We start from the raw sequence: 93,644 nt of genomic DNA, 5'->3' as shown, positions 1-93,644 counted from the left end.
GGCGGGGCCGGCGCGGCGGGCGCGGCGGGGCCGGCGCGGCGAGCGCGGGCTCGGACTGTCAGCCCGGCACGTGGGCCGCGTCGAGATGGCGCCGCGCGGCGGCGATCGCGAGGCGAGCGTGCTCCTTCGCACCGACCTGGGCGACGAGCGTGGCTCGCGGGATCTCCAGCGCGAACGGGATGCCGGTCGGCAACGCCGACAGGATGCCGAGCATGTCGATCTCGCCCTCGCCCGGGAAGAGCCGCTCGAAGCGCGCGGTGTGGATGAGGCCGGCCGTGGTGGTGGGGATCTCGCCCGGCGCATCGCACACGTGGGCGTAGTGGAACCATTCCGGGGGCAGCTGCCGCAGGTCGTCCACGCTGGAACGCGACCTCGCGAAGTGCAGGAGGTCGATGAGCAGTCCGGCGTTCGGCTTGTCGGCCGCCCGAAGGACTCTCGTCGCCTCGGCGAGGTTCGGCGTCTCGGTCCACGACGGGAACTCGAGGTCGATCGTCAGCCCGAGCGGTGCGGCGAGATCGCAGAGCTCGGCGAAGCGGTCGGTCTTGCGGGCGAAGTCGGCGTCGGGCAGCTGCGTGATGACGTGTCGCGCCCCGAGCTCGGCGCCGGCCTCGAGGAAGCGCAGGTAGTCGCGCGGGCTGTCGCCCGAGGTGAACCGCGCGAGTTCGATGTCGAGGACCTCGATGCCGGTCGCCGCGAGGTGCGTCTTGGTGGCCCGCATCAACGCGGGGTCGTAGGGCAGCGGGTAGTTGGGCTCCTGCGCCGTGACCTTCGTCATGCGCACGCCCACGGACCGGTAGCCGGCCGCCGCCGCGGCGTCCACCAGTTCGGGCGGTGAGAGGCTCAGGGCGGTCAGGTGCGCGAGCGAGTAGTCGTGCCGGTGCTCTGACTCGGGCTCGGTCGGCGCCGTCGCCAGCATCCGCAATCGCTGTCGGCGGTGGGCCGCCATGCGCAGCGGGACGCTCCGCGGGTCGCCCAGGCCGTCGTAGCCGTCGATGCGCTGCACGACCTCGAAGAAGATCCGCGAGCCCAGCATCTCCGTGAAGAAGTGCAGGAACTCCCCGTGCTCGTCCCGGTCGTAGAGGATCGAGTTCGCGCGCAGGCGGTCGACGAATCCGGCCGGCAGCGGCAGTCGCGCCTCGAGGTCGTCGTAGTAGTTCGCCGGCATCTCGAGCAGGGGCGCACCTCGCTCGCGCATCGACGTCGCGCAGGCGATCGCGTCGTCGGTGGCGAAGGCGATCAGCTGCGGGCTCGACACCCCCGGCGACCAGTCGCCGCGCCGGAGCGGGGTCGTGCTCAACGCGATGCGCACCCGTCGTCCGGGATCGTGCGCGGACCAACTGCGGATGAGGCCGAAGGGAGCGGTGATCTCCGTGGCCTCTCCGGGCACGAGCCCCAGCACCGTGCGCAGGAACAGCGTGGACTGGTCGAAGTCGTCGATCGACTCGGTGATGGACACGTGGTCGATCTCGCGCAGCGACGGCGACGGCTCCGCCGCCGCACCGGTCGACGCGAAGTCGTCGAGCCAGTCGCCGGCACCGGCCGGGGCGCAGAAGAAGAGGGCCGTGCCGTCCGGCGTCGCCACCGAGTCCAGGTCGGTCTCACCTGGACCGCGAGGCCGGGCGAGCTTGGGAGCGAGCAACCGATCGGCTCGTCGCATGGACGCCGCCGCGTCCGCGCTTTCGACGGCGATCGACCCGATCGACGCGGTCGCGGGCGCGATCGAGCGCTGCGGGGCGAGGTTGAGCAGTACCCTGGCCTCCCCCTGCTCCCACAACTCCACCGGCTTCGACCGGTGCTGTCCGGCATGGGCGAATCCGAGGGCGGCGAGCGTGCGTGAGACGAGCGGGCCGGACACCTCATCCACGGCGAGCTCGGCGAACGCGAACCCGGCCAGTGGCGGAGCCGGCGGCAGGGAGCCGCTCGCGAGCCGCGCGGCGGCCTCGCCCATGCCGCTCGCGGCCACCGTCTCGGCGAGGGCGCGCATCGCCCGCATCGCATCCGTGGCCGCATGCCTCGGGTCCTCCTGCTGGTAGACGTCGTTGAAGACCTCCAGTGCGATCGGACCGGTGTACCCCATCGACAGGACCCGACCGAGGAAGCCGGCGACGTCCAGCGACCCCTGGCCCGGGAACATGCGGTGGTGCAGGCTCCACTCGCGGACGTCCATGGCCGGCCGCGTGGCATCCGCGAGTTGCACGTGGAAGACCTTGTCGCCGGAGATCTCCGCGATGACGGCCGGGTCGTTCCCGCCGGAGAGGACGTGGAAGCTGTCCAGGCACAGGCCCAACGCCGGGTGATCGACCCGCTGGACGACGCGCCAGGCTTCCTCGAACGTGCGGATGCGCCCCCACGGCACGGCCTCGTACGCGAGTCGCAGTCCTCGCCGTCCCGCCGACTCGGCGAGGGTTGCCAGCTGTTGTGCGGTGAGGTCCTCGTCGTCGAGGCCGTTCGCCGTGCGCGACGAGCAGCACACCAGCACGCGGGCGCCGAGCTCGGCCATGAGGTCGAACTTGCGCTCGGCATGGCGAAGCGCCGCACCGAACTGCTCCGACGGCACCGTCTCGACGTGGAACGGCTGGTACACCTCGAGCGAGAGCCCGAGGTCCGCGGCCTCCTCGGCCAGGCGTGCCGGCGACCACGGCGACATGACCAGGTCGTACTCCAGCATCTCCACGCCGGTGAAGCCAGCCGCGGCCGCGGCCCGCAGCTTGTCCTCGAGCGTGCCGGAGAGGCACACGGTCGAGATGGCCACGTGCTCGGGGCCGGGTGCGACGTGCATGGGAACCGCCTTTCGGGTGGGTGGTCGATCCGCCGGCGCGGGTCAGTCCGTCGCGACGTGCTCGACCGTCTCCCCCGGCGTGTAGATGTCGAGGATGTTCCAGTGCCCCGTGGTGGGCGTCGGCACGTTGACCATCGAGACGTCGATCACGACCGGTCCGCCGAGCGCGATCGCCCGCTCGAGGGCGGGCTTGAACTCGGCGGCGGAGTCGACCTTGATGCCGGTGACCCCGTACGCTTCGGCGATCGCGGCGAAGTCGGTGTACATGGGGTCGTCCGCGGTGCCGAACACGGTTCCGTACGTCGTGTCGAACGCGGCCTTCTCGAGCCCCGCGATGGTCCCGAAGGCGTTGTTGTTCATCACGACCCAGACCACCGAGACGTCCTGCTCCCGGGCGGTGGCGAGCACCGCGGGATTCTGGCCGAACCCGCCGTCGCCGACGAGCGAGACGACGACGCGGTCGGGACGGGCGATCTTGGCGCCCACCGCCGCGGGTGCGCCGAAGCCCATGGTCGCGAACCCGCCGGGGGTGAGGAACGTGCCAGGGGTGAGGATGTCGAACTGCTGGCCGACCCCGTTCTTGTTCCACCCGACATCCGTCGTGATGATCGCGTCGGACGGGAGCACCTCGCGGGTCTCGGAGAGGATCCGCTCGGGGCGCATCGGCCAGGCGTCCGAGACCTGCGCCTCGGCGTTCTCCAGCTTCACCGTCGCCCGGCTCGCCGCGATGCGGGCGAGCAGTTCGTCGCGCCGCACCCCGTCGGGGGCGAGGCGCCTCGCGACCCGCACGAGCACGGTCAGCGCGGACTTGAGGTCGGCCAGCGCGCCGATCTCGAGCGGGTAGTTGCGACCCAGCTCGGCCGGATCGATGTCGATCTGCATGAGCCTGGTGGCCGGGATGTCGAAGGTGTACTCGGCGTACCACGAGCTCGAGTCGGCCTCGGCGAACCGGGTGCCGAGCGCGAGGATCCAGTCGGCCGTGCGCGTCGTCTCGTTGGTGAACGCGGTTCCCCAGAACCCCGTCATGCCGAGGACCAGGGCGCTGTCGTCGGGCAGCGCGCCCTTGCCCATGAGGCTGTGCGCGACGGGCAGCGACAACAGCTCCGCGAACTCCGCGAGCTCGGATGCCGCGTCGGCCGCGACGATGCCGCCGCCGACGTAGAGCACGGGCCGTTCGGCGTCCAGGAGGTTCTGCACGATGCGCTCCGCGGCCGCCTCGTCGAGGCTGGGGCGAACGAGCGACCGGGTGTTGCCGACCACCTTGTCGAAGAGCGCGACGTCGACCTCCGCGGAGAAGACGTCCATCGGCACGTCGACGAGCACGGGCCCCGGCCGGCCGCTCTCGGCCAGCGCGAACGCCTTGTCGAGCACCTCGGCGATGAGGTGCGGCTGGTCGACGCGCCACGCGCGCTTGACGAACGGCCGGTAGATCTCGTACTGCGCGGCGTCGGCGTGGAGGTTGATCTCCTGGTGCGGATGCTTCCCGAAGTAATGGGTCGGCACGTCGCCCGCGATGACCACCATCGGGATGGAGTCCAGCGCGGCGTTCGCCACGCCCGTGGTGGCGTTCGTCAGCCCGGGGCCCAGGTGGCTGAGCACCACGCCCGTGCGCCTCGCCGCTCGTGCGTACCCGTCCGCCGCGTGCGCGGCGATCTGCTCGTGACGCACGTTCACGAAGGAGATGCGTTCGCTCTTCTCGAGCGCGGCCAGCAGTGCGATGTTCGTGTGCCCGCACAGCCCGAAGACGTGCTCGACGTCGCGCGCCTCGAGGTATCTGACGATCTGGTTGGACACCAGGTCCTTCATCGGGGTCTCCTTCATGGTTCGCGTTCGTGGGGCACCGGTCGACGTGCCGGTCCCGTGTACGTGTAGCCGATGCTCTTGGGCACCGGTCCCTTGATGCGGCCGCCCTGCGCGAGCTGCTCGACGGTGTGCGCGAGGATGCCCACCGAGCGCGCGAGGATGAACACGCCGCGACCGTGCTGCGGCGTGAATCCGAGCTCGCAGTAGATGACAGCCGTCACCCCGTCGACGTTCATGGGGATCGGCTTGGACCGGCCCACGTTGATCGCGGTCTCCACCGCGCGGCCGATCGCGGCGAAGCGACCCGTCACCACTCCGTCTGCGGTCGCGTCGTCGACGAGCGCGAGCAAGGGGTGCTTCCGCGGGTCGAGCGGATGGAATCGATGCCCGAAGCCGGGAAGATAGCGGACGCCCGCATCCCGATGGCGTTGCACCACGAGCCGCGCCGCCTCGTCGAGGTCGCCGCCGCCCTCGAGCTCGGCGTCCACCTCGAGGTAGAGCTCCATGCACTGCTCGCCCGGGCCGCCGTGGATGTCGTCGAGCACGTTGATGGCCGAGGCCATCGCGCCGTTGACGGGCACGCCGCAGGTCGTCGCCATCCTGGCGATCGCGATCGACGGCGCCTGCGGGCCGTGGTCCACGGAGGCGACGAGCGCGGCCTCGAGCAGGGCGGCCTGGGCGCGCGTGGGCAGTTCGCCGCGCAGCATGAGCCAGATCGTGTCGACGAAGCCGACGTTGCCGATGAGCTCCTGGATCGGGTAGCCGCGGAGCGCGATCTCGCCGGGGTGGATGTCGATGATGTCCGTCTGCCACCATCGCCGGGCCTCGTCGAGGACCGCCTGCGGCGCCTCACCGGTCAGCGGGTCCCGCCCGCCGTCGGTCGCGCTCATCGTGCCGAGGCCGAGGTCGCGGCCGGCGCCGCGGCCGGAGCCTCGAGCGCGGCGTCGTAGAACTCGCCGAACAGCTCCTCGTCGGACGGCCGGTCCTCCGCGATGGTGCGCGAGACCCACGTGGTGTTCAGGTAGTGCCGGAGGGAGACGTTCTCGGAGGTGATGTTGCCGCCCCACGTGCCGCACCCCATCGACGAGGTCATCGGCATCCCGTTCGTGAACGATCCGGCGTTCGCCTTCGAGTTGGGCTGGCGGACCATGATGCGCGAGACCGGCATGTGCTTGGCGAAGTAGTCGATGTGCGCGTCATCCGTCGACGCGATGCCGCAGGAGTGTCCCTTGCCGCCGATGTCGTAGAGGCGCTTGGCGAGCTCGACGCCGTCCTCGAAGCTGCCGACGTAGGCGTGCACGGCCATCAGGGTCGTGAGCTTCTCCTTGCAGAACTGGCGGTCCTCGCCGATGCCGTCGCCCTCCACGAGGATGAACCTACGGTCCTCGGGGATCTCGAAGCCGGCCGCCGCGGCGAGCGCTTGCGGCGAGACCGCGACGGTGTCGGGCAGGCGGTGCCCCTCCTCGTCCCACATGACGGACTGGAGCGCGGTGCGCTGGTCGGATGTCGCGAGGTACCCGCCCTCGGACTGGAGGGCGTCCAGCATCTCCCGGTACCGGGAAGCCGGCACGAGCACGTTGCCGTCGGCGGAGCAGCCCGAGCCGAAGTCCGAGGTCTTGGAGAGCATGCAGTTCCGCGCCGTCTCCTGGAGGTCCGCCGTCTCGTCGACGAATTCGGTCGCATTGCCGGCGCCGACGCCGTAGGCGGGCGTCCCGGAGCTGTACGCGGCCCTGACGAGCCCCTGGCCGCCCGTGGCGATCACGAGGTCCGCGCGGCGCATGATCTCCTGGCTCGCCGTCAGGCTCGGGAGGGTGATGCACTGCAGGATGTCGGCCGGGGCGCCCTCGGCCTCCAGGGCCTCTCGCATGAGCCGGACGGTCTCGAGCGTCGTGTCCTTCGAGCGCGGATGCGGCGAGAACACGACGACGTCGCGGGCCTTGATCGCGTAGATCGCGTTGCCGGCGGGCGTGAGGTCGGGATTCGTGGTCGGGACGACGCATCCGATGATCCCGACGGGCTTGCCGTACTTGACGAGCCCCTTCTCGACGTCCTCCTCGATGATGCCGACCGAGGGGCTCCGCAGGGCATCCCGGAGCACGCCCCGGATCTTCATGCGCTTGTTCATGCGGCTGTCGAAGTCGCCCAGGCCGGACTCCTCGATGCCCATGCCGACCAGCCGGTGGAACGCGGAGCGGTTGGCGACGGCCCACGCGACCGCCCGGATCAGGCGGTCGACCCGGTCCTGGTCGTACGTCTCGATGATCGCGAGCGCCGCCCGGGCGCGGGCGAACACCTCGTCGAGTTCCTGCTCCTGTTCAGGCGACAGGGATCTGGGTGTTGAAGCGGCCATGACAACTCCGTCCATGGGCATTGGTGCCGACTGCCGCATGCTATTCACGCGCCGCACCCGTCGACAAAGCGTGTCCCACTGGGCAGAAATGGGTCGCGGGCGGGGGCGCCGAAATCGCCGTGCGGCGCTCGGCGCGGCATCCGCCGGTGCGAGTTGGTCCACTCGATGAGCCGCGCGGTTGCCCGGCCCTGCCCCCGGAGTTAGCGTCCGAACAGTCGGCAGGGTGCCTCGATCCCCGGATCGGGGCCGGGCCGGCTCCCCCGGGCGACGGAGGGCGCGAGTCCGTCCGTCGCCGGATCAACGACGATCAAGGAGTCAAGGGATGCGCACACGACTGACCACGAGGTTGGGCATCGCGGGGATCGGGGCGCTGATCGCGCTCACGATCACCGCCTCGCCCGCCACCGCGCTGGTGAGACCGGCCGAGCCGGTCCCGCCGGTCGGCCTCACGGGCCTCGACCCGACCGGGGCGGACATGCCCACGGTGGGCGGCAACCTGGGGAACCAGCACTACTCGGGCCTGACCGACATCACGAAGCGGAACCTCAAGAAGCTCGCGCCCGCCTGGCGCACGCACGTGTCCGCGGTCGCGCCGGCATCCGACGACACCGGACAGCAGACGACCCCCATCGTCGTGGACGGCGTGATCTACCTCGACACGCCGAGCGGCGGCGTCATCGCCGTCGACGGCGCGACGGGCGACGCCATCTGGAAGTGGGAGAACAGCGTCTTCGGCATGTCGGGCACGCGCCGCGGCGTCTCCGCGGGCGACGGGAAGATCTTCACGCTCGCCGGAGGCAACCGCGTCGTCGCCCTCGACGCCGCCACCGGGGCGGAGGTCTGGGCCGTGGAGCCCACCGGTCCCGCCGGCGAGGACCTCGGACGGGTCGGCAAGGTCGCGACCGTCTACGCCGACGGGGTCGTCTACGCCCATGCGGCGGACGGCGATCGCGGCGCGGTGGTCGCGCTGGACGCGGCCGACGGGTCCTACCTGTGGCACTTCTTCGGCGGGCCGAAGCGGGGCCAGGAGTTCACGGGCGTGGACGGCGTCACGTTCGATGCGTCCGCCACCTGGGGACCGGTGCTGCCCGACGGCACCGACTGCTCCGAGGAGGGCGGCGCCACCTCGTGGATGCACGGCGCGGTGGATCCCGAACTCGGCATGTACCTCATGACCTTCGGCAACGCGCGCAGCTGCACCTCCTCGCAGAACGGGTCGCTCCGACCGGGCGACAACCTCTTCTCGAGCACGATGGTCGCCGTGGACGCCGCGACCGGCGAGTACAAGTGGCACTACCAGTCGATCCGCCACGACGTCTGGGACATGGACAACGTGCACCCGCCGACCCTCGCCGACATCGAGGTCGGCGGCGAGGAGCGGAAGGTCGTCTTCTACGGCAGCAAGTCGGGACACCAGTTCGTGCTCGATCGCACGAACGGCGAACCGGTGCTGCCCGTGATCGACAAGCCGATGATCACCGACTCGCGCCAGAACCACGCGGCGACCCAGCCGTTCCCGACCAGCCGGCTCCTGCCGGAATGCCTCGTCTGGGAGAAGCTCGACCCCGAGAACATCCCCGGGGACCCGTGGCGCGGGGTACCCAACTACAACGGGTACCAGCCGGACGCCGAGGGCAACCTCGTCTTCAACCCCGACAGCTACGTCGCGGCCGACGAGCCGTTCCTCACGTATCCCGAGGGGCATCCGTCGGGTCATCGCGAGGGCTGCATGTACGACCCGCAGTGGGACCTGCCGATCCTCTCGACCACCAGCCAGAACGGCGGCGGCGACTGGTCGAACCACGCGTACAGCCACAGCACGAACCTCGTGTACTTCCCGTACGGCGCCAACCCGGTGGCCCACTACAACGGGGCGTCGGCGAACGGCCTGCGCGCCATCGGGCAGTACCAGACGGGCGGGATCCTCGCCTACGACGCGTCGACCGGCGAGGTCGCCTGGCGGAACCACCTCGGCACCGACATGTCGCACGGCCAGGGACCGCTCGCGACCGCATCCGACCTGCTCTTCGTCGGACAGATCGACGGCGAGCTGCTCGCGATGGATGCCGCGGACGGCGAGGTGCTCTGGAACTTCCAGACGGGCTCGGGCATCGCGTCCGCGCCGATCACCTACGAGGTCGACGGCGAGCAGTACGTCGCCGTGTTCGCCGCGGGATCGACGAACCCGTACGGCGCATCCGTCACGCAGGGCGACTCGCTCTGGGCGTTCAAGCTCGGCGGAACGTACACGACCGAGTCGGGAAGCCCGGAGGGGCCGGACACGGCACCGCTGACCATCCGCCGCCCGGTGGGCGGCGCTCCGGTGGCCGGTGAGACGGTCGGCAACACCGTGCTCCTCGCCCGTTCCAGCCGCACCGACGACACGGCGGCGGCACGCGACAGCGTGTCCACGAACGGGATGCAGCCCACGCACCTGCGGGTGCCGGTGGGCACGACGGTGACCTTCCGGAACCCCGGGGCCGAGACGTTCCCCAACTTCCCGAACGTGAAGGCGCACTGCGCGACGCAGTTCTTCGAGGGCGAGTTCGACGTCGAACTGCAGCCGGGCGAGACGTACGAGCACACCTTCGACCGGGCGGGCGAGTACTTCTTCAACGACTGCACGGACCCGCGCCCCACGGGCAAGATCGAGGTGGTCCTCGAACCGACGGAGGTCGCGGATGCGCTGACCTTCTCGCCGAGCCGGCTGCAGCTCGGCGACGGCGGCGGATGGCTCAGCCGCCTCGACCAGAAGGTGACGGCCAGGTTCGAGGTTCCCGCCGGCTACGAGTTCGAGGGCGGAGCGCAGCTCATCACGCCGCTCTCGACGAACCCCGTCGAGGTCGCCGACGTCCGGACCACCGGCTCGTGGGTGACGAAGGCGACCAAGCGCTCGTGGTTGATCCTCCGCATCGACAAGGCCGACCTCGACCACAACGTGCCGGAGGGGGCGACGTCGCTGCGGTTCGAGGCGAACTTCCTGCACGAGGGCGTCCAGAAGCGGCTCACCGCCACGGCGGACGTGACCGTGGTCAAGTAGTCGATCCCGGCGCTCGGTCGATCCGCCCCCGTCCTCACGGACGGGGGCGGATCGGTCTGTGCGGGAGATGTCCCATTCGGCGAGACTCGACTTTGCACGTCCCGGATCGCAGACCAGAGTCGCAGGGGCAGCGATGTGCGCGAGCACGCCGGCCCCGCATCAACAGAGAGGTTGACCATGCATCCTGACACCGTGGCGGTGACGCCATGACCGACGAGGGCCGAGGGCCGGAGCCCGGGCAGGACGGGCCGGAGGACGCCGGCGAGCCCGAGCGCGCACCGCGCAAGGCGACGGAGGCGGCGCTGGGCGAGTCCATCTTCCCGCACACCGACACCTTCTACTCCGGGCCGGAGCTGAACCGCGGCGTCCCCGCGGACCCCGCGTTCATCCGCGTCCTCTCCAGGATCGAGATCGCGCTCGGCGTCGCGCTGTTCGCGCTCATCGTCTTCGGCACGATGTACCAGGTGCTCGGCCGCTACTTCCCGTCGGTGGGCTGGGTCGGCGCGGGCGAGGTCGCCCTGATGTCGATGATCGCCATGACCTTCATCACGACCGGCTACCTCGTCGGCCGCAACGGCCACATCGTGCTCGAGATCTTCGACGAGATGCTCGCGGGCACCCGGCTCTTCGTCGCCCTGCGGGTCATCTCGGCGGTCATCATGGTCGCGACGAGCCTGGCGCTCGCCTACGAGGCCTTCGTGAAGATCGAGACAGAGTGGGGCCGGCTCAGCGCCGCGATGCACCTGCCGGTGGGGGTGCTGTACCTGTTCGCCCTCGTCGGCTTCCTGTCGGCGGCGATCCACTCCGGCTTCAAGATCCCGTACGCGAACCGCCCGGAGCGCAAGCTCGACATCGGCGAGATGGAAGGCTGACTCCTTGGACCTGTGGCTCTACCTCCTGCTGTTCGTCGTCTTCCTCCTGCTGCGCGTGCCCGTCGCCTTCGCGATGATCGCGTCGAGCATGCTGTACTTCTACAGCCAGGGCCTCTCGGCGGGCTACGCGATCTCCTCCATCGTGAACGGCATCAACAGCTTCCCGCTGCTCGCCGTGCCGCTGTTCATCTTCGTCGGCACGGTCGCCAACCAGCTCGGCATCGCGACGCGGCTCTACGACCTCGCGCGGGCCGCCCTGCCGCGCCTCCGGGGCAACCTCGCCTACGTCAACCTCGGCACCGCGATCGGGTTCTCCTGGATCAGCGGATCGGCGCTCGCCGACGCCGCCTCGACGAGCAAGGTGCAGATCCCGCAGATGCTGAAGGCCGGCTACCCGTACGGGTTCTCGGCGGGCCTCACGGCCTCCGGGTCGCTCATGAGCACCGTCATGCCGCCGAGCATCCCGGCCGTCCTCTTCGCGGCGACCGCCTCGATCTCGACCGGTGCCCTCTTCGCCGGCTCGATCATCCCGGCCATGCTCATGGCGCTCGGGCTCGCCGCCTACGTCTTCTTCTGGGTGCGACGCCACCCCGACGTCGCGAAACGCCAGCCGTTCGTCGGGTCGATGCTCGGCAAGGCGGCCGTGCGCGTGATCGGCCCGGCGATGCTGCCGGTCATCATCCTCGGCGGCATCTTCAGCGGACTGTTCACCCCCACCGAGAGCGCGGGCATCGCCGCGGTGTACATGCTCATCCTCGGTGCGATCTACCGCACGCTCACGTGGCGGGTGTTCTGGAACGCCGCCAAGGAGACGGTCGTCATCTCCGCCGGGATCCTGCTGATCCTCGGCGCGTCCAACCTCATGGGCCAGGTGCTCGCCCGCGAGCAGGTCTCCCGTTCGTTGGGCGAGTGGCTGACCGGGTTCACCGACAACCCGATCGTGTTCCTGCTGATGCTGAACGTGCTGCTGATCCTGCTCGGCATCCCCCTCGAGGCGCCGCCGGTGATCCTCGTGCTCGTGCCGATCCTCATGCCGATCATCGGCCAGTTCGGGATCGACCCGGTGCAACTCGGCGTCATCATGATCCTGAACCTCATGATCGGGTCGCTGACACCACCCGTCGGAGCGGTGCTGTTCGTCGTGGGCTCGATCACCAGGCGACCGATGGGCGAGCTGTTCCGCGGCGTCCTTCCGTTCCTGATCCCGCTCGGGGTCGTCCTGCTCCTGCTCACGCTGTTCCCGGTGATCGTCACGAGCCTGCCGACCCTGCTCGGCCTGATGTAGCCATGCCGGCTCCGAGGTGCGCGCGAACCGCAGCGGGCATCTCGGAGCACGGCCGACCGGCTCGGAGAGGAACATGATGGCGCGCCGGCTCTTCGTCCTGAACGGCTCGAATCTCAACATGCTGGGGGCCCGGCAACCCGAGGTCTACGGCCGGGCGACGCTCGAGGACGTCCGTGCGGACTGCGAGCGCGTGGCGACGGAACTCGGCTTCGAGCTCTTCTTCGCGCAGTCCAACGCCGAGCACGAACTCGTCGAATGGGTCCACGACGCCTTCCGGGAGGACGCGGTCGTCGTGATCAACCCGGCCGGCTTCAGCTTCCGGTCCGTGCCCCTGCTGGATGCCCTCAGGATGCTCGGCTCCGCGGTGGTCGAGGTGCACATCACGAACATCCATGCCAGGGATGCCGTCTACCAGCGTTCGCTCATCTCGTCGGTCGCGCGCGTGGTGATCGCCGGTGCCGGCGTGTACGGCTACGAGCTGGGCATCCGCGCCGCACACCGCCTGGCCTCGGAGGGGTCCGCCTGACCGGTGCGGCGTCGACGGTCAGCCGTGCGCGATCGCGTCGGCGACCCTCGCCCCGAACACGAGGGCCTTCGTGAGCGCCGTCCCCGTCATGTACGAGGCACCGTGGAAGCCGCCGACGACCTCGCCCGCGGCGTACAGCCCGTCGATGCGGCTCCCGTCGACGCGCTTGACCGATCCGTCGGGAGCCACGCTCAGTCCTCCGTAGGTGGAGGTCATCGCGCTCACGGCGGCGTACGCGAAGAACGGTGCGCTCGCCACGGGGACCAGGCTCCCGGTCCCGTTCACGAGGCCGAGCCGGCCGAACGCGTCGTCGCGTCGCCCCGCCACGGATTCGTTGTACTCGGCGACCGTGCGGGCCAACCGCTCCGCCGGGACGCCGAGCTCACGGGCGAGGTCGCGGATGGTCGGCGCGCTCACGAGGTGTCCGAGCTCCTCGAGCCGCTCCATGTCGGAGAGCGGGACGCCCGGCCTCGATCGTGCGCGCACGACGGAGTCGAAGACCTGGAAGGCCGTTCCGCCCGGCTGGCCAAGGACCGCCGAGCCGAGCACCTTGTACGACGCGGACTCATCCGCGAAGCGCTCGCCGCGCTCGTTCACGAGGATCGCACCGAGGTAGTTGGCCGTCAGCAGTTCATGCTCGTCGTCCGTCGTCTCGGGATGCTGGCCGTACGTCGCGGCGACGTGCCCGATGTCGGCCAGCCCGGCTCCGAGCCGCCACGCCATGCGAAGGCCGTCACCCGTGTTGCCGACCCCGCCGTACGGCATCGCGGCCGCCTGACCCGGCACGAAGAGCTCGATCAGTTCCCGCGAGCGCGAGAATCCGCCGGTGGCGAGGACCACGCCCGAGCTCCCGATGAGGTCGCCGCGCTCGGAGGAGACGCCGACCACCCGGGCGCCCTCGGTGACCAGTCCCCCGGCCGCGAGTCCCGGGAGGAGGACGGCACCCGCCGAGACCGCCTCGTGCTGGAGATGGGCGAGCAGGGCGTCGATCCGGATCAGGTGCGCACGGGCGCGCGTCATCCCGGCGCTGACCTTGAGCTCGCCGGTCCACGCGTCGGCTCGATCGATCGCCGCGATGGCGCCCGCCTGGCCTTCCACGAGCGCTCGCAGCAGTGCAGGGTCGGCGACGCCACCGCCGCTCTCGACCATGTCCGCGAGGAAGCGCTCGTCGGAGTCCTCGACGCCGGCTCGACGCTGGAGCGCGGTGCCCGACAGGGCGAACCATCCGCCGCTCATCGCGGAACTCCCCCCGAGCCGGCCGCATTTCTCCACGAGGGCGACGCTCCGGCCGTGCGCGGCGAGACGCTGCGCCGCGGCCAGTCCCGCGAGTCCCCCGCCGACGACGACCGCGTCGAATTCGCGGCGCGCGAGCCTCGTCATCGCCGCCCCTGGCCGTCCGCCGGACCCTCGGTCGCGCGCGCGTCGATGGCCGCACGGAACTGCGCGACGTCCACCGTCGCACCCGTGCGCGCGGCGAGCGCCGCCGCCTCGACGAGCGCGAGCGTCCGCGAGGCGTCCTCCGCCGTGACGAGGGGTCGAGTCACGCCGCGCGCGACGTCGATGAAATGGGCCAGCTGCGCCTGGAACGAGCCGCGCGGGGCGACGGGGAGATAGGTGCGCGACAACGGGGAGTGCCAGTCCGCCGGGACCGCGGGATCGTAGGCGTACCTCGCGAGGTTCGGCACCGACAGCGCACCCTGCGTGCCGACGACCCGGTACGCCACCCCGTCCGGGAGGTACGGGAAGGCGAGGGTCTCCTCCGTGGCCTGGTCCCAGCCCCAGGGCGAGACTCCGGCATCCGAGGCGAGCAGGCTCCCCACCGCGCCCGACTCGAACCGCAGGCTCAGGGACACCGTGTCCTCGACCTCCAGGCCGCGAGCGTGGGAGCTGGTCATCGCCTGCACCTCGGCGACCTCGCCGCAGAGGTGGCGCAGGAGGTCGAGGTCGTGGACGACGTTGATCAGCAGCACCCCGGCGCCGGGTCGACGATGCCAGGACGTCTCGGCGAAGTACGCGTCGTCCTTGCGCGCCGACCAGATCCCGCCGACGGCGACGACCGAGCCGAGCTCTCCCTCCTGGATCGCGGCGCGAGCTCGCGCCACGGCGGGATGGTGTCGTCGATGGTGCCCGACCAGGAGCCGTCCATCGAGGCGGGCGACCGCGGCGACGAGGCGGCGGGACTCGGCGTACGCCATCGCGACCGGCTTCTCGACGAGGACCGCGACGCCGGCCTCGAGGCAGTCGAGCGCGGTATCGACGTGGAGCGCGTTCGGGTTGGCGATGACGACCGCGTCGAGGTCCTCGGCCGCGAGCATCGAGCCGGCGTCCTCGTAGCCCGGCAGGCCGCGCCCCGCTTCCGGGGCGGGCACCGGGTCGGCGACCGCTGCGAGCGTCGCCCCCGGAGCGGCCCGGATGAACTCGAGGTGCTGCCGGCCCATGAAGCCCGTTCCGACGACGCCGATGCGGATCGGGGGTGGTTCGTGCTCGGTCACGGGACCTCCCTGCGTCAACGACGTCGAGCCGGTGCGAAGACCCGAGCGTATGGCAGGATGAACCGACCCGCGGGGGTCGTTCCACTCAGCGGTGAGGGCATCTCCCGGCGGCCCCGACCGCATGTTCCACTCGACGGGACATCGCTTTGCGAACCGTTCGAAGTCCGTCAGAGTCGGCACTGCCACCGGGCCGCAACGTGACAGCGTGGTCGACGAGGATCTCGCCCAGTGCGGAGTCGAGTCGATCCGGACGTCGCGCGTCGGCCATCGAATCTCACGTCAGACCTTGCACGAAGACGTGCGGAGAACAAGAGGAGAGTCCCATGGGCACAGCCCGATCGACGCGCCGAGGCATCATCGCCGCGTCGGTGTTCGCAGCAACCACCCTCGTCGTCACCGGCTGCGCCGGAGGCGGCTCCGGCCCCGACGAGACGGGCGACGCGGCCGGTTCGGAGAACACGCCGGTCACCCTCACCGTGGCGACGAGCCAGAACGAGCAGACGCCGAACTACTACTGCGGCGTCGAACTCCTGAAGGAGCGGCTCGAGGAGGCCGACATCGGCCTGACCGTCGACCTCTACCCGGCGAGCCAGCTCGGACCCGACGCCGACCGCTTCCCACAGGTCCAGGCGGGCGACATCGACATCGACCTGCAGGGCGCCTCCGCGCTCAGCGCGACGTACGAGCCCATCGGCGTCGTCGATGCCGCCTACGCGTTCGACGACGTGGACCACGCCTTCCAGTGGATCGACGAGAGCTCGGAGGAGTTGTTCACGGGCTTCCACGAGGCCACCGGCGTCAACATCGTCGACGGATGGTTCTTCGGCAACCGCACGTTCACGACCAAGGACGTCGAGGTGCGCAGCCCCGACGACCTGGCCGGCGTGCCGATCCGGTTCCCGAACTCGCCGATCTTCCTCGCGAACGCCGAGGCGCTCGGCGTGACGAACCCCGTCTCGGTCGCCGTCGAGGAGGTGTACACCGCACTGCAGCAGGGCATCGCGGTCGGCCAGGAGAACCCCATCGTCGCGACGCGCTCGTCGAGCTACGACGAGGTGCTCAACACCGCGATCCTCAACGACCACAACGTCGGCATCCACTGGATCATCGTCAGCGACAAGACGTACGAGAAGCTGAGCGAGGAGCAGACGGCGCTGCTCGAGGAGACCATCCACGAGATCCGGCCCGAGAACGCGGACTGCGTGGAGGAGGAGACGGAGAAGATCCTCGACGAGTATCGCGCGAACGACGCCTTCACGGTCGTCGAGCAGGACGACATCGACATGGATGCCTTCCGAAGCAAGGCCGAGGAGTACTTCGAGGGCTACTTCACCGGTGAGAACCTCGAGGCCTACCAGGCCATCCGGGAGACAGCCGGCTGAGCTCGGCGCCACGGCGAACGGGGCGGGTGCGCATGCGCACCCGCCCCGTTCGCCGTTCGCCGTTCCGGCCCGTGGACCGCTCGCACGTCCGCGGCATCCGTCGCCCCGTCGTCAGTCGGTGCGCGAGGCCTCGATGCGGCGACCGAGCGTGATCCCGGCCGCACGCACGGCCGAGGCCATCCGCTCGGGCACCACCGATGCGGCCGACCCGGCCACGGAGATCGCGGCGATGGGCACGCCGCCCGGTCCGAGGACCGGGCTCGCCACGCAGGCGCGGCCGAGGACGCACTCCTCCTTCTCGGTGGCCACGCCGAGCCGGCGGATGCCGGTCAACTCGCGCCGGAACTCCGACGCGTCGGAGATCGTCCACCGGGTCCGCGGGTGCAGGCCGCCCTCGATGACGCGCTCGACCGCCGCCGGAGGCGAGAATGCGAGGATCGCCTTCCCGAGCGCCGTCGCATACGCGGGAAGGCGGCCGCCCACCCGCGCCGAAGGCGCCTCGGCGGGATCGGCGCGGACCGTCATCAGGAAGACGACGTCCGGTCCCTCGAGCACGGCCAGGTTCACGGCCCGGCCGGTCACCTCGCGCAGCTCGGTCATGACGGGGAGGGCGAGGTGGCGCAGCCGTCGCGGCTCCTCGACGGTGATGGCCAGCTCGAAGAGCCGGACCCCCAGGGTGAACTTGTCACCGTCGCGCTCGAGGAATCGCTGGCCGACCAGGTCGGCCGCGATCCTCGAGACGGTGGACTTCGGCAGGTTCGCGCGCCGGGCGAGTTCGGAGACGCCGAGGCCCTCGTCGTCCTCGCCGAACGCGTCGAAGACGGCCGTCACGCGGTCGAGCACGCTGACCGAATCGGTCCAGTCCGCGGTACGCATGGTCAGGCTGCCGTCAGTCGGCGGCCGACGGTCGTGCCCGCGGCACGGACCAGGGGTGCCACGCGGTTCGGGTCCATCGCTCCGCTCGGGCCGGCGATCGAGATCGCCCCGAGGACCACCCGGCCTCCCGACAGGACGGGACTCGCGACGGCGAGGATCCCGGGGTAGGAGACCTCCAGGTCCATCGCGACGACCGAGGCGCGGACGTGCGTGAGCTCGTTCCGGAAGTGGTCGGCGTCGTCCTCGACGAGCGGCGCGCTCACCCGGTCGACGATGCCCTGATCGGCGCAGAACGCGAGGTAGGCCTTGCCGCTGGCGGTGGTCAGGGCCGGCGAGTGCATGCCGGCGCGCGTCGGGAGCATCGGGAGGCGCCCACCGGCGGCGGCGATCGACACCATGTCGGTCCCCTGCTGCACCCAGAGGCCGATGCGTTCGCCGGTGACCTCGCTCAGCTGCCGGATCACGGGTGCGGCGGCGGCGAGCAGCCGGCGCGGCAGGCTCGCGCGCGCACCGAGTTCGAAGAGGCGGAGGCCGAGCCGGACGCCGTCGTCGACGCGCTCGAGGTAGCGCTGGGCGGTCAGTTCCGCCACCAGGCGCGAGACGGTCGACTTCGGCAGCCCCGTGCGCAGCGCGAGGTCGGTGATCGAGATCGGGCCCGCGGAGTCCTTCACGGCGTCGAGGATCGCGATGATCCGATCGAGCACGGCGACCGGGGCGACCGGGGCGGTGGGCCCGGCGGGACTGCTGTTCCATTCGGCGAGACTCGTCATCGAATTTCCCCTCTCAGCGGCTTGAATCGTCGTCGATCGCGCTTCGCGTTCGAACGTACTAGTTAGTACACACAGATGCAATGCTGTTTCGAGAGTCACGCGGGCCGGGCACCGGATGCCGCAGAAGGGCGCCATGCGCACATCGATCGCCACGGTCTGCCTGAGCGGCACGCTCGACCAGAAGCTCGTCGCCGCGCGCGCGGCGGGCTTCGACGGCGTCGAGGTCTTCGAACCGGATCTCATCGCCTCTCCCCTGTCGCCCGAGGCCGTCCGGGCGCGAGCCGAGGAGCTCGGGCTGTCCCTCGACCTGTACCAGCCGTTCCGGGACTTCGAGGGCGTCGGCCAGGAGCTGCTCGACCGGAACCTCCGCCGTGCCGCGGCGAAGTTCGCCCTCATGCATCGTCTCGGCATCCGGACCATGCTGCTGTGCAGCAACGTCGCGACGGCGACGAGCGGCGACGAGCACCTCGCGGCGGGCCAGCTGCGCCAGCTCGGGGACCTGGCCGAGCGCTTCGACGTCCGCGTCGCGTACGAGGCCCTTGCCTGGGGCACCTTCGTCGACAGCTTCGACGCCGCCGCCCGCATCGTGGGCCTCGCCGCGCACCCGCGGGTCGGCCTGTGCCTGGACAGCTTCCACATCCTCTCGAAGGGGCACGATCCCGCGGGGATCGAGGACATCCCGGCCGACCGGATCTTCTTCGTCCAGATGGCGGACGCCCCGCTCCTCTCGATGGACGCGCTCTCGTGGAGCCGTCACCACCGACTCTTCCCCGGCGAAGGCGACTTCGACCTCGGCGGCTTCATGGGGCACCTCGTCCGAACCGGCTACGACGGCCCCGTCTCGCTCGAGATCTTCAACGACACGTTCCGGCAGGCGGACCCGTTCGCCACGGCGGTCCACGCCCGGCGCTCCCTCCGCTGGCTCGAGCACGAGACGGCCGTGGCGACCCGCCGGGCCCGCCGGGGCTCGGACGAGGGCGCGGGCTCAACCTCGGAGGCGGCCGCGGTCCCCGACGAGGGCGCAGGAGCGCACCGCGTTCGCATGGCGACGACCCTCCTCCCCGCCGTGTCGCCACCCGCCGAGGTGACCTACGTCGAGCTGCGAACCGGCGACCTCCGCGAACTGCGGCACCTGCTCCGGCAGCTCGGCTTCCGCGCGCACGGAGCGCACCGGAGCAAGGACGTCGAGCTGTGGTCGCAGGGCGCCGCACGGATCGTCCTCGGCGCGCCCGAGGCGGAGCAGGACCAGCCGACCGTCGCCGGCATCGGCCTCTCCGTCCAGGATCCGGCCGCCGGTGCCGACCGCGCTCGAGGCCTCTACGCGCCCGCCGTCCCCCGGGAGGAGGCGAGCGGCGAGGAGCCCCTCCTCGGCGTTCGGGCACCCGACGGCTCCGAGGTGTTCTTCGGTGCCGTGCGCGGAGCCGAACCGCAGTGGGTGCGCGAGTTCGGCCGGCCTGACGACGGAGACCCGCCGTCGATCGAGCGCGTCGACCACGTCAACCTCGCCCAGCCCTGGGAGCACTTCGACGCCGCGGTGCTCTTCTTCCACGCGGTCCTCGACCTGCGCACGGAGCCGACGACCGAGGTGGCCGCACCGGTGGGGCTCATCCGCAGCCAGGTCCTCCGGAGCAGCGACGGGGTCCTCCGGGTCGCGCTCAACCTCGTGCCCTCGGGTGCGAGTGCGGACGCGATCCTCCCCCAGCACGTCGCCTTCGCGACATCCGACGCCCTGTCCCTCGCACGAGCCGCGCGCGGCCGGGGCTTCGAACCCCTCGACATCCCGGACAACCACTACGACGACCTGCAGGCGCGCCACGAGCTGGAGCCGGGCCTCCTCGAGCAACTGAGGGAGCTGAACGTCATGTACGACCGGGATGGGGTCGGGGAGTTCCTCCACTTCTACACGCATCCGGTCGGAACCGTCTTCCTCGAGGTGGTCGAGCGGCGTGGCGGCTACGCGGGCTACGGTGCGCCGAACGCGCCCGTTCGGCTGGCGTCCCAGTACCGGCACCGTCATGCCGTCCGACAGGTCGGCCTCGCGAACCCGGTCGCCTCGTGACCGGCGGGACTCCCATCGACGCCCCCGCCCACGGCCCCGGCCCCGGCCGCGGCGAGGGCGGCTACCTCGTCGGCCTGATCGGCGAGGGCATCACCGCGTCCCTCACACCGGCCATGCACGAGGCCGAGGCGCGGGAACTGGGCCTGCCGTACGAGTACCGCATCCTCGACCTCATCGAGCTCGGCCGGCCGGCGACCGATGTGGGCGCGCTCCTCGAGGACGCCGCATCCGCCGGCTTCCACGCGATGAACATCACCCACCCGTGCAAGCAGCTCGTGCTCGACCTCGTCGACGAGCTCGACGCGGATGCCGCGCGCCTCGGCGCCGTGAACCTCGTGCTGTTCGACGGCGACCGCATGGTCGGGTACAACACCGACTGGATGGGGTACCGCGACGGCCTCACGACGGGACTGCCCGGCGCCTCGTTCGAGCGTGTCGTGCAGATCGGATGCGGCGGGGCCGGCGCGGCGACCGCCTACGCCCTCCTCGTGAAGGGAGCCGAACGACTCGACCTGTCGGACGTGGACGGGGCCCGGGCCGAGGAGCTCGCCGCCCGCATGCGGGCCCACTTCCGGGAACAGGCGATCACGGCGGTCGCGCCCGACGAGCTGCCGGAGGCCATCCGGCGGACGAACGGCGTCGTGCACGCGACCCCGCTCGGGATGGCGCACCATCCGGGCATCGCCTTCGACGTCGGGCTGCTGCGCGATGGCGCCTGGGTCTCGGACGTCGTCTACCGGCCACTCGAGACCGAGCTCGTCCGGCGCGCGGCCGAACGGGGGCACGCCGTGCTCGACGGCGGGCCGATGGCCGTCGGGCAGGCATGCGCTAGTCTCCGAATCATCACGGGCTCGACGCCCGATCGTGAGCGGATGGAGCGGCACTTCCGTGCCCTCATCCGCGACGAGGGACCGTCCGGCGCTGGAGGGAGTTCGCAATGACCGATCGGCTGGCCGAGGTGCGCGACACCGGGATGACCGAGCGCGCGATCCGCACGCAGGGAGACATCCTCGAGGTCGCGACCGCGGAGTTCGCCGCGAACGGCTACGCCGGTGCGCGCGTAGACGAGATCGCCGCGCGCACCCGCACGACGAAGCGCATGATCTACTACTACTTCGGCTCGAAGGAGGGCCTCTACCTCGCGGTCCTCGAGCGCGTGTACGCGCAGATCCGCCGCGTCGAACGCGGCATCCAGATCGATGAGCTCGCACCCGACGAGGCGCTCCGGAAGCTCGCCGAGGCGACCTTCGACCACCACACGACCCACGAGGCGTTCATCCAGCTCGTGAGCATCGAGAACATCCATCGCGCGGAGCACCTCCGCCAGTCCGAGACCATCATGCGCGAGAACGTCACGGCCATCACCCTCCTGGAGCAGGTCATCGCGCGGGGCGTCGAGGCCGGCATCTTCCGCGACGACGTCGACGCGCTCGACGTGCACATGGTGATCAGCGCGTACGCGTGCTTCCACGTCGCCAACCGGCACACGTTCGCGGCCATCTTCGACCGGGACATGCTGGACCCCGCGCTGCAGGACTCCCACCGCCGGCTCATCGGCGACATGGTCATCGCGACGATGACGGATCGTCGGCGCACCGCCCGCTGACCCGCGTCAGGCCGGCCCGGGGCGCCCCGGCCCGAGGCGGCGCGTGAGCGCCAGCGCCGCGGCACGCAGGTCGGGTGCGACCCGCTCCGCGTCGAGCCCCTCCGTGCATCCCGAGACCGAGATCGCGCCCATGAGCCGGCCCGCGGGCGCGAACACCGCCGTCGCCACGCAGGAGAGGGTCCCGGCGAACTCGCCGGCCTCCGTGGCGAGTCGCCCGCGCCGGATCTCGTCGAGCTGACGCGTCAGCACGACCGGATCGGTGATCGTGCGCGCCGTCCACGTCTCGAGACCGTGGGAGAGGACCGCCTCCACCTCCGCCGCCGGCGCGTGCCCGAGGACGGCCTTGCCGAGCGCGGTGGCGTGGATCGGCAGCCTCCCGCCGGTGCGGACGGCCGGGCGGGCCGCCGCACGTCCGCGCATGACGGCGATGCAGACCATCTCGCTCCGGTCGCGGATCGCGAGGTGCACGTTCTCGCCCGTCTTGGCGCGAAGGTCCGCCATCACCGGGAGCGCGACCCCCCTGAGCTCTCGCGGCTGCTCGGCGAGCTGCCCCAGCTCGAACAGGCGGAGCCCGAGGTGGATGCGCTTCCCGTCCCGTTCGAGGTAGCCCTGGCGCACGAGGGTCGCGACCAGGCGGGAGACGGTGGACTTCGGGATGCCGGCGCGGAGCGCGAGCTCGGAGATGCCGAGCCCGTGGTCGTCCTGGTCGAAGGCCTCGAGGATGCAGGTCATGCGGTCGAGGACGCCGAGCGCGTCGTCGGCAGCGGAGTCGTGCATCATCAGGCCGTCTGCAGGGCGAGGCGGTGCGTCAGCACGAGGGCCGCGTGCCTGACCAGCGGCATCATCCGGTTCGCGTCCATGTCGCTCTCGGGCCCGGCCACGGAGATCGCGGCGACGGGCAGACGCTCGGGCGAGAGCACCGGGCTGGCGACGCCGACGACCCCGGGGAAGGTCTCGCAGCGGTCGATGGCGACCGCTTCGGCACGCACCGTCGCGAGCTCGCGCTCGAACGAGTGCCGGCGATCCGGCTCGAACCCGGTCAGCACGTCGCGGAGGACGGCCTCGTCCTCCGTGAACGCCAGGACCGCCTTTCCGAGCGCGGTCGTCGCCGAGGGCACCCTGACGCCCGCGCGGGAGGGTGCCGGTCGCAGCCGCCCGCGGACCGAGATCACCGAGATCATGTCCTGCCCCTCCTGGACGGCGACGTTCAGGTGCTCGCCGGTGGCGTTGAACAGCTCAGCGAGCACCGGCAGGGCCGCGACGCTGAGACGTCGCGGCGTGCTGGCACGGGCCCCCAGCTCGAAGAGCCGCAGGCCGATCACGACGCCGTGCTCGGTGCGGGCCAGGTATCGCTGGCGGACGAGATCCCCCACGAGCCGCGAGACCGTCGACTTCGGGATGCCGGTGGCCAGGGCCAACTGCGTGATCGTCGTCGAGCCATGCGACTCGCGCACGGTGTCGAGGATGGCGAGGATCCGGTCGAGCACCGACACCGGCTCGCCTGTGAGAGCGGATCGCATGAGTGCAGTATCCGTCCCCGTTCGGGGGGTGGCAAGCGTCAGCGGCATCCGCGTCGGGATCCTCCCACTCAGTGGGACGGGCATCGTCACCACCCCGCGCGAACGCACGGACGGGGCCCGGATCAGGCTGATCCGGACCCCGCTCCGACCGTGGTTGCGACGCCGACTCAGGTCGCGCAGAAGGGCTTGACGCCCATCGCGCTCTCCAGGCCCTCCATCACGTGCTGCTTGAAGAACTCGTCGCCCGGGAGCGGGGCGTCGGTCCAGGCCGCGACGTCGTGGCCGAGCGTCGTCAGCCACGAGCGGCCTCCGTCGTAGTACTGGCACCAGCTCACCGGATGCGATTCGCCGTGGCCCGCGGGGGTCGCCTCGCTCGTGGCCTGGTCGACCTCGAGCAGGACGTTGACGTAGCTCGGATACGGAACGAGGTTGTACCACTCGTCCTTGAAGGCCCACGTCTCGGGCATGAACGAGGTGGACACGTCGTCGTCGTTGATCCGTTCCACCGTGCCGGCGCGGTTGGGTCCGTGGTTGTAGAAGTTCGCCCCGCCGAGGAGGCCCTCGTAGTACGGCCAGTGGTACTCGGCGCCGAAGGCGTTGTGGATGCCCACGAAGCCTCCGCCACCGCGGATGTACTGCATCAGCGTGGTCTGGGCCGTGTCGTCGAGCGTGTCGCGGTTCGAGCCGAGGAACACGACCGCCTGGTAGTTGTTCAGGCGGCTGAAGCTCGCGAGGTCCTCGGTGTAGTCCACGGCGATGCCGCGTTCCTCGGCCCACGCCTTGAGGGCGAGTTGGGCGACGTTGTCGGCGTTCAGCGGCGGGTTGAGCCCCGGTGCCAGCGGCGTGCCGAGGTGGGCGTGCCGCGGGCCGGCGGTGCGGCTCCAGACGAAGATGCGCTTCTGCTCGCCCTCGACCCACCCGTTGCCCCACTCGTGGTAGCACTCGGGGTCGGTGCCCCGGCACACGCCGTAGTCCTTGATCTCGTCGAGGTAGATCTCCTCGGCCGTCACCTTCTGGCCGCCGTGGCCTCCGCCGTTGCCGTGGCCGTTGCCTCCGCCGTCGCCGCGGTCCAGGGCCACTCCGCCGAGCGCCATGCCGGCCCCGAGCGCCGCCGCGGCGACGAGCGCGGCTCCTGAGCGTATGAGGGATTTCATGTGATCTCCTTTGATCGTTCGTGCTCACCCCGGGTGCGCCGAGCGCGATCGGCCCGAAGTTGCTGCGAATCTAGGCGTCCTCCGAGTCCGGCGGCAAAGCCCGTCCCACCCAGTAAGCCGGTCTGCGCGCTCACATGGACACGGCTGACGTCATGCCCTTGACTGGAACCGGAGGCACCATGGAGGACGGACGACTGCTGGTCGTCTGCAAGGACGACAGCACCCTTCGCGTGCTCGACCTGCAGTCGGGCGAACCGGTCGGGACGGTACGTGCGTCGGGCGCCGCCCCGCACGAGGTCGTCGCGACCGACGACGGCCGGCTCGCCTACCTGCCCGTCTACAGCGACGCGCCCGTCGGGGCGCCGGGCACCGACGGCCGATGCGTCGACGTCATCGATCTCACGGGGTTCGAGCGCGTCGGCCGGATCCCGCTGGGATTCGCGAGCCGTCCGCACCAGCCCGGCCTGCTGCCCGACGGACGCCTCCTCGTCTCCACGGAGCTCAACGACTCGGTCGCCGTGATCGACCGCCCGACGGGCGCCGTCATCGCCCGCCTGCCGACGGGCCGTGCCGAGTCGCACACCTTCGCGATCAGTGCCGACGGCACCCGCCTCGTCACGGCGAACGTCGGCTCCGGGAGCGTCAGCGTCATCGACCTCGCGTCGCGGTCGCTCCTCGGCGTCGTCGAGGTCGCCGAGAAGGTCAACCGCATCTGCCTCGAACCGGGCGGGCGGTTCGCCTACACGGCCGACCAGGGCTCACCGCGCATCGCGGTCGTCGACACGCTCCTCCTCGATCGCGTGGACTGGATCGAGCTGCCCGCGATCGGCTTCGGCACGGCGGTGACGCGGGATGGCGCGCACCTCGTGGTCGCGCTGAGGGCCGCGTCGGAGATCGCGGTGCTCGACCTGGCATCGGCCGAGGTCGTGCACCGGATCCCGACGCCGGCCCACCCCCAGGCGATCGTGCTGCATCCCGACGGGGTCCGCGCGTACTCCGCCTGCCATCAGGACGCCTCCGTCGTGGAGGTCGACCTCAGGTCGGGCCGGCTGCTGCGCCGCATGCAGACCGGGCCGAACGCCGATGGCATCGCGTGGAGCCGAACCCCGCTGCCGGCCCGCGCGCGGTGACGGCTAGACCCGCTCGAACACCGCCGCGAGCGCCTGGCCGCCGCCGATGCACATGGTCTCGAGGGCGAGCCCGCCGTCGAGCGCGGGCAGTTCATGCGCGAGCGTGGCGAGCATCCTGATGCCGGTCGCCCCGATCGGGTGCCCGATCGAGATGCCGCTCCCCCTCGGGTTCAGGCGCGGATCCTCGGCGTCGACGCCCCAGTCCGCGAGGCAGGCGAGCACCTGCACGGCGAACGCCTCGTTGAGCTCGATCACGTCGAGGTCGCCGAAGCGGATGCCGGCGCGCGCGAGCGCGCGGTTCGCCGCGGGCACGGGCGCCACGCCGAAGCGCAGCGGGTCGTTGCCCGCGACCGCCCACGAGACGAGCCGGAGCGCAGGTTCGAGCCCGAGTTCCGCCGCCCTCTCGGGTGTCGTGACGATGCAGGCGGCGGCCGCGTCGTTCTGACCGCTCGCGTTGCCGGCGGTCACCGTGGCATTCGGGTCATCACGGCCCAGGATCGGGCGCAGTCCGGCCAGCGCCTCGAGCGTCGTATCGCCGCGCGGATGCTCGTCGCGGACGACGATCATGCTGCCCCGCCGCCCGTCGACCTCGACGGGCACGAGTTCCGCGTCGAAGGCCCCGGACTCCTGCGCCGCCACCGCGCGCCGGTGGGACCGGAGCGCGAGGGCGTCCTGCGCCTCGCGCGAGATGCCGTACTCGGCGCGCAGCAGCTCGGCCGAGCCGACGTTGCCGTCGGGCGTCGGGAAGCGCCGGCCGCCGACCGTCTCGCGTCCGCGGGCGAGTGCGTCGCGGAGCAGCAGCCCGGCGCCCGTCACGCCGCGCCGGCCCTCGACGGTGTAGAGCGGCGCGTTCGACATCGACTCGACGCCGAGCGCGATCACGACGTCGCCGACCCCCGTCTGCACCTCCATCGCCGCGTTCAGCACGGCCTGCAGGCCGGAGCCGCAGCGCCGGTCGAGCTGATATCCGGTCGTCTCGACGGGGAAGCCCGCGTCGAGGGCCGCGACCCGCCCGATGGCCGGCGCCTCCATCGTCGGGTAGCCCTGCGCGGCGATCACGCCGTCGATCGCGGTCACGTCGACCCCGGTGCGTGCCCGCAGTTCGCGCAGCACCGTCGTCGCCAGTTCGAGCGCCGACACGGAGGCGAGGACCCCGCCCAGGCGGCCGACCGGCGTGCGCAGGGGCGCGCAGACGACGACCTCGCGCAGCTCGGTCATCGGGCCGCGCTCGCCACGCCGAGGCCCTCGGCCACCGCGAACGGGGCGCCCGTGGCATCCGTCACCTGCTCGACCGTGACGCCGGGGGCGAGCTCGACGAGCAGGAACCCGTCGGCGGTGACGTCGAACACGGCGAGGTCGGTGATGACGCGGTCGACGCACGCCCTGCCGGTGAGGGGCAGCGTGCACTGCTCGACGAGCTTGGCGCTGCCGTCCTTCGCGACATGCTCCATGACGACGATGACGCGCTCGGCGCCGTTCACGAGGTCCATCGCCCCGCCCATGCCCTTGACCATCTTTCCGGGCACGGCCCAGTTCGCGATGTCCCCGGCCTGCGAGACCTGCATCGCACCGAGCACCGCGGTCGTGATGCGCCCGCCTCGGATCATGCCGAAGCTCGCAGCGGAGTCGAAGTAGGCGGCCCCGGGCAGCACCGTCACCGTCTCCTTGCCCGCGTTGATGAGCTTCGGGTCCGCCTCGCCCTCCCACGGGTAGGGGCCGACGCCGAGGATGCCGTTCTCGGAGTGCAGGACCACCTCGACCCCGTCGGGCAGGTGGTTGGGGATGAGCGTCGGCAACCCGATGCCGAGGTTTACGTAGGTGCCGTCCACGAGCTCGCGGGCGGCACGGGCGGCCATCTCGTCACGCGTGAGCGGCATCAGCGGGCCCCCTCGGTCTCGTCGGTGCCGCCGGCAGCGGTTCCGGATGCCGCGGGCGCGCCGGATGCCGCGGGCCTGGCCCGCACGGTGACCTTCTCGATCGGCAGCTCAGCCGCCTGCTCGGGGCTCAGCACGACCACGCGGTCGACGTAGATGCCGGGCAGGTGGATGTCGTCGGGACCCAGCACCCCCGGCTCGACGAGTTCGTCGACCTCGGCGATCGTGACCCGGCCCGCCATGCCGGCGAGCGGGTTGAAGTTGCGGGTCGACTTCTCGAACCGCAGGTTGCCGTGCCGGTCGCCGACCGCGGCGCGCACGAGCCCGTAGTCGGTGCTGATCGCCCGCTCGAGCACGTACTCCCTCGTGCGCCCGAACGCGTCGAAGGGGCGCAGCTCCTTCGGGTCGCTCGCGAGGGCGACCGATCCGTCCGCGGCGTAGCGCAGCGGCATCCCGCCCTCGGACACGGCGGTCCCGGCGCCCGTGGCCGTGTAGAACGCGGGGATGCCGACCCCGCCGGCCCTGAGCCGTTCGGCGAGGGTGCCCTGCGGGGTCAGCTCGACCTCGACCTCGCCGCCGAGGTACTGGCGGGCGAACTCCCGGTTCTCCCCGATGTAGGACGCCGTCACCTTGCGGATCCGGCCGGCCGCGAGCAGTTCGCCGAGCCCCCATCCGTCGACGCCGCAGTTGTTCGAGACGACCTCGAGGTCGCCGATGCCGCGCGCGAGCAGGGCGCGGATCGTCACGATCGGCACGCCCGAGAGGCCGAAGCCGCCGACCGCGAGCGAGGCGCCGGCGGGGATGTCGGCGACCGCGTCGGCGGCGGTCGCGAAGGTCTTGTCCATGGTGCTCCGGGTTCAGTCGTTCGTGTCGGGTGAGGGGGCTGCTGCGGCATCCGCGTCGGCGAAGACCTCGCGGGCGATGGCGAAGGCCGAGTTGGCGGCCGGCAGCCCGGCGTAGAGCGCGGTGTGCAGGAGCACCTCCGAGATCTCCTCGCGCGTGAGCCCGTTGCGGAGCGCGGCTCGCACGTGCATGGCGATCTCGCGCTCGTGGCCGCCGGTCGTGAGGCTCGCGAGCGTCGCGATCGAGCGTTCGCGACGGGTGAGGCCCGGTCGGTCCCAGACCTCGCCCCAGGCGGAGCGGGTGAGGAAGTCCTGGAACGCCGCGGTCTCGGGCGTGGTCGCCGCGATGGCCCGGTCGACGTGCGCGTCGCCGAGCACGCTGCGGCGCACGCGCATGCCCCGGTCGCGAGCCCCGGATGCCTCGGTGGCCCGCTCGACCGCCTCGAGGTGCTCGGCGAGGAGCTCGGCCACCGCCTCCGGCTCCTCGAGGACGGCGAGGTGCGAGGCCCCGTCGAGGGCGACGTGCCGGGCTCCCGGGATGTCGTCGGCGAGGTCCTGCATCGAAGCGGGCGTCGTGACGGCGTCGTGCTCGCCGCTGAGCGCGAGGGTCGGCACCCGGACCCCGGCGAGGTCGTGCGAGCGATCGAAGCCGCCGAGCGCCTCGGCGCAGCACGCGTAGGACTCGTCGTCGACGTCGACGAGCGCCCCGAGCGCGCGCGCTCCCGGTCCGCCCGGCTCGCGGTCGAGGAACCCGGGCGCGAACCAGCGTTCGGCGCTGCCGGTCACGAGCGAGGCTGTGCCGCTGGATCGGACGGATGCCGCACGGGCGGCCCAGCTCTCGGGCGTCCCGATGCGGGCGCCGCTGCAGCTCATCACGAGGCCCTGCACGCGATCGGGCTGCGTCACGGCGAGCTCCAGCCCGACGGCACCGCCGAGCGAGACCCCGGCGACGTGGAAGACGCCCCCGCCGGCCTCGTCGACGACGGCGAGGACCGCCGCGGCGAGGTCGGCGATCGTGAAGGACGCGGCGGCCGCGGGGCTCGCCCCGTGCCCGGGCAGGTCGATGCGGAGAATGCGGAGGGCGGCCGTGCGCCGGTCGGCGCGCAGCGCCCCGACGACGCCGTCCCAGAGGGCCGTCGTCGTGCCGAGCGAGGGCAGCAGCACGAGCAGCGGGTTCGCCGGGGCCGGAGCGGTTCCCGGCGCGAACGAGCCGAGCAGGCGTGGCACGGTCATGGGCGGGGTCCCCCTTCGGACACGCTCGTGAAGCGGGCGACCGCTCGGTCGACGATGCGGTCGGATGCCGCGGCGAGCACGCCGCGATCGGGGCGTTCGCCCGCGGGACCGGCACCGGCGAGGGTCCGGCCGGCGCGGTCGACGTCGAACTCGAGGCCCTCGACGAGTCGCGCTGCGGCGCTCGACGCCGAGCGTGCGAGGCGCACGAGCCGGCGGAGCGGCATCCACTCCGCGTGCCAGCGCCCCGCCGGCCGCTCGTCGCCGGCGACGCCCGCGGAGACGACGACCTGCAGCAGGCCAGGAGCCTCGACGGCGGCCGCCGTGAGCGCCACCGCGTCGACCGGGTTGCGCTTGTGCGGCATCGCCGAGGATCCCCCGCCGTCGGCGAGGCGGACCTCGCCGAGCTCCTCCCGGGAGAGGAGCGTCACGTCGCCCGCGAAGCGTCCGAGCGCCGCGATGACGCTCGAACTCGCAGCGGCGACGGCGAGCACCGGCGTGCGCTCGGCGTGCCAGGAGCGGCGCGGATCGGCCAGCCCCAGCCGGGAGGCGAGCTCGGCGCGGACGGCCTCACCGGCACCCGGGCGATCGGCCGCGGCATCCGCTGCGGTTCCCGTGCCGACGGCACCGCCGAACTGCACCGGGAATGTGAGCGCGTCGATCGCCTCGATCGCGGAGGAGACGCCGTCGAGCCAGCCCGCGGCCAGGATGCCGAAGGTGCTCGCCTCGGCGTGACGCGCGACGGACCGTGCGATGCGGAACGCGCGCCGTTCGGCGTCGGCGAGTGCCGCGAGGCGGGCTCCGACGGTGACGAGCGCGGTACGCGACGCGCGGAGCGCGTCCCGCGCGACGAGCATCAGCGCCGTGTCGACGACGTCCTGGCTCGTCGCGCCGAGGTGGAGCCGATCGCTCGCGAGCCCCGCGGCATCGAGCTGGGCGCGGAGCACCGGCACGAGCGCGACGACCGGGACCGCGTCTCGGACGACGCCCTCGACGAGCACGGGTCGCTCCAGCGCTGCGGCGTCGAGCGCGTCGGCCTGGGGCTCGAGGAACTCGTCGAGCTCGCTCCCCCACGCCCGCAGCAGCGCACGTTCGACCTCGACCATGGCCGCGAGCACGGCATCGTCGTCGGTTCCCGTCGTGTCGGCCGCTCCGGGATCGAGCAGTCCCCAGTCCGTCATCGCCACGACTCCATCACAGTTCCGTGCCGTAGTCGAGGAACACGGTCTCGCCCTCGCCCTGCAGGCGGAGGTCGAACCGGTACGACGCCGTCGCATCAGGCTCGGCGACGAGGGTGGACCGGCGGGCCGGGTCGATACGGCTGAGCAGCGGGTCGGCCGCGTTCGCCTCCGGCTCGTCGCCGAAGTACGAGCGGGTGAAGAGGTGGTGCAGTACGCCGCGGGCGAACAGGGCCACCAGCAGGTACGGGGCGGACCCGTCCCGCATCGCGCCCGGCTTGATCGTCGTGAACGAGTAGTGGCCGTCCCGATCGACGGCGGCGCGCCCGAAGCCCGAGAACCCGTGAAGATCCCGATCGAAGGAGCCGCGTTCGGTCGACGTCACGCCAGCGGCATCCGCGCCCCAGATCTCGACGACGGCGTCGGGAACCGGCTGGCCGGCGCCGTCGAACACGGTTCCGTGCAGGCGCACGGCATCGGGCAGCCAGGGGGCGCGCACGTCGGGTCCGCCCGGGTACGGCAGGGCGTACCCGAAGAACGGACCGACCGTCTGCGATGGGGTCTGGCCGAGCGGGTGCCGGTGCGGGCCGTCGGCCGCGCCGGGTCCGACGTCGGCGCCGGGCAGGTCGGTCGCGTCGAAGGCCTCGGGTGCGGGCTGCTCAGGCATGGTCGGCGTCCTCCGGTTCCATCCAGGTCGATCGCGGGCCGGTGAGCACGACGTCCCAGCGGTAGCCGATGGCCCACTCGGGCTCGCTCACGTCGTGGTCGTATGCGGCGACGAGCCGTTCACGCGCCGCCGGGTCGAGGATCGACTGGTAGATCGGGTCGAGCGCGAAGAGCGGGTCGCCCGGGAAGTACATCTGCGTGATGAGGCGCTGCGTGAACGCCGAGCCGAAGAAGGAGAAGTGGATGTGGGCCGGCCGCCACGCGTTGCGATGGTTCTTCCACGGGTAGGCGCCCGGCTTGATCGTGGTCAGGCGGTAGGAGCCGTCGTCACCGGTGACGATGCGGCCGACGCCCGTGAAGTTGGGGTCGAGCGGCGCCGGATGCTGGTCGCGCTTGTGCACGTACCGGCCAGAGGCGTTGGCCTGCCAGATCTCCACGAGCTGGTTCCGCACCGGGCGCCCGTCGCCGTCGAGCACGCGGCCGGTGATGATGATCCGCTCGCCGAGCGGCTCCCCCGTGTGCTGGATCGTGAGGTCGGCCTCCTCGGGTGCGACGTCGGTGTGGCCGAACGCCGGCGAGACGAGCTCGATCTCCTCGGGGTCGGCGCGCACGAGTTCATGCGTCGGATGCCGCAGCAGGGTCGAGCGGTACGGCGCGAAGTCGCGGCGCGGGTGGGCGGGAAGCCCACGACCGTCGGATGCCGCGGCATCCCGTTCGCGATCGTGCCGGTCGGCGATCTCGTGGCTGATCGCCTGCTGCGTCAGCTCGGGCTGGGAAGGCGTGCGTGGCATGCTCACTCCGTCGTGAAGGGAAGGCCGGCGTACTGCTCGGCGAGGCTCTGCCGCGCGGCGCGCGACCCGGTGACGTACTCGAGCCGGCCGACCTGGCTGCGGTACGCGAACTCGCGGGCCGCGGCATCCGGCCCCTCGTGGACGTGGAGGAGGTCGGTCATCCACTCGGAGAACTGCTGCACCTTCCACTGGCGCGCGAGCGCGGCGTCGCCGTAGCCGTGCAGGCCGGCATCATCGCCGCGCAGCAGGCCGGCGACGATCGCCCGCCCGAGCAGCACGACGTCGGCGATGGCCGAGTTCAGGCCCTTCGCGCCGGTCGGCGGCACGATGTGCGCCGCGTCGCCGACGAGGAACAGCCGGCCGTGCGCCATCGTCGAGGCGACGTAGGAGCGCATCGGGGTGATCGACTTCTCGAGCACCTCGCCCTCGTGCAGGGTCCATCCGGCGACGCCGAGCCGGGTCTGCAGCGCGTCCCAGATGCGCGCGTCGGACCAGTCGTCGATCGATGCGTCGTGGCCGACCTGGAGGTACAGGCGGGAGACCTCGGGCGAGCGCATCGAGTGCATCGCGAAGCCGTCGGGGTGCAGCGCGTAGACGAGGTCGTCGGTCGAGGGCGGCACGTCGGCGAGGATCCCGAGCCAGCCGAACGGGTACGAGCGCTCGAGGCCGCGCAGCCCCGGGATCGCGGGCCGGCAGACGCCGTGGAAGCCGTCGGCGCCGACGACGAGGTCGGCGTCGAGCTCGATCGCCCGGCCGGCGTCGGTGGCCCTCACGCGGGGGCTCGAGCCGTCGAGCCCGAGCGGCGTCACGTCGGCGAGCTCGAAGCGGATGTCGCTGCCGAGCCGCTCGTGCTCGGCGAGCAGGTGGCGCACGAGCGCCTGCTGCCCGTAGATCGTGACCGTGCGTCCGACGAGGTCGACGAAGTCGATGTGGCGGCGTGCCCCCTCGAACTGCAGGTGGATGCCGCGATGGGTGAGGCCGTGCTCCCGGAGGTCGGCGTCCAGGCCCAGCTCGGTGAGGGCGTCGACCGAGCCCTGCTCGAGCACGCCGGCGCGGATGCGACCGAGCACGTGCTCGCGCGACCGGGCCTCGAGGATCGTGAACCCGATGCCGGCCCGGTGCAGGACGTGCCCGAGCAGGAGGCCGGCTGGTCCGGCTCCGATGATGACCACCTGGGTTCGCAACGCTGCGTCCTCTCGCGTCCGTGGGAAGGTGCTGCCATCGTGCGCCGGGAGCGCCCGGCGGCGCATCCCCGATTCCATCTGATGGAAGCGCGTCCGGGCGGATCCTGCCCATCGCGTCAGCCGAGCGAACGCCGGATGCCGCGGCGGAGCGGCTACGGCCGGTGGCCGAGCGCGGCCGAGATGCCCCGCCCCGCGATGCGGACGCCGAGGGCGAACTGCGGCTCCTCCAGCCGTTCGACGTGGGCGATGATCGACACCGCGGCGACGACGTCGCCGGTGGCGTCGCGCACCGGGGCCGCCACCGAGAAGGCGCCCTTCGTCAGCGCCTCGACCGACGTCGCGATGCCCGTGGCGCGGGTGCGCGCCATCCGCTCGCGCAGGGCGCCCTCGTCGACGACGGTGCCGGGCAGGAACCGTCGGGGACCTGCGGCGATGACGTCCTCGAAGACGCCGGGCGGCGCGAAGGCGAGCAGGGCCTGCCCGACCCCGGTCGCGTGCAGCGGCAGCCGCGAGCCGATGTCGGTGATCGAGGGCACGGCGTCGGCGCCCGACATCCGCTCGAGGTAGACGGCACCGAGCCCCTCCCTGACGGCGAGGTGCACATGCTCCCCCGTCGACTCGAAGAGGTCCTCGAGGTAGGGCTTCGCGGCGATGCGGAGGCGGCGTGACGAGGGCTGTCGCACCGCGAGCCGCCACAGCTTGATGCCGACGCGGTACCGGCCGTCGCCCGACCGGGTGATGCCGCCCCATTCGACCCACTCGCCGAGGAGGCGATGCGCCGTCGACAGCGGCAGCCGCGCGCGGTCGGCGATCTCGCTCAGCGTGAGCTCGTCACCGCGCTCGAACGCGTCGGCGATCGCGAAGAGCTTGCGGGCGACGCTCCGGTCGTCCTCACCCCTGGGCACGGCCCGCACCGTCGAGGCCGTCGACGCCGGTGTCGGCGAGGGCGGCGGCCGCCTCGGCGAACAGGGTGCGCATCCACTCGTGCTCGGGATCACGGCGATGCACCGGATGCCACCACAGGGCGTTGTGGATCTCGGTCGCCTCGAACGGGGGCGCGAGGACCCGGAGCCCGGGCATCGCGCGCACGATGCCGGCCAGGCCGGCCTGCACGAGCCCGAGCCGGCTCGTGCCGGCCACGAAACCGGGCAGGCTGAGGAAGCTCTCGACCACGACCTCGACGCGGGGCTCGATGCCGAGCTGCTGGATCTGCCGGGTCGCCGACGTGAACGCCGACCTCGACTGGTACGTGAACACCCATGGCAGGGCGGCGAGGTCCTCCATGCTCACGGTCTCGCCCACCTCGGGGTTGTCGTCTGCGGCGACGATCACCCACCCGTCGGTCCACAGGTCGGTGAAGGGCAGCCCGTCGAGGAAGCCGTGCGGCATGAGCATGCCGTCGGCACTGCGCAGGCGGTTGACGGCGTCGTCGACGATCTGCGGGTTGTGCAGCAGGAAGCGGAACCGCACCCCGGGCGCACGCTCGGCGGCCAGCATCGAGACCCGTCGCCCGATCGTCGCGAACGCGTAGTCGGACCCGTACACGGCGAACTCGCGCGTCGACTCGCGTGGGTCCCACTCGGCCTGCGACTCGAAGACCCGGCGGGCCGCGTCGAGGGCCGAACCCGTGTGCTCCGCGAGCCGCGAGGCGAGCGGCGTGAGTTCGTACGTGTTGCCCTGCCTCGCGAGTATCGGGTCGTTGAAGTGCGCGCGGAGCCGGGCCAGCGAGGCGCTGAGCGCGGGCTGGCTGAGGCGCAGGCGTTCCGCGGCGCGGGTGACGCTGCGCTCGGTGAGCAGGGCATCGAGGGAGACCAGCAGGTTCAGGTCGAGGCGTGAGAGGGAGCGATCGGACACGGCATCGTGCTTTCGGATCGGAACGGCAGAGAATCCGAGTGTATCAATCCTGGCGATATATCCGCAGGGTTGCATCGAGCCCATCGATGGTCCGATCGTCCCCGCCGTCGTGCGCGGCCTGGCGCGGCCTGCGCGCCGCCTGGCGCCCGGCGCGGACCCGCGTGGGCCGACGCCGGGCGTCGGACTCAGGCTGCGGCCCGCTCGGGCGCGGCCACCGCTGGCCGTCGCAGGAGCACCCCGAGGACGATCGCGACGAGGGCAGCCACGATGCCGACGACGCCGACCGCGACGGACAGCCCGCCGACCGCGGCCGCGAGCGCGCCCATGAGGATCGGCGTGAGGAACTGGCCGAGGTAGAACGAGGTCTGCCACCAGCCGGTCGAGCGACCGCGCTCCTCGAACGCGATCTTCGACAGCGCCCAGGTGAGGAGCGTCGGCAGCAGCAGGCCGGAACCCGCGGAGGCGACGATCGCGCCGACCACGACCGCGGGCAGCCCGCCGCCCAGCCAGATCACGAGCATGCCGACCGCCTGCAGTCCGAACGCGATCGGCAGCTGCACGCGTGGCGCGAGCTTGGCGATGCGGGCGAACGTGAAGGCCCCGGCCGCGGTCGCGAGCGAGGCGAGGGCCGCGACGAGCCCGATGACGCCCGTGTCGGTCGCGGCGACGCCGGTGCCGACGACGAGGTAGCTCGCCTCGATGATCAGCACGTAGAACGTGAACCCGCCGAAGAGGGTGACCACGAGCGGGGCGGCGAGCAGCCTCCAGGGCACGCGCACCTTCTCTCCCGCGGCTCGGGCGACATGCGCGTCGGTGCGGTCGTCGCGGCTCGGCTCCCAGAGTAGGAAGATCATCGGCACGGCGATGACGATGCTGATCGCGTAGACCCAGAACGGCGTGTGCCAGCCGGCGACGCCGAGCGCTCCGCCGATGGCGATGAAGACGGTGGCCGCGAGCGTCGTCACGACGGTCTGCAGGCCGAGGTACCTCGTGCGCCGCTTCTCCTCGTGGAAGTAGTCGACGATGAGGGTCGTGCAGGCGGTCATGATGGCCGCCTCGCAGACGCCGACGAGCACGCGGCTGAAGAGGATGAGCTGCAGGTCCTCGAGCCAGGCCGGCGCGGTGCCGACGAGGGCGTAGGCGAACATCGCGATGATCAGCAGGTTCTTGCGCCCGAGCCGATCGACGATCTGTCCGGCGAACGGGGCGAAGATCGCGATGATGAGCGCCGGGATCGCCACGATCATCGGCACGAGGACCTCGGAGCCGGGCTGATCGCCGAACACCTCGGACAGCTGCGGCAGGATCGGCGTGATGAGCACCGACCCGAGGACGGGCATGCAACTGCCCGCGAGCAGGAGCACCGCCTGCCAGAAACCTGCGGTGCGGGCGGCGACGGGTTGCGTCGCCGTTCGGGTATTCGTCATTGAATCTCCTCGATCGGTGGTGGGGTTGGGGTGGTGCGTTCGTGGGGCTCTCGTGGCGGGGTTCGGGGTGGCGACCTAGGGCGCGGTGGACGGCGCTGCGGTCGACGACGGGGCACTCGACGCGCTGACGGGCGCGCCGGGTCGGGCCCGCGACCTGGTCCGGGCGGGGCCGATGCGGGGCGCAGGCACGGCCGCGCCCACGACGTTGCGGATCTCGCCGATGCCCTCGACGCGCATGACCACCTCGTCGCCCTCGACGAGCGGCGGGGGCGTGAGCGAGCCGGCGCGACCCCAGAGCTCGCCGAGGCATCCGCCGTTGCCCGCGGTGCCCGAGCCCAGCACGTCGCCCGGCATCACCCGGGAGTTGCGGGAGGCGTAGGCGACGAGTTCGGCGAACGGCCAGCCCATGTTCGAGAGCAGGTCGGTACCGATGCGCTCGCCGTTGACGAGCACCTCCATGCCGATCGGGAGGAAGCCCTCGTCGTCGAGGCGATCGGCGAACTCGTCGGCCGTCACGATCCAGGGACCGAGCGTCGTGGCGAAGTCCTTGCCCTTGCAGGGGCCGAGGCGGACCTTCATCTCGCGGGCCTGGAGGTCGCGGGCCGACCAGTCGTTGAAGATCGTGTAGCCGAAGATGTGCTCCCCCGCGTCATCCGGCTCGAGGTTCGCCCCGTCGCTGCCGGCGACTCCGCCGATCACGGCGGCGACCTCGAGCTCGAAGTCCAGGCGCTCGGTCTGCGGAGGGCGCACGGCCTCGTCGGTGGCGATGAGCGAGTGCGGGTTCGTGAAGTAGAACGTCGGGAACTCGTACCACTCGGCGTCCACGCCCTGCCCGCCCGACACCGAGCGCACGACGCCCTCGACGTGCTCCTCGAACGCGACGAAGTCGCGCACGCTCGGCGGCACGACGGGCGGCAGCAGCCGGACGTCGGCGATGGGGATCCGCCTGGCGGGCTCGGAACCGGCGGCGGCCGCCGCGGCATCCGAGATCCAGGGCAGTTCGGCGAGGCCCATGCGCAGCACGTCGAGCACGCTCAGCTCGTCGGGGAAGCGCACGACGTCGTCATCGACGACGAAGCCCTCGCCGACGGCGCCCCGGTGCTCCCACCGCGCGATCCTCACGGGGCCACCGCCGGGTCGAGCGCCCGGGAGAGGGCCGGGATCAACGACCGGATGCCGCCCGACAGGATCGCGCGCTCGGCCGCCTCGCCGAGCCCGGCCTCGCGCACGAGCGCGACGGGGTCCTCGACGCCCATGTCGAACGGGAAGTCGCTGCCGAGCACGACCCGGTCGGCACCCGCCGCGCCGACGAGCGTGCGCAGGCTCGCAGCGTCGTGCACGAGCGAGTCGAACCAGAGGCGCCGCAGGTAGCTCGACGGCGGCTCGCTGCATCCGCGGGCCTCCGGACGCACGCGCCAGGCATGGTCGCTCCGGCCGAGGTAGCCCGGCAGGTAGCCGCCGCCGTGGGCGGCCACGATGCGAAGGCCCGGGTGCCGGTCGAGCACGCCACCGAAGATCAGGTGCGAGAGCGCCACGGCGTTCTCGGTCGGCTGGCCGACGGTGTTGGCCAGGTAGAAGCGGTCGAGCCGCTCGTCGAGCGTGCAGCCGAACGGGTGCAGGAAGACGACGGCCTCGAGCTCCGACGCACGGGCCCAGAACGGCTCGAGGCGCTCGTCGGAGAGCTCGACGTCGCCCGCGCCCGAGGAGATCTCGACCCCGACGAGCCCGAGCTCGAGCACGGCGTACTCGAGTGCGGGCACGAGGAGCGACGGATGCTGCAGGGGCACGAGCCCGAGTCCGAGGAGTCGATCGGGGGCCTCGGCCACGAGCTCCGCGGTGGCGAGGGATGCCGCCCGCGCGAGCCGGTCGGCCAGGTCGGCATCGGCCCACGGGTAGTAGTGCGATGGCGAGGGCGACACGACCTGGAGGTCGATGCCCGCGTCGTCCATCGCGGCGAGGCGCGTCGGCAGGTCGGTGAGCTTCGCGAACCGCTCGCGGATCATCGCGCCGGATGCCGCCTGCGACTCGGGTCCGTTGCGCCGGGCCTCGAGTTCGGCCGCCGCCGCGAACCCGTCGGGATCGCCCGCCTGGGCCAGGCCCTGCAGGGCCGGGAGCAGGACGTGCGCGTGCACGTCGACCACGGGCTCGTGCGCGCTCATGCCGGCTCGCTCACGAGGGACCCGACGCGGTACATGAGCCCGGGGACGTCGGCGTCGCGCTCGTGGTCGAGCATCCACTGCCCGACCTGCACGGATGCCTCGACGACGGCCTTCGCCCGCGGCAGCCGCCGAGCGTGGAACTCGTCCCAGAGCGACACGTCAACCGCGTCGCGAGCGAGCAGGAGCTCCGCGAGGACGAGGGCGTCCTCGGCGGCCTGCGCGGCGCCCTGGGCGATCGTGGGCGGGCAGCTGTGCGCGGCGTCCCCGATGATGACGACCCGACCGCGGTTCCAGGCGTCGGGCACGAGGTGCGCGGTGAACCACGTGTAGTTGACCCTGGCCGACGCGGTGAGCGAGGAGCGGATCTCCTCCCAGGGACCGCCGTATCCCTGCGAGAGGTCGCGCATGAGCTCGATGCGCTCGGCCTCGCCGAGGTCGCCGTGGTCCTGCGCGGCCTCGACGAGGTACGCGTACATCGAGTCCTCGCCGGTCGGGCAGTAGCCGGCGATGAAGGCGGGGCCGCCGTAGTAGAGGTCGGTGTGGGTGACCGCCTCCGGGCGCGGGACGAACGCCCGCCAGATGCCCATGCCGGTGCGATGCGGCGCGACCTCGATGCCGAGCATCGAGCGGATGCTCGAGTGCAGCCCGTCGGCGCCGATGAGGAGGTCGTAGCGGTCGGTCCGCCCGTCGGAGAGCGTCACGTCGACGCCGTCGTCATCCTGCTCGAACGACGCGACCGTCGCGCCCAGGTGGATGTTCGCACCGACCTCGCGGGCGCGCTCGGTGAGGATGCGCGCGAGGTCCGGCCGGTACATCCCCGCGGTGGCGGGGTAGTCCTCGCCGCCGGTGCGCTGGTCGGGGATCTGCGCGAGCACGGGCGCCTCCGGGCCCGGCGCCCGGATGCCGAGCACGTCGAACGAGTACGACGCCTCCTGCACGGCCGGCCAGACGCCGAGCCGCCCGAAGACGCGGAGCGCGTTGCCCTGCAGGGTGATGCCGGACCCGAGCGCGCCCGGATCCGGCTTCTGCTCGAAGACGTCGACGTGCACGCCGCCCTCGGCCAGGAGGATCGCGGCGGCGATGCCGGCGACCCCTCCCCCGGCGATGGCGACTCGGGAGACTGCGGTCATCATTGACTCCTTGTGGTTCGTGCGGTGGTGCGTCCGCGCGTCGGGTGGGCGTCGGTCGCGGGTGCTGCGGTCGGGTGCTGCGGTCGTGGGCTACTTGAGGGCGATCGGGTTGACGGGCGATCCGACGGCGCCCGTGATCGGGAGCGGCGGGGCGGTGAGGAGGAACTCGTAGCGCCCGTCGGCGGCGCAGTCCTCGGCGAGCGCGTCGAGGTCCCACATCTCCCCCACGGTCAGGCCGATGTTCGGGATGACCACCTGGTGGAGCGGCTGGAACGCGTCGTCGAATTCGTTGGGCCGTACCTCGAAGCCCCACGTGTCGGTCGCGATCGCGGCGATCTCGGTGCGGTGGATCCACCCGGCCGTCGTGAACGAGAGGCCGGCGCTCGGGCCCCCGGCGTAGCCGTTCCAGCCCTCGCGACGGGCCCGGGTGTAGCGGCCGGTCCGGACGAGGACGAGGTCGCCCCGTCCGACGCTCGAGGTCGAGCCCTGGGCGGTGATGCACGCCTCGAGGTCCTCGACGGTGATCGCGTATCCATCGGGGAGTTCGTCGGCGCCGGCCCCGCCCAGCCGCGGGCCGAGGGACCGGCCGAGGTCGAGCAGCACCCCGCGTCCGACGATGGCGGATGCCGCGTGCTCGATGCCCGTGACGAGGTCGCCCTCGCTCGTGACGACCGTTCCCGCCGACCGTCCGTTCCAGGCCAGGCCGCGGTCGAAGATGTGGCCGAGGCCGTCCCACTGCGTCGAGCACTGCAGCGGCATCGCGATGACGTCGTCGGCGCCGCCGAGTCCGTGCGGGAACCCCTGGCCGAGGAACTCGGCGTCGGTACCCGTGTCGAGCATCGTGTGCACGGGGTTCGTGCGTCGGCGCCAGCCCTGCTGCGGGCCGTTCATGTCGAAGGGCTGGGAGAGCGAGAAGGACGCCCCACGGCGCACCAGGGCTGCGGCCCGCGCCCTGGCTTCGTCGTCGATGAGGTTGAGCGTGCCGAGCCGGTCGTCCTCGCCCCAGCGGCCCCAGTTGCGGTACGCCTCGGCGGCGGCGGCGATGTGACCGAGCGGGTCGGTGCGGTCGAGCTCCCGCGGGTCCTCGGTGAGCGCGCTCGGGTGCCCGGTGGCCGTGGTCATGCCGGCACCCGCGCGGCGGCGGCGCGCACGACCTGCGACCCGAGGCCCTCGATCGTGCCGACCATGACGTCGCCGTCGCGCAGCAGCCGCCCGTGCGCGATGCCGTTGCCGGCGGGGCTCCCCGTGAGGAGCAGGTCGCCCGGCAGCAGCGGCATCGTCTCGGAGGCGGCGGCGATGAGCGCCGGGATGTCGAAGAGGAGGTCGCCGGTCGTGGCATCCTGCATCGTCTCGCCGTTGAGGGTGAGCGTGAGGCGCAGGTCGCCGGGGTCGGCGATGTGCCTGGCCGGCACGAGGAAGGGGCCGGTGGGCAGGAAGCCCGGCGCGTTCTTGGCCCGGTACCAGTCGGTGCCGATGTCCTTCATGTCCTGGCGGAACACGAGGTCGCGCGTCGTGATGTCGTTCACGATCGTGTAGCCGGCCACGTGTGCCATCGCGTCCTCCCGGCTCACGCGGAACGCGGGCGAGCCGATGACGACCGCGAGCTCGAGCTCCCAGTCGTGCTGCTCGCTGTAGTCGGGCAGCTCGAGCACCTCTTCGGCGCCGACGACGCAGGCGGGGAGCCCGATGAAGAAGTACGGGATGCCCTCGCGTGCGCGGCGGTCCATGAGCTCGGCGGCCCACTCGCGGAGCTCCTCGATGGGGCGCGGGTCGTCCTTGGCGCGGCCGGCCGCGACGAGGTCGATGACGTGGGTGCGGTAGTTCGCGCCGGTCTGGAGCACCTGGCGGGGCTCGACGGGGGCCAGCAGGGTGACCGCCTCGAGCGGTCGCCACGCGGCATCCGCGGTGGTGCCGTCCGAGTGGGAGGCGTCGGATGCGACCGCGGCGAGCGCGGCGATGCGATCCCACGCGGCCTCGCCCGCGGCCAGGAACTCGTTGAGCGAGGGGGCGCCGAGCTCGGCCGGCGACAGCGGGCGGATGCGGTCGCCGACCACGAGTCCGGGCACGGAGCCGGCGTCGGTTGCGAATCGCGCGAGGGCGAAGGGGACGGTCGGGCCTGACGGCGTCGTCACGAGTGGATCTCCGTTCGCCGGACGCGTCGGTGCATCCGGTGTGCTCGATCAAATACCGTTCGGGCGCATCAGCACAGCGGAGATCGGTGATACCGCGCATCAGCCGGCCTGATACCTCCACGCCTCGAGCGTCGGGGTCGGCGCGTATCACTGCGGTCGATGTGCGGTATCCGCAGATTCACCTTCCCGGATACTCATGGCCGACCGCAGGGTGGTCCTGTGGCGCCACGTGCGCACAGCCCAATCGGAACGACCGAAGGATCAACGATGATCAAACTCCTCTCCCACCTCGCGCACGTCGAGATCGCGGCGCCCGACCCCGCGGCATCCGTCGCCTTCTACGAGCGTCTCGTTGGCGTCCGCGCGATCGCGAGCGAGGGCGGCAAGACGTACCTGCGCTCGTGGGGCGACTACTACGACTACAGCCTCGTGATCTCGCACGGGGCCGAGCCGGCGCTCGTCGAGATGGCCTGGCGCACCACGAGCGACGAGGCCCTCGACGAGGCGGCCCGCCGCATCGAGGCCGCCGGTGTCGCAGGCGTCTGGCACGACTCGGGCTTCGGCCACGGCCGGTCGTACACCTTCACCGGCCCCTTCGGCCACACGATGAAGCTGTTCTGGGACGTCGACAAGTACCGCGGCGAGGGCGAGTTCGCCTCGATCTTCCCCGACCGTCCCGAACGACGCACGCGGCACGCCGTCGGCCCGCGCTTCCTCGACCACGTCACGGTCGCGGCCCGCGACGTGCGCGGGTTCGCCGAGTGGTACCGCGACGTGCTCGGCTTCCGCATCATGGCGTACACCGTGCTCGACGAGGCCCCCATCACCGTCTTCGGCGTCATCACGACGAACGAGAAGTCGCACGACCTCGCCGTCGTGCTCGACACCTCGCAGCGCCCCGGCCGCGTGAACCACTACGCGTTCTGGGTCGACACCCGTGAAGACCTGCTCCAGGCGGCCGACGTGCTCATGGAGAACGGCGTCGAGATCGAGTACGGCCCGTCGATCCACGGCATCGGCGAGCAGAACTTCCTCTACTTCCGCGACCCGAGCGGCATGCGCATCGAGGTCAACACGGGCGGCTACCGCAACTACGTGCCCGACTGGCAGCCGAACGACTGGAAGCCCTCGCAGGGCTCGAACAACCTCTACCGCAACGGCGCCATGCCGATGTCGATGACCGAATCGTTCCCCCCGGATGCCGCGCCATCGGCCACCGAGGAGGGCCTGCACCCCGACACCGCCGAGGAGATCATCGCCGACGCGCTCGCGAACCCGTACGCGAAGCAGGGTCGCGGCTGATCCGACGCGGGCCGCACGAGGCCGCCCGACCCCGCGACGGGGTTCGGGCGGCCTTCGTTCGTCACGCGGTGCACGAAGGATCAGCCCGGGTCCGATGCCGACGGAAGCAGCGCTGCGGCGACCGCGAATGCGATCACGACGGCGACGACGCCGACGACGCCCACTGCTGCGGTCAGTGATCCGACCCCCGCCGTCACTGCAGCCATGCCGATCGGCGTCAGGAACTGGCCGAAGAAGAAGGCGGCGGTCCACAGGCCCGTGATCCGGCCGCGGTCGCCGAAGTTCGCCGCCGAGACGACCCAGGTGATCAACGCGGGCAGGAGGAGCCCGGAGCCGAACGACGCCAGCACGGCTCCGAAGATGACGCCGCCGGACGGCACGAGCCAGACGGCCAGCATCCCGACGCCTTGGAGGACGAACGCCGCCGGCAGGAAGAAGCCTCGGGGCAGCCGGGAGACGCGCGGGAATGAGAGTCCGCCGAGCACCGTGGCAAGCGAGCACACCGCGGCGACCCAGCCGATGACGTGCGTGTCATCGATCGCGACTCCGGTTCCGACGACGAGATAGCCGACCTCGAGCACCATCACGTAGAAGGTGAACCCGCCGAAGACGCTGACCAGGAGGGGCACGCCGATCCGCTCCCACGGAACGCGCCCTCTGGGCCGGAACCTTCCGGCGGAGAACGAGTGGGCCTCGATCATCCTGGCGTCGGCGTCGGCGTCGCTCGGCTCCCAGAGGAGCGTCGACATGACGGAGGCGATGATCAAGCTGACCGCGTACACCCAGAACGGTGTCTGCCAGCCCACCCAGCCGAGCGCTCCGCCGAGGAGGATGAACGCCGTGGCCGCGATCGTCGTCACCACCGTCTGCAGGGCGAGGTAGCGGTTGCGTCGCCGCTCGCCGGGGAAGTAGTCCACGAGCAGGGTGGTGCACGCCGTCATGATGGCCGCCTCGCAGATTCCGACCAGCACACGGCTCGCGAGGATCACGCCGAGGTCGTCGAACCACGCGGGCACCGTTCCGACCGCTGCATAGGCGATCAACGCCCAGAACAGCAGCGGCTTGCGGCCGAACCGATCGACGATCTGCCCGGCGAACGGCGCGAACAGGGCGATCATCAGGGCAGGGAGCACCACGATCATCGGAACGAGGACCGCCGACATCGGCGCAGCGCCGAAATGCGCCGAGAGTTGCGGCAGCACCGGCGTGATCAGCACCGATCCGAGCACGGGCATGCAGCTCGCGGCCAGGAGCGGGGCGGCCTGCGAGGCTCCGGCACGACGGTGGGTGGGGTCCGCGCGTCGTTCGGCGGCACGGTGGCCCATCACGCAGTCCCGGTGGCGATGCGATCCGGGCTCATTCGGGGCCTCATCAGTCCGGTGCGGTCGCGTCGACGGCCCGTGCGAGTGCCAGTCCGCCACCGTGGCCGACCAGGCCGCCGTCGACGGCGATCTCGGCCGACGTGATGTACGAGGCCGAGGGCGACAGCAGCATCGCGACGATCTCGGCGACCTCGTCGGGCCTGCCGGCCCGTCCCATGGGCGTGGACGCGACGCTCGCCGCCCTGAACGCGTCGGATGCCGATGCGGTCATCGGGGTCTCGACGTAGCCCGGACTCACCAGGTTGACGCGGATGCCGCGAGCCGCGAGCTCGATCGCGGCCGACTTCGTCACGCCTCGAATCGCCCACTTGCTTGCTCCGTATGCGATCCCGTAGTGCGCTGAGAAGCCCGCCGCGGAACCGATGTTCACGATCGAGCCGCTCGTATCCATGACTGGTGCGATCGCCTGGATGCCGAGGACGGGTCCCACGGTGTTCACCGAGAACGCGGCCTCGAAGTCAGCGGGGGTGGCGTCTGCGAGACGAGCTCGACGCGTGATGCCCGCGGCATTCACAAGCCCGTGCATCACCCCCCGGGCGTCACGGAGGCGGTCGGCGAGTGCGCGCCATGCTGATGGATCGGCGACGTCGAGTTCGATCCGCTCCTGGCCGGGCCGGGATCCCACGCAGGGCTCCGCGTCGGGACCGCCGTCCCACTGCACGTCCGCCATGATGACGTGCGCTCCGCGCCGGGAGAGCAGGGCGGCGCACGCTGCGCCGATTCCCGATGCCGCTCCGGTGACCACGTAGTTGCGCCCTCCGTGTCCGTCCGCACGCGCTCCGCCGCGCACGGCCGCGGGTTCGGTCCTTGGCTCGTCGTTCACGTGAACGTCACTCGGATCGGCATGCGTTTCCAGGCGCGGAGCGTGTTGTTGAGGTGGCGCTCCGGCTCGCCGAGGAGCTCGATCGACTCGACCCGTCGCGCCAACGCCGTGATGAGCGAGGTCGCCTCGAGCCGGGCGACGTGCTGGCCGACGCACTGGTGGATCCCCATGCCGAAGCCGACGTGGCCCGAGGGGTCGCGGGAGAGGTCGAACCGCTCCGGGTCCACCCATCGCCTCGGGTCGGCATTGGCGGAGCCCAGGAACATCAGGATCTTCCGGCGGGCCGGGATCCGCACTCCGCCGAGCTCGATGTCCCTCGTGGTCGTCCGGAAGAACGTCTGCACGGGGGCCTCGAGCCGGATCGCCTCGTCGAAGGCCACCCGCGCGAGCGACGGATCGGCACGCAACTGCGCCCATGCGTCCGGATGCGTCGCGAACGCATGCAGGACCGCCCCGATGGCGTGCACCGTGGTGTCCACCCCCGCAGAGAGCAGCGACCGCACGATGAGCGGCGCCTGGTCGACGGACAGGTCACCGCGGTCGGCGGCCGCCCAGATCGCCGACCCGAATCCGCCCGGGCTCAGGCGGTCGCGCGCGCACTGCGCGTTCACCCAGGCCGAATGCTCGCCGATGTGCGGTGCACCGTGCTGCACGAGGAAGTTCTCGGGCCCGAAGCTGTTGAACAGGTGGTCGCCATACGGCAGGAGGTGCTCGCGCCCCTCGTCGGGGATCCCGACGGCGTCGGGGAACACCCGGAGCGGGAATGCCTCCGCGAACGCCTCGACGGCGTCGAGCTCCGTGCCCCGTGCGAGCACCTCGTCCACGAGCACCTCGGCATCGGCTTCCCAGCCGGGCGCCAACTCTCGGAGTTCGCGCGGGCCGAGGATCTTCTCGAGCACCGACCGTGGCGCATCATGATGCGGCGGATCCGCTTCGAGCAGCAGGCTCGGCGGACGCCACGGCGTCTCGCTCCGGAAGTCGGTGATCCCGACGCCGGCCGAGGACTCGAACCCCTGCCAGTCGAGCAAGGCGGCACGGACGGTCTCGTAGCGTCCCATCGCGTAGACCCCGTATCGCTCGAGGAGCACGACCTCCCCCGCTTCGCGCAGGCGATGCTGGAACGGCAGCGGATCGGCGAGGACCTCGCGGCCGAACGGGTCCTCGTCGGTGGTGGGAATCGCCGTGGCGAGTGATGGCGTGCGAGTCGTCATGAGGGCTCTCTTCGTCGAGACGGGGGGTCGGGGTGGGGCGGCGTCGGTGGGCAGGCCGCGTCGGGCGAGGGTTCGGAGCGGAATCAGAGGGAGATCACGAGCCGGTCGCTCTTCGCCCGCGAGACGCACGGGAAGAAGCAGGTGCCGTCAGCCCGCTCGGCGTCGTCGAGGATCGAGTCGCGATGGTCGGGCACTCCCTCGACCACGCGGGTCTCGCAGGTACCGCAGACGCCGCGGGAGCACGAGGTGAGCAGGTCGAAGCCGGCGCTCCGCAGTGCCTCGACGACCGGCACTCCCGGCGCGACCCGGATGCTTCGCCCAGTGCCGGCGACCTCGACCTCGAACGGGGTCGTCCGCACGGGTTCGGCGCGGTCGACCGCCGCGAAGCGCTCGACCCTGGTCCAGCCCGGCCGACGGTCGGCCGCGAGTTCGGAGACCGCGTCGATGAGACGCATCGGCCCGCAGGCGTAGAGCTTCGTGTCCGCCGGCGACGCGGCAGCCGGCCCGGACTCGAGCCAGGAGCGGATGTCGGTGGGCCCATGCTCGTCGGAGACGCCGACCGTGATCCTGTCGCCATGGACTTCGAGCTCCTCGAGGAAGGCCATGCTCGACCGCGAGCGGCCGAGGTAGAGCAGGCGCCAGTCGGCGCCGAGCAGGTCGGCAGCGCGGAGCATCGGGAGCATCGGGGTGATGCCGATGCCACCGGCGATGAAGGCGAACGACGGTGCGGGGGTCAGGCGGAAGGTGTTCCGCGGGCCGCCGAACCCGACGAAGTCGCCCTGGCGAAGCTCGTGATGGATGAAGCGGGAGCCCCCTCGGCCCTCGGGCTCTCGGAGGACCGCGATGCGATACGCGTCAGGTTCGCGCGGGTCGCCGTGCAGCGAGTACTGCCGCGTGGACCCGTCGGGCAGCACCAGGTCGAGGTGCGCCCCCGGCGTCCAATCGGGAAGACGACCGCCGTCGGGTCGGCGCAAGACGAGGGAGACGACCCCGTCCGCGGCCCGCGTCTTGGAGGCAACGGCCAGCACATCGGTCCCGGTCTGACTCGGCATCTGCCCCGCCTTCCTGTCGTCGTCGACCATCGGTAGGCATACCGTAGGCGGGCGCACTCGCCTGCAGTCGGAGATTTCGAATGATTCGAAGCTCGGCTAGGCTCGGGCGTGGAGAGGAGGTCGCCCATGGCGCGCGCATCCGCGGGTCGATCGACGCTGAGTCGTCAGCTGCAACTGCTCGACGCCTTCACGGTCGACGCCCCGTTCCTCACCCTGTCCGAGCTCGCGCGTCGCAGCGGTCTGCCGGTGGGCACCGCGCACGCCCTGCTCGCCGACCTCGCGGAACAGGGCCTCGTCGAGCGCGGCACCGACCGCACCTACCGCCTCGGGGTGCGGCTCTGGGAGCTGGCCTGCCGCACCCCCGGTGCGCTCGGGCTGCGGGAGATCGCGATGCCCCACCTCCAGGAGGTGCACGCCCTGCTCGGCCAGCACGTGCAGCTCGGCATCCTGAGCGGCGGCGACGTGCTCTTCCTCGAGCGGCTCAGCAGCCGTGACGCGGTCGTGAACGCGACGATCATCGGCGGGCGACTTCCACTGCATGCCTCGGCCGCGGGGCTCGTGCTCCTCGCCGATGCCGACGCCGCGACGCGCGACGAGGTGCTCGCCGGCCCGCTGCGTTCGATCACCGACGCCACCATCGCGGATGCCGCGGAGCTCCGTCGCGAGCTCCACCGCGTTCGCGCGCAGGGCTTCGCCGTCGCCGACGGGTACATCCACCCGAGCGCCCGCGGCATCGCGGTGCCGATCACGGGCGCCGCGGGCGAGACCGTCGCGTCGGTCGGCGCCGTCGTGCCCAACGACGAGGACCCATGGATGCCGCTGGTCGACGCACTTCGCTCCACCGCCGCGGGGATCTCGGGGGCCCTGCGGTCGGCTGCGCTGCCGCAGAGCCACCCCGAGGCGAGTCCCGGCGGTCGCTACCGGACGCTCGTCAACTCATCGCAGGAGTCGATGCAGTTCCTCGCCGCTCCGGCGAACCGGCGAGCGAACGCACCCGAACGCGTTCGAGCAGCTCCTCGCTGAGCGCATTGCCGGCGTCGACGGCGAGCCGGTGGATCGGCATCCCGCCGATCATGAGCACCGCGGTGGGATTCGTCAGCATGCCGAGCGTGGCGCCCGTCCGGTCGGCGTCGCGGAGCTCCTCGAGCAGCAGCTCCCCGGCAACGGGATGCTCGAGCCACTCGACGAGCGTCGAATCGCGGGTGAGCGGCAGGTCGGCCGGAGTACCGGCGATCTCGACGGGAACGCTGAGCCGCAGGTCCCGCGAGGAGGCCGCGAAGGCGAAGTCGTGCGAACCCCCGTCGACGACCCATCGCCCGCTCGCCTCGTCCCAACGCTGGACCGAACGCCGCCCGACCGCGATGGAGACCCGGCCAGACTCATCGGGCTCGAGTTCGATCCCCGCGAACCCGGCGAGGGTCCGCTCGGGGCGGCGGACCGGGGCATCCGGCGGCGCGACGTAGACCTGCACGACGGCGCGACCGGGTCGGGAGCCCGTGTTCCGCACGGTGGCACTCGCCGTCCACCCATCGCCGACGGGTTCGACGACGCCGTCCTCGAACTCGAAGGAGGTGTACGCGAGGCCGTGCCCGAAGGGGTAGGCGACCGCGCCGCCGGCGGCGTCGTGGCCCCGGTACCCGACGAAGACGCCCTCGCCGTAGATGCTGCGGCCACCCTCGCCGGGGAAGCTCAGGAAGCTCGGCGAGTCGCCGAGCGCCAGCGGCATCGTCTCCGCGAGCCGGCCCGACGGCGACGCCGCCCCGACGAGCAGGTCGGCGAGCGCCACCGAGACCCCTTGGCCGGCGAGCCCCGCGAGGAGGATCGCATCGACCGACGGCCGCCACGGTTCGAGGCTCACCACGCCGCCCGCGATCACGACGACGACCGTGCTGGGGGCGACGAGCGCGACGCGGCTGAGCAGGCGCAGCTGCGCCTCCGGCAGGTCGATCGTCGCGCGGTCGTAGCCCTCCGACTCGGCGCTCTCGGGCAGGCCCACGACGACGACCGCGACCTCGGATGCCGCGGCGACGCGCACCGCGGCATCGAGGAGCTCGTCGGTCGTCGTCACCGCGTCCGGGTGGTAGCCCGGCGCATGGTCCACGGCGCCGACGTGGCGTCGCAGCTCGTCGACGAGGGATCCGGCCGGCGGGGCGTTCACGCCGGCGCTGCCGCCGCCCTGGATGCGGGGTTCGAGGGCGAGGGACCCGAGCACGGCGAGGCGGGTGGTGGCTGCCACCGGCAGCACGCTCCGTTCGTTCCTGAGGAGCACCGCCGCCGCACGGGCGGCCTCCACGGCGAGCTCGGCCGCGGCGACCCGGTCGACGGGTCGCGCGGCCGGACGCCGCTCCACCCGGCGAGCGAGCTCGACGACCCTGGCCGCGGACCGGCGGACGACCGCGTCGTCGAGCGCCCCCGAGCGCACGGCGGCGACCACCTGCGCGTCGGAGGCCCCGGAGGTCGACGGCATCTCGAGGTCGAGCCCCGCCCCGACGGCGCGCACCCGGTCCTCGACCGCGCCCCAGTCCGAGACGACGACGCCGTCGAAGCCCCACTCCTCCCGCAGGACGCCGGTGAGCAGTCGCTCGTCCTCGGTCACGTACGTCCCGTTGACCCGGTTGTAGGAGGCCATGACGAGCCACGGCTTCGCCTCGGTGACGACGGCCTCGAATGCGGCGAGGTAGAGCTCGCGCAGCGCGCGCTCGGAGACCTCGGCGCTCACGCGCATCCGGTCGGTCTCCTGGTTGTTCACGGCGAAGTGCTTGACGCACGCCCCGACGCCCGCACCCTGCACGCCGCGGACGAAGGCCGTCGCCATGCGCGCGGTGAGCAGCGGGTCCTCCGAGAGGTACTCGAAGTTTCGGCCACCGAGCGGCGAGCGCTTGAGGTTGATGCCCGGGCTGAGCAGGACGTCTGCGCCCGCGGCACGAGCCTCGTCGGCGATCGCGCCAGCGACCCGCTCGACGAGCTCCGGATCCCAGGTCGCGGCCATCGCCGACGACGTCGGGAAGCAGGTCGCCGGCACCTTGCCCGACCAATCGGACAGGTTCATCGCGAGGCCGTTCGAGCCGTCCGTCATGGTCACGCCCCGGATGCCGCGTTCCGGCAACGCCGTCGTCGACGCGAAGTCCGCACCCGAGAGCAGGCTCGCCGCCTCCTCGAGCGGGAGTCCGGCGGCGAGCTCGCCGGCCGTGTGCTCGGTGCCCGCGCTCATTCCGCGCCCTCCAGGATCATCTGCGCCCGCTCCTCGGGGTTGTGGATGTTCCATCGGCGCGGGCGCGGCGGGTCGAGGTCCGCAGCGCGATGGTCGAACTCGAAGCGGTGCGCACCGGCGCCGACGACCTCGACCCGGTCGCGGCCGTCGGGCATCGAGATCTCGGCCGTGACCCCGGCCGGGATCACGACGTCGACGCACATGCGGCCGCCCTCGCGGATCCAGTCGCACGAGATCGTCCCGAACGGGCTGTCGTGGCGGACGGCCGCGTGCCCGAGGCCTCCGCCCGGTCGCGGCGCGATGCGCACGCGCCGGTACCCGGGTTCGAGTTCGGCGAGGCCGCCGACGACCCGGTGCAGGAAGTCCGCGACGGCGCCGAGCGCATAGTGGTTGAACGAGGTCATCTCCCCGGGGTTGATGCTGCCGTCGGGCAGCATGCTGTCCCATCGCTCCCAGACCGTGGTCGCGCCCATCGTCACGGCGTAGAGCCACGACGGCGCCTCGGTGCGCAGGAGCAGGTGGTACGCGTCGTCGAGGTGCCCGGTCGCGGCGAGCGCGTCGCAGACGATCGGCGTTCCGACGAAGCCCGTCGCGATCAGGTGGTCGCCCTCGGCGACGAGTTCGGCGAGCCGATCGCCCGCCTCGCGCATCTGGTCGCCCTCGAGCAGCCCGAACGCGATCGCGACGGAGAGCGCCGTGACGGTATCGCTCACGACGCGGCCCGCCGGGGCGACGTAGTTGGTCCGGAACGCGGCCTCCGCGAGGTCCGCGATGCGCGCGTACCTCGCGACCGCCTCGGTGTCGTCCAGCAGCTCCGCCGCCGCGAGCACGAGCCTCGCGGTGCGGGCGTGATATGCCGTGGCGACCAGCGTGGCATCCGTCCGCGAATCGCCGGGGCGCTCGGGCGGCGCGGCCGGGTCGAGCCAGTCGCCGAGCTGGAAGCCCTCGTTCCAGTGGCCCGTCTCGTGCGTCAGGGCGAAGACCTGGTCGACCCACGCCCGCATGCTGTCGAAGTGGGTGCGCAGGAGGTCGAGGTCGCCGGTGCGGCGGTAGAGCGTCCACGGCACGATCACGGCGGCATCCCCCCACGCCGCCGCCGGGTCGGCTGGGAACCCGCAATCGATCCAGGGGTGGAAGTTCAGCACCGAGCCGGTCGCGCGCTGCTCGGCCGCGAGGTCGCGGAGCCAGTTCTCGAGCACGCCGGTCGCGTCGAACAGGTGCGCCGCCGTCGGCGCGAACACCTGGATGTCCCCGCTCCAGCCGAGTCGCTCGTCGCGCTGCGGGCAGTCGGTGGGCAGGTCGACGAAGTTGTCGCGCATGCTCCAGACCACGTTCTCGTGGAACCGGTCGAGGAGCGGATGATCGGTCTCGAACCATCCGGTCCTGCGCATGTCGGAGTGCACGACGAGCGCCTCGATGCCGTCCGCGCCGGCACCTGCCGGCCATCCGCTGATCTCCGCGTAGCGGAACCCGTGCAGCGTGAAGCGCGGGGTCCACGTGATCGGCCGGTCGGTCGCGAAGGTGAACTCGTCCTCCGCCGTCGCCGTCCGCAACGGCCGGAGCGCGAGCTCGCCATCGTCGAGCACCTCGGCGTGGCGGATCGTGAGCGTCTCCCCCGGTACCCCCGCGACGGTGATCCGCAGCTTCCCGGCGATGTTCTGGCCGAAGTCGAGGAGCAGCCTGCCGTCGTCCCGCCGCTCGGCCGTGACCGGCGCGATCGCCTCGATCACCCGCACGGGCGGTCCCGTCGGCGATTCGAGTTCGGCGGTGAACTGCGTCCGCGGCAGGATGTCCGGCACGTCCCATGCCGCGGCATCGAACCCCGGCCTCGACCAGCCGGCCTGCTCGAGCCGGGCATCGTGGCGCTCCCCTTCGTACAGCCCGGTCGCGACGATCGGCGCCGGCGCGTGCGTCCAGTGCAGCGGCACCACACGCGCCCCCAGGTCGTCCTCGACCTCGAGCTGGAGCAGGAGCGCGACATCCGTGCCGTAGTTGTCCCAGAGGCCGCCGTTGAAGCCGAGGCGTCCGCGGTACCAGCCGTCGGCGAGCCAGGCGCCGATCGCGTTCCGCCCCCCCGTGAGGGCCTCGGTGACGTCGAGGGTCCGGTAGCGGAGACGATGGCGATAGCTCGACCAGCCCGGCGCGAGCACCTCGTCGGATGCCGCCGAGCCGTTCACCTCGAGGTCGTACACGCCATGCGCGGTGACGTAGGCACGTGCGCGGCGAATCGTGCCCGTCACGTCGAACTCGGCCCGCAGGAGCGTCGCCGGACGCGCACCCTCGTGCGGCGCCTCGAGCGACGGGGACACCCAGTCGACGGTCCAGTCGGACGGGTCGAGCAGGCCCGCCTCGACGTGCACGGGCTCGCTCCACGCGGTCGGGGCGTCCACGCCGACGAGGTGGGCTCTGACCCGCACGACCGCCGCCTCCCGAGACCGGAGCGGGCGCGCCGGCCACGGCCGGTGGAGCGAGTCCCCCGATTCCACGGAGACGATGGTCGCGTCATCCGCCCCGGCGAAACGGACCTCGAGGTCGTAGGCGCGCTGCTCGCGTCCGCCCTCGACGATCCAGCTCAGCCGCGGCGTCGCGACGCCGATGCCGAGGGCCTGCGCGGCGTGCTCGACGCGCAGCCGGTCGACGCGGGTCATCCCTTCACCGAGCCGGCCGTGAGGCCCTTCATCACGCGCTGGTTCAGGAAGAGGTAGATGGCGAGGGTGCCGATGACGTTGACCGCGATGGCCGCGAACGTCGGCCCGTACTGGACCTGCCCGAACTGGCCGGTGAAGTTCAGCAGGCCCACCTGGATGGTGCGGAGGTCGTCGCGCGTCGTGAACGTGAGCGCGATGAGCAGGTCGTTCCAGATGAAGAAGAACTGCACGAGCGCGACGGTGAAGATCGCGTTGCGCACGAGCGGGAAGCCGATGGTCCAGAACATCCGGAAGATGTTGGCCCCGTCGAGGGTCGCGGCCTCGAAGACCTCGCGCGGCACGCTGCGGAAGTAGGTCGCCATCATGAAGACCGTGAGCGGCAGCCCGATGGCCGTGTACGTGATGATGAGCGGCCAGAGCGAGCCGGTGAGGCCCGCCCGGAAGTAGATCGTGAACAGCGGGAGCAGGATCATCTGGCCCGGGATCATGATGCCCGCGAGGAACGCGAGCAGCACCGGTCCGCGGCCCTTCCAGACCATCACCTCGAGCGCGAAGCCGGCGGCCACGCCGAACACGATGGTGAAGAACAGCGCGGGCACGACCGCGAGGATGCTGTTGCGGATGTACACGTCGAGGTTGCCGGTGGTCCACGCCTCGACGTAGTTGCTGAAGTTGGTCCAGTCCTCCGGCAGCGCCCACGTCGGGTTGTTGAGGAACTCCTCCTGCGTCTTCAGCGAGCCGGTGAGGAGCCAGAAGAGCGGGTAGACCACGACGACCAGCAGGAGGCCGATGATGATCCAGACGGGCACGCGCCGCGCGAAGCGGATGAGGCGGGGCGAGCGATCGGTGAAGGTGGCGGTCATGGTTCAGCCCTTGGTCAGATCGCGGCGCGAGGAACGGAAGATGAAGATCGTGACGAGCAGGCAGATGATCGTCAGCAGCAGGGCGATCGAGCTCCCGTACCCGTACTCGCCGTAGGTGAACGAGGTCTGGTACATGTACAGCGTCAGCGGGGTGGTCGTATTGCCGGGCCCGCCGCCGGTCAGCGCGAGCACCGAGTCGAAGACCTTCAGGGTGCCGTTGACGCTGAAGATGATCGAGGAGAGCAGCACGGGCAGCGAGAGCGGGATCACGATGTGCCGCACGAGCCGCCAGCCGGATGCCCCGTCGAGCCGCGCGGACTCGAACAGGTCGTCGGGGATGTCGACGAGGCCGGCGTACAGCAGCACGGCGTAGAAGCCCATCGAGCGCCAGAGGTCCATGAGGATGAGGACGAGGAACGCGGTGTCCGGCGAGGCGAACCAGTCGACCGAGGGGATGCCGGCGAGGTTCAGCAGGTCGTTCACGAGGCCGTTGACCGGGGCGATCTTGAAGAGCTCCTGGAAGAGCAGGGCGACCGCGACGGTCGGCAGCACGACCGGGAAGAACGCGAGGGTTCGGACGAGGCTCGACGCCTTGCGGAGCCAGAACACGTAGATCAGGGCGAGGAGGTAGCCGAAGCCGACCTGGGCGATGGTCAGCACGACGGCGTACTTGAGGGTGAACACGAGCGCGTCGGCGATCTTCGGGTCGTTGGCCAGCGCGACGAAGTTGTCGAGGCCGACGAACTCGAAGCCCGTGATCGGGTTGCCTTCGAACACCGTGTAGCCGAGCGACCAGAAGATCGGCACGAGCATCACGAGCGTGTAGACGAGCAGGGCGGGGCCCAGGAGGACGAGGATGGCGCGCGGGTCGCCGAGGACGCGGTTCACAGGGGTGCTTTCGATCGGGATGTGGGCCGGGGGTCGCGCGGGGGCGCGGCCCCCGGCCTGTTCGGGTGAGGAGCTAGTTCAGGTCCGCCTGGACCATCTCCATGAACTCCTCGGGCGAGATCGCACCGGTCACGAGCTGCGACGCGTTCGTCTGGCTCGTTGCGGCGGCCTTCGCGTTGAACAGCGCCTCGAACCAGAGCACGCTCTGCGTCGTCTGGTCGATGCGCTCCTGCACGGCCTGCGTGAGCGGCGGCAGGTCCTCGACGGGCTCGTTCACGGCGAAGCCGGTGATGACGCCCTGCTCACCGAGCGAGGTGGAGCCGAAGTTCTCCGCGAAGCAGTCGAGCCACGCCGAGACGTCCTCGCCGTAGCTGGCCTCCGACAGCGCGAGCGGCACGCCGACGTTGGCGGCGAGCTGGTCGCGGCTGCCTTCGCCGCCCTCGACCTCGGGGAACGGCATGAAGCCGATGTTCTCCGCGCCGATCTTGTTCTGCTCGGGGTCGTTGAAGTTCGCGAGGATCCAGCTGCCCATGTAGAACATGCCCGCCTCCCCCGTCAGGAACTGGTTCACGGCGGTCATGTAGTCGATCGAGCCGACCGACGGGCCGAAGTAGCCGGCCTCGCCGAGCTCGGCGACGGCCGCGGCGGCCTCGACGTACTCGGGATCCGTGAGCGAGGCGTCGCCGTCGATGACCTTCTGCAGCGCGTCCGGGCCGATCGTGCGGAAGAGGTAGTTGCCGACGAGGCGGGTGAGCGGCCAGCCGTCCTGGCCGTCGGCCGAGAACGGGGTGACGCCGGCGGCGCTCAGCGTCGCCGCCGCCGCGGTCAGCTCATCCCACGTGGTGGGCTCCTCGATGCCGTTCTCGGCGAACAGGGCCTTGTTGTACCAGATGCCCTCGACGTTGAACTCGGTCGGCAGCACGAAGACGTCGCCGCCGTAGAGCGCCTCGACGGTCGAGCGTGCGGCGGGGATGATCGCGTCGGTCTGGCCGAGCTCCTCGAGCGCGGCCTCCACGTCGACGAGCTTGCCGCCGTCGTTGAGGTCCTTCGCGACCTGCGGCGAGTTGCCGCTCGCGAAGAGCACCGGCAGGGCGTCCTGGCCGGCCAGCAACTGCAGCTGCTGGTCGTAGCTGGCCTGGGGCTGCGTGGTGATGTCGAGCGGGAGCGCCTCCTCCTCGGCCGAGCAGCTGCCCGTGCTGAGCGAGGTCAGCGTGTCCTGGATGCTCGTGTTCTCCGCGAACGACAGGTAGGTGAAGTCGGTCGGCGCCGTCGCGTCGCCGCCGCCGCTGTCGCCCGAACAGGCGGAGAGCAGGAGCGCAGTGGCGCCCAGTCCTGCGATGAGCGGGACGAATCGTCGTGCCCGGGTACGTGCTGTGGTCACAGTTCCTCCTTGAATGCGGCCGCGCTCTCGAGTTGTAGCGCTGCAAGAGGATGCTAGGCGGGCGATTCGTTCTCCGCCCTGTTCGGAGCGGATTTTCCGCCCCTGCCATCGTGATAGCGCCTATCACGGGGGTGGATACCCGCGGAAGCCCGCGGTTTGGAACGCTGCAACTGTCGCGTACGCTGTGCTCATGACGATCGCCTCGACGACGGGCCACGGCGGCCAGCGCACAGCCGCTGCGACGAACGGCGCGGCCGCCGGCATCGCGGATGTCGCCTCCCTGGCCGGGGTCTCGCAGTCCACCGTGTCCAATGTCCTGAACCACCGCGAGCGCGTCGCGAGCGACACCATCGAGCGCGTGGAACGGGCCATCGCGATGCTCGGGTACGTGCCGAACGGCGCAGCTCGCTCGCTTGCCGCCGGCCGCTCCCGGTCGATCGGGCTCGTGCTCTCCGACCTCGGCAACTCGCTGTTCGTCGACATCGCCCGCGGGGCCGAACGCGCCGCCGAGGAGCACGGCCTCTCCCTGCTCGTGGCGAACGCCGACGGGCGACTCGATCGTGAGGACCGCTATGTCGACCTCTTCACGGAGTCCCGCGTGCTCGGCACGCTGCTCACCCTGAACGACGAGTCGCACTACCGAGCGCTCTCGGCACGCCGCACCCGCGGCACCGTGCTCACCCTCCTCAACTTCCACGCGGATGCCGCGGCCTTCTGCAGCGCGTACTTCGACAACGAGGCCGGCGGGCGGCTGGCGACCCGGCACCTGCTCGACACGGGCCGCTCCCGGCTCGTGTTCGTCGGCGGCCCGAGCGCCCTCCAGCCCGTGGCCGACCGCCGCGAGGGGTTCCGGCGAGCGCTGGCGGCGGCCGGCATCCGGCCGGTCGACGAGCTCTCGCCCGAAGGCATCAACCGCGCCGACGGGTGGCAGGTGGGCCGGGCGCTCGCCGTCCGCGTCGCCGCGGGCGAGATCGACGGCGTGGTCGCGGCATCCGACCTGCTCGCCGCCGGCATCGTGCAGGCCTTCACCGAGTCGACGGGCATCGGCGTTCCCGACCGCGTCGGGGTCATCGGCTACGACAACAACCAGGCCGCATGGGACGCGCCGATCCCGATCTCGACCATCAGCCAGCCGGGCGCCGAACTCGGCTACGCGGGCGTGGGCCTGCTGCTCGAGGACCTCGACTCGGGCGAGCACGAGCATCGAGCCGTTCGACTCGAACCCTCGCTCGTGGTACGACGGAGCACAGGGCGTTAGCCCGCCGGAACGAAGGGACGCGTCGATGGCGACGGATGCGACGGACCGACCGGGCGCGGCCGCGCCTCCCGAGCGGCATCGCGGCCCGATGCAGCTCGGCTCCGTCGACCTCAACCTGCTCGTGCCGCTGCAGGCGCTGCTCGAGGAGCGCAGCGTCAGCCGCGCGGCGGATCGCATGTTCATGAGCCAGCCGGCCCTCTCGGCGGCGCTGGCACGTCTCAGGCGCCACTTCGACGACGAGCTGCTCGTCCGATCCGGCAACGCGTACGTGCTGAGCCCGCTCGGTGGCGAACTCCTCGACGAGGTGCACAGCGCGACGAGCGCGCTCAGCCGGCTGTTCGGCGCGCAGGGCGAGTTCCGGCCGTCCGAGAGCCACCGCGAGTTCCGCCTCGTCTGCTCCGACTACATCGCCGCGGTCTTCGGTGCACCGCTCGCGCGCGCGGTCGCCGCGGCCGCCCCGCACACGCAACTCCGGTTCGAGCACGTGCAGGACCAGGTCGTGGACACTGCGCCGGACTCGCTCCGCGACATCGACGGGCTCGTCCTGCCCCACGGCTACTTCGAGCACGCCGAGCACCTCGACCTGTTCACCGACACGTGGACCTGCATCGTCGCGGCTCCCGAGGACGGAGCGGCGCCGGAGTCCCCCGTGCTGACGATCGACTCGCTGGGCGCCCGACCGTGGGCGGTGACCTACAGCGGGCGAACCGCGGTGACGAGCGCCACGCGACAGTTGCTCACCCTCGGGCTGTCGCCACGCACCGAGGTCGTCACGCGCAGTTTCCTGACCCTGCCCGACATGGTGGCCGGCACCGATCGCGTGGCCTTCGTACCGGGGTCGCTCGCGAGCCGCTTCGCCCGCAGAGCCGACGTGGTCGTCGTCGAATCGCCGCTGGAGTTCCCGCAGATCCGGCATGCGTTCTGGTGGAGCGCATCGCACGCGGAGGATGCGGGACACCGATGGCTGCGCGAGCAGGTCGCCGCGGTCGCCGCGGCGCTGCGCACCGGCGGTTGACGAGGTCGCATCCCTCGGCCGCCGGCGCATCCGGACGGCCGCCCTGCGGCCGCCCGGGTCACCATCGCCGGTTCAGACGATGGCGGCGCGAAGCGTCGCAGCTGCAACGCCCACGTCGGGAGCCCCGTAGATCGCGCCACCGGCGACGGCGACACGCGCGCCGGACTGCTGCACGGCGGCGATGGTCGAGGCAGTGATGCCACCGGCGACGGAGAACGGCACGCCCGATGCCTCGCCGTCGCGGAGCAGCGTCGAGAACGTGAAGCCCTCCTCAGCCTGCTCGTCGAGCCCCGCGTGCATCTCGACGAACTCGACGCCGAGGGCCACCACCTCCTTGGCGCGCGCGGGCTTGTCGGCGACGCCGATGAGATCCACGACGATGCCCTTCCCATGCTTCTTGGCGGCCTTCACGGCACCGAGGATGGTGCTGTCGCCCGCGGAGCCGAGCACGCTCACCAGGTCGGCACCGGCGGCGAAGGCGATCTCGGCCTCCAGTTCCCCCGCGTCCATCGTCTTGAGGTCGGCGAACACGATCTTGTCGGGGTGCGCCGACTTGACCGCGGTGACGGCCGAGAGTCCGGCACTCTTGATCAGCGGCGTGCCGAGCTCGAGGATGTCGACGTGGGGAGCCGCCGCAGCGGCGAGCTCGAGCGCCGCCTGGGTGGTCAGGGTGTCCATCGCGAATTGAAGTTTCATCGATATTCCTTGTGTTCGGGGTTGGATGGTGCTGGTGGAGGGAGGCCTCGTCGGGCCGCGGATCACTCGAGGTTCGCGTGCCTCGGCCAGAGTTCGTCGGCCGTCGCGCCGGATCGACGCCAGAGCGCGTCGAAGACGGCATCCCCGAGGAGGACGACCGCCTGCTCGAACAGGCTCCCGGCGTACTGGTCGGATGCCACGCGCGACCGATCGAGCTTGCCCGCGGCAGGCACGATGATGAGCGCGCTCGACAGCTCGCCCAGTGGCGAGTCCGGAGCGGTCGTGATCGCCGCGACGCGTGCGCCGACGGAGTTCGCGACGTGCGCCGCTCGGACGACCGCCTCGGTGCGGCCCGAGCCGCTGGCCGTGAGCAGGAGGTCGTCCGCCTCGATGGCCGGCGCGGTGACCTCGCCGACCACGTGCACGCGAAGCCTGAGGTGCATCAGGCGCATGGCCGTCATGCGCAGTGCGAGGCCGGAACGGCCGGCGCCCGCCACGAAGATGCGAGGTGACGAGGCGACGAGGTCGACGAACGCCGAAAGCGCGATCGACTCGTTGACGGCGACCGTCTCGAGCACCGCGTGAGTCTCGCGGCGGACTCGTCGGAGCGAGGAGTCGACGTCGGCGTCGAGGTCGGTTTCGATGAGGTCCATGCCCTCATGCTCGCGCGATGGTCGGTGCGGCATCCCCATCCGTCCGCACGGTTCGACCTACCCGAAAGAAGAGGCCTCTGGGGGCGGGTAGGTTGGATCGATGGACGTTGCCGCCGACCTCCCCTCACCTGCATCGAGACGCCTCGCGGCCGAGCACGCCGGGATGGTCGCCGAACAATCCGATCGGCATGCCGTCACGCTGGAGTCGATCCTCGCCCTCCTGCGGTCCACCCGGCTCGACGATCGACGAGCCCGTGCGATGGCCACCGAGCTCGCGACGACCGCCCTCGTGGGGCTCCGCATGACGACCGACGAGCAGCGGAGCAGCCTGCTCGAGCCGGTCGTCGGGGCGTTCGCTCGGCTTCGCACAGACTTGCATCCGCTCGTCAGGTACGGCGACCTCGAGGTGCAGTTCGTCGAGCCTCCGGCCACTGGCCGTGCCCTACCCGGAGAAGTGGCCCATGCCGCGCGTGCCATCGTGCGCAGCGCCGTACTCGCCTTCGTCGACCGGGGCGAGACCCGTCGCGTGCGCATCCAGTGGGACTGCGACGGGCTGAACCTGCTCATCGGCATCCGGGACGACGGCCGGGGAGACCTCACCGCGCACGACGATTCGCTGCGTCCGATCGCCGAACGCGTCGCGGCGCTCGACGGCATCCTGACCGTGTCCTCGACGCCCGGCTGGGGCTCCTCGCTGGACATTCGACTGCCCCTCGATCCACCGGCCGAACCGGAGCCGCTGGCGGAAGTCGTCCCGCTCTCGCCGCGCGAACGCGACGTACTCCGGTACGTCGTCGCGGGCGAGCGCAACCAGGCCATCGCACGGGATCTCGGGATCAGCGAGAACACGGTGAAGTTCCACGTCTCCAACCTCCTGCGCAAGTCGGGCGCCAGGAGCCGAGCGGAACTGGCCGCGCTCGCCCGCTGACAGCGCGCGCACCGCGCCCTCGGATCGCCGCGGACCTAATCGCCGCGTTCGATCCCGCCCGGATCGCCGGGCCGGATCGTGGCATCCTCCGCGATGTCGACGCGGGTGATGCCGTCATGCTCCGTGACCTCGATCTGCGTCGGGAGGTCCTCGGGGTTGACGATCTCGTCCGCACCGTCGGAGTCGGTGGGCGTTGCATCACGATGGGTCATCGGCTTCTCCTTCTCGAACCGGGAACAGGACTCCACCCTCGGTCATGTGTCCGAACCCGGTACAGGGGTTGCCCTCCCCTGCGACATCTGCAACCGAGCAGACGCGGCTCGTGCGGGAGCGCACGCCAGTCGAGGCTGCGAAATCATAGCGGTCGGTCTGGGTCCTGTCCACCGTCTGCGCGCGATCGGCACCGAACTTAGTGTGGTGGCATGGATACGGCAGATGCGAGCGCGCCCGAATCCGCGCATGCCGTTCCGCTCCTGCTCGACCGCTATCGCCCGATGGCCCGCATCGGCCGCGGAGGCATGGCGTTCGTCTTCCGCGGGCGTGACGAGTACCTCGGGCGCGATGTGGCGATCAAGGTGTTCAGCGGGGGCAACGAGGAGCACACCGAGATGTACCGCGCCGAGCTCCGCATGCTCGCCGCGCTCAACCACCACGGAGTGGTCTCGATCATCGACGCCGGGGTCGACACCTCGGCTCCGGAGGACCCGCGACCGTTCCTCGTCATGCAGCTCGTGCGCGGCACGACCGTGCGAGACCGTGTGGCGGAGCGTCCCATCTCCGTGCGCGAGATCGGCGAGATCGGCTACGAGGTCGCCGAGGCCCTCGAGTACGTCCACGCCCAGCACGTGATCCACCGCGACATCACGCCGTCGAACATCATGATCGTCAACTACGGGACGCAGCATGCCCGGGAGCGGGCGATGCTCACCGACTTCGGCATCGCCGTCGAGGCCGCGGACGCCGGCTTCCAGTCCGAGACCATCACGGGAACCGCCCCGTACCTGAGCCCGGAGCAGGTGCGCAACCAGCCCCTGACGACGGCATCCGACATCTACTCGCTCGGCCTCGTGCTGCTCGAGTGCTTCACTCGCGAGCGGGCGTTCCCGGGTGCGCATATCCCCTCTGCGATGGCTCGCCTGACCGAGGAGCCCGACATGCCGCCCGAGCTGGTTCCGGAGCCATGGCGCTCCCTGCTGCAGCGGATGACGGCGGCCGAGCCGGAGCATCGCCCGACCGCGGCAGAGCTGAGCTCCGAGATCAGGTTGGCGCTCCGCGACATCCGCCCGCGGCAGCACTCCAGGGGGATGCCCTGGCGCAGGCGGCGCGGTGCGGCGGACACCTCGCAACGGTGAGGTCCGCCGCGGGAGCGCACCACCCGGCGGGCCGGTGGGCGCGCCCGTGCTTCGGTTGCCCGTTCGTGTGCTTCTCGACAGACTGCTGAGGTGGGCAGCCGCCCACCTGAGGGGAAGTGTGACGAATGCAGAACCAGGAACCGACCGACGCGATCATCGCCGCTCAGGCGGAGCTCACCGCCCGGCTCCCGTTCGCGGATGACGCGGACTTCGCGGCCGCAGATCGGGGATTCATCGGGACGCTGGAGGATCCGAAGATCCTCGATGCGGCGGGCGAGGTCGTCTGGGATGCCTCGACGTACGACTTCATCGAGGGCGAGGCGCCAGATTCGGTGAACCCGAGCCTGTGGCGGCAGAGCCGGCTCGCGGCCAAGCACGGCCTGTTCGAGGTCGTGCCGGGGTTGTACCAGGTCCGCGGGCTGGACCTGTCGGTGATGTCGTTCGTCGAGGGCGACACGGGGGTGATCGTGATCGACCCGCTCATCTCGAAGGAGACGGCCGCGGCAGCCCTCGGCCTGTACCGCGAGCACCGCGGCGATCGGCCCATCGTGGCCGTGATCCACACGCACTCGCACATCGACCACTTCGGCGGCGTGCAGGGCATCGTCACCCAGGAGCAGGTCGACGCCGGTGCCGTCGCGATCATCGCCCCGGAGGGCCTGGTCGAGCACGCGGTCGCCGAGAACGTCTACGCGGGCACCGCGATGGGGCGTCGCGCCGGGTACATGTACGGGGCCGCACTGGCTCGCGGCCCGCGCGGCGCCGTGGGTGCAGGGCTGGGTCAGACGACCTCGACCGGTGAGGCGACGCTGCTCGCGCCGACGCTGGAGATCTCCACGACCGGTGAGACGCACACGATCGACGGGGTCGAGATCGAGTTCCAGATGGCGCCGGGTACGGAGGCACCCGCCGAGATGCACTTCTACTTCCCGCGCTACGAGGCGCTCTGCATGGCCGAGAACGCGACCCACACCCTGCACAACCTGCTGACCCTCCGCGGTGCGGTCGTCCGCGACCCCCACGTCTGGTCGCGGTACCTGACCGAGGCCATCGACCGCTACGGCGACCGGGCACAGGTGGTGTTCGCGTCGCACCACTGGCCGACCTGGGGGAACGCCGAGATCACCGAGTTCCTGGGCCTGCAGCGGGACCTCTACGGGTACTTGCACGACCAGACGCTCCGCATGCTGAACCAGGGCCTCACCGGTGCCGAGATCGCCGAGGTGATCCAGCTGCCACCGGCACTCGAGAACTCCTGGCATGCGCGCGGCTACTACGGATCCGTCAGCCACAACGTCAAGGCGATCTACCAGCGCTACATGGGTTGGTTCGACGGCAACCCCGCCCGGCTCTGGCCGCACCCGCCGGCCGCGATCGCCGAGCGCTACGTCGACGCCATCGGGGGCATCGACCGTGTCCTCGAACTCGCACGGGCCGCCTACGACAGCGGCGACTTCCGCTGGGCGGCGACGCTCCTCGACCACGCCGTCTTCGTCGATGCCTCGAACGCGTCCGTGAAGGCCCTCTACGCCGATACGCTCGAGCAGCTCGGGTACGGGGCCGAGAACGGCACCTGGCGCAACTTCTTCCTCTCGGGAGCGACCGAGCTGCGCGACGGCAATTTCGGCACCCCGACCGTCACGAACGCCCCGGCGATCCTCGCGCAGCTCACGCCCGAACAGGTCTTCGACGCCATCGCGATCACCGTCGACGGCCCGAAGGCCTGGGACCTCGACCTCGCCTTCGACGTCACTGTCAACGATCTCGGTCGCAGCTTCCGCGTCACGCTCCGCAACGGTGTGCTCGTGTACGTCGAACGCGAGCCCGCCGACGACGCCGCGCTGCACGTCACGCTCGAGAAGCAGCGACTCATCCGGCTCGCGGGCGGCGACCTGCAGTCCGAGGGCCTCGGCGCGGCGGGTGACCTCGGCGTGCTGACGCAGCTCTTCGGCGTGCTGAGCCCGGGAGACCCGGCGTTCGAGATCGTGGTGCCGTAGCGCCGACGGCGAGGCCCCCGCGCTCTACCGGGGCACGGGGCCTCGCCGGCGACGCCCCGGTCGACGGAGCTGGGCGGCGCGATGGGCGATCCGATCGACCCGCCTCCTCGGCGAGCCCGTGGTTCCGGGTCGACGCCATAGACTGCATCAACACTCCGAGGATGATCGGTGTGGAGCTGTTGTACTGGTGGGAGTGGACATGAGCGGCGAGTGGCATCGGAAGCACCTCGGAGACGACGTACCGGAGCAGGCTCCCGGCGAGGAGACCCTGTTGGGCGCGGCCGGCGACGAGGTCCCGCCCGGAGGGGTCGTCGCGGGGTCCTTCAGCCAGGAATTCCCCGGCGCCGACCCGTACGCGGGCATCCCGGCCGACCAGGTCGGCCTCCCGCCGCTGAGCGAGGCCGAGCAGGAGGCCGTGGAGCGCGAGGCAGAGCGGCTCGCAGACGACCCGGACGCGCGCCGCGACCTCTGAGCCGCCGTCGCGGGCGCAGAACTTGCGATCCACCGGGCTTCTCTGGTCGGGCTGACAGGATTCGAACCCGCGAGCCCTTGGACGACCTGGTCCGTCATGGGTTGCGTCCGGATGTCTCGGACACTCGCGGATCCCTTGTGATCACTGGAAACCGGATGGTTCGCCACGTGCGATGGTGAGTGACCGGTGAGCTCGAACCGCAACAGCCATATGCAGAGAGAGCGGGCCCATCGCCCGCGGCGCCGTCGGAATATGCGGTCAGTCACCAACGCCTGATGGCATGATGACTGAGAATGTCAACCGAAGTCGGTACCGGGTTGGCAATCTATCTCGAGCCCACCTCGAATGCCTTACCGGGCAGGACTGCTGAGCGGGCCGCCGGGTACAAGTCGCCTTGACCAGCAACACAGAGGGATCGGTCCAGGCCCGTTCGTGTGATCAGATCTGCATCCCGCCCGCTAGCCTGACCGCTTCCATTTGGATGGACGAGCGGCTATGGCGAGGATGATGGCCCCAATAAATCCGGCGGCTTCAAGGACCAAAGGGAGGCATGCGAGCGAATCCTCCAACAACGAGTCCGACTGCAACGGCCGAGTCGATCGGGTGTCGAGACTCATTGGGAATGACGATGTTCTGTAACCGTCGTTTCGAATGTCCAGCTAGCGGCTCTCCTCTAACGGAGATCGCGGGTTCGAAGCCATGTGGCTCTGGAAACGAGTTGACACAGACATGTTTGCACGTCGAGATCACCGACGGCGCTTCCGTCTTTCGATCAGTAAAAGGATGCACATAACCGCCACGATAGCTAGAAAGAGAGTTCCCACAATCCTCTGGAATCCGTCGTCGACCAAGATGAGGACGAGGATTGCTCCGATCGTGGAAGCGATGGCGAGTACCACCAGACCAAGTACCAGTACGCGCGACGGAGTAGCGTTTGGATTCTTGGCTAACACGATTCCACCGCTCCAGAGATGCTGTACGCCAATGCTCCGAACCCGATTATGACTCCGAACACAGCCGCTCCGAAGCCGCACCCGCGACGGTACCTACCGGTGCTGCACGGTTCTGCGCTTGCTGGTCTGCGAACCTCGCCGACTCCGGGGGTGCCCACGGCGCATCTTCCGGGGGGTTCGGTTCCGCGATCTCGGTTCCGACGGCTTCTGCTGGCGGCTCCCAGATATCTGGTTCGGGGACTGTGGCTTCGATCGTGGAGCCGACTGCCGGGCCAGCTGCCAGCGTCGTCATGGCAATTACGGTCGCGAATGCAGAAACGGCCGCGATCGACCGGATCCCGAGCTTGTGGGTCATCTTGACGTCTCTTCCTTGAGCGCAACAGTGTTGATGTGCTCCAGGTCGGGTCCGGGTGCGCGACGAGCGAACCACGCTCGGATCGATGCAAACACCCCCTTGATTTGATGAGGGATCCTCCGCTTTAATGCTTTGCCCTAAACACCGGGATGCCGGTCGCCAGAGGGCGGCGCACTGGGAGTCCGCGCCGATGTCAGGTCGTTGCGAGTTGTCTGGTGTGGGCGAGGCGGTAGGAGTCGGTGCCGGTTTCGATGATGCTGCCGCCGAAGGTGAGACGGTCGACAATTGCGGCGCAGAGGCGTGGGTCGGTGAAGGTTTTGGTCCAGCCGGAGAAGGATTCGTTTGAGGCGATCGCGACGGAGTTTTTCTCTTCGCGTTCGGTGAGGACTTGGAAGAGGAGTTCGGCGCCGCGGCGGTCCAGTTCCATGTAGCCGAGTTCGTCGATGCAGAGCAGGTCGACGCGGCCGTAGCGGGCGATGGTGCGGGCGAGCTGTTTCTCGTCAGCGGCTTCGACGAGCTCGTTAACCAACTTCGTGGCGAGCGTGTACTTGACCCGGTACCCCTTCTCAGCTGCCGCAGTGCCGAGCCCGATCAGCAGGTGGGACTTCCCGGTGCCGGAGTCGCCGATCAGGCAGAGCGGTTGGCCTTTGCGGATCCATTCGCCGGTGGCGAGTTGGTGGATGGTGGCGGGGTTGATGTTCGGGTTCGCGTCGAAGTCAAAATCGCCCAACCATTTGGTGCGTGGGAATCCGGCGGCGTTGACGCGGCGGATGGATGAGCGGCGGTCCCGGTCGTCGCACTCGGCCAACAGCAGCTCGGCGAGGAAGCCTTGGTAAGACAACTGCTCCCGGTTCGCAGTTTCGAGAGCTTCATCGACGACCGCGCGAACGGTCGGGAGGCGGAGTCGGCGGCAGGCCTGGTCGACCGCTGCGGTCGCGGCTTCTTCGGTCATCCCGCGACGCCGGCGCAATGTGGTGGTCACGGGCGTGGGTCGATTCGTCATGTTCCAGTGCTTCCTTCTCGTCCGGCTGATGGGTCAACGACGTCGGGTCGTGCTCGTCGCTGCAGGAGGTCGTCGTAGGCGGCGACCGAGGGCACGGGCCGGGTGTCAGGCGGGAGCCCCGCGATCACCGCCGCCGGGTCGGCGAGCCGGCGTTGGGTGAGGCTGACAACTCGCTGCCCGGCATGTGGTGGCTGTGCAACGAGATGACGGTCTGACCCGGATCCGGCTGCGTGGAGGCGGGCTTCGACCGCGACGACGTCAGCAGATACGGCGCCGACGGTCAGGGCGGCGCGGATGCCGGCAATCACATCGGCGGCGCGCATACTGCGGTGCAGGAGCAGGACATCGATCAGGGCACGGGTGCCGACGGTATCGCCATCGACTTTGCGGGCGGCCTGCCAGAACGCGTCGTGCGCGGCCGTGAACGCACCCGACTCACGTGCGCGGGCAAGCGCGGTGGATCCTGGCATCGCGCCGGGCTTGTGGCGGAGTACCTCGAGGTAGTGATCCAGGTCCACGGCGTGGCCGCCGCGCGCGACGACCCGTTCATGGCGGGCGATCTCGGTATGCCCGTCGAAGACGACGACTTCAGATGCCCGCAGCGAGACCCGCACGTTCCGCCCGATCATGCGGGCGGGCACGGAGTACTTCGCCATCCGCACCGTGATCAACGCGGACCGGTCGACACGTGGGTGCAACGTGAGTCCGGGGTCGAAGCGTTCGAACGGCAACGGCGACAACCGAGGCTGCTCGGTCGCGAAGTCCTGGCCCACAGTACGGATGCGGGATGCGACGCGTCGGCCGTCGTCTTCGGCATCCCACCGCCGGATCCGGGCGTTCAACTCGGCCAGGGAGTTCACGACCGGCATTGGGGTGAGGCGTTTCCGGCGGAACCTGCCGACTTCACCTTCGACACCGCCCTTCTCGTGTGCACCCTTGATCCCGGGCTGGCAGTAAAACGAATCGAATCCGTAGTGCGAACGGAACAGCACCCACCGTTCGTTCTCAATCCGGTCCCGGCCGCGGCCGTAGAGCACGGATTGGACGGCGGCGGTGAGGTTGTCGTACTTGATGTACCGGGTCGGGATCCCGCCGATCTCCTCGAACGCGTCGATGTGTCCCTCGAGGAACGCTTCCTGCGACTGCGTCGAGTACACCCGGTGTACCGCTTTGCCTGAATGCGAGAGGCGGAACACGAACATGTGGCACTTCGTCTTCACCCCAGCCAGGACCACCCACACCTCACCGAAATCGACCTCGGCTTCCGCACCCGCCGCATGCTCCTGCGGGACGAACACATCGAACGGACGGCCGGAGGCGGCGTCGATCTGAGGGCGTCTGGTGCGGACGTAGTTGCGCACCGTGGAGTACGACAGCTCCGTCGCGCCGTGTTCGGCGATCAACCGGTCGAACACGCGGGTGGCGGTGTGCTTCTGTTTCCGTGGGGCGTCCAGATCCTCCCGAAGCATCGCATCGATCAGCGGTTTGAACCGGTCAAGGCGGGGCGCCGTCCGCACCCTTGTCTTCTTCGGCGGCGGTTCAGGCGACGCGAGCGCCTGTCGAACGGTCTGCCGGCCGACACCGTGCCGACGAGCCAACGCCCGAATCCCCAAGCCCTCGATCCGTGCGTCACGTCGGATCCGAGCAAAGACATCCACCCGAGACTCCATCCGTCCTCCACCCCCAGCAATCGGAAAACTGCAGTTTCCGATAACCGTGGAGGTGGGTCCGGCTTAGAGTGCCGCAAACACCCCGACAACCCGCAAGTGGTCCCCGTTTAGATTGCCCCGGTGGGTCCCACTTACGCTGCCATAGTCAGATGACGCCATGCGAAGCCACCATGTCAGCCGAGTCATCGCCGCGACACCGGACGCCGTGTACGAGTTCGCGTCGGACGTCGACAATCTTCCGCGCTGGGCTGCGGGTCTCGCGCGAGCTGACGTTCTGCGCGACGGCGACGCCCTCCTCGTGGAATCGCCGATGGGGCGGGTCGTTGTGCGCTTCGTCGAGCGGAACGCGTTCGGCATCCTCGACCACGACGTGACGCTGCCGTCCGGAACTGTGGTCACGAACCCTGTTCGGGTGCTGGCTCATCCGGATGGCGCGGAGGTGGTGTTCACGGTCCGGCAGATAGAACTCGACGACGCCGAATTCGACCGAGATATCGAAACGGTCGCAGCAGACCTTGATCGACTCGCGGACCTGCTAAGGAGTACCGCGTAGTCTCCCGCCGGGAGACCGGCGTGCAGGCTGTGTCTTGTGCCTCGCGGGGCCCGTCTGCGACGACTGCGCGTTCGCTTGCTATGACAACCTGTTGTCGTTTCGACATGATGTCCCCAAGCCCGTAGAGTGCTCTGGTGAAACCGCCGCAAGTTCGCGAGGGCGACCCTCCCTTCCAAGACCTGATCCTCAGCGTCTTCCATCTCAGCAACGTGCTTTCGGTAGCCGGCGATCAACTGGTCGCCGACCTCGGGTTGACCTCGGCACGCTGGCAGGTCCTTGGGGCTCTGGCCGTGACTCCCGCGCAACCGGTCGCGTGGATCGCCCGTGATCTCCAATCCACGAGACAGAACATCCAACGCATCGTGAACGACCTCGAGCGAGCCGGGTTCGTCGCGCTGCGCCCCAATCCTCACCACAAGCGTGCGCAACTGGTCGAGATGACTCCGGAGGGGCATCGCGTCTTCGAGCTGGCTGCCAGCCGCGGCGGCCCATGGGCTCAGCACGCAGCGGCCGGTCTCTCACAAGACGATGTCGACGTCGTCCGCCAGGTCCTGCATGCGATCGGCACCGCCGTCGAGAACTACGACTATCCATCTCTCCCGGAGAACCCCGCATGACGAACCGCCCAGAACTGCCACGGATGCTGAAGTACGGCAACCGCATGGTGATCTTCCTGAACCGTGTCGGCCTGGCAGCCGGCCCACCACGCATCCTGACGGTCCGCGGCCGCGTCAGCGGCGAACCGCGATCGACGCCCGTCTCCATCGTCGACGTGGACGGGACCCGGTACGTCGTCGCCGGAAAACGGATGGAGTGGGTCAAGAACGTTCGAGCCGCCGGCCACGGCGAGATCCGACGAGGCCGCAATCGAGAACTCGTGTCATTCGCCGAGCTCCCCGAAGACCAGCGAGGACCGGTCCTCCGGGCGTACTGGCATCAACACATTCAGGGGCGAAAGGTCGCCGCTCGCATCTTCGAGGTCAGTGACGGCGCCGGGCCCGACGACTTCGCGGCAGCGGCACCACGCTGCGCGGTCTTCAAACTCGAAACCGCACAGCCGACCGGATAGCTCCCACGCACTCAGGGGCCCATTAGCGGTCAAGCTCTCCGTCGCCCCGCCTCGCACCCGATGAAGCTCCTGGCTCGTGTGGACGATGCTTGCCCGGGCGGACATGACGTGAGTGAGGGAACGTTCGAGGAGAGAAGGACCGCATGAGCACCGACGGCGACCAGCACGAGACTGAACCCGACCGCCAGATCGCCAGGTTGCTCCACCGGGCTGCTCCGCAAATCACCCCGAAAGACGATGCCCTGGCTGCGCGAATGGCCGAGATGGCCGCCGCCGCCATACGAGAGGAGCGCGGCGCTCAACGGCGCAAGCAAGGGATCGCGGCCGGGATCCTTGCTCCGGTTCTCCTCCTCGGCAGCGCTGGTGCGGCGTACGCTGCGACCACGGTCGACTGGTCGTCGTTCTGGGGCGCCAGCACGACGACCGAGTGGGCGGATTGGGCGCAGCGACCTGACGCGACCATCACCTACACACTTCCGGGCGGCGGCTCGTGCGAGTTGCGACTGGGAGAGTTCGAGTACAACCCTGACCCGAACGGGCCGACCGACGTCGGGACAGAGCCGCGAGCCGTCGACGCGTCCCTCGACTACGTTCACGGCGCCGACGTGCTCGCAGACGCTGACGTCGACGGCGTGATCCGGGAGAACCGCTCCGACGAGAACTGGGCCGACGACGGAAGCGGCAATGCTGTGCGGTTCGGGTTCGGCACTGAGAACGTCAACGCCGATATGGAGTACAACCTGGCGGTGAGGGAGGCCGTGCACGAGGCGATCATCGCTCACCTCGACATGCTCGGCATCCCATCCACGGGGCTTGGCTTCCAGAGCCAGGAGCAGTGCACCGGGATGACGCAGTGAGCCGGCGCGGCCGGGCGGAAGCACGGTTCACCGAGCTGATGGTCGAAGTCGGTCCGGAACTGCTGAACTACTTCGAACGTCGTATCGGAGACGGCGGCGAGGACCTGCTCTCGGAGCTCATGGCCACGGCTTGGCGGCGCAATGCCGACCTCCCCATGGATCACGAGCAGGCTCGGATGTGGCTGTTCGGGATCGCGCGCAACCTGCTTCGGAACGGTGTTCGATCGAACCTCCGGCGGAGTCGCCTCGAGAACGCGCTCCGAGACGCGATCCCCGCCAACGGTTCGGACGTTGCCGAGCAACTCGCTATCCGAGATGCGGTACAGCGACTCGATCCAATCCTCGCTGAAATAGTCACGCTCGTTCACTGGGAAGGACTCACGATCGCGGAGGCAGGACGCCTTCAGGGAGTTCCCGCCTCGACCGCACGCGGCCGCTACCAACGGGCACGAGAAGCGCTGAGGGAAGCGCTGACAGTTCAGCGAAGCCCGGCCTGATCGCAATCAAGGATCGCCTCGCGGGCGCCTAGATTCCCGAAACGCGCGCTGCACGTGTCTGCCAGACTGAGGCCGTGTTTGGGAACCTCACCGGATGGCACTTGATCATCCTCTCCGTCATCTGGATCATCCCGTTTGTCGTCACTGTCGTGAGTATCGCTCGCGACCAAGTGGCATCAGGAACCGCTCGGGCGGTCTGGGTACTCATCGCATTGCTCTTCCCCTGGCTCGGGTTGACTCTCTGGTTCACGATTGGTCGCAAGTCGGCGCCCACGGCTTGACGGGCCCCCGTGGGTGGAGTTCAGGGCCGTAGCGAAGCGCTTTACGCAGTCGCTCCCAGCGACGTTTGTCACCACCCGGCAGCGGATCCCCAATCGACACCCCCCTTCCCAGTACGCTCGGCTCATGTACGGCATACCAGCGGGCGAGAGCTTTGCTTTCGTGGAGGGGCACGTCCTCGAGCAGCTCTGCTTCGGCCGGGATGTGCTGATTCTCAAATTCGACGGCAATGTGTCGATCACCGTCGAAGGGGCTCTCGGAATCACCCCGCCGGCCGCAGACGAATCCATTGTCGACGATGCACGCGACATCGTTTCGGTGCTAGTCGGCTTGATCGCCGACACCGTTTTGGCGGCCGAGGTGAACGATGCGCGCTCGTTCTCCATGACGTTCTCCCTGTGCCACATCGTGCGCCTGATCGACAGTTCCGAGCGGTACGAGTCATTTCAAGTTCGTGACGGAGAACGACTCATAGTCGTCTAGGTCGGAAAGGCGTTAGGCCACGCAGAGGGATCCGTGACGGGCCGCTGTAGCCGCGGGGACGGTCTGCCGTTATGGGTTGCGCAGGTCGGCAGCGGCGAGGGTCTGCTCGAGGATCCGGAGAGCCTTGGGCCCTACTCCATGGAGGGTTGCGAGGTGGTCGAGGCCCACGCGCCGAAGGTCGTCCACATCGTGCACGCCCGCTTCCTCGAGCGCTCGGGTAGCCGGGGCGCCGATGGCGGGGAGCTGTCGAGACGGTTCCATGAGTCCGACACTACGACCGGACCATCGTCCCGATCGCCGATCCTTGGGTTCTTTCGGTCATCGCTGCCTGGCCCGCTATTGGACCGATAGTCCGAACAGGAACTCCCACTCACCCGTGACCAGGCCATCCCGAGGCACGGTGCGCCTTCGGATGTTCGCTGACGGAGGATTCTTGCATGCAGAATCCCGACCAAGTCGAAGTGTCGATGTGAACCTGCGACCATCCGTGATGCAGGTCGAATGGCACCGCCTCGCCATGGCCTGAACGCCCTGCTCGAGGTGTTCGCAGCGCGCCCACTCCCCCGGGATCTCGCGGATGCGCCGTGCTGGGCGCCTGTGAGCGCGAAGATTCCGGTTGTCTCCGGTTGTTCGTCGAGCCGATTTCGACGACGCCGCCAGAAACAGAAAAGTCCCGGCGAGAATCACTTCTCACCGGGACCTTTCACATGGTCGGGCTGACAGGATTTGAACCTGCGACCCCTTGACCCCCAGTCAAGTGCGCTACCAAGCTGCGCCACAGCCCGATGCTCTCGAACTCGTCGAAGGCAACTTGACCATCATAGCGGCATCCGAAGGGGTGCTCGAACACACGCGGGCGCTCGACGTCGGTGCGGACACCGGATCACGCCGGTCACGCGCACATACCCGATTCATAGCCGCGTCCCCTAGGCTCGTCGGAGTCGCCTTCGACGGCGGCGCGCCCGCCCGGCGGGAACCACTCCCGCCCACTCTCCGAAGGAATCTCGTGTCGAACAACGCCACCGCATCCAAGCCGTCCACGCTGAACCTGCCCCTCATCCTGCTCTGGGTCGTCGCGGTCATCGTCACCGCGGTCGGCGCGGTCCTCCTGGTCCTCGGCAACGCCGCGCAGGTCGACTTCTACACCACGCAGGGTTCCGACTACGCGACCTACCTCAACAACATCTCGCAGTCCACCGTCGGTGGCCTCGTGCTCGCGGCCGGCCTCATCGGCATCCTCATCGCCCTCGCGACGCACGCCCGCAACCGCGCCGCCGCGATCCAGGCGCAGGCTGCCGCGGCCGAGTTCGACGCCGTGTTCGGCGACATCGACGACGAGGACTTCGAGGAGTTCGCGCTCGAGGTCGACGAGGCCGACGTCGAGGTTCCCGTCGACGCTCCCGCCCCCGCGGCCGCAGCATCCCCGGCAGCGCCCGCGGCATCCGCTGCAGCTCCCGCCGCTCCGACTGCTCCGACTGCTCCTGCCGCCGACACCACGGCGACCGACACCTCGGCTCCCGAGGCGCCCAAGGCCTGACGCGCGCCATCCTGCGACCCATGGGTCGCGCGGGCGACTCAGAGGTGCCGACGCACCTCGTCGAGGAACGCCTTCGGGTCATCGACCCACAGCCGAAGGGCGGTGATCTCCTGATCGCCGCCCTTCGGCGCGAGTCCGGGCAGGCGCACCACGGTGGGCCGTTCGAGCTCGATCAGGATGTTCGTCTCGTCCTGCATGCGCAGGACGAGCGTGCGCGCGGTATCCGTCTCCTCGAGGCGGGGTGACTTGGGCTCGTCGACGCGCCTGACGCGCGCGACCGACGCGATGTCGTCCCACGTGAGCCCGACGTCGAGCTCGAGCCCCTCCCGGACCCGGATCCCCTCGGGCCCCACGGTCATGGGCCGCATCAGGTAGCCGCAGAGCAGGCCGAACATCCAGGTGACGCCCCAGATGCCGAGCACGAGCATCGCGATGCGCACGACCGGCCACCGGTGCACGATGAGGTCGATGATCGGGATCTCGACCGCTGAGAGCACGATGAAGATCGTCAGCACCGTGAAGACGGGCTTGTGGTAGCTGAAGCCGGTCGCGCCCTTCGGCACGGCCGGGCGCCGGACGACGAAGCGCCCGATGTTCGCGTAGATGCGCAGCTCGACGAGGAGCGCTCTCTTGGCGAAGCTCCAGATGCGCTGCCAGGCGGATGCGACGACGCGGCGTTCGCTCGTGACGCTCATGCCCGACGCTCCCGGTCGGCCTCGATGAGGGCGCGCAGCCGCGCGGCGATGGCGTCGACGCCGCGCTCGAGCGCAGGGCGGTCTGCGGGTTCCACGGCGCTGAGCAGCTCATCACCGAGCTCGGCGTGCTCGCGCTGCATCTCGCGCATGCGCCGCTCGGCCGCGTCGGTGAGCGAGACGATCGTCGCTCGGCGATCCGTCGGATGCGGCGACCTGCGCACGTGCCCACCCGCCTCGAGTGCGTCGACGAGCGCCGTGACGTTGCGGGCGCTCACCTCGAGGCTCGTGGCCAGGGCCTGCTGCGTCATGGGCCCGGCGTGCTGGATCACCCAGAGCACGCGCACGCGCGCGGGAGTCAGGGTCGTGCCGGCGAAGGCGTTCGCCATGTCGTGCTGGAACAGCTCCCCGATCTCGAGCAGCCGGTCGAGCACGGTGATGGGCGGCGTCGCCGGCGCCTGCGCCTGCACATCGTCGATCGCGTCGGTGTCGGGCATCATCTCGGTCACATCGTGATGGTACTACATCATTACCTATGTACACGAATCGAGCGGATGTCGCACGCGACGATTATCGTGTCGGCATGCAGACCGAGGTGAACGCGGGCGACGCACCCGCACTCCGCATCGTTCCCGTCCAGCAGGTCCCCTTCGCCGATGTGGAGGCCGTGTTCGGCACCCGCGGCGACCCCGCACACTGCTGGTGCCAGTGGTACAAGGTGCCGCGCAGCGAATGGGGCATGTCCGACGACGCACTCCGGAGTCGCTTCGAGCAGCAGATCTCCGACGGCGAGCACGGCCCCGGCCTCGTGGCATACGACGGCGATACGCCCGTCGGCTGGTGCGCCGTCGAACCTCGGCCCGCATTGCCCGGACTCGCGCGCAAGCGGGTCGTCGCCGACGGCTCCCCCGAAGCCGACTTCGACGACGGGAGCGTCTGGGCGGTCACGTGCTTCGTCGTCCCGCGGGCGCACCGAAAGCGCGGAGTCGGCGGCGCGCTCGCCCGTGCCGCCGTCGCCTTCGCGCGCGAACACGGCGCCCGCATCGTCGAGGCCTACGCCGTCGACCCCGCCGCGCGGGCGAAGGTGCCAGCCGCCGACCTCTTCCCGGGCACGGTGAGCATGTTCGAGCACGCGGGCTTCGCCGAGGTCGCGCGGCCATCGGCCGCCCGCGCCGTCATGCAGGTCCGCTTCGACGACGCGGGCTGAGCCGAACGCGGGCTGAGCCGAACGGCCGGCGCTTCGGGAGCCGCTATCGCTGCCGCTTCTCGCGCACGCGCATGTTGATCACGATGGGCGATCCGGCGAAGCCGTAGATCTCACGCAGGCGCCGCTGGATGAACCGGCGGTAGCCCGCGTCGAGGAACCCGGTCGTGAAGAGCACGAAGGTCGGCGGACGGCTCGCGGCCTGCGTGCCGAACAGGACGCGGGGCTGCTTGCCGCCGCGCACGGGGTGCGGGGTCTCCTGCGTGAGCTCGGTGAGGAAGGCGTTGAACTTGCCCGTCGCGATGCGCGTGTCCCAGGACTCGAGCGCGGTTTCGAGGGCCGGCACGAGCTTCTCCAGGTGGCGGCCGGTGCGGGCCGAGATGTTGACACGCGGCGCCCAGGCGACGTGGTGCAGGTCCTTCTCGATCTCGCGCTCGAGGTAGCGTCGGCGGTCGTCGTCGAGCAGGTCCCACTTGTTGTAGGCGAGCACGAGGGCGCGGCCCGACTCGAGCACGAGGTCGATGATGCGCACGTCCTGCTCGGAGATCGGCTGCGAGACGTCGAGGAGCACCACGGCGACCTCGGCCTTCTCGAGCGCCGCCTGTGTGCGGAGCGACGCGTAGAAGTCGGCGCCCTGCTGGAGGTGCACGCGACGACGGATGCCGGCGGTGTCGACGAAGCGCCAGATCTTGCCGCCGAGCTCGATCTGCTCGTCGACGGGGTCGCGGGTCGTGCCCGCGAGCTCGTTGACGACGACGCGCTCCTCGCCGGCCGCCTTGTTCAGCAGGCTCGACTTGCCGACGTTCGGGCGCCCGAGGATCGCGACGCGGCGGGGTCCGCCGAATTCGTCCTTCGCGACGGCCGAGACCTGCGGGAGCACCTTGAAGACGGCCTCGAGCATGTCGGCGACGCCGCGGCCATGCAGTGCCGAGACCGGGTGCGGCTCGCCGAGGCCGAGGTTCCAGAGCGCTGCGGCCTCGGACTCCTGGCGCGCGTCGTCGACCTTGTTCGCGACGAGGAAGACCGGCTTCTTCGTCTTGCGGAGCAGGCGCACGACGTGCTCATCGGTCGAGGTCGCGCCGACGGTGGCGTCGACCACGAACAGGACGACGTCGCAGAGGTCGATCGCGACCTCGGCCTGCGCGGCGACGGAGGCGTCGATGCCCTTCGCGTCGGGCTCCCATCCGCCGGTGTCGACGAGGGTGAATCGGCGGTCGAGCCACTCGCCCTTGTACGCGACGCGGTCGCGGGTGACCCCGGGGGTGTCCTCGACGACCGCCTCGCGGCGGCCGAGGATGCGGTTCACGAGGGCGGACTTGCCGACGTTCGGACGTCCGACGATCGCCACGACCGGCAGGGCCGGGAGATAGCGGATGCCGTCCTCGCCCTCCTCCGACGCGTCGAGCACCTCGAGGTCGTCCTCGTCGAGGTCGTAGTCGGAGAGGCCCGTCCGCAGCGCCGCGGCCCGCTGTTCGGCGAGCTCGTCGTCGACGTCGGCGAGGCGGTCGGCGAGGCGGTCGTCATCGACGACGGCGTCGTCGTACTCGTCGCGCTGGTCGGTCATGGGTGTCTCCTCAAAGTTCTGCGGGCGCGCCTGATCGAGGAGCGCCCCGGTCTATTCAATCAGTGACCGGCTGAATGTTCCCGATGACCGCGATCACGGCATCCACCGTCTGGTCGAAATCGAGTTCCGTGGAGTCGACCGTCGTCACGCCGTCGGCAGCCGTCATGAACTCGACGACCTTCGAATCGGCCTCGTCGCGGGCTCGGAGCGCGTCCCCCACGGAGGTCGTCGCCGAGCCGACGAGCTCGGCCGAACGGCGCGCGGCACGAACCTCGGGCGAGGCGGTGAGCAGGATCCGCACCGGCGCGTCGGGCGCGACGACGGTGGTGATGTCGCGCCCCTCGACCACGATGCCCGGCCTGGACTCGAGGGCCATGCTCGCGCGGAAGAGCTCGATGAGATGCGTGCGCACCTCGGGCACGCGGGCCACCCGGCTCACGACCGCGGAGATCTCGGGGTCGCGGATGGCGGTGGTCACGTCGACGTCGCCGACGTGCACGGCGTACCCGGCCGGGTCGGTTCCGATGCGGACGTCGAAGCTCGCGAGCGAGGCCACGACGGATGCCGCGTCATCCGTGTCGATCCCGGATGCCTGGACATGCCAGGCGAGGGCCCGATACGCCGCACCGGTGTCGAGGAAGCCGTAGCCGAGCCGCCGTGCAACGGCCTTCGACACGCTCGACTTGCCGCTGCCGGCGGGACCGTCGATCGCGACGACCACGGGGATCTCGGGGGACGTCACGTTCAACCTGCAATCCGCCAGCCGCGCGCGGCCAGCTCATCGGTGAGGCGCTCCTGTACCTCGGGGAGCACGAAGATCTCGGCGAGGCCCACCTGGGCTCCCGGCGAGTGCTCGAGGCGGAGGTCCTCGAGGTTGACGCCGGCGTCGCCGACGTCGTGGAAGAGGCGGGCGAGCTGGCCGGGCCGGTCGTCCACCAGGACGATGAGGCTCGCGTAGCGACGGTCGACGCCGTGCTTGCCCGGCAGGCGCTCGACCCCGGTGTTGCCACCGAACAGCTCCTCGGCGATGCGGCGGCGGGCGCCCGGTGCCTCGAGGTCGCCGAGGGCCTCGATGAAGCGGTCGAGGTCGTCGCGGTAGCCGCGCAGGATCTCGATCACGGGCGCGGCGTTCTGGCCGAGGATCTGCACCCAGAGCTCGGGGTCGCTCGCGGCCACCCGGGTGACGTCGCGGAGTCCCTGGCCGGCGAGGTTCACCGACGCGTGCGGCGCGTCGATGAGGCGCCGCGCCATCAGCGTGGAGACCACCTGCGGCACGTGCGAGACGAGCGCGACGGCTCGGTCGTGCTGCTCGGGCGTGAGCTCGACGAGGGTCGCACCGAGGTCGAGGATCAGGTCGTCGACGACCGACGCGTCGCGGTACGAGATGCCGTCGTGCCCGGCGACCACCCACGGGCGCCCCAGGAAGAGGTCGGCGCGACCCGACATCGGTCCGCCGACCTCGCGTCCGGCCATCGGGTGCGTGCCGAGGTAGCGGGAGACGTCGGCGCCGCGCGCGACGAGGTCGTCGTGGATGGCGAGCTTCACGCTCGCGACATCCGTCACGATCGCCGTCGGGTAGGCAGCCAGCTCGGATGCCACGACGTCGGCCGTGACGTCGGGGGGTACGCAGACGACCACGAGTTGCGGCGCGTCCCCGGGCGCCGCGGGGCGGCCCGCGCCGTAGTCGGCCGCGATCGCGAGGTGCGTCGGCGAGGCGTCGGCGAGGATGACCTCGACGCCCTTGGCGCGCAGGCCCAGCCCGATGCTCGCGCCGAGCAGTCCGACCCCGACGACCCGGACGGGCCCCGTGAGCCGGGCTTCGGTCACGACTCCTCCTCGGCGTGCCCGGCGCCGCTGGCGTCATCGGCAGCGCCGCCGGGAGCGGCATCGACGGGAGCGGCGTCGCCGCCGCGTGCGCGCGCCTCGTCGGCCTCGCGCGAGATGGTCAGCAGCAGCCCGCGCTCGGTGTCGGTGAGCTCGCGCATGACGCCCACGCGCAGCGTCCCGAGGTGCAGCGGACCGAAGCTGCGACGCACGAGGTCGACGACCGGATGCCCCACCTCGGCGAGCATCCGCCGGACGATCCTGTTGCGCCCGGAGTGCAGGGTGAGCTCGACGATCGAATGGCGGTCGTCGCCCTGATGCTGCCTGACCTTCGCACGGTCGGCCCGGATGGGGCCGTCCTCGAGCTCGATCCCCTGCTTCAACTGCTGGATCGTCTGCGGCAGGACCCGGCCCTTGACCTTCGCGATGTATGTCTTCTCGACGCCGAACGAGGGGTGCGCGAGCACGTGCGCGAGGTCGCCGTCGTTCGTGAGCAGCAGCAGTCCGCTCGTCTCGCCGTCGAGGCGACCGACGTTGTAGACGCGCTCCTCGAGCTCGTCCGTGAACTGCCGCAGGTCGGGTCGGCCCTGCTCGTCGCGCATCGACGAGACGACGCCGCGCGGCTTGTTGAGCATGTAGTACCGCTTGCCCGGGTCGAGCTGGATGGCCACGCCGTCGACGGCGACGAGATCGGCCTCGGGGTCGATGCGGCGGCCGAGCTCGGTCACGACGACGCCGTTGACCTCGATGCGACCCTCGACGATGTACTGCTCGACCACGCGCCGGCTCGCGACGCCCGCCGCGGCGAGCACCTTCTGCAGGCGCACGCCCTCGACGGGGTCGCTCCAGTGGGGGGCGGTGTTCTCAGTCACGGTCGAATCCTTCCTGGCCGTCGTCGAGCAACGGGGAGATGTGGGGCAGCTCGTCGAGCGAGTTGATGCCGAGGTTGGTGAGCAGCAGGTCGGTGGTGCCGTAGAGCAGGGCGCCCGTCTCGGCATCCGTGTCGACCTCGGTGATGAGGCCGCGCCCGAGCAGCGTGCGCACGACCGAGTCGACGTTCACCGCACGGATCGAGGCGATCTGCGATCGGGAGATCGGCTGCTTGTAGGCGATCACCGAGAGCGTCTCGAGTGCCGCCTGCGAAAGTCTCGTCGACGTCTGCGCGATCACGAAATCGGACACCAGCGTGTCGTAGTCGGTCCGGACGTAGAACCGCCACCCGCCGCCGACCTCGCGCAGTTCGAAGGCCCGGCGGATGCCGCGTGCCGACGCCTCGTCGCCCGCCACGTCCGTGCGCGGCTCGCCCGAGCCGGCCTCGCCGTCGTAGTCGGCCCGGAGCCGCGCGATCGCGGCACGGACCTCGGCCACCGGCCGGGAGACCGCGGCCGCGAGGTGGATGACGCTCTGCGGCTCGTCCGCGATGAACAGGATCGCCTCCAGCGCCCGGTCGAGATCGAGGTGCGGCTGGCCGGGCACGTCGAGCGGCGTGACGATCGAGAGCTCGGGGCCGTGCTGCCGGACGCGTGCCTGCGGAGCGTCGGTCGCGGCATCCGCGCCGTTCGCTACGCTCTCCGCGACATCCGCCACACCCTCGGTATCCGTGTCGCCCGTCACGGCATCCGTCTCGTTCACGGCGGCATCCGTGTCACTCGTCATAGTCGGCTCCCAGGGCCTCGAGGTTGGCGTCGGACCACGTCTCGGCGGCCCAGTGCAGGGTGAGCTCACCGAGCGGTTCGACCTGGTCGAATCCGATGGCGGCGTGGCGGTAGAGCTCGAGCACGGCGAGGAAACGGGCGACCACGACGCCGGGCCGAGTCACGCCGGCGATGAGCTGGCGGAAGCTCACCGGCTCGCCCCGACGCAGCACCGAGACGACATGCGCGGCCTGCTCCCGGATGGACACGAGCGGCGCGTGCAGGTGCGTGAGCCCGACGACCGGGATCTCGGGCGGCGTGAGGGCGAGGGTCGCCAGCGCGGCGAAGTCGTCGGCGCTGAGGGTCCAGCGCAGCTCGGGAGCGCGTTGGCGGAACTTGTCTTCCAGGCGAACGGTCCGCGGATGCCGCGTGCCCTCCGCGTCGAGCCCCGCCTGGAACCAGCGCGCGGCCTCCTTGAACGCCCGGTACTGCAGCAGGCGCGCGAAGAGCAGGTCGCGCGCCTCGAGGAGGGCGACGTCCTCGGCGTCGACGAGTTCGCCCTGCGGAAGCAGTCCGGCGACCTTCAGGTCGAGCAGCGTCGCCGCGACGACGAGGAACTCCGAGGCGCGGTCGAGTTCCTCGGCGGAGTCCACACCTCGCAGGTACGAGATGAACTCATCCGTCACGGCCGAGAGCGACACCTCGGTGATGTCCATCTCGTGCTTGGCGATGAGCGAGAGCAGCAGGTCGAACGGGCCCTCGAAGTTCGTCAGCGCGACGCGGAAGCCGGCATCCTGTTCGGTTGCCGTGACAGGCCCGGCATCGTCGGATGCCGCGACCGCCGCACCTGCGAGGGTGGACGCCCCGGCAGTGCCGGCCTCGCCGCCGGGCGCCTGCTCCCCCGAGACCGGAACGGCCTCAGGCGACCGCGCCACGGAAGACCAGCTCCCTCGCGAGCTGACGGTACGACTTGGAGGCCTGGTGCTCGGGCGCGAACTCGGTGATCGGCGTGGCCGCGACGGTCGCATCGGGGAACTTCACGGTGCGCGTGATGACGGTCTCGAGCACGTCGTCGCCGAAGGCGTCGACCACGCGCTCGAGGACCTCGCGCGAGTGCAGCGTGCGCGAGTCGTACATGGTCGCGAGGATGCCGTCGAGCGTGATGGCCGGGTTCAACCGGTCGCGGACCTTGTCGATCGTCTCGATGAGCAGCGCGACGCCGCGCAGCGCGAAGTACTCGCACTCGAGCGGGATCACGACGCCGTGCGCCGCCGTGAGGGCGTTGACCGTCAGCAGCCCGAGCGAGGGCTGGCAGTCGATGAGGATGACGTCGTAATCGGCCGAGACCTTGCGGAGCACCCCGGCGAGGATCTGCTCCCGGGCGACCTCGTTCACGAGGTTGATCTCGGCGGCCGACAGGTCGATGTTCGCCGGGATCACGTCGAGGCCCTCGACGCTCGAATGCTGGATCGCGTCCTTGGGATCGATCGCTCGCGAGAGCAGGAGGTCGTAGATCGTGGGAACGTCGTGGGTCTGCACGCCGAGGCCTGCCGAGAGCGCACCCTGCGGGTCGAAGTCGACCGCGAGCACGCGGCGACCGTACTCCGCCAGCGTCGCGCCGAGATTGATCGTTGTCGTGGTCTTGCCGACTCCGCCCTTCTGGTTGCAGAGGGCGATGATGCGAGCGGGCCCATGGGAACGCAGCGGCTTCGGCGCTGGGAACTCACGGTGGGGACGACCGGTCGGACCGAGCTCGGGCGGGAGCGTCGCGAGCGCGTCCGCCGAGTCGCGCGTCTGGTTGGTCACGTGTGGTCTCTCTCCTGCTGCCTGCCGGCCGCTCGTCATGCGAGTCGCTTGGTCGATTCTAGCGAGCGCGCGGGTGGGCGGCCGTGTACATCTCCCGGAGTGTGTCAGCCGTGACGAGGGTGTAGATCTGGGTCGTGGCGACCGACGAGTGGCCCAGCAACTCCTGCACGACACGGACGTCGGCGCCGCCCTCGAGCAGGTGCGTCGCGAACGAGTGACGCAGGGTGTGCGGCGAGACCGCCACCGCGAGGCCGGCGCGTTCGGCGGCATCGCGGATGACCTCCCACGCCGTCTGCCGCGACATCCGTCGACCGCGGACACCGAGGAACAGGGCCGGCGTCGCCGTGCCGCGCACGGAGAGCATCGGCCGCGAACGCACGAGGTAGGCGTCGAGCGCGGCTCGTGCGTACGAGCCGAGCGGCACGATGCGCTGCTTGCCGCCCTTGCCGAAGAGCCGCACCACGTCGCCGTCGACGAGATCGTCGACGTTGAGCCCGATGGCCTCCGACACGCGCGCGCCCGTCGCGTAGAGCACCTCGAGCAGCGCGGCATCCCTCAGCTCGACGACCTCCTCACCGCCGGCGGCCGCGAGGAGCGCTTCGACGTCCTCGACCGAGATCGCCTTCGGCAGCCGCATGGGCAGCTTCGGCGGGCGGAGATCGCGCGAGACATCCGCCTCGATGAGTCCCTCGTCGACCAGGAAGCGGTGCAGGCCCCGCACCGTCGAGACTACCCGGGCGATCGAGGAGGTCGCGAGCGGCGGCACCCGATCGACGCCGAGGTACCGGATGAAGCGCGAGAGGTCCTGCTCGCCGACGGCGGCCGGCCCGTCGAGTCCTTCGTCGGCGAGCCAGCCGGCGTAGATCGCGAGGTCGCGCCGGTAGGACGCCACCGTGTTGCGGGCGAGGCCGCGCTCGACCGTCAGGTGACGGAGGTACGCGTCGACCGCCGACGGACCGGGCACGGGCACGCCGTTCAGCCGTGCGCCGCCGGCGCCCGGTCCGAGCCTCGGGCCTGGTCGGATGCCGCGTGCACGGCCTCTCCGGCCCGGCTCCCCGCGATCCGCGGAGTGGAACGCCCCGGCCACGGGGCATCCGCCGGACCGAGGGTGCGCCAGCCGAGCGCCTTGGATGCGTGCGCGGCGAGGATGCCGATGACGAGCGACGGGTTCTGCACCCGCCGGGCGAGCACCGCCTCGACGCAGTCGTCGAGCGGCACCCAGCGCATCTCGATGTGCGCCTCCTCGTCTTCACGTGCGAACGCCGAGGCGGTGGCGGTGAGGCCCCGTGCGAGGTAGATGCGAAGGGCCTCGTCACTGCCGCCGGGCGACGTGAAGAAGTCCGAGAGCACCGACCAGTCGGATGCCTCGAGGTCGCCCTCCTCGGCGAGCTCGCGCTTCGCCGCCTCGAGCGGATCCTCGCCACCCACATCGAGCAGTCCCGCCGGGATCTCCCAGTCGCGCGTTCGCACCGGATGCCGGTACTGGCGGATCAGGAACGCGCGATCTTCCTCGTCGAGGGCGAGGACCGCGACGGCGCCGGGATGGTCCATGTAGTCGCGGACGATCGGACCGCCGCCCAGGTCGAACGTCTCCCGGCGGATGTCCCACACCCGCCCCTCGAAGGCGAGCTCGCTCGCCGACACGGGCACGGAGACCCGTTCGTCGGCGAGCGGCTCGACCTCGAGGTCGAGCGGATCAGGCATTCGCGTCATCGAAGAGCAGGCTGGCCTTCTGCCGCTCGAGGGATGCCGCGACGAGACCCCGGAACAGCGGGTGCGCCTGGTTGGGGCGGCTGCGCAGTTCGGGGTGGGCCTGGGTCGCGATGTAGTACGGGTGCACGTCCCGCGGCAGCTCGACGAACTCGACGAGATGCCGGTCGGGCGAGGTGCCCGAGAAGACGAGACCGGCATCGGCGATGCGGTCGCGGAACGAGTTGTTGACCTCGTAGCGGTGGCGGTGACGCTCGGAGACGAGCGTCGAACCGTACACCTCCGCCGCGATCGACCCCTCGGCGAGGGCAGCCGGGTAGAGGCCCAGGCGCATGGTGCCGCCGAGGTCCCCACCGGCGATGATCTCGACCTGCTCCTCCATCGTCGCGATGACCGGGAACTCGGTGTCGGGGTCGAACTCGCTGGAGGACGCACCCTCGAGGCCGACGACGTTGCGCGAGTACTCGATGACCATGCACTGCAAACCGAGGCAGAGCCCCAGCGTCGGGATGCCATTCTCACGCGCGTAGCGGAGCGCCCCGAGCTTGCCCTCGATGCCGCGCACGCCGAATCCGCCGGGCACGCAGATCCCGTCGAGACCCGACAGGTGCCGGTGCGCCCCCTCGGGCGTCTGGCACTCGTCGGACGGGATCCACTCGATCTTGACCTTCGCGTCGTTGGCGAACCCGCCGGCGCGCAGCGCCTCGGTGACGGAGAGGTAGGCGTCGGGCAGGTCGATGTACTTGCCGACCAGGCCGATCGTGACCTCGTGCTTGGGGTCGTGGACGACGTCGAGCAGGCTGCTCCATCCCGACCAGTCGACGTCGGCCGCCTTCTGGTCGAGGCCCAGGGCGTCGATGATGTACGCGTCGAGACCCTGGTCGTGCAGCATCGTCGGGATGTCGTAGATCGACGGCACGTCGACCGCGTTCACGACCGCGGCCTCGTCGACGTCGCACATGAGGGCGATCTTGCGCTTGTTCGATTCGGTGACGGGCCGGTCGCTGCGGAGCACCAGGGCGTCGGGCTGGATGCCGATCGATCGCAGGGCCGCGACCGAGTGCTGCGTGGGCTTCGTCTTCTGCTCTCCCGAGGCGCCCATGTAGGGCACCAGGGACACGTGCACGAAGAAGACGTTCTTGCGCCCGAGTTCGTGCCGGACCTGGCGGGCCGACTCGATGAACGGCTGCGACTCGATGTCGCCGACGGTGCCGCCGATCTCGGTGATGATCACGTCGGGCTTCGGGGATTCCGTCGCCTGGAGCCGCATCCGGCGCTTGATCTCGTCGGTGATGTGCGGGATGACCTGCACGGTGTCGCCGAGGTACTCGCCGCGACGTTCCTTCGCGATGACCGTCGAGTAGATCTGGCCGGTCGTGACGTTGGCCGCCTGGCTGAGGTCGATGTCGAGGAATCGCTCATAGTGGCCGATGTCGAGGTCGGTCTCAGCGCCGTCGTCGGTCACGAAGACCTCGCCGTGCTGGAACGGGTTCATGGTTCCGGGATCGACGTTGAGGTAGGGATCGAGCTTCTGCATCACGACACGGAGACCGCGCGCGGTGAGCAGGTTGCCGAGACTGGCTGCTGTGAGCCCCTTGCCCAATGAAGAAACGACACCACCGGTCACGAAGATGTGCTTGGTCGTGTCGTCTGAGTTCTGTGCGCCTGACTGCGCTATTCCGCGTTCTTCCACCACGGGCTTATAGTCTAAGCCACGTTTGGCGTGACTGGGCTCGACATCCTGCACGCGCTCCCCCTTCATCGATCGCTCGGCGCCTGCGCCGGGCGTGCTTGGGCCCTGTTCAGCCCGTTCTGGCCCGCTCCGAGGCGAGTTCGAGCAATTCGCGAGCGTGGGCGACACCGCTCTCGGATTCGGCGAGTCCGGACAGGAGCCTGGCCATCTCGGCCTCGCGTTCGGCCCCCTCGAGGCGACGCACGCTGGACTCGGTGACGCGCCCGTCGGTGCCCTTGACCACGCTCAGGTGGTTCGTGGCGAAGGCGGCGACCTGTGCGAGGTGCGTGACGACGATGACCTGCGAGCGCTCCGCCAGCCGGGCGAGACGTCGGCCGATCTCGATGGCCGCGGCGCCGCCGACTCCCGCGTCGACCTCGTCGAAGACGAAGGTGGGCACCGGGTCCGTTCCGGCGATGACGACCTCGATCGCGAGCATGACGCGCGAGAGCTCCCCTCCTGACGCACCCTTGGAGACCGACCGCGGCTCGGCGCCCGGATGCGGCTGGAGCAGGATCGAGACCTGGTCGCGGCCGTGCACCGCCGGCTCGTGGTCTGCATCGACGACCACGCTGAGCCGGGCGTCCGGCATCGCCAGCGCGGCGAGCTCCACGGTCACCGCAGCGGCCAGCCGTCCGGCCGCATCGGTGCGCAGCTCCGTCACCCTGGCGGCGAGTCGGTCGACCTCGGCTGCGCTCTCGGTGACGGAGGTCGCGAGCAGCTCGATCCGCTCGTCGTCGCCGTCGAGCTCGACGAGGCGCAGCCCACCGGTGCGGCGGAACTCGAGCACGTCGTCGAGGGTCGTCCCATGCCGGCGGATGAGCGCGGTGAGCTGCGCCCGCCGCTCCTGCACGATCTCGAGCTCGCGCGCGCCGTCGGCGTCGAGGCCCGCGATGTATCCGGCGAGTTCGGCTGCTGCGTCGGCGAGCAGGAACCCCGCGTTCTGCAGGACCTCGGCGATCGGAGCGAGGCCGGAGTCGTGCTCGAGGACCCGCTCCAGTTGGCGCTTCGCGCCGTCCACCAGGGCCACCGCGTCGGGGGCGTCGTCGACGACCTCGTCGGAGGAGATGAGCGCGTGCGCCTGGGCCGCGGCGAGGCGCAGCTCCTCGAGGTTCGAGAGCCGGTCGGAGCGCTCGCTCAGCTCGACGTCCTCGCCCGGTTGCGGGTCGACCGCCTCGAGCTCGTCGAGCGCTTCACGGAGCTCGGCGGCTTCACGAAGTCGCGCATCGTGGGCGGCCGTGAGTTCCTCGAGCTCGGCGGCGTCGGCGTGCCATCTCGTGAACGCGGCGCGGTATTCCACCAGGGCGGACTGCAACGTCGCGCCGGCGAACCGATCGAGGGCGTCACGCTGGGCCACGGCGGACCTGAGTCGCTGCTGGTCGGCCTGGCCGTGCACGACCACGAGCTCTTCGCCCAGCTCGGTGAGCACGCCGATGGGAGCACTCCGCCCGCCGACGACCGCCTTGCTGCGGCCCTCGGACGACACCGACCTGCCGAGGAGGAGTTCACCCGCCTCGATCTCGCCACCCGTCTCGGCGACGCGCTCGGCGACGGGCCCGTCGCCCGGCACGAACCAGCGCCCCTCGACCCACGCCTGCTTCGCGCCGGAACGCACGGAACCGGCATCGGCTCGCGCACCGAGCAGGAGGCCGAGGGCGGTGACGACCATGGTCTTGCCCGCACCGGTCTCGCCGGTCACGGCGGTGAAGCCGGGGCCCAGCGGCAGGGTCGCCTCGGCGATCACCCCCAGGTCCCGAATTCCGAGTTCGTCAATCACGGCCCACCGGTCCTCGCCATCCGCTCACGGGCAACTGGAACTTGTTCACGAGCCGGTCGGTGAACGGCGCCTCGTGCAGCCGAGCCAGCCGCACCGGAACCGGTGACCTGCGGACCACGACCCGCGCGCCCGCCGGGAGGTCGAACGAGCGACGACCGTCGCACCAGATGACCGCGGACGTGTCGGTACGCTGCAGCACCTCGACCGCGAGCGACGAGTCGGCCGCGACGACGAGGGGCCGCGCGAACAGCGCGTGAGCGCTGAGCGGCACGAGCAGCAGCGCCTCGAGCCCGGGCCAGACGACCGGGCCACCGGCGGAGAAGGCGTATGCGGTCGACCCCGTCGGGGTGGACATGACGACCCCGTCGCAGCCGAAGGAGGACAACGGGCGCCGGTCGACCTCGATGACGACCTCGATCATGCGCTCTCGCTCGGCCTTCTCGACCGAGACCTCGTTGAGCGCCCAGCTCTCGTAGACGATCTGCTCGCCGATCTTCGCCCGGACCGAGAGCGTCATGCGCTCCTCGACGACGTAGTCGCGCGCGAGCGCACGCTGCACTGTGTAGCCGAGGTCATCGCGCTCGCTCTCGGCGAGGAACCCCACATGCCCGAGGTTGACCCCGAGGAGGGCGACTCGCTGGTCGCGGACCAGTTCTGCCGCGCGGAGGATCGTGCCGTCGCCGCCGAGGACGATCACGAGCTCGATGAGCGACGCATCCATCTCCTCGAGCCGGCGCACCGACCCGTTCAACTCCGGGATGAACTCGTGCACGTCGTTCCACTGCTCGTCGGCGATCACCGGCACGGCGCCCGCCGCGATGAGCTGGGAGCAGACCTCACCGGTCGCCGTGAGTGCGGCTGACCGGCCGGTATGCGAGACCACGAGGAAGTGCCGCGCTTCATTCACTCGCCACTGCCTCCCGTCATCTGCTCGACCCGACGCATCCATTCTGTCGGATTGGTTCCCCTCCGGGCGTCGAGGTGCACGAGATACTCATGATTGCCCCTGGTACCCGAGATTGGGGAGGACATGACGCCGGCGGTACCGACGCCGAGGTCGTGTGCCGCCCAGAGCACATTCGCCACGGCATCGGACCGAAGGGCGGCGTCGTGCACGATGCCCTCGCGCACGCCCGTGCGGCCCACCTCGAACTGCGGCTTGACGAGCAGCACGAAGTCGGCGCCGTCCTCGGCGGTGGCGACCAGGGCCGGCAGCACGGTGGTCAGCGAGATGAACGAGAGGTCCGCCGTCACGAGCGACGGCGGCTCCGACGTGCCGGTCAAGGACGTCAGCAGCTGTCGATCGAGCGATCGCACGTTGCATCCCTCGACGAGCACGAGTCGGGGCGCGCCGAGCAACTCGGGCGCGAGCTGGCCGTGCCCGACGTCGACGGCCAGCACCTGCTGCGCTCCGCGTTCGAGCAGCACCTGGCTGAAGCCGCCGGTCGACGCGCCCGCGTCGAGGGCGATGCGCCCGGCGGGATCGACGCCGAAGCCGTCGAGCGCCGCGATCAGCTTGTGCGCGGCCCTCGAGACGTAATGGTCGGATGCCGCCACCGCGAGCTCGCGATGCTCGTCGACCTTGAGGGACGGCTTGACCGCCGGTCGGCCGTCGACCGTCACGAGGCCCGCCGCGATGAGCGTCGCAGCGTGCGTCCGGGAGCGCGCGAGCCCGCGCTCGGCGAGGGCGGCGTCCAGGCGTTGATCGGTCATCGTTCAGTCTGACCGTCGAGCAGGATCGGACTGCTCGAGCTCGGCCCGCAACCGCTCGGCGAGGGCGAGGTAGGCCGGCGCGCGCTCCTCGAGCGGGAGCTCCTCGATCGCGGCGATGGCCTCACGGGCCTCGTCGGATGCCTCGATGGGCGCGTCGTCTGTACTCACCCCACCACGCTACCCGAGGCCTCCGACGGCGCGCCGGTGCCTCGGCGGCAGCCGTCGACCGGGCCCGGCGGCCGCCAGTGAGATCAGGCGTACAGCACCGGCGGGACGTCGAGCACGTGGATCGCCTGTCCGGAGCGCCAGATGGCCGCACACGCCGCCCGGAGGAGGTCGAGTTCATCGTCGCCCTCGGACTCGATCAGCACGCGCCGCCCGTCGACGCGCACTCGCGCGCGACCCACTCGCACCGAACCGCGCACCTCTTCGGTCTCCGGGTAGGGCGCATACAGCCCGCGGAGGTCGGCGACGATGAAGTCGGGCCGGCTCGCAGCGTCCGCGGCGAGCACCTGCTTCGCCCGGTCGATGCCGGTGAGCACCAGCGCGCTGGCCATGCCGGCCCGGTTCGCCCCGAGGATGTCGGTGTCGAGGCGGTCGCCCACGACGAGCGGCCGTTCAGCGCCGAACCGGCGTCTCGCCTCGTCGAAGATCGGCGTCTCGGGCTTGCCGGCCACGAGCGGCAGACGTCCGACCGCCGTGTGCACCGCGGAGACGAGGGTTCCGTTGCCGGGCGCGATGCCCCGGGCGACAGGGATCGTCCAGTCCGTGTTCGTCGCGATCCACGGAATGCCCGGCGCGTCGGATCCGGGCCCGCCCGCGGCGTTCAGCGCGAATGCCGCCTCGGCGAGATCCTTCCAGCCGATCTCTGGCGTGAAGCCCTGAACGACGGCCTCCGGCGCGTCATCCGCCGATCTCGTCACGCGATAGCCGCGCTTCTCGAGCTCGACGACGATGCCTTCACCGCCGACGACCATGACCAGCGCGCCCGGGGGCACCTGCTCGTCGAGGAGGCGCATGGCGGCCTGCGGCGACGTGACGACGTCCGAGGCTTCGACCGAGAGACCGAGCTCCGAGAGGTGACGGGCGACGGATGCATCGCTGCGCGAAGCGTTGTTGGTGATGTAGCCGACGGCCATGCGCTCCTTCGCGGAGTTCAGGCTCTCGACGGCATGCGGGATCGCCCCGGCGCCCGCGTAGACGACTCCGTCGAGATCGGCGAGGACGGCGTCGGCGGCATCGAGCGGCGCCCGTCCGCCGGACTTGGCGCGGAACAGCCCCACCCGCTACGCCCGATCCTCGTCGTCGCCCTCGGCCAGGACCGCGCGCACGTCGTCCTCGAGTACATCGCCCGGGTCACCGAGCTCCTCGAGCTCGTCGGCCGGCTGCTCGGCACGAGCGGATGCCTCGTCACCATCGGCCGGCACGGCATCAGCATCAGCATCAGCATCAGCATCAGCATCAGCATCAGCATCAGCATCAGCATCAGCATCAGCATCAGCATCAGCATCAGCATCAGCATCAGCATCAGCATCAGCATCAGCATCAGCATCAGCAGAGCCAGCCTGCTCTTCGACGTCACCATCACCGTCGAGTTCGGGCTCGAGCTCGACCTCGTAGATCTCGACGAGATCGAGTTCCGGACCGCCGAGCGCGGCCTCGGCGCGAGCCGAACGCGCACGCCAGGCGGCGGCGTCGTCGGTCTGGCCGAGTTCGTCGAGCACCTCGGCGTACGCGGAGAAGAGCGCGGGGCTGTAGCTGAACGCCCGGTCGGGGTCGAGTTGCGGGATCTCGAGCTCGGCGAGGGCCAGCTCGGCCTGCCCCAGATCGAGCCGCGCGCCGGACATCGCGATGGCGAGCCCGACCTGGACGGCCGCGGGCAGTTCGCTGCGGTCGACCGCGCGGCCCACCTCGAGGGCGCGGTCGGGACGGCCGACCCCTCGCTCGCTGTCGACCATCAGCGGCAGCTGGTCGTTGCTGCCGGAGATCCGACGGTACGTGCGGAGTTCCCGCAGCGCGAGGGCGAAGTCGCCCGTTGCATAGGCGGTGATCGCGAGCGTCTCGCGGACGACGGCCACCCGGCCGGCACGGCGCCCCGCGGACTGGGCATGCTCGTGGGCGAGTTCAGGGTCGTCGTCGAGGTACATGGATGCCGCGACGAGATGCCGGGCGACCCAATCGGCGTTCTCCTTGCTCAGGGTCTTGAGCTCGGCGCGGGCCCCCTTGTCGAGGTCGCGCGCATCGATGGTCTCCGGGATGAACGGGTCGTCGTGATGCGGACGCACCGCAAGCGTGGACGCACCGGGCGAATCGCGACGGAAGTCGCGAGGCTCGGTCGAGTCCCGCCGATCGTTCCGATCGCCGTGCGGACGGGACTGCCCGTCGCGCTTCTCGTACGGACGCGACGACCCGCCGTCGCGCTTCTCGTACGGACGCGACGACCCGCCGTCGCGCTTCTCGTAGGGGCGCTTGTTGTCGCGGTCGCCGTAGGAGCGAGGTGCACCACCGTCGCGCTTCTCATACGGACGCGACGAACCACCCTCGCGCTTCTCGTACGGACGCGACGAACCACCCTCGCGCTTCTCATACGGACGCTTGCTGTCACGGTCGCCGTAGGAACGCGACGAACCACCGTCACGCTTCTCGTACGGACGCTTGCTGTCACGGTCGCCGTAGGAACGCGGCGCACCACCGTCGCGCTTCTCGTACGGACGCGACGAACCACCTTCGCGCTTCTCGTAGGGGCGCTTGTTGTCACGGTCGCCGTAGGAACGCGGCGCACCACCGTCACGCTTCTCGTACGGGCGCGACGAACCACCCTCGCGCTTCTCGTACGGGCGCGACGAACCCCCATCGCGCTTCTCGTACGGGCGCGACGAACCCCCATCGCGCTTCTCGTACGGGCGCGACGAACCCCCATCGCGCTTCTCGTACGGACGCGACGAACCACCTTCGCGCTTCTCGTAGGGGCGCTTGTTGTCACGGTCGCCGTAGGAACGCGGCGCACCACCGTCACGCTTCTCGTACGGGCGCGACGAACCCCCATCGCGCTTCTCGTACGGGCGCGACGAACCACCCTCACGCTTCTCGTACGGACGCGACGAACCACCCTCACGCTTCTCATACGGGCGCGACGAACCACCCTCACGCTTCTCATACGGGCGCTTGTTGTCACGGTCACCGGCCGGGCGGGACGCCCTGGCATCGTTCGCTCCACGTCCGCTGCCCTGAGGTCGCCCGTCGCTGCGGGGGGCGCGGTTGCGCGCCTCTCCCCTGCTCGTGTCGTCGTTCGTGTCGCTCACGATGTTCCCGTCGTCTGTGAAGTTTGTCCCGGACAACCGTACTGCGGTCGTCCGGGGGAAGTCTGTTAAATGCAGGAAGGCCACCCCGTTGGGGTGGCCTTCCTGGAATGGTTGTCCGGCGGTGTCCTACTCTCCCACAGGGTCCCCCCTGCAGTACCATCGGCGCTGCGAGTCTTAGCTTCCGGGT

85 protein-coding genes, 1 tRNA gene and 1 rRNA gene are annotated in these 93,644 nt (G+C 70.6%); 26 read left to right on the top strand and 61 right to left on the bottom strand.

The annotated features are described in order from the left end of the window. Window positions 1-58: 58 nt before the first annotated feature. From GQQ95_RS16605 to GQQ95_RS16590, 4 genes are read right to left on the bottom strand one after another with little or no spacing between them, the layout of a single operon-like run. Window positions 59-2,779, bottom strand: coding sequence for a TIM barrel protein (locus GQQ95_RS16605; RefSeq protein ID WP_212275528.1), 2,721 nt, complete (start codon window positions 2,777-2,779; stop codon window positions 59-61). A gap of 42 nt (window positions 2,780-2,821) precedes the next feature. Then, a complete protein-coding gene (locus GQQ95_RS16600; RefSeq protein ID WP_157428731.1) occupies window positions 2,822-4,585 on the bottom strand; it encodes a thiamine pyrophosphate-binding protein in 1,764 nt (587 codons plus the stop codon). Between the two features lie 11 nt (window positions 4,586-4,596). Continuing rightward, window positions 4,597-5,472 (bottom strand): citryl-CoA lyase, encoded by an 876-nt coding sequence (locus GQQ95_RS16595; protein ID WP_157428730.1) that lies wholly within the window; start codon window positions 5,470-5,472, stop codon window positions 4,597-4,599. After that, window positions 5,469-6,932 carry an aldehyde dehydrogenase family protein gene (locus GQQ95_RS16590; RefSeq protein ID WP_157428729.1) on the bottom strand — a complete coding sequence of 488 codons (1,464 nt, stop codon included), beginning with the start codon at window positions 6,930-6,932 and terminating at the stop codon, window positions 5,469-5,471. The genes GQQ95_RS16595 and GQQ95_RS16590 overlap by 4 nt, the downstream gene beginning before the upstream one ends. Before the next feature lie 322 nt (window positions 6,933-7,254). Between GQQ95_RS16590 and GQQ95_RS16585 the strand changes: the two genes are divergently transcribed. The 4 genes from GQQ95_RS16585 (at window position 7,255) to GQQ95_RS16570 (ending at window position 12,655) form a co-directional block, all read left to right on the top strand. Then, a complete protein-coding gene (locus tag GQQ95_RS16585; RefSeq protein WP_157428728.1) occupies window positions 7,255-9,972 on the top strand; it encodes an outer membrane protein assembly factor BamB family protein in 2,718 nt (905 codons plus the stop codon). Window positions 9,973-10,178: 206 nt separating this feature from the next. Then, window positions 10,179-10,844: a TRAP transporter small permease gene (locus tag GQQ95_RS16580; RefSeq protein WP_157428727.1), complete on the top strand. Its 666-nt coding sequence runs from the start codon at window positions 10,179-10,181 to the stop codon at window positions 10,842-10,844. A 4-nt stretch (window positions 10,845-10,848) separates the two neighbouring features. Continuing rightward, complete coding sequence (locus tag GQQ95_RS16575; RefSeq protein WP_157428726.1) at window positions 10,849-12,129, top strand: TRAP transporter large permease; 1,281 nt, start codon at window positions 10,849-10,851, stop codon at window positions 12,127-12,129. Window positions 12,130-12,202: 73 nt separating this feature from the next. Continuing rightward, entirely contained in the window at window positions 12,203-12,655 is a 453-nt protein-coding gene (locus GQQ95_RS16570) for a type II 3-dehydroquinate dehydratase (protein ID WP_212275526.1), read from the top strand. Between the two features lie 18 nt (window positions 12,656-12,673). On the opposite strand, the gene GQQ95_RS16565 is transcribed toward GQQ95_RS16570, so the two are convergent. Together GQQ95_RS16565 and GQQ95_RS16560 are read right to left on the bottom strand one after the other, a co-directional pair. Continuing rightward, complete coding sequence (locus tag GQQ95_RS16565) at window positions 12,674-14,035, bottom strand: FAD-dependent oxidoreductase (protein WP_157428725.1); 1,362 nt, start codon at window positions 14,033-14,035, stop codon at window positions 12,674-12,676. Then, the gene (locus tag GQQ95_RS16560; protein WP_212275524.1) at window positions 14,032-15,147 is read right to left on the bottom strand and encodes a Gfo/Idh/MocA family protein; all 1,116 of its coding nucleotides are present in this window, start codon (window positions 15,145-15,147) and stop codon (window positions 14,032-14,034) included. The genes GQQ95_RS16565 and GQQ95_RS16560 overlap by 4 nt, the downstream gene beginning before the upstream one ends. 323 nt (window positions 15,148-15,470) lie before the next feature. On the opposite strand from GQQ95_RS16560, the gene dctP reads away from it, so the two are divergent. Further along, window positions 15,471-16,529 carry a TRAP transporter substrate-binding protein DctP gene (gene dctP / locus GQQ95_RS16555; RefSeq protein WP_157428723.1) on the top strand — a complete coding sequence of 353 codons (1,059 nt, stop codon included), beginning with the start codon at window positions 15,471-15,473 and terminating at the stop codon, window positions 16,527-16,529. A 111-nt stretch (window positions 16,530-16,640) separates the two neighbouring features. Here dctP and GQQ95_RS16550 read toward each other — a convergent pair whose 3' ends face one another. Beyond that, window positions 16,641-17,405, bottom strand: a complete 765-nt coding sequence (locus GQQ95_RS16550) for an IclR family transcriptional regulator (protein WP_157428722.1) — start codon at window positions 17,403-17,405, stop codon at window positions 16,641-16,643. A gap of 2 nt (window positions 17,406-17,407) precedes the next feature. Continuing rightward, window positions 17,408-18,175, bottom strand: coding sequence for an IclR family transcriptional regulator (locus GQQ95_RS16545; RefSeq protein ID WP_170297107.1), 768 nt, complete (start codon window positions 18,173-18,175; stop codon window positions 17,408-17,410). 133 nt (window positions 18,176-18,308) lie between these two features. On the opposite strand from GQQ95_RS16545, the gene GQQ95_RS16540 reads away from it, so the two are divergent. The 3 genes from GQQ95_RS16540 to GQQ95_RS16530 are packed head-to-tail and all read left to right on the top strand — an operon-like array spanning window position 18,309 to window position 21,840. After that, the gene (locus GQQ95_RS16540) at window positions 18,309-20,234 is read left to right on the top strand and encodes a bifunctional sugar phosphate isomerase/epimerase/4-hydroxyphenylpyruvate dioxygenase family protein (RefSeq protein WP_157428720.1); all 1,926 of its coding nucleotides are present in this window, start codon (window positions 18,309-18,311) and stop codon (window positions 20,232-20,234) included. After that, on the top strand, window positions 20,231-21,175 hold the full coding sequence (locus GQQ95_RS16535) for a shikimate dehydrogenase (protein ID WP_343032771.1): 945 nt from the start codon (window positions 20,231-20,233) through the stop codon (window positions 21,173-21,175). Before GQQ95_RS16540 ends, GQQ95_RS16535 begins: the two co-directional genes overlap by 4 nt. Further along, complete coding sequence (locus GQQ95_RS16530) at window positions 21,172-21,840, top strand: TetR family transcriptional regulator (protein ID WP_157428719.1); 669 nt, start codon at window positions 21,172-21,174, stop codon at window positions 21,838-21,840. Before GQQ95_RS16535 ends, GQQ95_RS16530 begins: the two co-directional genes overlap by 4 nt. A 6-nt stretch (window positions 21,841-21,846) precedes the next feature. On the opposite strand, the gene GQQ95_RS16525 is transcribed toward GQQ95_RS16530, so the two are convergent. From GQQ95_RS16525 to GQQ95_RS16515, 3 genes are all read right to left on the bottom strand, one after another. Beyond that, a complete protein-coding gene (locus GQQ95_RS16525; protein WP_157428718.1) occupies window positions 21,847-22,620 on the bottom strand; it encodes an IclR family transcriptional regulator in 774 nt (257 codons plus the stop codon). After that, window positions 22,620-23,360, bottom strand: coding sequence for an IclR family transcriptional regulator (locus tag GQQ95_RS16520; protein WP_170297106.1), 741 nt, complete (start codon window positions 23,358-23,360; stop codon window positions 22,620-22,622). The genes GQQ95_RS16525 and GQQ95_RS16520 overlap by 1 nt, the downstream gene beginning before the upstream one ends. Window positions 23,361-23,527: 167 nt before the next feature. Next, complete coding sequence (locus GQQ95_RS16515) at window positions 23,528-24,514, bottom strand: ThuA domain-containing protein (RefSeq protein WP_157428716.1); 987 nt, start codon at window positions 24,512-24,514, stop codon at window positions 23,528-23,530. A 152-nt stretch (window positions 24,515-24,666) separates the two neighbouring features. Here GQQ95_RS16515 and GQQ95_RS16510 point away from each other — a divergent pair, with 152 nt between their 5' ends. Continuing rightward, complete coding sequence (locus tag GQQ95_RS16510) at window positions 24,667-25,644, top strand: beta-propeller fold lactonase family protein (RefSeq protein ID WP_157428715.1); 978 nt, start codon at window positions 24,667-24,669, stop codon at window positions 25,642-25,644. Between the two features lie 3 nt (window positions 25,645-25,647). Here the strand turns inward: GQQ95_RS16510 and GQQ95_RS16505 are convergent, their stop codons facing one another. The 16 genes from GQQ95_RS16505 to GQQ95_RS16430 form a co-directional block, all read right to left on the bottom strand. Then, entirely contained in the window at window positions 25,648-26,862 is a 1,215-nt protein-coding gene (locus GQQ95_RS16505; protein WP_246205649.1) for an acetyl-CoA C-acetyltransferase, read from the bottom strand. Then, window positions 26,859-27,521 carry a CoA transferase subunit B gene (locus GQQ95_RS16500; protein WP_157428714.1) on the bottom strand — a complete coding sequence of 221 codons (663 nt, stop codon included), beginning with the start codon at window positions 27,519-27,521 and terminating at the stop codon, window positions 26,859-26,861. Before GQQ95_RS16500 ends, GQQ95_RS16505 begins: the two co-directional genes overlap by 4 nt. Further along, complete coding sequence (locus GQQ95_RS16495; protein ID WP_157428713.1) at window positions 27,521-28,363, bottom strand: CoA transferase subunit A; 843 nt, start codon at window positions 28,361-28,363, stop codon at window positions 27,521-27,523. The genes GQQ95_RS16500 and GQQ95_RS16495 overlap by 1 nt, the downstream gene beginning before the upstream one ends. A 12-nt stretch (window positions 28,364-28,375) precedes the next feature. Continuing rightward, entirely contained in the window at window positions 28,376-29,593 is a 1,218-nt protein-coding gene (pcaDC, locus tag GQQ95_RS16490; protein WP_157428712.1) for a bifunctional 3-oxoadipate enol-lactonase/4-carboxymuconolactone decarboxylase PcaDC, read from the bottom strand. Further along, window positions 29,590-30,771, bottom strand: a complete 1,182-nt coding sequence (locus GQQ95_RS16485; RefSeq protein ID WP_170297105.1) for a lyase family protein — start codon at window positions 30,769-30,771, stop codon at window positions 29,590-29,592. Before GQQ95_RS16485 ends, pcaDC begins: the two co-directional genes overlap by 4 nt. A gap of 13 nt (window positions 30,772-30,784) precedes the next feature. Continuing rightward, window positions 30,785-31,435 (bottom strand): protocatechuate 3,4-dioxygenase subunit alpha, encoded by a 651-nt coding sequence (pcaG, locus tag GQQ95_RS16480; protein WP_157428710.1) that lies wholly within the window; start codon window positions 31,433-31,435, stop codon window positions 30,785-30,787. After that, a complete protein-coding gene (pcaH, locus tag GQQ95_RS16475; protein ID WP_157428709.1) occupies window positions 31,428-32,225 on the bottom strand; it encodes a protocatechuate 3,4-dioxygenase subunit beta in 798 nt (265 codons plus the stop codon). The genes pcaG and pcaH overlap by 8 nt, the downstream gene beginning before the upstream one ends. A gap of 2 nt (window positions 32,226-32,227) precedes the next feature. Beyond that, on the bottom strand, window positions 32,228-33,409 hold the full coding sequence (locus GQQ95_RS16470; protein ID WP_157428708.1) for a 4-hydroxybenzoate 3-monooxygenase: 1,182 nt from the start codon (window positions 33,407-33,409) through the stop codon (window positions 32,228-32,230). Window positions 33,410-33,561: 152 nt separating this feature from the next. Then, window positions 33,562-34,314: an IclR family transcriptional regulator gene (locus GQQ95_RS16465; RefSeq protein ID WP_157428707.1), complete on the bottom strand. Its 753-nt coding sequence runs from the start codon at window positions 34,312-34,314 to the stop codon at window positions 33,562-33,564. Further along, window positions 34,301-35,263 (bottom strand): LysR family transcriptional regulator, encoded by a 963-nt coding sequence (locus tag GQQ95_RS16460; protein WP_157428706.1) that lies wholly within the window; start codon window positions 35,261-35,263, stop codon window positions 34,301-34,303. Before GQQ95_RS16460 ends, GQQ95_RS16465 begins: the two co-directional genes overlap by 14 nt. Window positions 35,264-35,448: 185 nt before the next feature. Next, window positions 35,449-36,690: an MFS transporter gene (locus GQQ95_RS16455; RefSeq protein WP_157428705.1), complete on the bottom strand. Its 1,242-nt coding sequence runs from the start codon at window positions 36,688-36,690 to the stop codon at window positions 35,449-35,451. 75 nt (window positions 36,691-36,765) lie between these two features. Continuing rightward, window positions 36,766-37,812 carry a fumarylacetoacetate hydrolase family protein gene (locus GQQ95_RS16450; protein ID WP_157428704.1) on the bottom strand — a complete coding sequence of 349 codons (1,047 nt, stop codon included), beginning with the start codon at window positions 37,810-37,812 and terminating at the stop codon, window positions 36,766-36,768. Beyond that, a complete protein-coding gene (locus GQQ95_RS16445) occupies window positions 37,809-38,849 on the bottom strand; it encodes an amidohydrolase family protein (protein WP_157428703.1) in 1,041 nt (346 codons plus the stop codon). The genes GQQ95_RS16450 and GQQ95_RS16445 overlap by 4 nt, the downstream gene beginning before the upstream one ends. Beyond that, entirely contained in the window at window positions 38,846-39,979 is a 1,134-nt protein-coding gene (locus tag GQQ95_RS16440; protein ID WP_157428702.1) for an FAD-dependent monooxygenase, read from the bottom strand. The genes GQQ95_RS16445 and GQQ95_RS16440 overlap by 4 nt, the downstream gene beginning before the upstream one ends. A gap of 90 nt (window positions 39,980-40,069) precedes the next feature. After that, window positions 40,070-41,101, bottom strand: a complete 1,032-nt coding sequence (locus tag GQQ95_RS16435; RefSeq protein WP_157428701.1) for a cyclase family protein — start codon at window positions 41,099-41,101, stop codon at window positions 40,070-40,072. Then, window positions 41,098-42,111: a fumarylacetoacetate hydrolase family protein gene (locus GQQ95_RS16430; RefSeq protein ID WP_157428700.1), complete on the bottom strand. Its 1,014-nt coding sequence runs from the start codon at window positions 42,109-42,111 to the stop codon at window positions 41,098-41,100. The genes GQQ95_RS16435 and GQQ95_RS16430 overlap by 4 nt, the downstream gene beginning before the upstream one ends. Window positions 42,112-42,378: 267 nt before the next feature. Here GQQ95_RS16430 and GQQ95_RS16425 point away from each other — a divergent pair, with 267 nt between their 5' ends. Continuing rightward, window positions 42,379-43,413: a VOC family protein gene (locus GQQ95_RS16425; protein WP_157428699.1), complete on the top strand. Its 1,035-nt coding sequence runs from the start codon at window positions 42,379-42,381 to the stop codon at window positions 43,411-43,413. Window positions 43,414-43,493: 80 nt separating this feature from the next. Here GQQ95_RS16425 and GQQ95_RS16420 read toward each other — a convergent pair whose 3' ends face one another. The 4 genes from GQQ95_RS16420 to GQQ95_RS16405 form a co-directional block, all read right to left on the bottom strand. Beyond that, window positions 43,494-44,738, bottom strand: a complete 1,245-nt coding sequence (locus GQQ95_RS16420) for an MFS transporter (RefSeq protein ID WP_157428698.1) — start codon at window positions 44,736-44,738, stop codon at window positions 43,494-43,496. Window positions 44,739-44,784: 46 nt separating this feature from the next. Next, the gene (locus tag GQQ95_RS16415) at window positions 44,785-45,618 is read right to left on the bottom strand and encodes an SDR family NAD(P)-dependent oxidoreductase (protein ID WP_246205643.1); all 834 of its coding nucleotides are present in this window, start codon (window positions 45,616-45,618) and stop codon (window positions 44,785-44,787) included. Then, window positions 45,615-46,829 carry a cytochrome P450 gene (locus tag GQQ95_RS16410; protein ID WP_157428697.1) on the bottom strand — a complete coding sequence of 405 codons (1,215 nt, stop codon included), beginning with the start codon at window positions 46,827-46,829 and terminating at the stop codon, window positions 45,615-45,617. Before GQQ95_RS16410 ends, GQQ95_RS16415 begins: the two co-directional genes overlap by 4 nt. A gap of 83 nt (window positions 46,830-46,912) precedes the next feature. Continuing rightward, complete coding sequence (locus GQQ95_RS16405) at window positions 46,913-47,881, bottom strand: PDR/VanB family oxidoreductase (RefSeq protein ID WP_157428696.1); 969 nt, start codon at window positions 47,879-47,881, stop codon at window positions 46,913-46,915. A gap of 126 nt (window positions 47,882-48,007) precedes the next feature. On the opposite strand from GQQ95_RS16405, the gene GQQ95_RS16400 reads away from it, so the two are divergent. Then, window positions 48,008-48,904 carry an IclR family transcriptional regulator gene (locus GQQ95_RS16400; protein ID WP_157428695.1) on the top strand — a complete coding sequence of 299 codons (897 nt, stop codon included), beginning with the start codon at window positions 48,008-48,010 and terminating at the stop codon, window positions 48,902-48,904. Here the strand turns inward: GQQ95_RS16400 and GQQ95_RS16395 are convergent. The 5 genes from GQQ95_RS16395 to GQQ95_RS16375 form a co-directional block, all read right to left on the bottom strand. Further along, window positions 48,813-51,092 carry a glycoside hydrolase family 3 protein gene (locus GQQ95_RS16395; protein WP_157428694.1) on the bottom strand — a complete coding sequence of 760 codons (2,280 nt, stop codon included), beginning with the start codon at window positions 51,090-51,092 and terminating at the stop codon, window positions 48,813-48,815. The genes GQQ95_RS16400 and GQQ95_RS16395 overlap by 92 nt on opposite strands. Continuing rightward, window positions 51,089-53,740, bottom strand: a complete 2,652-nt coding sequence (locus GQQ95_RS16390; protein WP_157428693.1) for a family 78 glycoside hydrolase catalytic domain — start codon at window positions 53,738-53,740, stop codon at window positions 51,089-51,091. Before GQQ95_RS16390 ends, GQQ95_RS16395 begins: the two co-directional genes overlap by 4 nt. Next, window positions 53,737-54,603 carry a carbohydrate ABC transporter permease gene (locus GQQ95_RS16385; protein WP_157428692.1) on the bottom strand — a complete coding sequence of 289 codons (867 nt, stop codon included), beginning with the start codon at window positions 54,601-54,603 and terminating at the stop codon, window positions 53,737-53,739. Before GQQ95_RS16385 ends, GQQ95_RS16390 begins: the two co-directional genes overlap by 4 nt. Before the next feature lie 3 nt (window positions 54,604-54,606). After that, entirely contained in the window at window positions 54,607-55,491 is an 885-nt protein-coding gene (locus GQQ95_RS16380) for a carbohydrate ABC transporter permease (RefSeq protein ID WP_157428691.1), read from the bottom strand. Between the two features lie 73 nt (window positions 55,492-55,564). Next, window positions 55,565-56,872, bottom strand: coding sequence for an ABC transporter substrate-binding protein (locus tag GQQ95_RS16375; protein ID WP_157428690.1), 1,308 nt, complete (start codon window positions 56,870-56,872; stop codon window positions 55,565-55,567). A 190-nt stretch (window positions 56,873-57,062) separates the two neighbouring features. On the opposite strand from GQQ95_RS16375, the gene GQQ95_RS16370 reads away from it, so the two are divergent. Together GQQ95_RS16370 and GQQ95_RS16365 are read left to right on the top strand one after the other, a co-directional pair. After that, on the top strand, window positions 57,063-58,130 hold the full coding sequence (locus GQQ95_RS16370; RefSeq protein WP_157428689.1) for a LacI family DNA-binding transcriptional regulator: 1,068 nt from the start codon (window positions 57,063-57,065) through the stop codon (window positions 58,128-58,130). 25 nt (window positions 58,131-58,155) lie between these two features. Further along, the gene (locus GQQ95_RS16365; RefSeq protein WP_157428688.1) at window positions 58,156-59,145 is read left to right on the top strand and encodes a LysR family transcriptional regulator; all 990 of its coding nucleotides are present in this window, start codon (window positions 58,156-58,158) and stop codon (window positions 59,143-59,145) included. 72 nt (window positions 59,146-59,217) lie between these two features. On the opposite strand, the gene hxlA is transcribed toward GQQ95_RS16365, so the two are convergent. Both hxlA and hxlB read right to left on the bottom strand, forming a co-directional pair. Next, window positions 59,218-59,841, bottom strand: coding sequence for a 3-hexulose-6-phosphate synthase (gene hxlA / locus GQQ95_RS16360; protein ID WP_157428687.1), 624 nt, complete (start codon window positions 59,839-59,841; stop codon window positions 59,218-59,220). A gap of 62 nt (window positions 59,842-59,903) precedes the next feature. Next, window positions 59,904-60,494 carry a 6-phospho-3-hexuloisomerase gene (gene hxlB / locus GQQ95_RS16355; protein ID WP_157428686.1) on the bottom strand — a complete coding sequence of 197 codons (591 nt, stop codon included), beginning with the start codon at window positions 60,492-60,494 and terminating at the stop codon, window positions 59,904-59,906. A gap of 163 nt (window positions 60,495-60,657) precedes the next feature. On the opposite strand from hxlB, the gene GQQ95_RS16350 reads away from it, so the two are divergent. After that, window positions 60,658-61,422 (top strand): helix-turn-helix transcriptional regulator, encoded by a 765-nt coding sequence (locus GQQ95_RS16350; protein ID WP_157428736.1) that lies wholly within the window; start codon window positions 60,658-60,660, stop codon window positions 61,420-61,422. Between the two features lie 35 nt (window positions 61,423-61,457). Here GQQ95_RS16350 and GQQ95_RS19385 read toward each other — a convergent pair whose 3' ends face one another. After that, window positions 61,458-61,634 carry a hypothetical protein gene (locus GQQ95_RS19385; protein WP_170297103.1) on the bottom strand — a complete coding sequence of 59 codons (177 nt, stop codon included), beginning with the start codon at window positions 61,632-61,634 and terminating at the stop codon, window positions 61,458-61,460. Between the two features lie 210 nt (window positions 61,635-61,844). Here GQQ95_RS19385 and GQQ95_RS16345 point away from each other — a divergent pair, with 210 nt between their 5' ends. From GQQ95_RS16345 to GQQ95_RS16335, 3 genes are all read left to right on the top strand, one after another. After that, window positions 61,845-62,774 (top strand): serine/threonine-protein kinase, encoded by a 930-nt coding sequence (locus tag GQQ95_RS16345; RefSeq protein WP_157428685.1) that lies wholly within the window; start codon window positions 61,845-61,847, stop codon window positions 62,772-62,774. Between the two features lie 125 nt (window positions 62,775-62,899). Next, window positions 62,900-64,771 (top strand): alkyl/aryl-sulfatase, encoded by a 1,872-nt coding sequence (locus tag GQQ95_RS16340; RefSeq protein WP_157428684.1) that lies wholly within the window; start codon window positions 62,900-62,902, stop codon window positions 64,769-64,771. A 199-nt stretch (window positions 64,772-64,970) separates the two neighbouring features. Then, window positions 64,971-65,243 carry a hypothetical protein gene (locus tag GQQ95_RS16335; RefSeq protein ID WP_157428683.1) on the top strand — a complete coding sequence of 91 codons (273 nt, stop codon included), beginning with the start codon at window positions 64,971-64,973 and terminating at the stop codon, window positions 65,241-65,243. Window positions 65,244-66,744: 1,501 nt separating this feature from the next. Here the strand turns inward: GQQ95_RS16335 and istB are convergent. Beyond that, window positions 66,745-67,554, bottom strand: coding sequence for an IS21-like element helper ATPase IstB (gene istB / locus GQQ95_RS16330; protein ID WP_157428682.1), 810 nt, complete (start codon window positions 67,552-67,554; stop codon window positions 66,745-66,747). Then, on the bottom strand, window positions 67,551-69,224 hold the full coding sequence (gene istA, locus GQQ95_RS16325; protein ID WP_157428681.1) for an IS21 family transposase: 1,674 nt from the start codon (window positions 69,222-69,224) through the stop codon (window positions 67,551-67,553). The genes istB and istA overlap by 4 nt, the downstream gene beginning before the upstream one ends. Window positions 69,225-69,381: 157 nt before the next feature. On the opposite strand from istA, the gene GQQ95_RS16320 reads away from it, so the two are divergent. The 7 genes from GQQ95_RS16320 (at window position 69,382) to GQQ95_RS16290 (ending at window position 72,962) form a co-directional block, all read left to right on the top strand. Then, complete coding sequence (locus GQQ95_RS16320; protein ID WP_157428680.1) at window positions 69,382-69,777, top strand: SRPBCC family protein; 396 nt, start codon at window positions 69,382-69,384, stop codon at window positions 69,775-69,777. A 134-nt stretch (window positions 69,778-69,911) separates the two neighbouring features. After that, window positions 69,912-70,394, top strand: coding sequence for a MarR family winged helix-turn-helix transcriptional regulator (locus GQQ95_RS16315; protein WP_157428679.1), 483 nt, complete (start codon window positions 69,912-69,914; stop codon window positions 70,392-70,394). Then, window positions 70,391-70,846: a nitroreductase family deazaflavin-dependent oxidoreductase gene (locus GQQ95_RS16310; RefSeq protein ID WP_170297102.1), complete on the top strand. Its 456-nt coding sequence runs from the start codon at window positions 70,391-70,393 to the stop codon at window positions 70,844-70,846. The genes GQQ95_RS16315 and GQQ95_RS16310 overlap by 4 nt, the downstream gene beginning before the upstream one ends. 143 nt (window positions 70,847-70,989) lie before the next feature. Beyond that, entirely contained in the window at window positions 70,990-71,703 is a 714-nt protein-coding gene (locus GQQ95_RS16305; RefSeq protein ID WP_157428677.1) for a hypothetical protein, read from the top strand. A 38-nt stretch (window positions 71,704-71,741) separates the two neighbouring features. Beyond that, entirely contained in the window at window positions 71,742-72,200 is a 459-nt protein-coding gene (locus GQQ95_RS16300; protein ID WP_157428676.1) for an RNA polymerase sigma factor, read from the top strand. A gap of 74 nt (window positions 72,201-72,274) precedes the next feature. Continuing rightward, a complete protein-coding gene (locus GQQ95_RS19835; RefSeq protein WP_170297101.1) occupies window positions 72,275-72,481 on the top strand; it encodes a PLDc N-terminal domain-containing protein in 207 nt (68 codons plus the stop codon). Between the two features lie 124 nt (window positions 72,482-72,605). After that, window positions 72,606-72,962: a hypothetical protein gene (locus GQQ95_RS16290; RefSeq protein ID WP_157428675.1), complete on the top strand. Its 357-nt coding sequence runs from the start codon at window positions 72,606-72,608 to the stop codon at window positions 72,960-72,962. Window positions 72,963-73,670: 708 nt separating this feature from the next. Here the strand turns inward: GQQ95_RS16290 and GQQ95_RS16285 are convergent. Next, a tRNA-Pro gene (locus tag GQQ95_RS16285) sits at window positions 73,671-73,747 on the bottom strand. A 221-nt stretch (window positions 73,748-73,968) separates the two neighbouring features. Here GQQ95_RS16285 and GQQ95_RS19500 point away from each other — a divergent pair. Next, window positions 73,969-74,499, top strand: a complete 531-nt coding sequence (locus GQQ95_RS19500; RefSeq protein WP_212275522.1) for a hypothetical protein — start codon at window positions 73,969-73,971, stop codon at window positions 74,497-74,499. Window positions 74,500-74,537: 38 nt separating this feature from the next. Here the strand turns inward: GQQ95_RS19500 and GQQ95_RS16275 are convergent, their stop codons facing one another. Both GQQ95_RS16275 and GQQ95_RS16270 read right to left on the bottom strand, forming a co-directional pair. Continuing rightward, entirely contained in the window at window positions 74,538-75,194 is a 657-nt protein-coding gene (locus GQQ95_RS16275; RefSeq protein ID WP_157428674.1) for a hypothetical protein, read from the bottom strand. Next, complete coding sequence (locus GQQ95_RS16270; RefSeq protein ID WP_246205673.1) at window positions 75,191-75,691, bottom strand: MarR family winged helix-turn-helix transcriptional regulator; 501 nt, start codon at window positions 75,689-75,691, stop codon at window positions 75,191-75,193. The genes GQQ95_RS16275 and GQQ95_RS16270 overlap by 4 nt, the downstream gene beginning before the upstream one ends. An 83-nt stretch (window positions 75,692-75,774) precedes the next feature. Here GQQ95_RS16270 and GQQ95_RS16265 point away from each other — a divergent pair, with 83 nt between their 5' ends. After that, window positions 75,775-76,398, top strand: coding sequence for a GNAT family N-acetyltransferase (locus tag GQQ95_RS16265; RefSeq protein WP_157428673.1), 624 nt, complete (start codon window positions 75,775-75,777; stop codon window positions 76,396-76,398). Window positions 76,399-76,441: 43 nt separating this feature from the next. Here GQQ95_RS16265 and der read toward each other — a convergent pair whose 3' ends face one another. From der to rrf, 17 genes are all read right to left on the bottom strand, one after another. Beyond that, on the bottom strand, window positions 76,442-77,959 hold the full coding sequence (gene der / locus GQQ95_RS16260; RefSeq protein ID WP_157428672.1) for a ribosome biogenesis GTPase Der: 1,518 nt from the start codon (window positions 77,957-77,959) through the stop codon (window positions 76,442-76,444). A 55-nt stretch (window positions 77,960-78,014) separates the two neighbouring features. Beyond that, window positions 78,015-78,701: a (d)CMP kinase gene (cmk, locus tag GQQ95_RS16255; protein ID WP_425482587.1), complete on the bottom strand. Its 687-nt coding sequence runs from the start codon at window positions 78,699-78,701 to the stop codon at window positions 78,015-78,017. A gap of 2 nt (window positions 78,702-78,703) precedes the next feature. Next, window positions 78,704-79,786: a prephenate dehydrogenase gene (locus GQQ95_RS16250; protein WP_157428671.1), complete on the bottom strand. Its 1,083-nt coding sequence runs from the start codon at window positions 79,784-79,786 to the stop codon at window positions 78,704-78,706. Next, a complete protein-coding gene (locus tag GQQ95_RS16245) occupies window positions 79,783-80,655 on the bottom strand; it encodes a pseudouridine synthase (RefSeq protein ID WP_157428670.1) in 873 nt (290 codons plus the stop codon). The genes GQQ95_RS16250 and GQQ95_RS16245 overlap by 4 nt, the downstream gene beginning before the upstream one ends. Then, window positions 80,648-81,439, bottom strand: coding sequence for an SMC-Scp complex subunit ScpB (gene scpB, locus GQQ95_RS16240; protein WP_157428669.1), 792 nt, complete (start codon window positions 81,437-81,439; stop codon window positions 80,648-80,650). The genes GQQ95_RS16245 and scpB overlap by 8 nt, the downstream gene beginning before the upstream one ends. Next, the gene (locus GQQ95_RS16235; RefSeq protein ID WP_246205671.1) at window positions 81,429-82,190 is read right to left on the bottom strand and encodes a segregation and condensation protein A; all 762 of its coding nucleotides are present in this window, start codon (window positions 82,188-82,190) and stop codon (window positions 81,429-81,431) included. Before GQQ95_RS16235 ends, scpB begins: the two co-directional genes overlap by 11 nt. A gap of 145 nt (window positions 82,191-82,335) precedes the next feature. Next, on the bottom strand, window positions 82,336-83,262 hold the full coding sequence (locus tag GQQ95_RS16230) for a ParA family protein (protein WP_157428667.1): 927 nt from the start codon (window positions 83,260-83,262) through the stop codon (window positions 82,336-82,338). Window positions 83,263-83,281: 19 nt separating this feature from the next. After that, window positions 83,282-84,193, bottom strand: coding sequence for a site-specific tyrosine recombinase XerD (xerD, locus tag GQQ95_RS16225; protein WP_425482586.1), 912 nt, complete (start codon window positions 84,191-84,193; stop codon window positions 83,282-83,284). 5 nt (window positions 84,194-84,198) lie between these two features. Beyond that, window positions 84,199-84,927: an NUDIX domain-containing protein gene (locus GQQ95_RS16220; protein WP_157428666.1), complete on the bottom strand. Its 729-nt coding sequence runs from the start codon at window positions 84,925-84,927 to the stop codon at window positions 84,199-84,201. Beyond that, window positions 84,920-86,695 carry a CTP synthase gene (pyrG, locus tag GQQ95_RS16215; protein ID WP_157428665.1) on the bottom strand — a complete coding sequence of 592 codons (1,776 nt, stop codon included), beginning with the start codon at window positions 86,693-86,695 and terminating at the stop codon, window positions 84,920-84,922. The genes GQQ95_RS16220 and pyrG overlap by 8 nt, the downstream gene beginning before the upstream one ends. A 40-nt stretch (window positions 86,696-86,735) precedes the next feature. Next, window positions 86,736-88,442 (bottom strand): DNA repair protein RecN, encoded by a 1,707-nt coding sequence (gene recN, locus GQQ95_RS16210; protein WP_157428664.1) that lies wholly within the window; start codon window positions 88,440-88,442, stop codon window positions 86,736-86,738. Then, complete coding sequence (locus GQQ95_RS16205) at window positions 88,435-89,349, bottom strand: NAD kinase (RefSeq protein WP_344304486.1); 915 nt, start codon at window positions 89,347-89,349, stop codon at window positions 88,435-88,437. The genes recN and GQQ95_RS16205 overlap by 8 nt, the downstream gene beginning before the upstream one ends. Further along, entirely contained in the window at window positions 89,346-90,155 is an 810-nt protein-coding gene (locus GQQ95_RS16200) for a TlyA family RNA methyltransferase (protein ID WP_157428662.1), read from the bottom strand. The genes GQQ95_RS16205 and GQQ95_RS16200 overlap by 4 nt, the downstream gene beginning before the upstream one ends. A 3-nt stretch (window positions 90,156-90,158) precedes the next feature. Continuing rightward, complete coding sequence (locus GQQ95_RS16195; protein ID WP_157428661.1) at window positions 90,159-90,323, bottom strand: hypothetical protein; 165 nt, start codon at window positions 90,321-90,323, stop codon at window positions 90,159-90,161. Window positions 90,324-90,406: 83 nt separating this feature from the next. Further along, window positions 90,407-91,438, bottom strand: coding sequence for an HAD-IIA family hydrolase (locus GQQ95_RS16190; protein ID WP_157428660.1), 1,032 nt, complete (start codon window positions 91,436-91,438; stop codon window positions 90,407-90,409). Window positions 91,439-91,441: 3 nt separating this feature from the next. Further along, window positions 91,442-93,457 carry a primosomal protein gene (locus GQQ95_RS16185; RefSeq protein WP_157428659.1) on the bottom strand — a complete coding sequence of 672 codons (2,016 nt, stop codon included), beginning with the start codon at window positions 93,455-93,457 and terminating at the stop codon, window positions 91,442-91,444. 113 nt (window positions 93,458-93,570) lie between these two features. Beyond that, a 5S ribosomal RNA gene (gene rrf / locus GQQ95_RS19830) occupies window positions 93,571-93,644 on the bottom strand; the annotation flags it as partial.

It is taken from the genome of Agromyces salentinus (assembly GCF_009749395.1).
Classification (GTDB): Bacteria; Actinomycetota; Actinomycetes; order Actinomycetales; family Microbacteriaceae; genus Agromyces; species Agromyces salentinus.
This window is presented reverse-complemented; position numbering and strand designations above follow the sequence as displayed.

Bases quoted from the DNA above. Each gene is read 5' to 3' on its own strand.
- GQQ95_RS16605 (WP_212275528.1), bottom strand. From the start codon at position 2,779: ATGCACGTCGCACCCGGCCCCGAGCACGTGGCCATCTCGACCGTGTGC.
- GQQ95_RS16600 (WP_157428731.1), bottom strand. From the start codon at position 4,585: ATGAAGGACCTGGTGTCCAACCAGATCGTCAGATACCTCGAGGCGCGC.
- GQQ95_RS16595 (WP_157428730.1), bottom strand. From the start codon at position 5,472: ATGAGCGCGACCGACGGCGGGCGGGACCCGCTGACCGGTGAGGCGCCG.
- GQQ95_RS16590 (WP_157428729.1), bottom strand. From the start codon at position 6,932: ATGGCCGCTTCAACACCCAGATCCCTGTCGCCTGAACAGGAGCAGGAA.
- GQQ95_RS16585 (WP_157428728.1), top strand. From the start codon at position 7,255: ATGCGCACACGACTGACCACGAGGTTGGGCATCGCGGGGATCGGGGCG.
- GQQ95_RS16580 (WP_157428727.1), top strand. From the start codon at position 10,179: ATGACCGACGAGGGCCGAGGGCCGGAGCCCGGGCAGGACGGGCCGGAG.
- GQQ95_RS16570 (WP_212275526.1), top strand. From the start codon at position 12,203: ATGATGGCGCGCCGGCTCTTCGTCCTGAACGGCTCGAATCTCAACATG.
- GQQ95_RS16565 (WP_157428725.1), bottom strand. From the start codon at position 14,035: ATGACGAGGCTCGCGCGCCGCGAATTCGACGCGGTCGTCGTCGGCGGG.
- dctP (WP_157428723.1), top strand. From the start codon at position 15,471: ATGGGCACAGCCCGATCGACGCGCCGAGGCATCATCGCCGCGTCGGTG.
- GQQ95_RS16550 (WP_157428722.1), bottom strand. From the start codon at position 17,405: ATGCGTACCGCGGACTGGACCGATTCGGTCAGCGTGCTCGACCGCGTG.
- GQQ95_RS16545 (WP_170297107.1), bottom strand. From the start codon at position 18,175: ATGACGAGTCTCGCCGAATGGAACAGCAGTCCCGCCGGGCCCACCGCC.
- GQQ95_RS16540 (WP_157428720.1), top strand. From the start codon at position 18,309: ATGCGCACATCGATCGCCACGGTCTGCCTGAGCGGCACGCTCGACCAG.
- GQQ95_RS16530 (WP_157428719.1), top strand. From the start codon at position 21,172: ATGACCGATCGGCTGGCCGAGGTGCGCGACACCGGGATGACCGAGCGC.
- GQQ95_RS16525 (WP_157428718.1), bottom strand. From the start codon at position 22,620: ATGATGCACGACTCCGCTGCCGACGACGCGCTCGGCGTCCTCGACCGC.
- GQQ95_RS16520 (WP_170297106.1), bottom strand. From the start codon at position 23,360: ATGCGATCCGCTCTCACAGGCGAGCCGGTGTCGGTGCTCGACCGGATC.
- GQQ95_RS16515 (WP_157428716.1), bottom strand. From the start codon at position 24,514: ATGAAATCCCTCATACGCTCAGGAGCCGCGCTCGTCGCCGCGGCGGCG.
- GQQ95_RS16510 (WP_157428715.1), top strand. From the start codon at position 24,667: ATGCCCTTGACTGGAACCGGAGGCACCATGGAGGACGGACGACTGCTG.
- GQQ95_RS16505 (WP_246205649.1), bottom strand. From the start codon at position 26,862: ATGACCGAGCTGCGCGAGGTCGTCGTCTGCGCGCCCCTGCGCACGCCG.
- GQQ95_RS16500 (WP_157428714.1), bottom strand. From the start codon at position 27,521: ATGCCGCTCACGCGTGACGAGATGGCCGCCCGTGCCGCCCGCGAGCTC.
- GQQ95_RS16495 (WP_157428713.1), bottom strand. From the start codon at position 28,363: ATGGACAAGACCTTCGCGACCGCCGCCGACGCGGTCGCCGACATCCCC.
- pcaDC (WP_157428712.1), bottom strand. From the start codon at position 29,593: ATGACCGTGCCACGCCTGCTCGGCTCGTTCGCGCCGGGAACCGCTCCG.
- GQQ95_RS16485 (WP_170297105.1), bottom strand. From the start codon at position 30,771: ATGACGGACTGGGGACTGCTCGATCCCGGAGCGGCCGACACGACGGGA.
- pcaG (WP_157428710.1), bottom strand. From the start codon at position 31,435: ATGCCTGAGCAGCCCGCACCCGAGGCCTTCGACGCGACCGACCTGCCC.
- pcaH (WP_157428709.1), bottom strand. From the start codon at position 32,225: ATGCCACGCACGCCTTCCCAGCCCGAGCTGACGCAGCAGGCGATCAGC.
- GQQ95_RS16455 (WP_157428705.1), bottom strand. From the start codon at position 36,690: ATGACGAATACCCGAACGGCGACGCAACCCGTCGCCGCCCGCACCGCA.
- GQQ95_RS16445 (WP_157428703.1), bottom strand. From the start codon at position 38,849: ATGAGCGCGCACGAGCCCGTGGTCGACGTGCACGCGCACGTCCTGCTC.
- GQQ95_RS16440 (WP_157428702.1), bottom strand. From the start codon at position 39,979: ATGACCGCAGTCTCCCGAGTCGCCATCGCCGGGGGAGGGGTCGCCGGC.
- GQQ95_RS16435 (WP_157428701.1), bottom strand. From the start codon at position 41,101: ATGACCACGGCCACCGGGCACCCGAGCGCGCTCACCGAGGACCCGCGG.
- GQQ95_RS16425 (WP_157428699.1), top strand. From the start codon at position 42,379: ATGATCAAACTCCTCTCCCACCTCGCGCACGTCGAGATCGCGGCGCCC.
- GQQ95_RS16420 (WP_157428698.1), bottom strand. From the start codon at position 44,738: ATGGGCCACCGTGCCGCCGAACGACGCGCGGACCCCACCCACCGTCGT.
- GQQ95_RS16410 (WP_157428697.1), bottom strand. From the start codon at position 46,829: ATGACGACTCGCACGCCATCACTCGCCACGGCGATTCCCACCACCGAC.
- GQQ95_RS16405 (WP_157428696.1), bottom strand. From the start codon at position 47,881: ATGCCGAGTCAGACCGGGACCGATGTGCTGGCCGTTGCCTCCAAGACG.
- GQQ95_RS16400 (WP_157428695.1), top strand. From the start codon at position 48,008: ATGGCGCGCGCATCCGCGGGTCGATCGACGCTGAGTCGTCAGCTGCAA.
- GQQ95_RS16395 (WP_157428694.1), bottom strand. From the start codon at position 51,092: ATGAGCGCGGGCACCGAGCACACGGCCGGCGAGCTCGCCGCCGGACTC.
- GQQ95_RS16390 (WP_157428693.1), bottom strand. From the start codon at position 53,740: ATGACCCGCGTCGACCGGCTGCGCGTCGAGCACGCCGCGCAGGCCCTC.
- GQQ95_RS16385 (WP_157428692.1), bottom strand. From the start codon at position 54,603: ATGACCGCCACCTTCACCGATCGCTCGCCCCGCCTCATCCGCTTCGCG.
- GQQ95_RS16370 (WP_157428689.1), top strand. From the start codon at position 57,063: ATGACGATCGCCTCGACGACGGGCCACGGCGGCCAGCGCACAGCCGCT.
- GQQ95_RS16365 (WP_157428688.1), top strand. From the start codon at position 58,156: ATGGCGACGGATGCGACGGACCGACCGGGCGCGGCCGCGCCTCCCGAG.
- hxlA (WP_157428687.1), bottom strand. From the start codon at position 59,841: ATGAAACTTCAATTCGCGATGGACACCCTGACCACCCAGGCGGCGCTC.
- hxlB (WP_157428686.1), bottom strand. From the start codon at position 60,494: ATGGACCTCATCGAAACCGACCTCGACGCCGACGTCGACTCCTCGCTC.
- GQQ95_RS16350 (WP_157428736.1), top strand. From the start codon at position 60,658: ATGGTCGCCGAACAATCCGATCGGCATGCCGTCACGCTGGAGTCGATC.
- GQQ95_RS19385 (WP_170297103.1), bottom strand. From the start codon at position 61,634: ATGACCCATCGTGATGCAACGCCCACCGACTCCGACGGTGCGGACGAG.
- GQQ95_RS16345 (WP_157428685.1), top strand. From the start codon at position 61,845: ATGGATACGGCAGATGCGAGCGCGCCCGAATCCGCGCATGCCGTTCCG.
- GQQ95_RS16340 (WP_157428684.1), top strand. From the start codon at position 62,900: ATGCAGAACCAGGAACCGACCGACGCGATCATCGCCGCTCAGGCGGAG.
- GQQ95_RS16335 (WP_157428683.1), top strand. From the start codon at position 64,971: ATGAGCGGCGAGTGGCATCGGAAGCACCTCGGAGACGACGTACCGGAG.
- istB (WP_157428682.1), bottom strand. From the start codon at position 67,554: ATGACGAATCGACCCACGCCCGTGACCACCACATTGCGCCGGCGTCGC.
- istA (WP_157428681.1), bottom strand. From the start codon at position 69,224: ATGGAGTCTCGGGTGGATGTCTTTGCTCGGATCCGACGTGACGCACGG.
- GQQ95_RS16320 (WP_157428680.1), top strand. From the start codon at position 69,382: ATGCGAAGCCACCATGTCAGCCGAGTCATCGCCGCGACACCGGACGCC.
- GQQ95_RS16310 (WP_170297102.1), top strand. From the start codon at position 70,391: ATGACGAACCGCCCAGAACTGCCACGGATGCTGAAGTACGGCAACCGC.
- GQQ95_RS16305 (WP_157428677.1), top strand. From the start codon at position 70,990: ATGAGCACCGACGGCGACCAGCACGAGACTGAACCCGACCGCCAGATC.
- GQQ95_RS16300 (WP_157428676.1), top strand. From the start codon at position 71,742: ATGGTCGAAGTCGGTCCGGAACTGCTGAACTACTTCGAACGTCGTATC.
- GQQ95_RS16290 (WP_157428675.1), top strand. From the start codon at position 72,606: ATGTACGGCATACCAGCGGGCGAGAGCTTTGCTTTCGTGGAGGGGCAC.
- GQQ95_RS16275 (WP_157428674.1), bottom strand. From the start codon at position 75,194: ATGAGCGTCACGAGCGAACGCCGCGTCGTCGCATCCGCCTGGCAGCGC.
- GQQ95_RS16270 (WP_246205673.1), bottom strand. From the start codon at position 75,691: ATGATGCCCGACACCGACGCGATCGACGATGTGCAGGCGCAGGCGCCG.
- GQQ95_RS16265 (WP_157428673.1), top strand. From the start codon at position 75,775: ATGCAGACCGAGGTGAACGCGGGCGACGCACCCGCACTCCGCATCGTT.
- der (WP_157428672.1), bottom strand. From the start codon at position 77,959: ATGACCGACCAGCGCGACGAGTACGACGACGCCGTCGTCGATGACGAC.
- scpB (WP_157428669.1), bottom strand. From the start codon at position 81,439: ATGACGAGTGACACGGATGCCGCCGTGAACGAGACGGATGCCGTGACG.
- GQQ95_RS16230 (WP_157428667.1), bottom strand. From the start codon at position 83,262: ATGACGAGCGGCCGGCAGGCAGCAGGAGAGAGACCACACGTGACCAAC.
- GQQ95_RS16220 (WP_157428666.1), bottom strand. From the start codon at position 84,927: ATGCCTGATCCGCTCGACCTCGAGGTCGAGCCGCTCGCCGACGAACGG.
- pyrG (WP_157428665.1), bottom strand. From the start codon at position 86,695: ATGAAGGGGGAGCGCGTGCAGGATGTCGAGCCCAGTCACGCCAAACGT.
- GQQ95_RS16200 (WP_157428662.1), bottom strand. From the start codon at position 90,155: ATGACCGATCAACGCCTGGACGCCGCCCTCGCCGAGCGCGGGCTCGCG.